Annotated in this window: 94 protein-coding genes, 1 tRNA gene, 4 pseudogenes and 1 riboswitch (1 of these 100 running past the window's edge); of the genes and pseudogenes, 51 read left to right on the forward strand and 48 right to left on the reverse strand. The window is 73.5% G+C overall.

Annotated features, from left to right (window positions below):
- The first annotated feature begins 10 nt into the window (after positions 1-10).
- Positions 11-1,222: a hypothetical protein gene (locus tag WA762_RS01255; protein WP_335932006.1), complete on the forward strand. Its 1,212-nt coding sequence runs from the start codon at positions 11-13 to the stop codon at positions 1,220-1,222.
- 408 nt (positions 1,223-1,630) lie between these two features.
- On the opposite strand, the gene WA762_RS01260 is transcribed toward WA762_RS01255, so the two are convergent.
- From WA762_RS01260 to WA762_RS01275, 4 genes are all read right to left on the reverse strand, one after another.
- Positions 1,631-3,535 carry an eCIS core domain-containing protein gene (locus WA762_RS01260; RefSeq protein ID WP_335932008.1) on the reverse strand — a complete coding sequence of 635 codons (1,905 nt, stop codon included), beginning with the start codon at positions 3,533-3,535 and terminating at the stop codon, positions 1,631-1,633.
- A gap of 223 nt (positions 3,536-3,758) precedes the next feature.
- Positions 3,759-4,712 (reverse strand): 3-oxoacyl-ACP reductase, encoded by a 954-nt coding sequence (locus WA762_RS01265; protein ID WP_335932010.1) that lies wholly within the window; start codon positions 4,710-4,712, stop codon positions 3,759-3,761.
- Positions 4,713-4,870: 158 nt separating this feature from the next.
- The gene (locus WA762_RS01270) at positions 4,871-5,947 is read right to left on the reverse strand and encodes a Zn-dependent alcohol dehydrogenase (protein ID WP_335932012.1); all 1,077 of its coding nucleotides are present in this window, start codon (positions 5,945-5,947) and stop codon (positions 4,871-4,873) included.
- A 151-nt stretch (positions 5,948-6,098) separates the two neighbouring features.
- Positions 6,099-6,965 (reverse strand): MaoC/PaaZ C-terminal domain-containing protein, encoded by an 867-nt coding sequence (locus tag WA762_RS01275; protein ID WP_335932014.1) that lies wholly within the window; start codon positions 6,963-6,965, stop codon positions 6,099-6,101.
- A gap of 230 nt (positions 6,966-7,195) precedes the next feature.
- Between WA762_RS01275 and WA762_RS01280 the strand changes: the two are divergent.
- A pseudogene (locus WA762_RS01280) lies at positions 7,196-7,758 on the forward strand (sensor histidine kinase); the annotation flags it as partial.
- A 69-nt stretch (positions 7,759-7,827) separates the two neighbouring features.
- The gene (locus WA762_RS01285; RefSeq protein ID WP_335932016.1) at positions 7,828-8,466 is read left to right on the forward strand and encodes a response regulator transcription factor; all 639 of its coding nucleotides are present in this window, start codon (positions 7,828-7,830) and stop codon (positions 8,464-8,466) included.
- Positions 8,467-8,637: 171 nt separating this feature from the next.
- On the opposite strand, the gene WA762_RS01290 is transcribed toward WA762_RS01285, so the two are convergent.
- The 4 genes from WA762_RS01290 to WA762_RS01305 form a co-directional block, all read right to left on the reverse strand.
- Positions 8,638-10,068, reverse strand: a complete 1,431-nt coding sequence (locus tag WA762_RS01290; protein ID WP_335932018.1) for an MFS transporter — start codon at positions 10,066-10,068, stop codon at positions 8,638-8,640.
- A gap of 215 nt (positions 10,069-10,283) precedes the next feature.
- Entirely contained in the window at positions 10,284-11,579 is a 1,296-nt protein-coding gene (locus WA762_RS01295) for a lipid-transfer protein (protein ID WP_335932020.1), read from the reverse strand.
- A 38-nt stretch (positions 11,580-11,617) separates the two neighbouring features.
- On the reverse strand, positions 11,618-13,804 hold the full coding sequence (locus WA762_RS01300) for an acyl-CoA dehydrogenase (protein WP_335932023.1): 2,187 nt from the start codon (positions 13,802-13,804) through the stop codon (positions 11,618-11,620).
- 246 nt (positions 13,805-14,050) lie between these two features.
- On the reverse strand, positions 14,051-14,896 hold the full coding sequence (locus tag WA762_RS01305; protein ID WP_335932025.1) for a methyltransferase domain-containing protein: 846 nt from the start codon (positions 14,894-14,896) through the stop codon (positions 14,051-14,053).
- Between the two features lie 652 nt (positions 14,897-15,548).
- Between WA762_RS01305 and WA762_RS01310 the strand changes: the two genes are divergently transcribed.
- Positions 15,549-17,384 (forward strand): MFS transporter, encoded by a 1,836-nt coding sequence (locus WA762_RS01310; RefSeq protein ID WP_335932026.1) that lies wholly within the window; start codon positions 15,549-15,551, stop codon positions 17,382-17,384.
- A gap of 128 nt (positions 17,385-17,512) precedes the next feature.
- Here WA762_RS01310 and pepE read toward each other — a convergent pair whose 3' ends face one another.
- Both pepE and WA762_RS01320 read right to left on the reverse strand, forming a co-directional pair.
- Complete coding sequence (gene pepE / locus WA762_RS01315; RefSeq protein WP_335932028.1) at positions 17,513-18,241, reverse strand: dipeptidase PepE; 729 nt, start codon at positions 18,239-18,241, stop codon at positions 17,513-17,515.
- Between the two features lie 114 nt (positions 18,242-18,355).
- Complete coding sequence (locus WA762_RS01320; protein WP_335932029.1) at positions 18,356-19,183, reverse strand: IclR family transcriptional regulator; 828 nt, start codon at positions 19,181-19,183, stop codon at positions 18,356-18,358.
- A gap of 176 nt (positions 19,184-19,359) precedes the next feature.
- Between WA762_RS01320 and WA762_RS01325 the strand changes: the two genes are divergently transcribed.
- The 4 genes and pseudogenes from WA762_RS01325 to WA762_RS01340 form a co-directional block, all read left to right on the forward strand.
- Complete coding sequence (locus WA762_RS01325) at positions 19,360-20,313, forward strand: DUF1177 domain-containing protein (protein ID WP_335932031.1); 954 nt, start codon at positions 19,360-19,362, stop codon at positions 20,311-20,313.
- On the forward strand, positions 20,313-21,737 hold the full coding sequence (locus WA762_RS01330; protein WP_335932033.1) for a cytosine permease: 1,425 nt from the start codon (positions 20,313-20,315) through the stop codon (positions 21,735-21,737). The genes WA762_RS01325 and WA762_RS01330 overlap by 1 nt, the downstream gene beginning before the upstream one ends.
- On the forward strand, positions 21,734-23,089 hold the full coding sequence (locus WA762_RS01335) for a M20/M25/M40 family metallo-hydrolase (protein ID WP_443080486.1): 1,356 nt from the start codon (positions 21,734-21,736) through the stop codon (positions 23,087-23,089). Before WA762_RS01330 ends, WA762_RS01335 begins: the two co-directional genes overlap by 4 nt.
- 130 nt (positions 23,090-23,219) lie before the next feature.
- Positions 23,220-23,414, forward strand: a pseudogene (locus WA762_RS01340) (PIN domain-containing protein); the annotation flags it as partial.
- Between the two features lie 85 nt (positions 23,415-23,499).
- Here the strand turns inward: WA762_RS01340 and WA762_RS01345 are convergent.
- On the reverse strand, positions 23,500-24,615 hold the full coding sequence (locus tag WA762_RS01345; protein ID WP_335932035.1) for a DUF4037 domain-containing protein: 1,116 nt from the start codon (positions 24,613-24,615) through the stop codon (positions 23,500-23,502).
- Between the two features lie 366 nt (positions 24,616-24,981).
- Here WA762_RS01345 and WA762_RS01350 point away from each other — a divergent pair, with 366 nt between their 5' ends.
- The 4 genes from WA762_RS01350 (at position 24,982) to WA762_RS01365 (ending at position 28,858) form a co-directional block, all read left to right on the forward strand.
- Positions 24,982-25,569 (forward strand): class I SAM-dependent methyltransferase, encoded by a 588-nt coding sequence (locus WA762_RS01350; protein ID WP_335932285.1) that lies wholly within the window; start codon positions 24,982-24,984, stop codon positions 25,567-25,569.
- Between the two features lie 186 nt (positions 25,570-25,755).
- Positions 25,756-26,688 (forward strand): N-acetylmuramoyl-L-alanine amidase, encoded by a 933-nt coding sequence (locus WA762_RS01355; protein WP_335932037.1) that lies wholly within the window; start codon positions 25,756-25,758, stop codon positions 26,686-26,688.
- 183 nt (positions 26,689-26,871) lie between these two features.
- Entirely contained in the window at positions 26,872-27,735 is an 864-nt protein-coding gene (locus WA762_RS01360) for a hypothetical protein (protein WP_335932039.1), read from the forward strand.
- A gap of 115 nt (positions 27,736-27,850) precedes the next feature.
- Entirely contained in the window at positions 27,851-28,858 is a 1,008-nt protein-coding gene (locus WA762_RS01365; protein WP_335932041.1) for an LLM class F420-dependent oxidoreductase, read from the forward strand.
- On the opposite strand, the gene WA762_RS01370 is transcribed toward WA762_RS01365, so the two are convergent.
- From WA762_RS01370 to WA762_RS01400, 7 genes are all read right to left on the reverse strand, one after another.
- A complete protein-coding gene (locus WA762_RS01370; protein WP_443080487.1) occupies positions 28,851-29,552 on the reverse strand; it encodes a VOC family protein in 702 nt (233 codons plus the stop codon). The two genes, WA762_RS01365 and WA762_RS01370, sit on opposite strands and share 8 nt — an antisense overlap.
- A gap of 4 nt (positions 29,553-29,556) precedes the next feature.
- Entirely contained in the window at positions 29,557-30,645 is a 1,089-nt protein-coding gene (locus tag WA762_RS01375) for a PHP domain-containing protein (protein WP_335932043.1), read from the reverse strand.
- Positions 30,646-30,854: 209 nt separating this feature from the next.
- A complete protein-coding gene (locus tag WA762_RS01380; RefSeq protein WP_335932045.1) occupies positions 30,855-31,631 on the reverse strand; it encodes a maleylpyruvate isomerase family mycothiol-dependent enzyme in 777 nt (258 codons plus the stop codon).
- Between the two features lie 100 nt (positions 31,632-31,731).
- Positions 31,732-32,277 carry a hypothetical protein gene (locus WA762_RS01385; protein ID WP_335932047.1) on the reverse strand — a complete coding sequence of 182 codons (546 nt, stop codon included), beginning with the start codon at positions 32,275-32,277 and terminating at the stop codon, positions 31,732-31,734.
- Between the two features lie 325 nt (positions 32,278-32,602).
- Positions 32,603-33,688: a prenyltransferase gene (locus WA762_RS01390; RefSeq protein WP_335932049.1), complete on the reverse strand. Its 1,086-nt coding sequence runs from the start codon at positions 33,686-33,688 to the stop codon at positions 32,603-32,605.
- Entirely contained in the window at positions 33,685-34,527 is an 843-nt protein-coding gene (locus WA762_RS01395; RefSeq protein ID WP_335932051.1) for a class I SAM-dependent methyltransferase, read from the reverse strand. Before WA762_RS01395 ends, WA762_RS01390 begins: the two co-directional genes overlap by 4 nt.
- Before the next feature lie 313 nt (positions 34,528-34,840).
- A complete protein-coding gene (locus WA762_RS01400; protein ID WP_335932053.1) occupies positions 34,841-36,175 on the reverse strand; it encodes a glycosyltransferase family 4 protein in 1,335 nt (444 codons plus the stop codon).
- A gap of 240 nt (positions 36,176-36,415) precedes the next feature.
- Between WA762_RS01400 and WA762_RS01405 the strand changes: the two genes are divergently transcribed.
- From WA762_RS01405 to WA762_RS01435, 7 genes are all read left to right on the forward strand, one after another.
- Complete coding sequence (locus tag WA762_RS01405; protein ID WP_335932055.1) at positions 36,416-37,033, forward strand: TetR family transcriptional regulator; 618 nt, start codon at positions 36,416-36,418, stop codon at positions 37,031-37,033.
- Positions 37,034-37,192: 159 nt separating this feature from the next.
- Entirely contained in the window at positions 37,193-38,440 is a 1,248-nt protein-coding gene (locus tag WA762_RS01410; protein WP_335932057.1) for a substrate-binding domain-containing protein, read from the forward strand.
- Between the two features lie 3 nt (positions 38,441-38,443).
- Positions 38,444-39,247, forward strand: coding sequence for an ABC transporter ATP-binding protein (locus WA762_RS01415; RefSeq protein WP_335932059.1), 804 nt, complete (start codon positions 38,444-38,446; stop codon positions 39,245-39,247).
- Positions 39,244-40,032, forward strand: a complete 789-nt coding sequence (locus WA762_RS01420) for an ABC transporter ATP-binding protein (RefSeq protein ID WP_335932061.1) — start codon at positions 39,244-39,246, stop codon at positions 40,030-40,032. The genes WA762_RS01415 and WA762_RS01420 overlap by 4 nt, the downstream gene beginning before the upstream one ends.
- Positions 40,032-40,919 carry a branched-chain amino acid ABC transporter permease gene (locus WA762_RS01425; protein ID WP_335932063.1) on the forward strand — a complete coding sequence of 296 codons (888 nt, stop codon included), beginning with the start codon at positions 40,032-40,034 and terminating at the stop codon, positions 40,917-40,919. The genes WA762_RS01420 and WA762_RS01425 overlap by 1 nt, the downstream gene beginning before the upstream one ends.
- A complete protein-coding gene (locus tag WA762_RS01430; protein ID WP_335932065.1) occupies positions 40,916-42,073 on the forward strand; it encodes a branched-chain amino acid ABC transporter permease in 1,158 nt (385 codons plus the stop codon). Before WA762_RS01425 ends, WA762_RS01430 begins: the two co-directional genes overlap by 4 nt.
- Positions 42,070-42,957, forward strand: a complete 888-nt coding sequence (locus tag WA762_RS01435; protein WP_335932067.1) for an alpha/beta hydrolase — start codon at positions 42,070-42,072, stop codon at positions 42,955-42,957. The genes WA762_RS01430 and WA762_RS01435 overlap by 4 nt, the downstream gene beginning before the upstream one ends.
- Before the next feature lie 79 nt (positions 42,958-43,036).
- Here the strand turns inward: WA762_RS01435 and WA762_RS01440 are convergent, their stop codons facing one another.
- Positions 43,037-45,091: a helix-turn-helix domain-containing protein gene (locus WA762_RS01440; protein WP_335932069.1), complete on the reverse strand. Its 2,055-nt coding sequence runs from the start codon at positions 45,089-45,091 to the stop codon at positions 43,037-43,039.
- Between the two features lie 28 nt (positions 45,092-45,119).
- Positions 45,120-45,974: a 3-hydroxybutyrate dehydrogenase gene (locus tag WA762_RS01445; RefSeq protein WP_335932072.1), complete on the reverse strand. Its 855-nt coding sequence runs from the start codon at positions 45,972-45,974 to the stop codon at positions 45,120-45,122.
- Positions 45,975-46,393: 419 nt separating this feature from the next.
- On the opposite strand from WA762_RS01445, the gene WA762_RS01450 reads away from it, so the two are divergent.
- Positions 46,394-47,887, forward strand: coding sequence for an extracellular catalytic domain type 1 short-chain-length polyhydroxyalkanoate depolymerase (locus WA762_RS01450; protein ID WP_335932073.1), 1,494 nt, complete (start codon positions 46,394-46,396; stop codon positions 47,885-47,887).
- A 108-nt stretch (positions 47,888-47,995) separates the two neighbouring features.
- Here WA762_RS01450 and WA762_RS01455 read toward each other — a convergent pair whose 3' ends face one another.
- The 4 genes from WA762_RS01455 to WA762_RS01470 form a co-directional block, all read right to left on the reverse strand.
- Positions 47,996-48,631, reverse strand: coding sequence for a hypothetical protein (locus tag WA762_RS01455; protein ID WP_335932075.1), 636 nt, complete (start codon positions 48,629-48,631; stop codon positions 47,996-47,998).
- 365 nt (positions 48,632-48,996) lie between these two features.
- Positions 48,997-49,230, reverse strand: a complete 234-nt coding sequence (locus WA762_RS01460) for a ferredoxin (protein WP_335932077.1) — start codon at positions 49,228-49,230, stop codon at positions 48,997-48,999.
- A complete protein-coding gene (locus tag WA762_RS01465; RefSeq protein WP_335932079.1) occupies positions 49,230-50,711 on the reverse strand; it encodes an aldehyde dehydrogenase in 1,482 nt (493 codons plus the stop codon). Before WA762_RS01465 ends, WA762_RS01460 begins: the two co-directional genes overlap by 1 nt.
- Positions 50,712-50,920: 209 nt before the next feature.
- A complete protein-coding gene (locus tag WA762_RS01470) occupies positions 50,921-51,607 on the reverse strand; it encodes a hypothetical protein (RefSeq protein WP_335932080.1) in 687 nt (228 codons plus the stop codon).
- Positions 51,608-51,865: 258 nt separating this feature from the next.
- On the opposite strand from WA762_RS01470, the gene WA762_RS01475 reads away from it, so the two are divergent.
- From WA762_RS01475 to WA762_RS01505, 7 genes are all read left to right on the forward strand, one after another.
- The gene (locus tag WA762_RS01475; RefSeq protein ID WP_335932082.1) at positions 51,866-52,906 is read left to right on the forward strand and encodes an MBL fold metallo-hydrolase; all 1,041 of its coding nucleotides are present in this window, start codon (positions 51,866-51,868) and stop codon (positions 52,904-52,906) included.
- A gap of 280 nt (positions 52,907-53,186) precedes the next feature.
- Positions 53,187-53,259: riboswitch (cobalamin riboswitch) on the forward strand.
- Between the two features lie 130 nt (positions 53,260-53,389).
- Complete coding sequence (locus tag WA762_RS01480) at positions 53,390-54,673, forward strand: prenyltransferase/squalene oxidase repeat-containing protein (protein ID WP_335932084.1); 1,284 nt, start codon at positions 53,390-53,392, stop codon at positions 54,671-54,673.
- Positions 54,670-55,347 (forward strand): SCO2322 family protein, encoded by a 678-nt coding sequence (locus WA762_RS01485; protein ID WP_335932087.1) that lies wholly within the window; start codon positions 54,670-54,672, stop codon positions 55,345-55,347. The genes WA762_RS01480 and WA762_RS01485 overlap by 4 nt, the downstream gene beginning before the upstream one ends.
- 164 nt (positions 55,348-55,511) lie before the next feature.
- Positions 55,512-56,813: an energy-coupling factor transporter transmembrane component T family protein gene (locus tag WA762_RS01490; protein ID WP_335932287.1), complete on the forward strand. Its 1,302-nt coding sequence runs from the start codon at positions 55,512-55,514 to the stop codon at positions 56,811-56,813.
- Positions 56,810-58,528, forward strand: a complete 1,719-nt coding sequence (locus WA762_RS01495; RefSeq protein WP_335932089.1) for an ABC transporter ATP-binding protein — start codon at positions 56,810-56,812, stop codon at positions 58,526-58,528. The genes WA762_RS01490 and WA762_RS01495 overlap by 4 nt, the downstream gene beginning before the upstream one ends.
- Positions 58,525-59,526, forward strand: a complete 1,002-nt coding sequence (locus WA762_RS01500) for an ECF transporter S component (RefSeq protein ID WP_335932091.1) — start codon at positions 58,525-58,527, stop codon at positions 59,524-59,526. Before WA762_RS01495 ends, WA762_RS01500 begins: the two co-directional genes overlap by 4 nt.
- Before the next feature lie 202 nt (positions 59,527-59,728).
- Entirely contained in the window at positions 59,729-60,391 is a 663-nt protein-coding gene (locus WA762_RS01505) for a hypothetical protein (RefSeq protein WP_335932093.1), read from the forward strand.
- 111 nt (positions 60,392-60,502) lie between these two features.
- Here WA762_RS01505 and WA762_RS01510 read toward each other — a convergent pair whose 3' ends face one another.
- Together WA762_RS01510 and WA762_RS01515 are read right to left on the reverse strand one after the other, a co-directional pair.
- On the reverse strand, positions 60,503-61,810 hold the full coding sequence (locus tag WA762_RS01510; protein WP_335932094.1) for an alpha/beta hydrolase family protein: 1,308 nt from the start codon (positions 61,808-61,810) through the stop codon (positions 60,503-60,505).
- 135 nt (positions 61,811-61,945) lie between these two features.
- On the reverse strand, positions 61,946-63,115 hold the full coding sequence (locus WA762_RS01515; RefSeq protein WP_335932096.1) for a steroid 3-ketoacyl-CoA thiolase: 1,170 nt from the start codon (positions 63,113-63,115) through the stop codon (positions 61,946-61,948).
- Positions 63,116-63,397: 282 nt separating this feature from the next.
- Between WA762_RS01515 and WA762_RS01520 the strand changes: the two genes are divergently transcribed.
- Positions 63,398-64,672, forward strand: a complete 1,275-nt coding sequence (locus tag WA762_RS01520; RefSeq protein WP_335932098.1) for a cytochrome P450 — start codon at positions 63,398-63,400, stop codon at positions 64,670-64,672.
- 146 nt (positions 64,673-64,818) lie between these two features.
- Positions 64,819-65,142: pseudogene (locus WA762_RS01525) on the forward strand (AEC family transporter); the annotation flags it as partial.
- Between the two features lie 276 nt (positions 65,143-65,418).
- On the opposite strand, the gene WA762_RS01530 reads toward WA762_RS01525, so the two are convergent.
- Complete coding sequence (locus tag WA762_RS01530; RefSeq protein WP_335932100.1) at positions 65,419-67,458, reverse strand: bifunctional glycosyltransferase 87/phosphatase PAP2 family protein; 2,040 nt, start codon at positions 67,456-67,458, stop codon at positions 65,419-65,421.
- Between the two features lie 362 nt (positions 67,459-67,820).
- Between WA762_RS01530 and WA762_RS01535 the strand changes: the two genes are divergently transcribed.
- Together WA762_RS01535 and WA762_RS01540 are read left to right on the forward strand one after the other, a co-directional pair.
- Positions 67,821-68,939, forward strand: a complete 1,119-nt coding sequence (locus tag WA762_RS01535) for a DUF2330 domain-containing protein (RefSeq protein WP_335932102.1) — start codon at positions 67,821-67,823, stop codon at positions 68,937-68,939.
- Positions 68,940-68,944: 5 nt separating this feature from the next.
- Positions 68,945-69,421, forward strand: coding sequence for a GNAT family N-acetyltransferase (locus WA762_RS01540; RefSeq protein ID WP_335932104.1), 477 nt, complete (start codon positions 68,945-68,947; stop codon positions 69,419-69,421).
- A gap of 34 nt (positions 69,422-69,455) precedes the next feature.
- On the opposite strand, the gene WA762_RS01545 is transcribed toward WA762_RS01540, so the two are convergent.
- Both WA762_RS01545 and WA762_RS01550 read right to left on the reverse strand, forming a co-directional pair.
- Complete coding sequence (locus WA762_RS01545) at positions 69,456-71,672, reverse strand: MFS transporter (RefSeq protein WP_335932106.1); 2,217 nt, start codon at positions 71,670-71,672, stop codon at positions 69,456-69,458.
- 259 nt (positions 71,673-71,931) lie between these two features.
- Positions 71,932-72,096, reverse strand: a complete 165-nt coding sequence (locus tag WA762_RS01550; RefSeq protein WP_335932108.1) for a hypothetical protein — start codon at positions 72,094-72,096, stop codon at positions 71,932-71,934.
- A 311-nt stretch (positions 72,097-72,407) separates the two neighbouring features.
- Here WA762_RS01550 and WA762_RS01555 point away from each other — a divergent pair, with 311 nt between their 5' ends.
- Positions 72,408-73,076 carry an HAD-IA family hydrolase gene (locus tag WA762_RS01555; protein ID WP_335932110.1) on the forward strand — a complete coding sequence of 223 codons (669 nt, stop codon included), beginning with the start codon at positions 72,408-72,410 and terminating at the stop codon, positions 73,074-73,076.
- Positions 73,077-73,142: 66 nt separating this feature from the next.
- Here the strand turns inward: WA762_RS01555 and WA762_RS01560 are convergent, their stop codons facing one another.
- Positions 73,143-73,877: an ABC transporter permease gene (locus WA762_RS01560; protein WP_335932112.1), complete on the reverse strand. Its 735-nt coding sequence runs from the start codon at positions 73,875-73,877 to the stop codon at positions 73,143-73,145.
- 282 nt (positions 73,878-74,159) lie between these two features.
- Between WA762_RS01560 and WA762_RS01565 the strand changes: the two genes are divergently transcribed.
- From WA762_RS01565 to WA762_RS01575, 3 genes are all read left to right on the forward strand, one after another.
- The gene (locus WA762_RS01565; protein WP_335932114.1) at positions 74,160-74,804 is read left to right on the forward strand and encodes an HNH endonuclease family protein; all 645 of its coding nucleotides are present in this window, start codon (positions 74,160-74,162) and stop codon (positions 74,802-74,804) included.
- Between the two features lie 819 nt (positions 74,805-75,623).
- Positions 75,624-76,067, forward strand: a complete 444-nt coding sequence (locus WA762_RS01570; RefSeq protein WP_335932116.1) for a DoxX family protein — start codon at positions 75,624-75,626, stop codon at positions 76,065-76,067.
- Positions 76,068-76,379: 312 nt separating this feature from the next.
- Entirely contained in the window at positions 76,380-77,060 is a 681-nt protein-coding gene (locus tag WA762_RS01575; RefSeq protein ID WP_335932118.1) for a DedA family protein, read from the forward strand.
- Here the strand turns inward: WA762_RS01575 and WA762_RS01580 are convergent.
- Positions 77,047-77,271, reverse strand: coding sequence for a DUF2277 domain-containing protein (locus WA762_RS01580; protein ID WP_335932120.1), 225 nt, complete (start codon positions 77,269-77,271; stop codon positions 77,047-77,049). The two genes, WA762_RS01575 and WA762_RS01580, sit on opposite strands and share 14 nt — an antisense overlap.
- A 209-nt stretch (positions 77,272-77,480) precedes the next feature.
- On the reverse strand, positions 77,481-77,915 hold the full coding sequence (locus WA762_RS01585) for a DUF7144 family membrane protein (RefSeq protein ID WP_335932122.1): 435 nt from the start codon (positions 77,913-77,915) through the stop codon (positions 77,481-77,483).
- A gap of 224 nt (positions 77,916-78,139) precedes the next feature.
- On the opposite strand from WA762_RS01585, the gene WA762_RS01590 reads away from it, so the two are divergent.
- On the forward strand, positions 78,140-79,765 hold the full coding sequence (locus tag WA762_RS01590; protein ID WP_335932289.1) for a sensor histidine kinase: 1,626 nt from the start codon (positions 78,140-78,142) through the stop codon (positions 79,763-79,765).
- Between the two features lie 140 nt (positions 79,766-79,905).
- The gene (locus WA762_RS01595; protein ID WP_335932291.1) at positions 79,906-80,601 is read left to right on the forward strand and encodes a response regulator transcription factor; all 696 of its coding nucleotides are present in this window, start codon (positions 79,906-79,908) and stop codon (positions 80,599-80,601) included.
- On the opposite strand, the pseudogene WA762_RS01600 reads toward WA762_RS01595, so the two are convergent.
- Positions 80,578-81,333: pseudogene (locus tag WA762_RS01600) on the reverse strand (phosphatase PAP2 family protein); the annotation flags it as partial. The gene WA762_RS01595 and the pseudogene WA762_RS01600 overlap by 24 nt on opposite strands.
- Positions 81,334-81,681: 348 nt before the next feature.
- Here WA762_RS01600 and WA762_RS01605 point away from each other — a divergent pair.
- From WA762_RS01605 to WA762_RS01615, 3 genes are all read left to right on the forward strand, one after another.
- Positions 81,682-82,896, forward strand: a complete 1,215-nt coding sequence (locus WA762_RS01605; protein WP_335932124.1) for a serine hydrolase domain-containing protein — start codon at positions 81,682-81,684, stop codon at positions 82,894-82,896.
- Between the two features lie 281 nt (positions 82,897-83,177).
- Positions 83,178-83,912, forward strand: coding sequence for a TetR/AcrR family transcriptional regulator C-terminal domain-containing protein (locus WA762_RS01610; protein WP_335932126.1), 735 nt, complete (start codon positions 83,178-83,180; stop codon positions 83,910-83,912).
- 259 nt (positions 83,913-84,171) lie between these two features.
- On the forward strand, positions 84,172-85,113 hold the full coding sequence (locus tag WA762_RS01615) for a peptidoglycan recognition family protein (protein WP_335932128.1): 942 nt from the start codon (positions 84,172-84,174) through the stop codon (positions 85,111-85,113).
- 1,401 nt (positions 85,114-86,514) lie between these two features.
- On the opposite strand, the gene WA762_RS01620 is transcribed toward WA762_RS01615, so the two are convergent.
- A tRNA-Val gene (locus WA762_RS01620) sits at positions 86,515-86,589 on the reverse strand.
- Between the two features lie 246 nt (positions 86,590-86,835).
- On the opposite strand from WA762_RS01620, the gene WA762_RS01625 reads away from it, so the two are divergent.
- Together WA762_RS01625 and WA762_RS01630 are read left to right on the forward strand one after the other, a co-directional pair.
- On the forward strand, positions 86,836-87,600 hold the full coding sequence (locus WA762_RS01625) for a DUF4097 family beta strand repeat-containing protein (protein WP_335932130.1): 765 nt from the start codon (positions 86,836-86,838) through the stop codon (positions 87,598-87,600).
- 397 nt (positions 87,601-87,997) lie between these two features.
- Positions 87,998-89,293, forward strand: coding sequence for a hypothetical protein (locus WA762_RS01630; RefSeq protein WP_335932293.1), 1,296 nt, complete (start codon positions 87,998-88,000; stop codon positions 89,291-89,293).
- A gap of 183 nt (positions 89,294-89,476) precedes the next feature.
- Here WA762_RS01630 and WA762_RS01635 read toward each other — a convergent pair whose 3' ends face one another.
- The gene (locus WA762_RS01635) at positions 89,477-89,815 is read right to left on the reverse strand and encodes a hypothetical protein (protein ID WP_335932132.1); all 339 of its coding nucleotides are present in this window, start codon (positions 89,813-89,815) and stop codon (positions 89,477-89,479) included.
- 158 nt (positions 89,816-89,973) lie between these two features.
- Between WA762_RS01635 and WA762_RS01640 the strand changes: the two genes are divergently transcribed.
- Both WA762_RS01640 and WA762_RS01645 read left to right on the forward strand, forming a co-directional pair.
- Positions 89,974-90,561, forward strand: a complete 588-nt coding sequence (locus WA762_RS01640; RefSeq protein ID WP_335932134.1) for a DUF4383 domain-containing protein — start codon at positions 89,974-89,976, stop codon at positions 90,559-90,561.
- Positions 90,562-90,821: 260 nt separating this feature from the next.
- Positions 90,822-91,052 carry an FmdB family zinc ribbon protein gene (locus WA762_RS01645; RefSeq protein ID WP_335932136.1) on the forward strand — a complete coding sequence of 77 codons (231 nt, stop codon included), beginning with the start codon at positions 90,822-90,824 and terminating at the stop codon, positions 91,050-91,052.
- Between the two features lie 259 nt (positions 91,053-91,311).
- Here WA762_RS01645 and WA762_RS01650 read toward each other — a convergent pair whose 3' ends face one another.
- From WA762_RS01650 to WA762_RS01660, 3 genes are read right to left on the reverse strand one after another with little or no spacing between them, the layout of a single operon-like run.
- Positions 91,312-92,313 carry an HAD family hydrolase gene (locus WA762_RS01650; RefSeq protein ID WP_335932138.1) on the reverse strand — a complete coding sequence of 334 codons (1,002 nt, stop codon included), beginning with the start codon at positions 92,311-92,313 and terminating at the stop codon, positions 91,312-91,314.
- The gene (locus tag WA762_RS01655; protein ID WP_335932295.1) at positions 92,310-95,087 is read right to left on the reverse strand and encodes a phosphoribosyltransferase domain-containing protein; all 2,778 of its coding nucleotides are present in this window, start codon (positions 95,085-95,087) and stop codon (positions 92,310-92,312) included. The genes WA762_RS01650 and WA762_RS01655 overlap by 4 nt, the downstream gene beginning before the upstream one ends.
- 38 nt (positions 95,088-95,125) lie before the next feature.
- A complete protein-coding gene (locus tag WA762_RS01660) occupies positions 95,126-96,289 on the reverse strand; it encodes an HpcH/HpaI aldolase/citrate lyase family protein (RefSeq protein ID WP_335932140.1) in 1,164 nt (387 codons plus the stop codon).
- Positions 96,290-96,552: 263 nt separating this feature from the next.
- On the opposite strand from WA762_RS01660, the gene WA762_RS01665 reads away from it, so the two are divergent.
- Positions 96,553-97,488 (forward strand): TerD family protein, encoded by a 936-nt coding sequence (locus tag WA762_RS01665; protein ID WP_335932142.1) that lies wholly within the window; start codon positions 96,553-96,555, stop codon positions 97,486-97,488.
- Between the two features lie 287 nt (positions 97,489-97,775).
- Here WA762_RS01665 and WA762_RS01670 read toward each other — a convergent pair whose 3' ends face one another.
- The 6 genes from WA762_RS01670 to WA762_RS01695 all read right to left on the reverse strand — a co-directional run bounded on the left by WA762_RS01670 (position 97,776) and on the right by WA762_RS01695 (position 102,713).
- Positions 97,776-98,510: a TerD family protein gene (locus WA762_RS01670; RefSeq protein WP_335932144.1), complete on the reverse strand. Its 735-nt coding sequence runs from the start codon at positions 98,508-98,510 to the stop codon at positions 97,776-97,778.
- A gap of 211 nt (positions 98,511-98,721) precedes the next feature.
- Positions 98,722-99,867, reverse strand: coding sequence for a DUF475 domain-containing protein (locus WA762_RS01675; protein ID WP_335932146.1), 1,146 nt, complete (start codon positions 99,865-99,867; stop codon positions 98,722-98,724).
- Between the two features lie 70 nt (positions 99,868-99,937).
- Positions 99,938-100,513, reverse strand: coding sequence for a TerD family protein (locus WA762_RS01680; RefSeq protein WP_335932148.1), 576 nt, complete (start codon positions 100,511-100,513; stop codon positions 99,938-99,940).
- A 334-nt stretch (positions 100,514-100,847) separates the two neighbouring features.
- Positions 100,848-101,423 (reverse strand): TerD family protein, encoded by a 576-nt coding sequence (locus WA762_RS01685; protein ID WP_335932297.1) that lies wholly within the window; start codon positions 101,421-101,423, stop codon positions 100,848-100,850.
- Positions 101,424-101,592: 169 nt separating this feature from the next.
- On the reverse strand, positions 101,593-102,051 hold the full coding sequence (locus WA762_RS01690; RefSeq protein ID WP_335932150.1) for a peroxiredoxin: 459 nt from the start codon (positions 102,049-102,051) through the stop codon (positions 101,593-101,595).
- Positions 102,052-102,275: 224 nt separating this feature from the next.
- The gene (locus tag WA762_RS01695) at positions 102,276-102,713 is read right to left on the reverse strand and encodes a DUF3052 domain-containing protein (RefSeq protein WP_335932152.1); all 438 of its coding nucleotides are present in this window, start codon (positions 102,711-102,713) and stop codon (positions 102,276-102,278) included.
- Between the two features lie 485 nt (positions 102,714-103,198).
- Between WA762_RS01695 and aceE the strand changes: the two genes are divergently transcribed.
- Positions 103,199-105,940, forward strand: coding sequence for a pyruvate dehydrogenase (acetyl-transferring), homodimeric type (aceE, locus tag WA762_RS01700; RefSeq protein WP_335932154.1), 2,742 nt, complete (start codon positions 103,199-103,201; stop codon positions 105,938-105,940).
- A gap of 69 nt (positions 105,941-106,009) precedes the next feature.
- Here aceE and WA762_RS01705 read toward each other — a convergent pair whose 3' ends face one another.
- Together WA762_RS01705 and WA762_RS01710 are read right to left on the reverse strand one after the other, a co-directional pair.
- Positions 106,010-106,456 carry a peptidase inhibitor family I36 protein gene (locus WA762_RS01705; protein ID WP_335932156.1) on the reverse strand — a complete coding sequence of 149 codons (447 nt, stop codon included), beginning with the start codon at positions 106,454-106,456 and terminating at the stop codon, positions 106,010-106,012.
- Positions 106,457-106,673: 217 nt separating this feature from the next.
- Positions 106,674-108,284, reverse strand: coding sequence for an MFS transporter (locus WA762_RS01710; RefSeq protein WP_335932158.1), 1,611 nt, complete (start codon positions 108,282-108,284; stop codon positions 106,674-106,676).
- A gap of 325 nt (positions 108,285-108,609) precedes the next feature.
- Here WA762_RS01710 and WA762_RS01715 point away from each other — a divergent pair, with 325 nt between their 5' ends.
- From WA762_RS01715 to WA762_RS01735, 5 genes are all read left to right on the forward strand, one after another.
- Entirely contained in the window at positions 108,610-109,263 is a 654-nt protein-coding gene (locus WA762_RS01715) for a TetR family transcriptional regulator (RefSeq protein ID WP_335932299.1), read from the forward strand.
- 303 nt (positions 109,264-109,566) lie between these two features.
- Positions 109,567-110,778 carry an alpha/beta hydrolase gene (locus WA762_RS01720; RefSeq protein WP_335932160.1) on the forward strand — a complete coding sequence of 404 codons (1,212 nt, stop codon included), beginning with the start codon at positions 109,567-109,569 and terminating at the stop codon, positions 110,776-110,778.
- Positions 110,779-110,891: 113 nt separating this feature from the next.
- Positions 110,892-111,869: a DUF4429 domain-containing protein gene (locus WA762_RS01725; protein ID WP_335932162.1), complete on the forward strand. Its 978-nt coding sequence runs from the start codon at positions 110,892-110,894 to the stop codon at positions 111,867-111,869.
- A 322-nt stretch (positions 111,870-112,191) separates the two neighbouring features.
- Positions 112,192-113,577, forward strand: coding sequence for a sensor histidine kinase (locus WA762_RS01730; protein WP_335932164.1), 1,386 nt, complete (start codon positions 112,192-112,194; stop codon positions 113,575-113,577).
- 36 nt (positions 113,578-113,613) lie between these two features.
- Complete coding sequence (locus WA762_RS01735; RefSeq protein ID WP_335932167.1) at positions 113,614-114,297, forward strand: response regulator transcription factor; 684 nt, start codon at positions 113,614-113,616, stop codon at positions 114,295-114,297.
- A gap of 82 nt (positions 114,298-114,379) precedes the next feature.
- On the opposite strand, the gene WA762_RS01740 is transcribed toward WA762_RS01735, so the two are convergent.
- A complete protein-coding gene (locus WA762_RS01740) occupies positions 114,380-115,201 on the reverse strand; it encodes an APH(3'') family aminoglycoside O-phosphotransferase (RefSeq protein WP_335932169.1) in 822 nt (273 codons plus the stop codon).
- A 57-nt stretch (positions 115,202-115,258) separates the two neighbouring features.
- Positions 115,259-115,343, reverse strand: partial view of an isochorismate family cysteine hydrolase YcaC gene (ycaC, locus tag WA762_RS01745; RefSeq protein WP_335932170.1) — the 3' end only. The gene runs 554 nt beyond the window's last position; the window shows 85 of its 639 coding nt (coding positions 555-639); its start codon lies beyond the right edge, outside the window; the stop codon is at positions 115,259-115,261.

A 115,343-nucleotide genomic window follows, 5' to 3' on the forward strand; every position in this document is an offset into this window, starting at 1 on the left:
TGATCACTCGATGACTGTCTGTGCCGTCGAGAGCGGAGTCGCGGGGCTGGCCAGGGGTTTCCGGGACGCGGGACCGGGGGGCGGTGAGCCGCACCCGCAGGCGGCGCGGCCCGCGTTCACGATCGCGGCGGGCGGCTCGTACGCGGCCCGGCTCGCCCCGCGCGAGGTGCCCGGCGCCGGGCGGGCGTGGTTCGTGGAGCGCTGGACGCTCGACGGGCACGAGCCGTACGCGGTGCCGCTCCCGCTCGACCAGCCGGAGGAACCGGACTCGGACGTAATGCCGTTGGCCGACGGGCGGGTGCTGGTCCGGCGCCGGGTGGCGGACCGGCACGCGTTCTCGCTGCTCTACCCGACCGGCCCCGGCACCGGCGAACTGCCGCTCGGCGCCATCGGATGCGAGGATCTGACGCTGCTGCCGCCGTGCCCCGACGGCACCCGCGCGTACGCCCTGGCGGCGGGCGCGCGGTCCACCGCCGTCTGGCTGGTGGCGGGCGGCGTCCTCGGTCCCGAGCGGGTGGCGGAAGTGCCGGGCCGTTGCACCGGCGGGGTCTGGCTGGACGGCGAGGGGCGCATGCTGGCGCTGGACCGGGAGTTGCCGGGCGGCGGCCCGGTGAAGGCGGTGGCCGTGGATCTGGCGCGGGGCGGCGAGGTGACGCCGCTGCTGCAGATCGCCCGGGACAGCGACGACCGGCTGCTGCTGGCCGATCCGGACAGCGGGCTGCTGCTGATCCGCTCGGACGCGCCGGGGCACGACCGGCTGGGCTGGGGGGTGCTGGGCAGTTGCCTGCCGGTGCGCTTCCCGGAGTGTCTGCGGCCGGCGGGGGTGACGATGACGCCGTTCGCCGTGCAGCCGGGGCAGTCGCTGACGCCGGAGGACTGCGCGGTGGCGCTGCGGGTCGACGGAGCGGCGGGCAGCTGGCTCGGGCTGTGGCGTCCGTCGGGGCGCCGGCTGTTCCAACTCGCCGCGCCCGGGGGATGGCAGGCCGGCCGCGGGGTGTGGACCCGGGACGGCGTGCTCCGGCTGCCGTACGCCGACGCGGACGTCGTGTGCGGGGTGGCGCTGGTGGAGGCCCCGCCGGACGCCGGCCCCGACGCGGAACGGTCGTCGGAGGCGGGCGCGGGGAGCGGCGCGGAACCGTCCGCGACCGCCGCGCGTCTTCCGGTGTGCACGCCGATTCCGCTGGGGCAGGCACCCCTCGTGGGACGCGTGATGCCTGGTTAAGATTTCGGGCCTGGGCCACGCAGCCGTATCGACGGTCGCCGGAGGCGGCCGTGTCGTGTTGCGGTGGCGTGATCGGCCCTGGTGCCACTCACATGCAAGCGATCACGACGGGGTGACTTCCCACATGTCTGAAGCCCGAACCGACACGACCCAGACGCGCCCGCAGGGAGCGGACGCGGAGCGGGCCGAAGCCGGCGGCTCCGGAAAGCACCGAGGGGATGTGTCGACGGACGACACGGCTGTACAGCCGCACGGCCGTCACCGCCGCCCCTCGGAGGGGGACAGCCGGGCGGCCTGACCGCTGGGGACATCGACATCGACGAGGGACGGGTGGGCCCCGGACGCCAAGCGGCTTCCGGGGCCCACCCGTTCGCGTCCGGCGGACGACGGCCGGCGAAACGGATCCGGTCAGTAGAATTCATTTCGGTCGACCTGGCGGTTGATGAACATCTGGGCCAGCTTGTCGACCGTGTTCCCGGTGAGTGGGTCAAATGAGCCGAGCTCGCCTTCCGAGGTGCCGATCACCGGGTGCCCGACCCCCTTCACATGCAGATGGATCCGCCGTGCGAACGGCCTGTTCTCCAGACCCGGGTAAGGTGTCGCGGTGAATCTGACCCAGAAGGTCTGCGGCGATTCCTGGGCCAGCGCGAGCACTTGATTCTCAAATGGAATCATCGCGGAATTCGTGGCGTATATGCCCGCCACGAGGTTGCCGCCCGCCGTGCTGCCGCCCAGCTGGGCGCCCCGGATGTGAAGCCACTCCCATCTCTGTTCCATCGTGAAGTTCGTGCCGTGGATCCGGTTGGCCAGTGCCGCGGCCCCGATCGCGTTGACGTTCCCCATCGCGGAATCCTGACCGCTTCCGCGATCCCGGGCCGATATCTGCGTACCGGGTATCCACCCGGAGTCCCACACGGGGGCCGGGAGCGAATTGAATATCGACAGCAGACGTGCGGCTTCGGACGAGTTGTCGTCGATCGCGTCGAACTGCTGATCCGAGTAGCCGGTGCCGGCGATCCGGATCCGATGGTCCAAGCCCCGGACCTGCTGCGCCGTCGAAGCGTAGAAGAGGCTGCCCTCCGGGAGGTCGTACCTGTAATGATTCGGAGTCTCGTTCTCCATCACCGCTGCGAATTTCTGATATTTTTGCGGGTTGCTGAACTGTATGAACGTGATATTCGAGTACTTGCTCCGCTGCTGCTCGGGAATCCCGAGAGCCTCGAACGACTTCTCCCGGGTCAGCCCCATCGAGAAGAGAACTCCGTTCGGGTCCGGCAGACGGGACCCACCGCCCATGTTGTATGTGGTCGCGCCGTTTCGGTAGGCGGTGCGGGCGACGCCCGCCGCCCCGCGCCCCAATGCATCGGTGATGGGGAACAGCCTGCCGCCGTCACGGGAGGAGTCGTAGGCGTAGACATCGCCCAGCAGGTTCACGAACTCTACGGGGTTCTTGCTCGTGGAGCCGTCGACGGCGGCTTGGAAACCGGCAAGGACGCCGTAGCGGACGAACAGGGGGTATTCCCTGCCGCTTACGGACTGGTGACACAAGTAGGCGTACTCGGAGACCGGATCGGACTCGTCCTTGTAGACACGCCGGGCGAGATCACCCAGGTACACCGCCCGCTGGATCGCAGGGCTCCGGTTCACGGGCCCCGGGCCGGCGGGCGCGGGTGCGCCGCCGTCCGGAACATCCCGTTGCACGGGCGCCGTTGTGCTGAGGGCCCGTTTCGCGTTGGCTTCGGCTTCGCGTTCGAACCGGTCGGAGGGGTCGCTGACCTTGAGTCCGTCGCCGTTGTCGACGCCGGCGACAGGCCCGGAGCGTTGTTGGATGACGTGGGTGAGTTCGTGGGCGAGGGTGTGGTCGTCGGCGCCGCCGTCGCCGATGACGACGTGATGGCCGCTGGTGTAGGCGCGGGCGCCGACCTCGGCGGCGGAGGCCCTCGCGGCACTGTCGTCGTGGATGCGGACGTCGGAGAAGTCCGCGCCCAGGCGTGCCTCCATGTCGGTGCGGGTGACGGCGTCGAGGGGCCGTCCGGACGTACGGAGGACGTCGTGGACGGCGGAGCGCTGCACCGCGGGCGCGGCCTGGCCGGTCTGCCGGTGGCCGGGGCCGTGCCGGTCCTGATCCTGGTCCTGGTCCTGGGCCCAGGGATGGCCGGTCCGGCGGAGCATCTGGACCATTGCCGCGTTGCCGATGGTGCCCTGCAGCGCGGAGAGGTCCGCGGGCGGCGCCGGGCTCGCGGCCCGGGGCTGGTGGGCGGGCGCCCTGCTCTTCCGTGTCTCGGCGGACCTGGCCCGTTCTTCGGCGTGCATGCGACCTCTTCCCCGGCGCGGACGACTCCCCTCTGCATACCCGAGGCGCGGGCGGCCGGGCCATGTACACGAGGGCAGAACGGAGGCAACGCGCCCGGGCCGCGGTGACGCGCGGTCGTGGCTCGCCGGGCCATCGGGCCGGGTCCGGCGCGGCGGACGACCGGCTCGGAGTGCCGCGGTCCCCGTGCCGCCCGCGCCCCGGGGCCCGGCCCCCTTCCGGGTCTCAGCCCCGTTTCAGGCCGAGCACCTCGGCCGCCGCGAAGGTCTCGTTCCGCGGGCGGTCCGCGTAGTACGGGGAGAGCGACCGGTCCAGCTCGTCGAAGGAGAACGTCTCCTTCGACGCGTCGAACTTCGCTCCCACCCTGGGGCGTTCGACGATCGCGACCATGCCGCCGTGCACGACGAGCAGCTGCCCGTTGACCCGGGCGGCGGCCGGTGAGGCCAGATAGCCGACCAGTGGCGCGACGTGTTCCGGGGCGAGTGGGTCGAGCGTGCCGTCCGACGGCTCCTGGAAGCCGGCGAAGACGTCCTCGGTCATCCGGGTGCGGGCGCGCGGGCAGATGACGTTGGCGGTGACCCCGTACTTGGCCAGGGCGAGGGCGGTGGACGTGGTGAGGCCGACGATGCCGCCCTTGGCCGCCGCGTAGTTCGGCTGTCCCGCCGAGCCGGCCAGGAACGCCTCCGACGAGGTGTTGACGATCCGGCCGTACACCGGGCCGCCGGACTTCTTGGAACGGGCCCGCCAGTGCGCCGCCGCGAAGTGCGTGGTGTTGAAGTGGCCCTTGAGGTGGACCCTGATGACGGAGTCCCATTCGTCCTCGGTCATCGAAAAGATCATCCGGTCGCGCAGGATGCCCGCGTTGTTGACCAGGATGTCGAGCTTTCCGTAGCTGTCCACGGCCAGGTCCACCAGGGCGCGGGCCTGGTCGTGGTCGGAGACGTCGCCGAGGTGCGCGACCGCGCGGCCGCCGGCCGCGCGGATCTCCTCGACGACCTGCTGCGCCGGGGTCGCGGACGCCTCGCCGGAGCCGTCGCGGCCGGGCTGCCCGTAGTCGTTGACGACGACGGACGCGCCGAGCCGGGCCAGTTCCAGCGCCTCGGCGCGCCCGAGGCCGCGGCCCGCGCCCGTGACGATCGCGCTCAGGCCGTCCAGCGGGAGTGACAGGGGAAGTGACATCGCGTTCTCGGAGCCTCTCGGGAGGAAGCGGGGTGGGGTCGGGGGCGGCGCCGGGGCCGGACCGGGACCGGGGCGGGGCGGAGGGCCGGGCCCCGGGGCCGGACCGGGCCCCGCCCGGTTGCGGGACCGGGCCGCCCGGTGTGCCGTCGGCGCGGGGGTCAGAGCTCGACGCAGGTGCGCAGCGACTCGCCGGTCCGCATCTGCTGGAGGGCGTCGTTGACGTCCTCCAGCCGCACCCGGTGAGTGATCATCGATTCGAGGTCGATGCGGCCGGCCCGCCAGAGCGCGATGGCGCGTTCGTAGGAGCGCAGCACGTCGCCCCCGCCGTACATGGAGGGCAGGATGCGCTTCTCGTCGAAGAACAGCTCGAACATGTTGACCTGGAAGTGGTCGTCCATCGCGCCCGCGCCGACGACGCAGAGGGTGCCGCCGCGCCGGGTGTTCTCGTACGCCGTGCGGGCGGTGGCCGACTTGCCGACGACCTCGAAGACGTAGTCGAAGCCCTCGCCCGCGGTGATCCGCTGCTTGGCGTCGCCGAGTTCGTCGGGGGACACGGCCTCGGTCGCGCCGAACCGCAGCGCCGCCTCGCGCCGGGACGCGACCGGGTCGACGGCGACGATCTGGGCGGCGCCCCGCACCCGGGCGCCCTGGACGGCCGAGACGCCGACGCCGCCGCAGCCGATCACGGCGACCGACGAACCGGTCTCCACCTGGGCGGTGTTGATGGCCGCGCCCAGCCCGGTGGTCACCCCGCAGCCGATGAGCGCGGCGATCTCGTACGGCACGTCGTCGGGGATGGGCACCGCGCAGTTCGCGCCGACGACGACCTCCTCGGTGAAGGTGCCGGTGCCCGCGAAGCCGAAGACGTCGCCGCCGGGGCGCCTGAAGTTGGGGGTGCCGGCGTTCATGAAGCCGGCCAGGCAGAGCTGGGGCTGGCCGCGTTTGCAGGACGGGCACGTCCCGCACGCGGGCAGCCAGCAGACCAGCACCCGGTCCCCCGCCTTCAGCCCGGTGACGCCGTCGCCCACGTCGAGGACCTCGCCGGCCCCCTCGTGGCCCGGGATGAAGGGGGCGGGCTGGGGCAGCACCCCGCTCATCGCGGAGATGTCGGAGTGGCACAGCCCGGTGGCCCGGATGCGGAGCCGGACCTTTCCGGGGCCGAAGCCCACCGCCTCGACGTCGTCGAGGACCTCCAGTTCGTCCTGGCCTATCTCATGCAGTACGGCTGCGCGCATGGTGCGGCTCCCCTCATGGGCCGGTGTCGGTGGGCCCGGGCCGCGACCCGTGTCGCGGGTCCCGGTCATGGGGCCGGTGCCGGTGGGCCCCCGCCGGGGAGCCCGTGCCGTGCGGGCCCCGCCCGGGGCCCTCGGGCCTCGCGGAATCGGTTCAGGAGTGTTCGACGAAGGTGTCGCCGAGCACCGGCGCGTCGTCCCGCTCGACGGCGCTCACCTCGGCCCGGACGCGGCCGTCGCCGGTCCACATCCGGATGCGGAGGGTCTCGCCGGGGAAGACGATCCCGGCGAATCGGGTGCGGTAGGAGCGGACACGGGTCGCCTCGCCGCCGAGCACCGTGTCGGTGACGGCCTTGAGCGTCATGCCGTAGGTGCACAGCCCGTGCAGGATCGGCCGGTCGAAGCCGGCCCGCCGGGCGAACTCGGGATCGGCGTGGAGGGGGTTCCAGTCCCCGGAGAGGCGGTACAGCAGCGCCTGGTCCGGGCGGACCGGCCGTTCCACCACATGGTCGGGCTCGCCGGCGGTCGGGTCCGACCGCCCGGACGGGCCGCGTTCGCCGCCGAAGCCGCCCTCGCCCCGGACGAAGATCTGCGCGTCGTTGGTCCACAGCGGGCCCTCGTCGTCCTCGGCCTCGGTGCGCAGCACTAGGACGGCCGCCTTGCCCTTGTCGTACACCGCCGCGACCCTGGAGGTCTGCACGGCGGTCCCCTCCACAGGGATCGGCCGGTGCACCCGGACGCTCTGCCCGCCGTGCAGCACGGCGGCGAGGTCGATGTCGACGCCGGGCGAGGAGAGGCCGCCGACGACGCCCGTGCCCGCCACCGTGGCGAAGGAGGGCAGCACCTGGAGCCGGGACTCCAGGATGTAGCGCAGCTCGCCGGGGTCGACGGCGGCGTCGGCCCCGCCGGGACCGGAGCCCGCGCCGATGCCCAGGTGGTAGAGCTGGACGTCCTTGTGGCCCCAGCTGATCCGGGTGGAGCGAGGTTCGGCGGCGACAGCCTTTTCGGCATCAATGGGCATGAGGAAGCTGCTCCTTGATGGTGGGAGACCTCGGCGCGGCCGTCCGCACCGTCGACCGCACCGAGGTCGTGCGGGACCGGCCGCCACGCCCGTTCTAGAACGTGTTCCAGCCGATGACTCCCATGTATAACGCAGCCCCCGAGCCGTTGGGAAGACCATTGCTGACGCTGCGTCAGATTCATTGCTGACGCTGCGTCAGATTCAGCTGTCCGGCCGCTCCCCGGCCGGAGGCGACGGCCATCGGATACGGAACCTTCATCTCCGGCGCGGTGACCGCCGCGATCCTCACCCTCGCGGAGATGGTGAGGGAGCTGCGCGCCACCCGGCAGGGGCCGGCCCGGGCCGCCGTGGAGAAGGAGCGGCTGCGGTTCTCCCGCGACCTGCACGATCCGCTGGGCCACACGCTCTCCGTGATCGTGGTCGAGTCGGAGGCCGCGCGCCGGCCCGCGCCCCATGACATCGAGGCGTCGCCGGCCCGGATCGCCGACATCGAGTCCGTCGGCCGCCAGGCCCTCACGGAGGTCCGGGAGGCCGTCACCGGCTGTGCGAGGCGGGCTGGCGATCGAACTGGACCGGGCCCGTTCGGCGTTGACCACCGCCGGGATCGAACCGGTGCTCCGCCGCTCCGGACCGCCGTCGGCCCCGCAGGCGGAGGCGCTGCTGAGCCGGGTGGTACGCGAGGCCGTGACCGCGCGCCACCACCTGCTCGTTCGTGCTGGACGGGGTGCCCGGACGGGTGCGGCTGACGGCGACCGACGACGGTCCCGGCCCGGTCCCGCCGCGCGCCGGGCCGGACACCCGGGCCGGTGAACGGGGGCCCGGGTTCACCGCCGCGCGTTCCCCGGTCTGAGACGCTGTCGGTATGAGTGACCTGCCCGGTGGACGGCCCGCGAAGTGTGTACGAGTCCTGCTCGCCGAGGACCAGGGCATGATGCGCGGCGCGCTCGCCCTGCTGCTGGGGATGGAGCCGGACATCGAGGTGGTGGCGCAGGTGGCCGCCGGGGACGAGATCGTGGACGCGGCGCTGCGGTCCCGTCCCGACGTGGCGCTGCTGGACATCGAACTCCCGCGCCGCAGCGGCCTGGACGCGGCGGCCGATCTGCGGGAGGAGGCGCCGGACTGCCGGGTGCTGATCCTCACCACGTTCGGCAGGCCCGGCTGTCTGCGCCGGGCCATGGAGGCCGGGGCCGTCGGGTTCCTGGTCAAGGACGGCCCGGTCGAGGAGCTGGCCGGTGCGATCCGCCGGGTGCTGGCCGGGGAGACGGTCATCGACCCGGCGCTGGCCGCCGCCGCGCTCAGCGCCGGCCCGAGTCCGCTGACCGCCCGGGAGCGGGACGTGCTGAACGCCTCGGTGGACGGGGCGATGGTCGCGGACATCGCGGAGGCGCTGCGTCTGTCCGAGTCGACGGTGCGGAACTCTCTCTCGTCGGCCATCGGCAAGACGGGAACGCGCAACCGGATGGAGGCGGTCCGGGCAGCCCGGCAACAGGGCTGGCTGTGACGACGGGCCCGGCGGGCGCGCGGCCGGCCGCACCCGGCCCGGCGCGCCTCCCGGCGGACACGACGCCCATGCCCGCGCCCGGCGCGCCTCCCGGCCCGGACACGACGCCCACGCCCGTACCCGTGCACGCACCCGCGCCTGCCCGGCGCCGCCTCCGGGCCCGCGCCCCCTTCAGTGTTTGACGGGCCGGCGGCGCGGCAGCCACAGGGCCATCAGCAGCAGCCCGCCCAGCAGAACCGTTCCGGCGGTGCGGAACGCCAGCGCGTATCCGGCCGTCAGCTCCTCGGGCCCGGTGCCGCCCGCCGTGCGCGCGGCGGCGACGGTGGAGAGCGCGGCGAGGCCGAGCGCACCGCCCATGGTGCGGGAGGTGTTGACCAGTCCGGAGACGAGACCGGCCTCGCCGGGCGCCGCGCCCGCGACGGCGAGCGAGGCGAGCGGGGTGGACGCCAGGCCCGCGCCCGCCATCATCAGGATGCCGGGCAGGCAGACCGAGGTCAGATAGGCGCCGTCGGCCCGCATGGTGGACTGCCAGCAGAAGCCCGCGGCGGCCAGCGCCGTACCGGCCAGGGCCAGGTTCTTCGCACCGGTCCGGCCCATGATCCGGGGTGCGCACTTGGAGCCGAGGACGACGGCCAACGAGGTCGGCAGCAGGGCGAGTCCGGCCTGCATCGGCGTGTAGCCCAGCACTGTCTGTGCGTACACCGTCATGAAGTACCACATCGAGAACGTGGCGGAGCCGATGACGAGCATCGCCGCGTTCGCGGACGTCACGGCCCGCCCGCCGAGCACCCTGAGCGGCATCAGCGGTTCCGCCGCCCTGGCCTCGACCACGACGAAGGCGACGAGCACGGCCGCCCCGCCGCCCAGCGGCAGCAGGGTTCGCGCCGCCGCCCAGCCCGCCTGCTCGGTCTGCACGATGCCGTACGCGACGGAGGCGAGGCCCGCGGTCACCAGGACGGCGCCCAGCAGGTCGATCCGGCGTCGTCCGCCCGAGCGCCCCTCGGTGAGCGCGAGCGCGGCGCAGGTCAGGACGAGCACCCCGATCGGCACGTTGATCAGCAGGACCCACCGCCAGGAGAGCAGATCGGTGAGCACTCCGCCGACCAGTCCCCCGGCCGCGCCGCCGCCCGCGCCGACGGCCATCCAGGTGCCGATCGCCTTCGTCCTGGCCGGGCCCTCCGGGAACGCGGTGGTGAGCAGGGTGAGGGTGGCCGGGGCCAGCACCGCGGCGCCGAGCCCCTGCGCGGCGCGGGCGGCCAGCAGCTGCCAGCCCTCCTGGGCCAGTCCGCCCGCCAGGGAGGCGGCGGTGAACAGGCCCAGGCCGACGAGGAACATCCGCTTGCGGCCGTATATGTCGGCGGCGCGCCCGCCGAGCAGCATGAATCCGGCGAACGCGATGGAGTAGGCGTTGAGCACCCACTGCAGTCCGGCGGCGCTCATGCCGAGGTCGGTGCGCATGGACGGCAGGGCGACGTTGACGACGGACACGTCCAGCACGACGAGGAACTGGCCGACGCAGGCGGCGAGCACCGCCGCCCAGGTGCGTGCGTCGGACCGTATTCGAGGGGGCGTGGGTGTCGTGACGTCAACCATGCCCGTCATCCTCGCAGCCGCCGAGCACCCCGTACATCGGTATACGGGGAGGTCCGGGGGCGGACGGGGCGCGCGCCGGACGCGCGTCCGGACGGCGGAACGCGCCGTCGCCCCGCCCGCGGACCCCCGCCGGCCGCCGCCCGCGCGCCCCGCCGCCCTACCGCCCTACCGCCCTACCGCCCTACCGCCCTACCGCCTACCGCCTACCGCCTACCGCCTACCGCCTACCGCCGCAGCAGCGTCACCACGGCCGCCCCGCCGAGCCCGATGTTGTGGGCGAGGCCGGTCCGGGCGCCCGCCACCTGGCGCGCCCCCGCCTCCCCTCGGAGCTGCCAGGTGAGTTCGGCGGCCTGGGCGAGGCCGGTGGCGCCGAGCGGGTGCCCCTTGGAGATCAGCCCGCCGGACGGGTTGACCACCCACCGGCCGCCGTAGGTGGTGGCCCCGGACTCGACGAGCTTCCCGGACTCGCCCTCGCCGCACAGCCCGAGCGCCTCGTAGGTGAGGAGTTCGTTGATGGAGAAGCAGTCGTGCAGCTCGATCACGTCGAGGTCGGCGGCGGAGAGCCCCGACGCCTCGTACACCTGCCGCGCGGCGGCCCGGGACATCGGCTGTCCCACGGCGTCGACGCAGGTGCCGGAGGAGAAGGACTCCTCGGTGTCGGTGGTCATGGCCTGGGCGACGATCTCGACCGCCCGGTCCCCCAGGCCGTGGCTCTCGACGAAACGCTCCGAGACGACGACGGCGGCGGCCGACCCGTCCGAGGTCGGTGAGCACTGGAGCTTGGTGAGCGGGCGGTGGATGGTCTTCGCGGCGAGGATCTCCTCGACCGTGCACGGGTCCCGGAACTGGGCGTACGGGTTGTTCACCGAGTGCCGGTGGTTCTTGGCGCCGACCGCGGCCAGCTGCGCCTCGGTCGTCCCGTACCGGGCCATGTGCTCGCGGGCCGCGTTGCCGAAGATCTGGGCGGTGGGCGGGCTCATCTCGAAGCCGTGGGCGGCGGCCATCACTCCGTAGTGCCGGGCGACCGGCGAGGTCCTGAAGTCCGCGGCGCCGCCGTCCGCCCCGCCCCCGCCGAGCGCGCCCCGGGACATCTTCTCGAAGCCGAGCGCGAGGACGCAGTCGCTGCCGCCGCCCTCGACGAACTGCCGGGCCATCATGAGCGCGGTGGCGCCGGTGGCGCAGTTGTTGTTGACGTTGTAGACGGGGACCCCGGTCAGGCCCAGCTCGTACACGGCCCGCTGCCCGGCGGTGGACGGCTGGAAGCAGTAGCCCACGACCGCCTGCCGCACCCGCGTGTAGTCGATGCCGGCGTCCGCGAGCGCCGCCGTCCCGGCCTCCCTCGCCATGTCCCAGTACTGCCAGTCCCGGGTCTCGGGCTTCTCGAACCTGGTCATCCCGACACCGACGATGTACGCCTTGGAGACCTTGGCCGCCTCGGCAGCTTCGGCCGCCTCGGCCGCCGTGGAGTCCTCGGACGCCCGGGAAGCCCGGGACGCCTCGCGTGTTTCCTGCGCCTTCATGGACGAACCCCTTCCATCGACGAACCCCTTCCGTTCCTTCAGTCGCGCGGGAGGCCGAGGATGCGTTCCGCGACGACATTGAGCTGGACCTGGGTGGTGCCGCCCGCGATGGTCAGGCAGCGGGACATCAGGAAGCCGTGCACGGCCCGTTCGGCCGCGCCCTCGGCGGTCGCCCCGGCCGGGCCGAGGAGTTCGAGGGCCAGTTCGGCGACCTTCTGCTGGTGGGTGGTCTGGACGAGTTTGCGTACGGAGGCGCCCGCGCCGGGTTCCAGTCCGGACACCTGCCGCAGGGTGGTCCGCAGGGAGACGCAGGCGAGCGCGTGGGCCTCGGCGGCGAGGGCGCCGATCCGGGCGCGGTAGGTGCCGTCGAGTTCGCCGGAGCGGGCGATCAGCGCCTCCAGCCCGGTGTCGAAGGTCAGCTGGTCGGCCATGTGGACGCGTTCGTTGCCGAGGGTGTTGCGGGCGACCCGCCAGCCGTCGTCCGGCGCACCGACGACGGCGTCGGCGGGCAGCAGGACGTCGTCGAAGTACACCTCGTTGAAGAGGGAGTCGCCGGTGATCTCCTTCAGCGGGCGGACGTCGATGCCCTCGGTGTGCTTCATGTCGACGAGGAAGTAGCCGATCCCCCGGTGCTTGGGGGCGTCCGGGTCGGTCCGCGCCAGCAGGATCCCGTGGTCGGCCGAGCGGGCGCCGCTCGTCCACACCTTCTGGCCGTTGATCCGCCAGCCCTCGTCGGTCCGTTCCGCCTTCGTGCGGAGGGAGGCGAGGTCGGAGCCCGCGCCGGGCTCGGAGAACAGCTGGCACCACTGGAGTTCGCCGCGCAGGGTGGGCGGCAGATAGCGCTCCTGCTGCTCGGGCGTGCCATGGGCCAGGAGCGAGGGAATGACCCAGGTGGCGATGCCCAGGTCGCTGAGCCGCACGCCCTGCTCCCTCAACTCCTGCTGCACGACGAGTTGTTGCACGGGGCCGGCGCCCAGCCCGTACGGGGCGGGAAGGTGTGGGGCGGCGTAGCCGGTGGGGGCGAGGGCGCGGCGGGCGGCCTTCGGGTCGAGGCCGCGGGCGGCGGCGACGGCCTCGCGGGCCTCGGCGCGGTGGGCGGCGGCCCCGGCGGGGAGTTCGAGGACGAGTTCGCGGCGGGCCCCGCCCTCGGCCAGCCGCAGGGCCCGCAGCCGGTGGGCGTCCCCGGAGCCCAGCAGCTGGCGGGCGGCCACGGCCCGGCGCAGATACAGATGGGCGTCGTGCTCCCAGGTGAAGCCGATGCCGCCGAGGATCTGGACGCAGTCCTTGGCGCAGCCGTGGGCGGCGTCGAGGGCCTCCGAGGCGGCGAGGGCGGCGGCCAGGGAGCGTGCGTCCGGGGCCGTGCCCGGCTCGTCGAAGGCGCGGGCCGCGTCCCACACCAGGGCGCGGGCGCGCTCGACCCGGACGAGCATGTCGGCGCAGAGGTGCTTGACGGCCTGGAACCGCCCGATGGGCCGGCCGAACTGCTCGCGGACCTTGGCGTGTTCGGCGGCGGTGTCGAGCGCCCGGGACGCGATCCCGCAGGCTTCGGCGCTCAGGAGCACGGCGGCGAGGTCGCGGACGTGCGCGAGGTCGGCCCGCAGCACGCGCTCCGCCGGGACGAGTACGCCGTCGGCGCGGACCTCGGCCGTGGGCCGGGTCGGGTCGACGCCCCGGTGCGCGCGGACGGTCAGCCCCTCGTCGGAGGCGTCGACGGCGAACCAGAGGGTGCCGGCGGCCGATTCGGCGGGGAGCAGGAGGAGGTCGGCGTCGGCGCCGGACAGCACCGGCGGGGCCGCGCCGTCGAGCAGATGACCGTCCCCGTGCTCCACTGCGGTGAGGGTGCCGGGCCCGAGCGCGACGGCGCCGACGCGACGGCCGGACGCGAGGTCGCGCAGCACCGGCTCCCCGGCGTCCGACGCGTGCAGCACGGCGGCGGCGAGGGCGGTCGCCAGATGCGGCCCGGGGAGCACGCCCCGGCCCGCCTCCTCCAGGACCACGGCCAGATCGAGGAGCCCGCCGCCCCCGCCGCCGCGCCTCTCGGGCAGATGGACGGAGAGCAGGCCCTGTTCCACCAGCCCGTCCCAGTGCGCGGGGCGCTTCCCGGGGGCGCCGGGGGCGTCCGCGTCGAGGAAGGCGCGCACCTCCTCCGGCGGCACGGCGCGCGCCAGCCACCCCCGTACGGCCGCCGCCAACTCCCTGTGTTCTTCGGTGATTCCGATGCCCATGCGGATCCTCGCCGGTCGCAGCCACTGGAACGGGCGGCCAGAGTAGAACACGTTCCATTCTGACGGAAGGTCAGATGCCCTTGCGGATGGGCGGGCTGGGCCGAGGCGTGCCGTGCGACGGCGCTGGCGCACGGGAGGCCGCGGGGCGGGGGCGGGCGCACGGGAGGCCGCGCCGCGCACAACGGCGCGGCGGGGGCGTGCGGCGCCGGGGCGCGCGGCCGGGTCGTACCGCGCGCCCGCTCCCGGTCACCGCGGCCGGTAGGCGGTGACCAGTACGGAGACGGTGACCCGGCCGGGCAGGAGGCCGCCGTCCAGGTCCGCGCGGTTCAGGTGGCGCGCGCTCGGCGTCATGCCCACCAGGTCGAGGGCTTCGGCCCCGGTCAGCGGAAGGGCGTACTCGACACGTTCGGTGGCGGCGGCCTCGAAGCACGGGTCCAGCGCCCGGTGCAGGCGCCACTCCTTGGCCGGGTCGACCGCGACCATGCCGGGGAGCCGGGCGCGCAGTTCGGCCAGGTGCCGCCCGGTGGGACGCACCACGACCAGCCGGCCCGCCGGGCGCAGCACCCGGTGGAACTCGGACGGGGCGCGCGGAGCGAACACGTTCAGCAGGACGTCGACGGCCCCGTCGGCCAGCGGGAGAGGGCGGAAGACGTCCCACGCCGCCGCGGCGGCCCGGGGGTGGACACGGGCCGCCGCGCGCAGCGCGCGTACCGAGGTGTCCAGCCCCAGGCCGCGGGCGCCGGGCAGCCGGTCGAGCACGGCGGCCAGGTAGTGGCCCGTGCCGCATCCGACGTCGACGACGGTGCCCCGCTCGGGCGCGTCGTCGGCCGCCAGGCGGACCACGGCCCGGTGGACGGGTGCGAACCCACCGGCGGACAGGAACCGGTCGCGGGCCCGGACCATGGCCGCGTCGTCGCCGCTGGTGGCGCGGGCGCCCGTCAGCAGGGCGGCGTAGCCGTGACGGGCGATGTCGAAGGTGTGGCCCGCCGGACAGCGCAGCGCGCCGGGTCGCGGGCGGAGGCCGGCGCGGCACGTCGGGCAGCGCAGGAGATCGAGGAAGGGTTCGAGGGCGGGTCGAAGCGGGGCGGGCACGAGGCACTCCTGGCGACTTGGCGGAAGGAAGGGAACCGTGCCCGCCCCCGCGCGGAGAGCCGCCGCCCGCCGAAGGACGGGCCGGACGTCCGGCCGCCTGACCCTGCGGGCGCGAAGGGGCTCGCCGGAAACGTGGTTCAGAGGGCGGGCACGCCGAGGAGGGCGACGCCGTGCGGCGTCGCCCTCGTCACCCTTCCCTCAGAGGAAGCAGTAGTGCGGAACGCTCCTGAACGCCATGCCGGGAGTCTACGAGTTCCGGCGGAGCTCCCCGTGAACCACCGTGCGCCCTGCCCCGGTCCCCCTCCCCCGCCCCGGGTTCCGCTCCCTCGGCTCCCCCGCTCGCCGAAGCGCCCCGCGCCGCGCGCACGACGGCGCGGCGCGGGGCGTACGGCGCGGCCCGGGAAGTGAATATGACGCTCCGTCAGTGTGACGGACGGGCGGAGTATGGCCGAACAGCGCCTGTCGGCCGCTCAGTTCAGGACAAGTACGCTGCCGCGGACCGTTCGTTCGGCGTTCACCGGAATACCTCGCGCGCCTGGCAGGTTGCAGCATGCACGTATGCGGCGGCCGGCGTCGCCCCGCCGCCGCGCCCGCACGCCTTTCTCCTCGCTCCTTCGCACCCCTTCGATCACGCCGCCCGGAGGCCGCACGCATGCCAGAGACGACGAACGGACAGCACTCGGAGGAACTCCCCGATCCGCGTACGCGCGGCGCGGGCGGCGGTGTCGTCCCCGTCCTCGCCTTCGCGGGCATCACCGTCGCGGTGATGCAGACCCTGCTCGTTCCCGTCATCAAGGACCTGCCCGCCCTGCTGCGCACGGATCCGTCCGACGCCACCTGGGTCATGACCGCGACCCTGCTCGCGGGGGCGGTGTCCACCCCGATCATGGGGCGGCTCGGCGACCTCCACGGCAAGCGGAAGATGCTGCTCGCCAGCCTCGCCGTGATGGTGGTCGGCTCCCTGATATGCGGCTTCACCGACGACCTCGTGGTCATGATCGCGGGCCGCGCGCTCCAGGGCTTCGCGATGGGCGCCGTCCCGCTCGGCATCGGCATCATGCGCGACGAACTCCCCCGTGAGCGGCTCGGATCCGCGATGGCTCTGATGAGTTCCTCGATCGGGGTGGGCGGCGGGCTCGCGCTGCCGTCCTCCGCGCTGGTCGCCCAGCACTACGACTGGCACACTCTGTTCTTCGGCGCGGCCGGCCTCGGGGTGCTGTCGATGGCGCTCACCGCCCTCGTCGTACCGGAGACCGCGCTGCGCGCTCCCGGGCGGTTCGACCTGGTCGGCGCGCTCGGTCTCTCGCTCGGCCTGGTCTGCCTGCTGCTGCCGGTCACCAAGGGCAGCGACTGGGGCTGGACCTCGGGCGCCACGCTCGGTCTGGTCGCCGCGGGTCTGGTGGTCCTGGTGCTGTGGGGTCTGTTCGAACTGCGCAGCCCGGCGCCCCTGGTCGATCTGCGGACCACGGCCCGGCGCGAGGTGCTGCTCACCAACCTCTCCTCGATCATGGTCGGGGTCGCCTTCTACGCCGTCTCGCTGGTCCTGCCGCAGCTGCTCCAGCTGCCGACGTCCACCGGATACGGCCTGGGGCAGTCGATGGTGGCCGCCGGGCTGTGCGTGGCGCCGCTGGGCCTGACGATGATGCTCGTGGCCCCGCTGTACGCCCGGCTGTCCGCGCGGCGCGGCCCCAAGGTGTCGCTGATGGCCGGGATGCTGGTGATCGCGGTCGGTTACGGGGCGGGACTGGGGCTGATGGGCTCCGCCTGGCAGACCGTGATCATCGCGGTGGTGATCGGGGCCGGCATCGGGCTCGCGTACTCCTCGCTGCCCGCGCTGATCATCGGCGCCGTCGACCCGTCCGAGACGGGCGCGGCCAACGGCCTGAACACCCTGATGCGTTCGATCGGCACCTCGGTGTCCAGCGCGGTGATCGGCATGGTGCTGGCGAACACCTCGGTACGGGCCGGCGGGGCGACGGTGCCCTCGATGGAGGGGTTCCGGATCTCGTTCCTGATCGCGACGGGCGCGGTGGCGGGCGGGCTGGCGCTGGCCGCGTTCCTGCCGTCGCGGCGCGACGCCGCACGGCCGGTGCTGCTGGCGAGCAGCGCCGACGACGAGGCGACGGCCCCGGCGCGGACGCCCGTGCCGTCCCGTGCGGTCGCGGGTTCGGGCGGCTTCCGGGGGCGGGTGCTGGACGCGGACGGCGCCCCGGTGGCCCGCGCCAACGTCACGCTGATCGACCATCGGGGACTCCAGGCCGGTCTCGCCGTGTCGGACGAGGACGGCCGCTACGCGCTGTCCGCCCCGTCCGGCGGCGGCTATGTCCTGGCCGGCTCGGCCGCCGGGTACGCGCCGCACGCCCGGTCCGCGGTCTACCCGGGCGACGGGCGCCCGGTCGACGCCGATCTGGTGCTGGAGACCAGGGCCCCGCAGGAGAACCACATGGGACATGGAAGCCATGCGGGGGTCGCGGGCCCCGGCGCCTGACCGGCCCGGGCGGGCCACCGGGGCGGCGCGTGTTCCGCGGGGGCCGAGCGCCTTCCGCCCGGCCGGGGCCGCCCGCCCGCAGGGGAGGGGCGGCCCGCCCGCCGCCGCCGGCCGCCCGACCGCGGCCGTCAGCGCACCGGCGCGTCGAACCGCGGGGTCACCGTGAGCAGATGGGAGACGTCCGACCCGGCGGGAAGCTCCTGCGGCTCCGCGCCGCGGACGAACAGCCGGGCGGGCCGGGCGCCGTCCACCCGCGCCTGCCGCCCGTCGACCCGCAGCCAGGAGCCCTCGCGCAGGCCGAGCACCGGCACGTCGTTCTCCTCCAGGAACTCGGTGAGCCGCTCCTCCCGGGTCTCGCCCTTGTGGGTGCTCGCCGGGTCCGGGTCGAGGTAGTGCGGATTGATCTGGAACGGGACCAGGCCCAGCGTCTCGAAGGACGGCGGCTGCACGATCGGCATGTCGTTGGTGGTGCGCAGGGTGGGCGCCGCCATGTTCGTACCGGCGCTGGCGCCCATGTACGGAAGCCCGTCGCGCACCGCCTCGGCCACCGCGTCCCGCAGCCCGGTCCGGTACAGCGCGCTCAGCAGCCGGAAGGAGTTGCCGCCGCCGATGAACACGGCGTCGGACGCGGCGAGTTCGGCGACCGGGTCGGCGTTCTCGTGGACGCCGCGCACGGCGACGCCGGACGGCGCGAGGGCCTCGCGGACGCGCGCGGTGTACGCGGTGTAGTCGGCCAGGGCGTACGGCACGAAGGCCAGCCGGGCGCCGGCCGGCAGGAACGCGGTGACGACGTCGAGGGCGTGTTCCAGGTAACCACGGCCGTACTGGGTGGAGTTGGAGAGCAGCAGCAGATTCACAGGGGGTTCCTCCCGGTTCTCTTCGAACCTCGTCGGGCCTCTGCCGAGGCCATCGGGTGGTGCGGTCGTCCTTTCGGGACGCTTCTTCCGGGCCCGCCGGGTGGCGCGGACCCGTCAGGCGCTACGCGGCCGCCGGGTGCGGGCCCTGGGGCGCTGCGGGGGCTGGGTGAGCCGCTTCTCCAGCAGCTGGGCCGCGTGGCGCAGGGCGTCGAGCCGGTCCTCGGGCGCTCCCCGGAAGAGCTCCTCGGCGCCGCCGAGGCTGAGGCTCCCGTACGGTTCGCGGCCGAGGAAGACCGGCACGGCCACGGTCGCGATGCCGGTGTCGTACTCCCCGACCGTCCAGGCGTACCCCTGCGACCGGATCCTGATGAACTCCTCCTCCAGCCGGTCCGGATCGGTGACCGTCCGGTCGGTGAAGCGGGCCATGGGGCGGCCCCGGAAGAGCCGGTGGCGCTGTTCGTCGGGCAGGTACGCGTAGTACGACTTGCTGGTCGCGCCGGCGTGCGCCGGGTAGAGCTCGCCGACCAGCGGGTAGTAGCGCAGCGGTCCGGCCACCCCCTCCTCCGCGGCCACGCACCGCATGTGGAAGCTGTCCGGCAGGCAGAACAGCACGGTGTCGCCGGTCACCCGGCACAGCTCCTCCAGGACCGGTCCGGCCAGCAGCTCCAGCGATCCGGAGCGTTCCCAGAGCCGGCCCAGGCGCAGCACGGCGGGGCCGATGCGGTAGCGGCGGGTGGTCGGGTCGGAGACCAGGAAGCCGCGCCCGGCGAGGGTGGCGAGGAGCCGCTGGGCCACCGAGGTGTCCCAGCCGAACTCCTCGGCGACCTCGGTGACGCCCCAGTCGGGCCGGGTCCGCTCGAAGGCGAGCAGCACCAGGAGCGCCCGGTCGACGGTCTGCAGCGCCCCGGCGGGGGTGCGTCGGTCGAGAGCGAAGTCCGCCATCGTCATCTCACCATTCAGACGTGAATTGCAAATAACGGGAAACTGTTGCGCTCAACGCTATCCGATCCCGAATGTTGCCTGAGCACCCTGCCCCGCCCTCCTTCCCCCTTCGGGCGCCGGCGGAGGTGCCCGGATCGCGCCGTCCCGGGTGTCCGGATGAGTGAGAAAGGCCCCCCATGCTGAAGTACGTGCTGGACATCGTCGACCTCCTGGACGATCCCCAGGTCGACGGCAAGGCGGTCGCCGGGTACCTCGACTCCGTGAGCGGGGCCGAGGGCGCGTCCGCCCAGGTCACCACGGTCACCGGCGAGCGCGGCTCGACGGACTTCGTACTGGTCCGCATCCCCGGCGCGCGAGGGCGCGCGTCCGGCGGCGACGCCCGCACGCTGGGCGTGGTGGGCCGGCTCGGCGGCATCGGCGCCCGGCCCGAGGTGACAGGCATGGTCTCCGACGCCGACGGGGCGATCGCCGCGCTGGCCACCGCCGCCAAGCTGCTGGACATGCGCCGCCGCGGCGACGTGCTGCCCGGCGACGTGGTCGTCGCCACCCACATCTGCCCCGCCGCGCCGACCGAGCCGCACGACCCGGTGCCGTTCATGGGCTCGCCCGTGGACATCGCGACCATGAACCGCCACGAGGTGACCGACGAGATGGAGGCCGTGCTCTCCATCGACACCACCAAGGGCAACCGCATCATCAACCACAAGGGCCTCGCCCTGTCGCCCACCGTCAAGGAGGGCTGGGTGCTGCGGGTCAGCGAATCGCTGGGCGAACTGCTGGCCGTGGTGACCGGTGAGCCGTTGGTCACGTATCCCGTGACCACGCAGGACATCACCCCGTACGGTAACGGTGCACACCACATCAATTCGATTCTTCAGCCCGCCACCGCCACGGCCGCCCCGGTCGTCGGCCTGGCCGTCACCTCGGCGGCCGCGGTGCCGGGCTGCGCCACGGGAGCGAGCCACGAGACGGACATCGCGTCCGCCGCCCGCTACGCCGTGGAGGTCGCCAAGTCCTACGGCGGCGGCCACCTGGACTTCCACGACGCGGTGGAGTTCGACAACCTCGTCAGCCGCTACGGGTCCCTGGCTCACCTCCAGACCCTCGGCCGTACCCCCCAGGAGTCCTGATGGCAGCCACCCCGAAGGCCGGTGCCGCGCCCAGCGCGGCGAGACGCGGCGACGCCCCCGGGACGGGCGGCGCGCACGAGGCGAAGAGCATCGGCAGCGACGACTACTCGCTCACCCGCGTTCCGCGCGACAAGCGGTTCGGCTTCTGGTCGATGCTGCTCCAGTGGCTGGCCCAGTCCGGCTCCATCTCGCAGTTCACCCTCGGCGCCACCATCGGCGTCGGGATGACCTTCAAGGACGCCTTCCTCGCCTTCACGCTGGGCGCGGTGATCCTGGAGGTCGTGATCTTCGCGATCGGCCTGGCCGGGATGCGCGAGGGCCTGGCGACCCCGATGCTGACCCGCTGGGTCGGCTTCGGCCGCAACGGCTCCGCGCTGGTCAGCTTCGTGATCGCGGTCAGCCTGGTCGGCTGGTTCGGCGTGCAGAACACGATCTTCGGCAACAGCGTCTCGGCGCTGATCGGCGGACCGGCCTGGATGTGGTGCCTGCTGGCGGGCGCCGCGATCACCGCCCTGGTGATCTTCGGCTTCCGGTACATGGCCGTCTTCGCCAAGATCGTGACCCCGCTCTTCTTCGCGATGGTCGCCTGGTCGGTCGTCTCGACGCTGAAGGACCACTCCATCGGCGACCTGATCGACTCCCCGGCCCCCGGCGCGACGATCCCGCTGGCCGTCGCCGCCACCGCCATCGCGGGCGGCTACATGACCGGCGCGATCGTGGCCCCGGAGATGACCCGGTACAACCGCAAGGGCTCGCACGTCTTCCTGCAGAGCGCCGCGTCGATGATCCTCTCCGAGTACATCGTCGGCATGACCGGCGTGCTCCTCGGCCACCTGGTGAAGAGCAACGAGGTGTCGCACATCGTGCTCTCCACCTCCGGAGCCTTCGGCGTGATCGTCGTCCTGATGTCCACCGCGAAGATCAACGACTGGAACCTGTACGGCTCGTCGCTCGGCGTCGTCAACTTCTTCCAGGTCGTCTTCGGCAAGCGGCTGCACCGCGGCGTCATCACGATCGTCCTCGGTGTCGCGGGCACGGCCCTGTCCGCCGTCGGGATCATGACCCACTTCACCGACTTCCTCTCCGTCCTCGGTGTGGCGATCCCGCCGATCGGCGGCATCATCGTCGCCGAGTACTGGGTGGTGAAGCGGATGCGCAAGCCGCTGGACGACACCCGGGACGCCGAGACCCTGCCGAAGTCCTCCCCGACCTGGGTGCCGATGTCCCTCGCCATCTGGATCGCGGCGTTCTGCGTCGGCAAGTTCTACGAGGGCGGCATCCCGGCCCTGAACTCGCTCGCCACCGCCTTCGTCCTGTACAGCGTCCTCGGCCTGCTGGGCTGGGTGAGGCCGTACGGCACCTCCGCCCTGGACGACGACGAGGCGACCGCCGCCCGTGACACCGCCCCGGTGAGCGCGGCATGACCACCAGCGACCGAGGGAGCGACATGACCACCCCCGACCCCGGCACTCCTCTCGTCCCGGCCTCCGAGCTGTCCCAGGACGAGGTCATCACCCTCTGCGCCGAGCTGATCAGGTTCGACACCTCCAACCCCACCAGCGACGAGCGCGCCTGCGCCGACTGGGTGGCGGGCCGCCTCGCCGAGGCGGGCATCGAGTCCGAACTGGTCGAGTCGGCCCCGGGCCGCGCCAACGTGATCGCCAGGATCTCGGGCAGCGACCCGGAACGCGGCGCCCTGCTGGTCCACGGCCACCTGGACGTGGTGCCGGCCGACGCCTCCGAGTGGCAGGTCCCGCCGTTCTCCGGCGAGATCCGCGACGGCTACCTGTGGGGGCGCGGCGCGATCGACATGAAGGACACGGTGGCCGTCATGCTGGCCACCGCCCGCCACTTCGCCCGCACCGGCGCCCGGCCCTCCCGCGACCTGGTCCTCGCCTTCCTCGCCGACGAGGAGGCGGGCGGCAAGTTCGGCGCCCACTGGCTGGTCGAGCACCGCCCGGACCTGTTCGCCGGGGTCACCGAGGCGATCGGCGAGGGCGGCGGCTTCTCCTTCGCGATCGACGACACCCGCCGCCTCTACCCGATCGAGAACGCCCAGCGCGGCATGGCCTGGATGGAGCTCACCGCCACCGGCCGGGCCGGCCACGGCTCGTCCCCCAACGACGAGAACGCGGTCACCGACCTCGCGGAGTCGCTGGCCCGCATCGGCCGGGAGACCTTCCCGATCCGCCTGATCGAGCCGGTCCGCGCCCTCCTCGAAGAGGCCGCCCGCCTCTACGGGGTCGAGTTCGACGAGAACGACATCGAGGGCAGCCTCGAACGCCTGGGCCCGGTCTCCGACTTCATGCAGGTGGTGCTCCGCAACTCCGCGAACCCCACCATGTTCGACGCGGGTTACCAGACCAACGTCATCCCCGGAAAGGCGACCGCCCGGGTGGACGGCCGCTTCCTGCCCGGCCACGAGCAGGAGCTGATCGACACCGTCGACCGGCTGATCCTGCCGTCGGTCACCCGCGAGTGGGTCAACCACGACATCGCGATGGAGACGACGTTCGACGGCCCGCTGGTCGACGCCATGTGCGCGGCGGTGCGCGCCGAGGACCCGGACGGCCACCCCGTCCCGTACTGCAACCCGGGCGGCACCGACGCCAAGGCGTTCACCCGCCTCGGCATCCGCTGCTTCGGCTTCAAGGGCCTCAAGCTCCCGCACGACCTGGACTACGGCCGCCTCTTCCACGGCGTGGACGAACGCGTGCCCCTGGAGGGCCTGCGCTTCGGCGTCCGCGTCATGACCCGACTCTGGCAGAGCTGCTGACCACCGCGTCCCGGCCCCGCCGGACGGCCCGACCCGGGCTCACCCCTCGTACGCCCCCGCCGGACCCCCGTCCGGCGGGGGCGTACGCACACGCGGTGGCACCCGGTGGCACGGCGTAGCACGCGGCGCTGTCAGCGGCAGGATCTGCGCCGCCGTCATCGGCTCCGGCCGCAAACCCCGGCGGCGGGTGGCCGACTTGATGATCGCGTCCATCGCCGTCGCCGAGCAGCTTCCGCTCGTCACCACGAATCCGGATGACTTCAAGGGGCTGGACGGCCTCCCCACGGTCGTCCCCGTCACAGGGCCACGGGGGCTCCACGACCGATGGCTCCCGGCGCCTCTCGGTCTCGGCCCGTATCACTTCCGCCTTCGGCCCCGGTCCTCGTTCTCGGGCTCGCCCCTGTACGGGTTCACGGTCCCGGGACGTCGAGTGCGGCCCGGGTGACGGCGCGGGCCGGGCCCGGCCGGCCGAGTACCTCGGTGCTGTCGACGAACTGGTCGACGGCCCCGGACACCGGCAGGGCGCGCACGGCCGGGTCCGTGATGCGGAGGCGCAGCGCAGCGGTGAAGCGTTCGGCGTGCAGCACCCGGAACGGGCGGCTGTGGTACGGCCGCGTGGCCGGGTCGACCGGGTCGGTGAGGGCGAGACCGTTGTGCAGGGCGGCGACCGCCTCGTAGGCATGGCAGAGGTGCGCTTCGCGGGTGCGCCAGTCGGTGGCGGCGAGGGCGGCGGTGAGGTGCGGGGTGAGGGCGCCCGCTTCGGGCGTATGGGCGAAGGCGGAGCCGAGCCATTTGCCGTACGGCGGGTAGCGGCGGTCCATCAGCAGGCACAGCCGCATCAGATCGCGCACCAGCCGCGCGGCGACGACGGCGGAGCCGAGTTCGTCGCCCACTTCGCCGCAGCGGCCGACGAAGGCTTCCTCCTGGGAGATCCGCTGCCACTGGCAGGCCAGCAGGTGGAGCCAGAGGTCGTGGGGGTACCAGTCGAGAGCGGCCCGGGCCGGGGCGAGCCGCCCGAGCCCGTCGTGGAAGACGGCGCCGGCGGTGACCTCGGCGAGGCGCTGGGTGGGGACGGCCAGCCAGTCCTCCGGGGTGACGCCCTCGCCCGGGTCGAAGCCGAGTCGCGCGGTGAACCAGGTCGCCGGGTCGGTGATCTCGACCCGGTGGCGGACGGGCCCGTCGGTCGCCCGCATGACCCCGATGCCCGCCTCGATGCCCGCCTCGCCGGTGGCGGCGAAGTGCGTCGGGTAGCCGCAGACGGTCTTCGGCAGGCGCTCGGAGAGCAGGACGCCGATCCGTGCGCCGTGGCGGGCGACGTCCCGGGGGCTCAGAAAGATCTGGACGCGGGGCCCCCAGTCGTGGTCCGCCGAGCGGGCCGTGTCGAATCCGAGGACCTCCGAACCGCTGCCGATCCGGGCGGCCGAGTACACCAGCCCGGGAACCGCCTCCTCGAGTACGGGCCGTACCGCTTCGTCGTGGAAGCGGCGGCAGAGCTCCAGGCCGGGAAGGAAAGCGGGTGTCGTCATGTCGGGCAGAGTGCCGGACCCGCGCGTGCGAGTCGAGGGGAATTCCGCGCCGCCGGCAGGCGAACACTCCCATGCGCGCGGGAAGGCCGGCCCGCCCCCGCCGGGTCGTTCGCCCGCAGACATGGCACACGGGGAGCCGTCGGCGCCGTCCGGGCGGCGAGTCCGCCGCCGGCCCGCCGCCGGCCCGCCCCCGCCCGCGTCGCCGCCCGGGGCGTACGGCACGATGGGGCGCCGTCGAAAGCGCACCCGCAGAACCGTCCCCATCTGGAGGAACCCGTGACCGCCGAGTCCGCCGCCGAGCCGTCGCCGCAGGTCACCGAGCCGTCGCCGGAGGTTCTCGCCGCCTTCCGGGCCGCCAAGGGCTTCATGCCCGTGGACGAGGGGCTGGCGCTGTACCGGGCCGCCGTGGCGGGGGCCGCGCTGGGACTGCCGGTCCTCGAAGTCGGGACGTACTGCGGTCGCTCCACCCTCCTGCTCGCCGACGCCGCGCGGGCGGCCGGGGTGACGGCGCTGACCGTCGATCACCACCGGGGCAGCGAGGAGCAGCAGCCGGGCTGGGAGTACCACGACCCGGACGTCGTGGACCCGGAGGTGGGGCGGATGGACACGCTGCCGACGTTCCGCCGGACCCTGCACACGGCGGGGCTGGAGGACCACGTCGTGGCCATGGTCGGACGGTCCCCGCAGGTCGCCGCGGTCTGGGGCCGGGAGCTGGGCCTCGTCTTCATCGACGGCGGGCACACCGACGAGCACGCGAACGGCGACTACGAGGGCTGGGCGCCGCATGTCGCCGCGGGCGGGCTGCTGGTGATCCACGACGTGTTCCCCGACCCGGCGGACGGCGGGCAGGCCCCGTACCGGATCCATCAGCGGGCACTGGCCTCCGGCGCGTTCACCGAGGTGTCGGTCACCGGCTCGCTGCGGGTGCTGCGGCGCACCGGGCCGGGGATCTGAACCGGGGCCGGCCGGTGTGAACCGGCTCGGGCCGGCCGGTACCGCCGGGCGCGGCACCGGCCGGGACCGCCCGACGGGACCGTCGGCCGGGGCCGCCGCGCGGTGGGGTGGCACGGCACGGACGTCGGCGGGCGCGGCACGGACCGGCGGGGCCGTCGGCGCGGGGCGCCCCGATAGCATCGCGTGGTGCCGTACGACGAGAGCGTTCCCCCCACACCGCGCCGCCGGCCCCTGCTCGCCGCCGTCGCGCTCGCAGCCGTGTGCCTGACCGCCGCCGGTTGCGGCGCGGAGGGCGGCGGCGGTGTCCCCGGGCAGCGGGCCGAGCCCGGGCCGGGCGGCGACGGAGCCTCCGCCGCGCCGACCGCCCCGGCCACGGAGGACGCCAGGAGGCCGGAGAAGACCCCGGCCGGGACGTCCGACGCGCCCGCGGACCGACCGGCCTCCGGGCCGCTGTCCGGGAAGACGGTGGTCATCGACCCCGGGCACAATCCCGACAACCGTCTGCACGCCGGCGAGATCAACCGTCAGGTGGACATCGGCACCGGGCGCAAGGAGTGCGACACCACCGGGACGTCCACCGACGACGGTTACCCGGAGGCCCGGTTCACCCTGGACGTGTCGCATCGGGTGCGCGACCTCCTGCGGGCGCGGGGCGCGAAGGTGGTGCTGACGCACGACGGCGACCGCCCGTACGGGCCGTGCGTCGACGAGCGGGCCCGGATCGGCAACGACGCGAAGGCCGACGCGGTGGTGTCGGTGCACGCGGACGGGTCCGCGGTCGGGAACCGCGGCTTCCATGTGATCCTGCCCGGGCCGGTGCGCGCCGGGAGGGCGGACACCTCGAAGATCGTCGAGCCGTCCCGCGAACTCGGCGCCCGCATCGCGGGACTCTTTCTCCGCGACACCGGAAGCGCGCCCTCCAATTACATCGGCGGCCATACCGGACTGGACGTCCGCAAGGACCTGGGCGGACTGAATCTGTCGACCGTGCCCAAAGTGTTCATCGAATGCGGCAATATGCGTGACCCGAAGGACGCCGCCCTTCTCACCAGCGCGAGTTGGCGCCAGAAGGCGGCGCAGGGCATCGCCGACGGCATCAGCGGCTATCTGGAGGGGTAACAAGAGGACGTCCCGCGACGGAACCGGGGGATGTCCGTTCCGGTTCCGAGCCGGGCCGCAACCCGGCCGGGCAGACGATAGATTCATCCGTACGATGGGGAGCCGCGCAGAGCTTCGCGCCGTGACCGCCCGCCGGTGGCGACGGCGACCACCCCGACGAGACGATCGACGAAGGACCTTCACGTGAATATGCGCTCCCTCACTAGAGGCGACGGAGTGGTGATCGGAGCAGCGGTGGTGCTGTTCATCGCCTCTTTCCTCCACCTCAGCGGATTTCAGTGCCCGGCGGGCCTGAACTGCTCCAGTTACTCGGCGCCCAATGCCTGGGACTCGCTCTCGCTGCTGATGAGCGTCTTCCTCGGCGGCATCATCGCGGCGGCGCTCGTGGTGGTGGGCCGCACGATGCCGAGCCGCAAGGTCCTCGGCTTCGAACTCGGGCAGTTCGGCGCCGCGTTCAGCGTCTTCGTCCTGTGGACGGCGTTCTGGACGATGATCGACGCCACCAACGCGGGCGCCGGTCTGATCCTCGGTCTGCTGGGCGCTGTCCTGCTCGCCTTCGGCACGGTCGGCACCCCGCTGATCCCCGCGCTGCGCGCGCCGCTGATGGGCGCCCCGAGCCCGGCCCCGCAGCCCGTGCAGTCGCCGTACGGCGGCCAGCCGCAGGCCGGCCAGGGCTACGGCTACCCGGGCGGCCAGCAGCAGCCGTACGGCGCGCAGCCGGGTCAGCAGCAGCCGTACGGGGCGCAGCAGCCGCAGGGCGGCCAGGCGCAGACCGGTCAGGCGGCCGGCCCGCAGCCCGGTCCGTCGCAGGCCGGTCCGTCGCAGGCCGGTCAGCCGGGCCCGGCGGCGGACTTCGCGCCGTTCTGGTTCGCGGTGCCGGTGACGCGTCCGCTGTACGGCGAGGACGGTTCGCCGTCGCCGATCGCCGAACTCGCGCCCGGCACCTGGTACCTCGCGGTCGAGCAGCGCGGTTCGGCGCTCGTCGCCCAGACCCAGGACGGCCGGCGCGGCGTGCTCCAGGACACCACCGGCATCCAGCGCGGCTGAGCCGCCCGGCGTCGAACAGCGGCCCCTCACCCTTCCGGGTGGGGGGCCGCTGCCGTACCCTCCCTCCTGCGTCAGACATCTGACGTAGCGTCAGAAGAATGAGGGAGGCGGCGGCATGCGGCTCGGACTCGCGCTCGGCTACTGGGGCCGCGGCCCGGACCCCGCCCAACTGGAGCTCGTCCGGGAGGCCGAGCGGCTGGGCTACGCGTCGGTGTGGACGGCGGAGGCGTGGGGTTCCGACGCGTTCACCCCGCTGGCCTGGATCGCCGCGCACACCTCCCGGATCCGGCTGGGCACCGGCATCGCGCAGATGGCGGCGCGCACCCCGACCGCGACCGCCATGCAGGCGCTCACCCTCGACCACCTCTCCGGCGGCCGGATGATGCTGGGGCTGGGTCTTTCCGGCCCGCAGGTGGTGGAGGGCTGGTACGGACGGCCGTTCCCCAGCAGCCCGTTGACCGCGACCCGGGAGTACGTCGACGTCGTCCGGCAGGTCCTGCGCCGCGAGGCGCCCGTCGAGCTGGACGGGCGGTTCCACTCCCACCCGTACGCCGGGCCGGGCGCGACCGGGCTGGGCAAGCCGCTGAAGTCCATCACCCATCCGCTCCGGTCCGAACTGCCCGTGCTGCTGGGGGCGGAGGGGCCGAAGAACATCGCGCAGACCACACGGATCGCGGACGGCTGGCTGCCGTTGTACTGGTCGCCGCTGCGCACCGAGGTGTACGAGGCCTCGCTCACCGGCCTGCCCGAGGGATTCATGATCGCGCCGATGGCCCGGGCGCGGGTCTGCGACGACGTGGCCGAGGGGCTGTTGCCGGTGAAGGCGATGCTCGGCTTCTACATCGGCGGGATGGGGCACGCCGCCCGCAACTTCCACGCCGATCTGATGGCGCGGATGGGGTTCGAGGAGGAGGCGCGGCGGATCCAGCGCCTGTTCCTCGAAGGGCGCAAGGAGGAGGCGGTGATGGCCGTGCCGGATGCGTTCGCCGACGAGATCTCGCTGGTGGGGCCGCGTCGGCGCATCGCGGAACGGCTGGAGTCGTGGCGCCGGGGCCCGGTGACCGATCTGCTGGTGACGGCCCCGGACCCGCACACGCTGCGGGTGCTCGCGGAGCTCAGCTGAGGGACGCCGGGCGGTCGGGGTCGGCGGGCCAGGGACCGGCGGCGGCCGCGGCCGGGACCCGGGCCGGGGAGCGCGCGGGGCCCGGCCGGTCCGGGTCGGTCGGCCAGGACTCGGCGGCGTCGGTCGTCGCGGCCGGGGGCCGGGCGGCGGCCGGTGCGGGCCGGGCGCGGTGCCGGGTGGCGGCCCGCTCCCACGGCTGCGGGTCGGGGTAGGTCAGGAGTTCCAGGGTGCTGCCCCAGGGGGTGCGCAGGTACGCGAACCGGTTGCGCTCCCCCGCCTCGGGGCCGGGCAGCGGCCGGGGTCCGGCGAGCAGGGTCGCGCCGGCGGCCACGCAGTCCCGTACCGCCGCGTCCAGGTCGTCGGCGTAGAGCGCCACATGCTGCCAGCCGAAGTCGCAGGGCAGCACCGGGGGTTCGCGGCGCGGGCCCTGGAACTCGAACAGCTCGATGCCCGGCCCCTCGACGGCCGGGCCCTCGCCGGGGAGGGCCAGCATCCGGATCGCCAGCTGCTGGGTGCCCGCAGGGACGCCGAGCCGCCGCTCGACGTCCGGGCCGCCCCGCGGCCCGTCGTGGCGGCGCAGGGTGTCGTAGAGCACCACGGCGCCGAACGCCCTGGTGAGGAAGAGGGTGGCGGTCTCCAGGTCGGGGACCGTGACCCCGATGTGGTCGATGCCTCGCACGCTCGTGGCCGTCATGGCTTCACCGTTCCTGTCCCGGCGCCGCGCGGACCGCGCCGCCCGTCCCGTGGCTCCCGGCCCCGATCCGTTCCGGGAGGGCGCCGTCGCGCGACCAGGCCAGCAGTTCCCCGGCCGGCCAGGTGGTGACGACGCGCTCCGCCGGGACGCCGCACTCCTCGGCGCGGGCGCAGCCGTTGATCTGCCAGTCCAGCTGCCCGGGGGCGTGCGCGTCGGTGTCGACGGCGAACAGGACGCCCGCGTCGACCGCGCGGCGCAGCAGCCGCCGGGGCGGGTCGAGCCGTTCGGGCCTGCTGTTGATCTCGACGGCCGTTCCCGCCTCCGCGCAGGCGGCGAAGACCCGGTCCGCGTCGAACCGCGACTCGGGGCGGCCGCGGCCGGTGAGGAGCCGCCCGGTGCAGTGGCCGAGGACGTTCGCCCTCGGGTGGCGGACGGCGGCGACCAGGCGCCCGGTCATCGGCGCGGCGTCCATCCGCAGCTGGGAGTGGACGGAGACCACCACCACGTCCAGCTTCTCCAGCAGGTCCTCGTCCTGGTCGAGGGAGCCGTCGGGGAGGATGTCGCACTCGATGCCGGTGAGCAGGCGGAACGGCGCCCACCGGGCGTTGAGCTCGGCGATCTCGTCCAGTTGCCGGCGCAGCCGCTGCAGGGAGAGCCCGTTGGCCACGGTCAGCCGGGGCGAGTGGTCGGTGAGGACGGCCCATTCACGGCCCAGTTCCGCGGCCGCGCGGCCCATCTCCTCGATCGGGCTGCCGCCGTCCGACCAGTCCGAGTGCAGATGGCAGTCGCCGCGCTGGAGCGCGAGCAGGGCCGCCCCGGCGTCGGGGCGGGGCGCGGCGGCGGCCTTCTTCTCCAGCCGTGCCAGATAGCCGGGCTCCTTCCCGGCCACCGCCTCCCGGATCACTTCGGCGGTCCTGGGTCCGATGCCCCGGACCGACTCCAGCGAGCCGTCCTCGGCGCGCCGTGCGACCTCGCCGTCCGCCATGCCCTCCACCACGCCCGCGGCGGTGCGGAACGCCTGCACGCGGTAGGTGTCGGCGCTGTCGCGTTCGAGCAGGAAGGCGATCCGTTTCAGGGCGCGCGCGGGCTCCATCGGCACCTCCCCAGGGGCCGCCGGGGCACGGCGGCGCGGGCGACGCCCGGCGCCACCGGCTTGTCCCTTCCAGCTTGGCCCAGCACGGCTCCGCCCGCACAGCGACGGGCGGAGCCGGAGCCGTGCCCCGTGCGCATCCCCGCGCACGCCCCGCGCCCGGGCGCCGGGGCTTGCGGGCGGGGGCGGGGCGTGTGGCGGGGCGCCGGGGCTCAGCCGAAGGTGGTGCCTGCCAGCCAGGCGTCCAGCACCTCGGCGTCCCCCAGCACCTCGACCCGGCCGCCGTCGGCGGGGAGCCGCCGGTTGAAGACCAGCATCAGGTCGGTGAGCGGGCCGCGCAGTGCCACGGACGCCTTCGCGTGGGCGTGCCGCCAGGCGAAGCCGTCCTCGCCGTGCTCGATCAGCCACTCGGCGTCCGGGACGTCCGTGGCGTGCAGGTGGAGGGAGCGCCCGGGCCCGATCAGCTCCGGGGCCTCCGCGCCGCGCACGGCGCGCACGAAGGCGACGATCTCCAGCCACTCGTCGATGGTGTCGGCGGCGAGCTCCGGGGCCACCTCGTACCCGGCCCGCACCGCGAGGGCGGCGTCCGCCTGGTGGACGATGGTCTCGTGCGCCATGCGGCGCGCCCAGAAGCCGCTGCTCGGCTCCCACGCCCAGGACCACATCTCCTGGCCCGGTCCCGCCTCCCGCAGCGCCTCGGCGGTCTTCGCCGCGCCCTCCGCCAGCCAGGCGTCGAGCACGGCGGGGTCGTCGCCGTCCGGCCGGGAGTCCGGTACGTCTTCGAGCGGGACCGCCTCGGTGGCCCGGGTACGGAGGATCTCGCCGACCCAGCGGTGGGCCCCGCCGACGTGCCCGGCGAGGTCGCGAAGGGTCCAGTCGGGGCAGGTCGGCACCGTCGCCCCGAGGTCCGCGCCGCGCAGCACGGTCCTCAACGCATCGGTACGGCCGATGATTTCGTCGCAGTAGAGGTCATGCGGAAGTGATCCCATGCCAGGAGCCTACGGGGCCGCCCCGCCCTTCACGGCGGGACGGCCCCGGGAAGGGCGGCGGAGCGGCGCCCCGGGTTGGCGGGGCTCCCGGCCCACCGCGTCATCCGCCGAGCTGGGAGGTGCTGGGCACCTTGTCCTTGACGTCGACTCCGGCGCTGTGGCCCGCGCCCTTGATGTTGTTGATCACGTTCTCGAAGGCGCCGACGTCGCTCTCGCTCGCCTGGCCCCTGCGGAGCTTCTCGCCGAGCCCCTTGAGCGAGTCGATGCCCGACGTCAGCGGCGCGACGGCCTTGGACAGCAGCGGGTCGCCCTTGGCGTTGGCCGTGGCGGCCTTCAGCCGGTTGTACGCGAATCCGCCCGCCAGCCCGGCCTTGACCAGGGCCGAGGTGCGCCCGTCCGCGCCCTTCTTGAACTTGCCCGCGCGGTAGGGCTTCACGATCCACTGGTACGTCGCACCGGCCGCCAGCCCCGCGTTGGCCACGAACCGCGTCTTGGCGAGCTTCTGTCTCCGGGCCTGCGTCGTGGGCGATTCGCCCGGTGACTCGGTGCCGTTCGTGCTCGTGGAGCCGCCACCGCCGCAGCCGGTGATCCCCGCCAGCACGGCGCAGGACAGCAACAGCGACAGGAGCAGGCGGTGCGCCGGCACGCGACCGGTCGTGGCGCAACTGAACACGGCAGACCTCCCTGGCCCGGCCCTTGGCGACGGTCGCCATGGTGAGCGCGCCTCGGCGCGCTCGTTCCCAGGCTGACCCGGTCGGGGGTGGTGCGCCACCCGGGCTGTCCGGTCCCCGGAAACGCCCGGCGTTCCGGGCCCTCGGGCGGTGCCGCGACGACGGGAAGGGGGGCGGCCCGGTCGGTCCGCCGGGCCGCACTCCGTCGAGGTTGTGACCGCCGCGGACGACGTCGTCGCGTGCCTCGGTGAGAGTTCACCGACGCCGGCGGACCGCGCGTCGCGCGCGTCGGGACGGGCCTCAGGCCGAAGGCGCCCGGCAGCAGCCGGACTCCAGGCCGTGCGGCAGCCGTTCGCCGCCGAACACGGCGGTGGTGGCCTCGTCGCCGCCGAGCGCGGCGACCGCGAGCAGCAGGGAACCGGCGGTCCAGGTGGTGAGTTCCCGCGGCCAGAACGCCCGGTTGCCCTCGAAGACGTACCCCGTCCAGTACAGGCCGCCCTCGGCGCGCAGGTGTCCGATGGACTGGAGGATCTCCAGCGCACGGTCCGACTCCCCCATCACCCAGAGCGCCAGGGCGAGTTCGCAGCTCTCGCCGCCGGTCACCCACGGGTTGGGCAGCACGCAGCGCACCCCGAGACCGGGGACGACGAAGCGGTCCCAGCCCTCCGCGATCCGCTCCCCGGCCGCCGCCCCGGTGACCGCGCCGCCGAGGACCGGGTAGTACCAGTCCATCGAGTAGCGGCTCTTGTCGAGGAAGCGCTCCGGGTGCGCGCGGATCGCGTGGCCCAGCGCCCCGGCCGCCAGCTCCCAGTCGGGCTGCGGTTCCTCGCGCCGCTCGGCGAGGGCCAGGGCGCAGCGCAGCGCCTGGTGGATGGAGGAGCAGCCGGTCAGCAGCGCGTCGTGGACGGGGGTTCCGTCGGCCTCGCGCTTCCAGCCGATCTGGCCGCCGGGCTGCTGGAGGCGCAGCACGAACTCGACGGCGGCGTAGACGGTGGGCCACATCCGGTCCACGAAGGCGTCGTCGCCGGTGGCCAGGTAGTGGTGCCAGACGCCGACGGCCGCGTACGCGCAGAAGTTGGTCTCCAGACCGCGGTCGGTGGGCCGCTCCGGGTCGCCGTCGTGGTAGGCGGCGTACCAGGAGCCGTCGCCGTTCTGGTGCCGGGCCAGCCAGTCGTACGCGCGTGCCGCGGCGGCGTGCTCGCCCGCGGCGTCGAGGGCCATGGCGGCCTCCACGTGGTCCCACGGGTCGAGGTGGTGGCCCCGGAACCAGGGCAGCGCGCCGTCCTCGCGCTGCACGGCGAGGAGGGCGGAGACGGTCTCGGCCGCCTGCTCGGCGGTGAGGACCCCGGGCAGGACGAGGTGCTCGGTCTGCTCGGGAGTCGTCACGCCTCGGCCCTGGGCAGATCCTCGGCGACGAACCCGGCGGAACCGGCGGAGTCGGCGGAGTCGGCGGAACCGAAGGCGCCGACCGCGGCGTCGGAACCGGCGCCGGCGACGTCCCCGGCCGGGGGCAGGTGCGGCTTGGTCGCGTACGCCACGAAGCTCTTGCCGACCACCGGGTTGAGCAGTTGCTCGGTGACCCGGGTGAGGGCCGGCTTCTTCATGATGTCCCAGACCAGCAGCTTGTGGTACGCGCGGACCGGGAGCGCCTTGTCGTTGTCGACGCCGAACGCGCACTTGAGCCACCAGTACGGCGCGTGCAGGGCGTGGGCGTGGTGGGTGCCGTACGGCTTGAGGCCGGCGCCGCGCATCCTGGCGAGCAGTTCGTCGGCCTTGTAGATGCGGATGTGACCGCCCTCGACCTCGTGATAGGCGTCGGAGAGCGCCCAGCAGACCTTCTCGGGGCCGTAGCGCGGGACGGTGACGGCGATCCGGCCGCCGGGCTTGAGGACCCGCACCATCTCGGCGAGCACCCCCTTGTCATCGGGGATGTGCTCCATGACCTCGGAGATGATCACGACGTCGAAGGACTCGTCGGGGAACGGCAGGTTGAGGGCGTCGCCCTCCATGGCGGTGGCGGTGGCGCCCTCGGGAGCCTCCCCGGCCTCCTTCATCGCGGCGAACCACTTCGCGACCTCGCGGATCTCCTCGCCGTTGCGGTCGAGGGCCACGACCCGGGCGCCGCGCCGGTAGCACTCGAAGGCGTGGCGTCCGGCGCCGCAGCCCAGATCGAGCACTCGGTCGCCTGCGGCGAGCGGGAAGCGGGTGAAGTCCACGGTCAGCACGGGTGCCTGCTTTCGCGGTCGGTGGGGATCGGCGTGGATCAGTGGGCGGGGCCAGGCCCTGTCTTCAAAGTGCCGTCGTTCGGCCGGAGGCCGGGTCGTGCGGCGTCTGGTGCGTGCGATCGCAAGGCGGAGGATCGTCCTCTTACTGGACGTACGAGGACGACTCCGACAACGCCGCGAGCAATGGGGTCTCCCCTGCTCGAGCGAAGCCGAGAGCTCGGGGAAGTGCCAGGCGTCACACGGCAGACGGCAGTTTGAAGACAGGGCCTACGAGGCAGGGGGCGCGGGGCGGGGACGGCCGCGGGCGGCCGGGTCACCGGCGGCCGCCGGGACGGGCGGTCCCGGAACGGGCCGCGGCGATCGCCTCGCGGTAGCGGGCGGCGGTGCCGAGGGCGGCCTGCTTCCAGGTGAACCGGGACAGCACCCGGGCACGGCCCGCGGCGCCGAGCCGGGCCCGCAGCTCCGGGTCGTCGAGAAGCCGGGCGAGCGCGTCGGCCAGCGCCCCGGCGTCGGCGGGCGGCACGGCCAGGCAGGTCTCGCCGTCGGGTCCGGCGACCTCGGGGATCGCGCCGCCGGTGGTGGCGACGAGCGGCGTGCCGGTCGCCATGGCCTCGGCGGCGGGCAGCGAGAAGCCCTCGTACAGCGAGGGGACGCAGGCCACCTGGGCGCCGCGCACGAGGTCGACGAGCTCGGCGTCGCTGACGCCCTTGACGAACTCGACGGCGTCCTGGAGCCCGTGCCGTTCGATGGCCTGCGCGACCGGTCCGTCCTCGGCCCGCTTGCCGACAACCACGAGATGCGCCGCCGCGTTGCCGGTGCGGAGCTTGGCGAGCGCCTCGACGAGGTGGACGAGCCCCTTGAGCGGGACGTCGGCGCTGGAGGTGGTGACGATCCGGCCGGGGACCTCCGGGACGGACGGGTCGGGCGACCAGAGGTCGGTGTCCGCGCCGATGTGCACCACGTGGATGCGGTCCTCGCGCACCCCGAGGTGGTCGGTTATCTCCTGCTTGGAGGAGCCGGAGACGGTGAGCACCGAGGGCAGCCGGCGCGCGACCCGCCCCTGCATCCGGGTGAAGCCGTACCAGCGGCGGACCGAGGCGCGGCGGCGGCGGTTCTCGGCGGCGTCCAGCTCCAACTGCCGGTCGACGGTGATGGGGTGATGGATCGTCGTGACGAGCGGAGCGCCGAGGTCCGCCAACAGCCCGTAGCCGAGGGTCTGGTTGTCGTGGATGACGTCGAACTCGCCGCGCCGGGCGGCGAGATGACGCCGGGCGCGCAGGCTGAAGGTGAGCGGCTCCGGGAAGCCGCCGGTCCACATGGTGGCGACCTCGGCGGCGTCGATCCAGTCCCGGTACTCGTCGCGCTTCGGGGTGCGGAACGGGTCGGGCTGGCGGTAGAGGTCCAGGCTGGGCAGTTCGGTGAGCGGCACGCCCTCGTCGAGCACGGGGTACGGCTGGGCGCCGATCACCTCGACGCTGTGGCCGAGGCGGGCGAGTTCGCGGCTGAGGTGGCGCACGTAGACGCCCTGGCCGCCGCAGAAGGGGTTGCCCTTGTAGGTGAGGAGTGCGATGCGCAGCGGGCGGTCGTCGGCGGCGCCCGACGTGTCGCCGCTCGCGCGGGGGCCGGTCTCTATGGCCTCGGCGGTCACACTCGGCCCCCTTCTCAACTGCGTTTCGCCGGAGCGTAACCGCTCGCGCTAATCTAGAACAAGTTTCAGACTGGATCGTTCAATGAGCTACGAATCTACCGGCAGGTAGCGTCGGTGCAACGGCCGGACCGGGTGATTCGCGCCACGACCGACGCCCTGGCATGCTGTGCGCCGCCGGGAGGCCGAGCGGCCTTCTTCCGGTCCTTCCGGTCGCGGACGAAAGCCATGGATGGGGGACACATGACCGCGGAAGCCAGACCGGCGTCGCCGCCCCTGACCGAGCGCCAGGAGGCCCGCCGCCGCCGCATTCTGCACGCCAGCGCCCGGCTCGCGGTCCGGGGCGGTTTCGAGGCGGTGCAGATGCGCGAGGTCGCGGAGGCCGCGGAGGTCGCCCTCGGCACGCTGTACCGCTACTTCCCGTCCAAGATCCATCTGCTGGTCGCCACCATGCAGGACCAGCTCCAGCAGATGCACACGACCCTGCACAAGCGGCCGCCGTCCGGGGACCGTCCGGCGCAGCGGGTCGCGGACACCCTGATGCGGGCGTTCCGGGCGCTCCAGCGCGAACCGCACCTGGCGGACGCGATGGTGCGGGCGCTGACCTTCGCGGACCGCAGCGTCAGCCCGGAGGTGGACACGGTCTCGCGGATCACCACGGCGATCGTCCTGGACGCGATGGGGCTGGAGGACCCGACGCCGGAGCAGCTCTCGGCGGTCCGGGTCATCGAGCACACCTGGCACTCGGCGCTGATCACCTGGCTGTCGGGGCGGGCGTCGATCGCCCAGGTGAAGATCGACATCGAGACGGTGTGCCGGCTGATCGACCTGACCGCGCCGGAGCCCGGGCCCGCGGCCTGACGGCGCCCGGCGACGCCCGGGCGCGGGCGCGGCCCGGCGCCCATGTGCGGCCGCCACATGTCCCCCGCGTCAGGAGGGGCGTCCGGCACCATGTCGACGGCGGCGCGGTGTTCATACGGTTCGGCGACATCCCATGAACTCGCCTAGGAGCCGGTCATCATGCGTCGCACATCCACGGGCACCGTCCGCCGCCGTCCCAGATCCCTGTCCGCCGTCACCGCGCTGGCCTCGGCCGCCCTGCTGCTGGCCGGGTGCACCGCCGCCGGGAAGGCGGGCGAGGACGGTTCCGCGTCCGGCGACGCGAAGGACCGGAGCGTGAAGGTCGGCCTGGTGTACTCCCGCACCGGGCTGCTCGCCGACTACGGGAAGCAGTACCGCGACGGGTTCATGGCGGGCCTGGACTACGCGACCAAGGGCACCGGGAAGGTCGCCGGGCACCGGATCGAGGTCACCGAGCAGGACGACGCGGGCGACCCCGGCAAGGCGGTCTCCGCGGCCAAGAACCTGATCGGCAAGGGCTACAAGGTGCTGGCCGGCACCACCGACTCCGGGGTGGCCCTCCAGATGGCGCCGCTCGCCGCCCAGAACAAGGTGCTCTACATCAGCGGGCCGGCCGCCACCGACGCGGTGACCGGGATCAACGCGTACACCTTCCGTTCGGGCCGGCAGTCCTACCAGGACATCCTGACCGCCGGGGCGATGCTCGGCGGGGCCGGGGGCAAGAAGGTCACGGTGCTGGCCCAGGACTCCACCTTCGGGCAGGCCAACGTCGCGGCGGTGAAGGCGGTCCTGGGCGGCCGGGGCGCGAAGGTGGGGTCCGTGCTGGCCCCGCCCAGCGCCACCGACCTGACCCCGTTCGCCCGGCAGGTCAAGGCGGGCGCGCCCGACCTGGTCTTCGTCGCCTGGGCGGGCGCCACCGCGCCGGCGCTGTGGACCGCGCTGGACCAGCAGGGCGTGCCGGCGGCGAGCAAGGTCGTGACGGGCCTGGCCGGGACCGCCTCGTACCCGGTGTTCGGGGACGCCGGCGCCAAGGTGTCGTTCCTGGCGCACTACTTCCCCGGGGCGGGCGGCGGCAACGCCGTGGAGAAGGCCATGCTCGACGCGGTCGGCAAGGCGGGCGGGACCCCGGACCTGTTCACCCCCGACGGGTTCACCGCCGCGCAGATGGTGGTGCGGGCCGTCGAGAAGGGCGGGGCCGACGACACCGCCGCCATGGTGAAGGGCCTGGAGGACTGGACCTTCGACGGGGTGAAGGGCCGGGTGCGCGTCCGGGCCGGGGACCACGCCCTGCTCCAGCCGATGTTCGTCGCGAAGCTCGACGGCAAGGGCGCCGGGGCGAAGCCGCGGCTGGTGACCACCGAGCCGATGGACACCGTCGCGCCGCCCGCGAAGCCCTCGGCGGGCTGACCGATGCCCGTACCGCACACCACCGCGCCCCGCCCGGGCGATGCCCCGGGCGGCGCCCCGGCCCCCGCCCCGGTGCTCCGGCTCTCCGGTCTCGGCCGGCGCGTCGGCGGGGCGACGATCGTCGAGGACGTCTCGCTGGACGTCCGCGAGGGCGAGTTCCTGGCCTTCATCGGCCCCAACGGGGCGGGCAAGACCTCCCTGTTCAACCTGATCAGCGGGGTGGCCCCGGCCACCGCGGGCACCATCGAGCTGGACGGCGCGGACATGACGGGCCGTCCCGCGCACGAGCGGGCCAGGCGCGGCATCGGCCGCACCTTCCAGACGTCGAGCCTCTGGCCCGGGATGTCCGTCGCCGACCACGTCCGGCTGGCCGCGCAGGCGGCCCGCGGCGGCTCGTACCGGCTGTGGCGGCGCGCCTCCCCGTACGCCGCGGAGGTGACCGGCGTGCTGGAGCGCACCGGTCTCGGCCACCGGGCGGAAACGCCGGCGTCCGAACTGTCGCACGGCGAGAAGCGGAAGCTGGAGCTGGCGGTGCTGCTGGTCGGCGAGCCGCGGCTGATGCTGCTGGACGAGCCGATGGCCGGGGTGAGCGCGGAGGAGGTCCCCGCGCTCACCGAACTCATCCGCACCCTGCACCGGGACGAGGGCCGCACCGTCCTGATGGTCGAGCACCACATGGACGTCCTGCTGGGTCTGGCCGACCGGCTCGCCGTGATGCACCACGGCCGGCTGCTGGCGCTGGACAGCCCCGCGGCGGTCACCGCCGACCCGACCGTGCAGCGGGCCTACCTCGGGGAGGGGCTGTGACGACCGGACCGCTGCTCGCCGTACGGGACCTGCGGGTCCTGATCGGCGGCCGGCACATCCTGCACGGCGTGGACCTGGACGTCGCCCGGCACGGGGTGACCGCGCTCCTGGGCCGCAACGGGGCCGGGAAGACCACCACCGTGCGCGGTGTCCTCGGTCTCGTCCCGCGCACCGGCAGTGTGCGGCTGGACGGGGCGGAGACCGTGGCGATGCCCACCCACGCCGTGGTGCGGCTGGGCGTCGGCTACGCCCCGGAGGACCGGGGGATCTTCGCCGGGCTGACCGTGGCGGAGAACCTGAGGCTGGCCGAGCGGCGCGGCGCGGGCGAGCCCGCGTACCCGCTCGTCCATGAGCTCTTCCCCGAACTGAAGGAACGGGAGCGGCAGTTGGCGGGGACGCTGTCCGGCGGTCAGCAGCAGATGGTGGCGATCGGGCGCACGCTGCTGAACGGCAACCGGCTGATCATCGCCGACGAACCCACCAAGGGCCTGGCGCCCAGGGTGGTGACGGAGGTGGCCCAGGTGCTGGAGCGGGCCGCCGAGGCGGTGCCGGTGCTCCTGGTGGAGCAGAACCTCGCCGTGGTGCGGCGCCTGGCCGGGCACTGCGCGGTGCTCGCCGACGGCCGGACGGCCCATCAGGGCCCGGCCGCCGAGCTGCTCGCCGACGCGGAGGCGGCACGGCGCCTGCTGGGCGTGGGACACGGCCCGGCGGCGACTGCCGCCCCCGCCGGGGCGGATGCGCCTGCCATGCCCGTGAACTCACCTGACGCGGAGGCGGATTCCTGATGTCCACCGTCGTTCTGCTCACCATGACCGGGCTCGGTCTGGGGGCGCTCTACTTCCTCGTCGCGTCGGGCCTCTCGCTGATCTTCGGCCTGATGGACGTGCTCAACTTCGCGCACGGGGCGCTGCTCTCCGTCGGCGCGTACGGCACCTGGTGGGCGGCGTCCGGGAACCTGCCCGGCGCCGGGCCCGGCGGGGCGGGCTTCGTCCTGGCGGTGCTGTTCGGCACGGCGGTGGGCACCGCGGCCGCCGTGCTGCTGGAACTCGCGGTCGTCCGCCCGCTGTACACCCGGCCCCGCGAGCAGGTGCTCGCGACGGTCGGCGTGGGGCTCGCCGTCCCCGCGCTGCTGTCGGGGATCTGGGGCTCGGACGCCCGGACCTTCCCGGGGCCGAAGGCGCTGTCGGGCACCTTCGGGCTGCTCGGCGCCCAGGTGCCGGTCAACCGGCTGGTGCTGGTCGCGGCGGCGGTCGTGGTGCTGGTGGCGCTGCGGCTGTTCCTCGGCCGCACCCGGCACGGCCTGGTGGTACGGGCCGGGGTCGAGGACCGGGCGATGGTGACCGCGCTCGGCATCGACGTGCGCCGGGCGTTCACCCTCGTCTTCGCGATCGGCGGCAGCGCCGCCGCGCTCGGCGGGGCGCTCGGCGGCCTGTACTTCGGCTCGGTCGACCCCCACCAGGGGACCTCGCTGCTGATCTTCGCGTTCGTCGTGGTGGTCGCCGGCGGCATGGGCTCGGTGACCGGCGCCGCGGTGGCGTCCGTGGTCATCGGCCTGGTCCAGCAGTTCGCCAACTACTACACCGCAGCGGGCCTCGGCGACCTGGCCGTCGTCGTCCTGCTCGCCGCGCTGCTGCTCGTCCGGCCGCGCGGACTGACCGGGAGGCTCGCATGAGCGCCGTCACCGAGACACCCGACCGCGCCGCCGGCCGGCCGCACGGCCGCCCCGCGGGACCCACCGCCGGGTCCGCGGTCCGGCTGCTGCGCCGCTGGTGGCCCGCCGCCGCACTGCTCGCGCTGCTCGTCGCACCGTTCAGCGCGCTGCCGCTGCCGGGCCTGCTGGACGGCCCGGTCGGCAGCCCGGGAAGCCTCCAGCTCCTGGCCACCTGCCTGTTGTTCGGGGCCCTGGCGACCGGCTACGACCTGTTGCTGGGCCGCACCGGGCTGCTCTCCTTCGGGCACGCGCTGTACTTCGCCGCGGGCAGCTACGCCACCAACCTGTTCCTGCTGGAGGCGGGTCTGCCGTTCGCGGTGTCCGCGGCGCTGGGCCTCTGCGCCGGGACCGTGCTCGCGCTGGTCCTGGGCTCGGTGAGCCTGCGGGTCACCGGCATCGGCTTCTCGATGGTGACGCTGGCGTTCGCCCAGGCCGGCTCGATCCTGGTCTCCCGCGACCCCGGCGGTCTCACCGGCGGCGAGGAGGGGCGGGCCGCCCCGGCGGAACTGCTGCCGTCCTGGCTGGTCGGCATCGACCACACCGCGAACCTGTACTGGGTGGCGCTGGGCTATCTCGTCCTCACCCTGGCCGTCGTCCACTGGGCGGTCCGCTCCCCCACCGGGCGGGTCTGGGAGGGCATCAGGGAGAACGAGCGCCGGGTGGAGGTGCTGGGGCTGAGGCCGTACGGGTTCAAGCTGACGGCGTTCGTCCTGGCCGGGGCCCTGGCCGCGCTGGGCGGCCTGGTGCACCTGCTGCTCACCGGCGGCTCGACCCCGCGGACGACCACCTCCGACTTCACCCTCTCCCTGCTGGTGATGGTGGTGCTCGGCGGTTCCGGCACCCGCTGGGGCCCGCTGGCCGGGGGCGTTCTGTACACCTGGGCCGATCACCGGCTCGGCGATCTGGCCGGGTCGGGCGCGGTCGCGGACCTGCCCGCGGTGCTGCGGGTGCCGCTGTCGCAGCCGCTGTTCCTGCTCGGTGTGCTGTTCGTCGCCGTGGTACACCTGCTGCCGGGCGGCCTGGCCCGGCTGCCCGCCCGGTTGGCCGCCGCGCGCCGGCGCGGAGCCGGCGCCCCGTCCCCGACACACTCCCGGAAGGAGAACGCGCAACCGTGACGCCGTACGAGGAGATACGGGTTCCCGTGGCCGGGGGCGAGGCGGCGGTGCTCCGCTGGCCGGCCCGCGAGCCGGACGCCCCGGTCGTGGTCGCCCTGCACGGCATCACGTCCAACGCCCTCACCTGGGCCCCGGTGGCCGGACTGCTGGACGGCCGGGTCACTTTGATCGCCCCGGACCTGCGCGGCCGGGCCGGGAGCGCCGCGCTGCCGGGCCCGTACGGCATCGCCGCGCACGCCGACGACGTCGCGGCCCTCACCGAGGCGCTGGGCCTGGACCGGGTGGTGCTGGCGGGGCATTCGATGGGCGCGTTCGTGACGGCGCTGGCCGCCGTGCGGCACCCGGACCGGTTCGGGCCGCTGCTGCTGGTCGACGGCGGGATCGGCTTCCCCGCGCCCACGCATCTGTCCCCGGACGAGCTGATGACCGCGGTGATCGGCCCGGCCATGGACCGGCTGTCGATGACGTTCCCGGACCGGGCCGCGTACCGCGCGTTCTGGCAGGCGCACCCGGCGTTCGCGGAGGACTGGTCGGACGAGGTCGACGCGTACATCCAGCGCGATCTGACCGGCGAGGAACCGGAGCTGCGCTCCACCTGCCGGATCGAGGCGATCCGCACCGACGGCATCGGCCTGTTCGACGAGGAGGTGCTGACGGCGGTCCGGCGGCTGCCCGCCCCGGCGACGCTGCTGTGGGCGCGGCGCGGCCTGATGAACGAGGACCAGGGTCTGTACGACGAGAGCCGGCTGGCCGCGGCGGATCTCGCCGGCACGGGGGTGACGCCGGTCCAGGCGCCCGACGTCAACCACTACACGGTGCTGACCGGCGAGAAGGGCGCCCGGGAGGTCGTACGGCATCTGCTGGAGCTGTGCGCCGCCCGCTGACGCGGGGCGCGGGCGGGTCCGGCCGGGGCTGCGCACGCCACCGGCCGGACCCGCCCGCGCCGCGTTCCCCGGGGAGGGGTCACCGCTCCCCGGCGCCCGCCAGCTCGTGGAGTCTGAGGGCGAGTTGGAGTTCCAGCGCCCGCGCGGGCTCGTTCCAGTCGTGGCCCAGCAGCGCCTGCACCCGGTCCAGCCGCTGCACCACCGTGTTGACGTGGACGTGGAGTTCGTCCTTGGCGCGGACGAGACTGCCCCCGGATCCGAAGTAGGCCCGGAGGGTCCGCACCAGATGGGTGCCGCGCCGCGCGTCGTACTCCAGCAGCGGGCCCAGGGTCGCCGTCACGAAGCCGTCGACGTTCTGCCCGTTGCCCAGCACCACGCCCAGGAAACCGAGTTCCTCGACGCACGCGCCCTGTCCCGTACGCCCCAGGACCCGCAGGGCGCGCTGGCAGCGCGCGGCCTCGCCGTACGCGGAGACCAGTTCCCGGACGCCGCGGGCGGGCCCGGCGGCGGCCACCGTGACGGGGGCCTGGACCAGCTGCCCGAGCTGGGCCGAGGCCGCCCGCGCCGCGTCACCGGCGTCCGCCCCGGGCCCGTCGGCGCCGATCAGCAGGACCACCTGCCCGTGGTGTTCGGCGCTCACCCCGTGGCTGTCGCCGCCGAAGAGGTAGCGCACCGCGGCCGGCGCCAGCCGCCCCCGCGCCCCGCCGTCGGCGAGCAGCAGCAGATGCGGGCGGTCGAGGTCGACGCCGAGCCGCCGGCCGCGTTCGACGAGCCCGGCCGGGTCGCGGTCCCCGTCGGTCAGCAGGTCGGTGATCAGCTCGCCCCGCACCCGGTTCTCGGTCTCGGCCACCGTGCGCCGCAGCAGCAGGAGCAGCCCGGTGACGACCGAGGCGCGTTCGAACAGCCGTCGGTCCGAGTCGTCGAGCGGGGCGCGCCGGTGCAGCACCAGGCCGGCCATGAGTTCCCGTCCGGCGAGGACCGCGCAGATCCACCGGCCGTCGCGGTGCACGGCACGGGCCCCCGTGCGGGACTCCTCCGCGGTCTCGGCCAGCCACCCGGCGTCCATGCTGTCGGCGGCGAAGTCCGCGCCGTCGGGGCGGACGGCCGCGAGGGGGCGGCCGCCCGGGTCGTGGATGGTGAGCGGCGAGCCCAGCAGGGCCGCGACGGCGGCGGCGACGTCCTTGACGTCCCTGCCCCGCAGCACCAGGTCCGTCAGCCGGTCGTGGGACTCCTCGGCCCGCCGCATGGCCGCCGAGTGGGCGCGTACGGCGGCGTTGGCCTCGGCCAGCTCCGCGTTCGCGGCGGCCAGTCCGTCGAGGGCGGAGCGGGTGTCGGCGAGCGCGCGGGCGGTGTCGATGGCGATCGCGGCGTGCGCGGCCAGCGAGCAGAGCAGGGCGACCTCGTCGGGGCTGAACACCCGGGGCGCGCGGTCGGCGGCGAACAGCACGCCGATGACCTTGCCCGTGCCGCCGCGGCTGGAGCCCAGGAGCAGCGGGACGCCCAGGATGGCGACGAGCCCCTCGTCCAGCACCCCGGCGTTGATGTTGCGGGTGTGCCGGAAGCGGTCGTCGGTGCGGTAGTCGGGGGTGGCGTACGGGCTGGCCGTCTGCGCGACCAGCCCGCCGAGCCCCTCGCCCAGTTCCAGCCGCAGCCGCTGGAAGAGCACCGAGACCGAACCGTCCGTCACCCGCATATAGGTGTCCCCGGCCTCCTCGTCGGGGAGCGTGAGATACGCGGTGTCCGTGCCCAGCAGCATCCTCGCCCGGCGGACGATCGCCTTCAGCACGTCGTCCAGTTCGCGGGAGGCGGCCAGGTCGCCCGCGGTGTCGAAGAGCGCGGTGAGCTGGAGTTCCCGGCGCCGGTGCTGGCGCAGGGCGCCCCTGATCCGCAGGGCGGTGGCGGTGGCCCGTTCCACCTCCGCCAGATCACCGGCCGGCACCCCGGCGGCCCGCGCCCGCGAGGAGACGGCGCCCAGCGCCTCGGCGGGCGCGTCGTCGGCCAGCAGGTCGAGGAGGCGCCGCAGATGGGGCGCGGCGGAGGAAGGAGCTGCGGCGGGGCCGGCGACACCGCGATCGACGAGGGTGGCGGGGTCGGTGGGGCCAGCGGGGTCGGCGGATGGGGACGGATCAGACATGGCGGCCGGAATTCATCGGGGGCGGGGGTCAGCCGGCGGTCCAGCCGCCGTCCATGGAGAGCGATGTGCCGGTGATGTGCCCGGTGCGCGGTCCGCAGAGCCACAGCACGGCCTCGGCGACCTCGTCGGGTTCGATCAGCCGCTTGATCGCGCTGCGCCGCAGCATGACCCGGCCCACCACGTCCTCCTCCGAGATGCCGTGGGTGCGCGCCTGGTCCGCGATCTGGTCCTCGACCAGCGGGGTGCGCACGTAGCCGGGGTTGACGCAGTTGCTCGTCACCCCGTGCTCCGCCGCTTCGAGCGCCACCACCTTGCTGAGCCCCTCCAGTGCGTGCTTGGCCGTCACATAGGCCGACTTGTAGGGGCTGGCCCGCAGGCCGTGCACGGACGAGATGTTGACCACGCGCCCCCAGCCGCGTTCGTACATGCCCGGCAGGGTCCGGCGCAAGATGCGGAACGGCGCCTCCACCATGACGCGCTGGATCAGCGCGAACCGGTCCGGCGGGAACGCGTGCACCGGGGCGACGTGCTGGAGCCCGGCGTTGTTGACCACGATGTCCGCGTCGGCGGGCAGCGCGTCCACCTCCTCCGGGGCGGAGAGGTCGGTCACCCACACCGTCCCGCCGATCGCCCCGGCCACCTCCGCGGCGGCGTCGGCCGCCCGGTCCACCACATGGACGTGGGCGCCCGCGGCGGCCAGGGCCTGCGCGCAGGCCCGCCCGATCCCGCTCGCGGCGCCGGTCACCAGGGCGGTGCGCCCGGCGAGCGGCCGGTCCGCCGACGAGGGCGTGTCCGCGTCGGCGGACGGCGGGGCGGCGGGCGGGACGGCATGCGCGGCGACGGGCCGGGCGGGCCCGCGGTCCGGGCTCTGAGGAGTCTCCATGGCCGTCACCGTAGGGAGACCGGAGCCCGTGTCACACGGGGCCGACGCACACACCGCCGGGCGGCGGCATGGTGGTCGCGCACATGAGGCGGGATCGGCGCGGGCCGGTCCGGGCGGACCCGGGTCCGGCGCGGGCCGGGGGCGACCGGAGCCGGGCGCGGGCCGGACGGGGTCATTCTCCCTTCGGCCCTCCGGGGTCTGCGCATCGAAGTGCACTCGACGTCGACGCGCGCAAGAGCGCCCACGCACACAGCGGGGTCCCGGGAGTGTCCGCCGGTCCCATGGGCGGCGCGGACACCGGCTCATAGCGTCCGCCCCGCACCCGGCTCGCCGAACGACCGCCCAGCACACGCACAACGCCCGCCGAACACCCACCCGACGGCCGGGTGACCCCGGCCCGCCGAGCACAGGAGGCATCCGTGCGCCCATCGACCCTGCGACGCCTGCTCCGACGCGTCGCCTCCACCGCCGCGCTCGCCCTCGTCGCCGCCGCCCTGAGCACCATGGCCGCGCCGGGCACCGCGGCCGCCGCCCCCACGACGACCACGGCCGCCGGCGGCCTGCAACAGGTCACCGGTTTCGGCGCCAACCCCGGCAACCTCCAGATGTTCGCGTACGTCCCGGACGGCCTGCCCGCGAACGCGCCCCTGGTGGTGGCCCTGCACGGCTGCGCGCAGACCGCCGACGCGTACTACGCCGGCTCCGGCTGGCCGAAGTACGCCGACCTGTGGGGCTTCGCCGTGGTCTTCCCGCAGACCACGGCGGCCAACAACATGCTGTCCTGCTTCAACTGGTTCGATCCGGCCGACAGCGGCCGGGACAGGGGCGAGGCCGCGTCGATCGCGCAGATGGTGGAGTACGCGAAGCAGCGGTACGGCTCCGACGCGGACCGGGTGTACGTGACCGGCCTGTCCGCGGGCGGCGGCATGGCGGCCGACCTGCTGGCGGCGTACCCGGACGTGTTCGCGGGCGGCTCGGTGGCCTCGGGCCTCCCCGCCCAGTGCGCGACGAGCCAGGCGGGCGCGTCCTCCTGTCAGACGGGCACGGTGAAGCTGACGCCCGCGCAGTGGGGCGACAAGGTCCGCGCCGCCCACCCGGGCTACTCGGGCCCCTGGCCCCGGGTGGCGATCTGGCAGGGCTCGGCGGACTACACGGTCAGCCCGGCCAACGCCACGGCCCTGCGCGACCAGTGGACCGACGTCTGGGGCATCGGCCAGACCCCGTCCTCGACGGACGCCCTCCCCGGCAACACCACGCGCAGCACGTACGACGACGCCTCCGGGCGGCCTGCCGTCCAGACGTACTCGGTCTCCGGCATGGGCCACGGCCTGGCGGTGAACCCCGGCACGGGCGCCGAGCAGTGCGGCTCGACCGGCGCCTACTTCCTGAACGCCATCTGCTCCACGTACCACACGGGCGTCTTCTGGGGCCTCGACCAGGGCGCGCCCGGGAACGGCGGCGACCACCTCCCCGCCCCCTCCGGCCTGCGGGTCTCCGGCGTCACCGCGGACGGCGTGTCGCTCGCCTGGGACGCGGTCGAGGGTGCGGCCTCGTACACCGTCCACCGCGACGGCGCGAAGGCCGCCTCCACCGCCGCTACGGCGTACACGGACACGAGCCTCACCGCCGGCACCGCCTACCGCTACACGGTGACCGCGGTCGACGCCTCGGGCAACCCCGGCACGGCCTCCGCGCAGATCACGGCGACCACGACCGGTTCCGCCCCCGGCCGGTGCTTCACGGCGAGCAACTACGCGCACGTGGCGGCCGGAAGGGCGCACACCGCGCTCGGCCTCGTCTACGCCAACGGCTCGAACCAGTACATGGGCCTGTACAACATCTTCATCACGCACACCCTGCGGGAGTCGCCGAAGGGCCACTTCGCGCTCGCGGACACGGGCTGCACGCCCTGACCGGCCGCGTTCTCCTCCGGGAGACGGCCATGGGCATCCCGTACGACGGCCGCCCATTCAGCCGAACGGCGCCGCTCCGTGCGGTGCGGCGCCGTTCGCATGGCCGCCTCACCCCAGCCAATACGACACCGCCGCCCGTCCGGCTTCGCGGGCGATGTCCGCGATGACTCCGACGTCGTTCTGCGTCGCGCGCTGTCGAGGAGGCTCGGGTATCGGAGCGCCCAGCCAGCACACGTCCGCGCCGGGGGTGGCCAGCACGACCCTGAATCGCAGGTCACCGCAGACCCACACAGCTCCCATCCCGTCGACCATGCCGTGCCACACCTCGCCGGGGAGGTAGGCGACATAGCTGCGGGCCACCGAACCGTCGGGCGCCAGCAGAAGAACACGGGTGAATCTCGGACCGTTGATCGCGCGCCTGCCCGCCGAATCGAGCAGCGCGATCGCAGGCCGCGCGACGTCGGCCTCCCCCTCGGTGGCTTCCTCCAACCGGCACGGCCACACCTGCCAAGGGTGTTCCTCCAGCGCCTCGGCCTGTTCCCGGACCCACACCTCGACGTTGGACTTCTCCGAACCCGAGTCCACCAGCACGGCCACCAGGAGAACCGCCGCCACGAGAAGCGGGCCGGCGACGGCCGCCAGGACGAAATCAGGAAGCGTGCCCCAGCCCAGGTACAACACCGCACCCCCAGCAGCGACCGCGGCGAGCAGCACGGACTTGAACCACAGCGTTCCCCGCCGCAACTCGACGGATCGGTTCCGGAGAACGTGCGCGTAGTCGCGCCCTCCCGGTGTCGCGATGGCCGCCCGAGGCGATACCTCATATCCGAACTGCCGTGCCTGCCGCGGCTCCTGCATGAATCCCCCGGTCCCTGACCGTCGCCCTGCCTCGGCCCAGTTCCTGCGCCCACCATCCTGCCGCTCGGCCTCCCCGGACGCCAGGTGCTCTGTAGGCATTCTGTCCCGGGAGGTTGTCGGCAGGCCAGGGCCGCGCGTCGTCACACCGCCGGCCCGGTACGGGCCACCGACGTGAGAGACGAATTCGGCGCGCCCGAGCCGAAAACGAAGGGGAACGGCCCTCCGCTCCCCTCGGGGCACGGAAGCGCCCCCTACTCCTCCGGCGGGAACACCACTTCCCCCGAGTCGGCGAGCGTGATCAGGATGGCCTCGACCGGGCATCCCTCGGCCGCCGCGAGGACCCGTTCGTCGGCGTCGGTCTCCGGGGCGGCGGGCCGGGACTGCCGAGCGGTGTCCAGCGCGAACCCGTCCGGGGCGTGGTTCACGCACATCCCGGAGCCGATGCAGAGCCCCCGGTCGACCTCCACGGCCCAGCGGTCCCCCATCACGCGCCTCCCTCTGCGCCTGCGTCGGCCTGGTAGCCGGCCGGCAGGTGGATCATCTTGTGCTCGAAGTACTCGCCGTACCCCTCGGGCCCGAACTCCCGCCCCAGGCCGGAGTTCTTGTACCCGCCGAACGGGCCGAGCATGTCGAGGCTGAAGGTGTTGACGCTGTACGTACCCGTCCTGACCTGGCGGGCGACGTCGATGCCGTGTGCGGTGTCGGCGGTCCACACGCTTCCGCTGAGGCCGTAGTCGGAGTCGTTGGCGATGCGCACCGCCTCGTCCTCGTCGCCGTACGGGATCAGGCAGATGACCGGGCCGAAGATCTCCTCGCGGGCGATGCGCATGGAGTTGTCGACGTCCCCGAAGAGCGTCGGCTCGACGTACCAGCCCCGTTCCTGCGAGGCCGGGCGGCCGCCGCCGGTCAGGATCTTGGCGCCCTCGTCCTGGCCGATCCGGATGTAGTCGAGCGAACGCCGCCGCTGGCGTTCGGCGACCAGGGGGCCGAGCTCGGTGGCGGGGTCGAGCGGGTCGCCGATCTTCAGCGCGGCCGCCGCGGCGGCGAACGCCTCCGCCGTCTCGTCGTAGCGGGAACGCGGGGCGAGGATGCGGGTCTGGGCCACGCACGCCTGCCCGTTGATCATCCAGGCGAACGGCACGATCCCGGCGACGGCCGTGTCCAGGTCGGCGTCCGGGAGGATCACGGCGGCGGACTTGCCGCCGAGCTCCAGTGTGACCCGGGTGAGGTTGCGCGAGGCGACCTCCATCACCCGGCGTCCGGCGGCCACCGAACCGGTGAACGACACCTTGTCGACGCCGGGGTGTCCGACCAGGTACTCGCTGACCTCGCGATCGGCGGGGAGGATTGACAACACCCCTTCCGGAAGCCCGGCCTCGGCGGCGATCTCGGCCAACAGGTAGGCGTCCAGCGGGGATTCGGGCGACACCTTCAAAATGGCGGAGCAGCCGGCCAGCAGCGCGGGCGCGAGCTTGGCGGCGGCGGTGAACTGCGGGACGTTCCACGGCACCACGGCCGCGACCACGCCGACCGGTTCCCGGCGCACCAGCAGCGGCCCCAGCGCCCCGTCCCGCCGTTCCTCGTACGGGAAGTCCCGGGCGACGGCGATCGCCGCGTCCCACACCATCATCGCGGAGAGCGCCTGCACCATCACGCTGGACGTGTACGGGGTGCCGTTCTCCGAGCTGATGACCCGGGCGAACTCCTCGTACCGGACGGCGAACGCGTCCTTGATCCGCGTCACCACCGCGATCCGCTCGTCGAGACCGGCCCGGGACCAGGGCCCCTCGTCGAACGCCCGCCGCGCGACGGCGACGGCCCGGTCCACGTCCGCCTCGCAGGCGTGCGGCACCCGGCCGATGACCTGCTCGGTGTGGGGCGATACGACCTCGATGACCTCCCGGCCCAGCGGATCGACCAACTCCCCGCCGATGAACAGTTTTCCGTGTTCGACAAGCTCGGTCATGGCTGCTGCCTCCCGCGAACCGGCGCTATTGACGAGCGATTCTGATGGTCCGTCAAAACTGATACCAGTTCCAGTTCCAGGAGTCCACGGGACTCACACGCCGCACTCCCGGGCCGCGCGTCGGCAGACCCCGGCGTCCGTCCGGCTCGATCGAGTGGTCCGCCCATGACGCGGGCCCGGACTCGCCCCGCCACGGGGCGGGTCCGGGCTCATCCTGCCGGTCCGTGTCGGAGTCCCAGCGTCGCGGTCACCCGCTCGACGAGGGCGTCTTCGGTCAGGGCGGCGTCGACCCGGATGGCCCGCAGTCCGAGACGCCCGGTCTCCTCCTCCAGCCGTTCCGTGAACATGCCGTCCCGTTCCGCGAGGTTACGAGCGGCCCGCGCCGGATCGCCGGTACGCCACACGAAGCCCTTCCCGGGCCCCTCCCGGTTCCGGAGGGCGGCCCGGCGGAATTCGGGAGTGGGAAGGAGCCAGACGGCCTGCTCGGGAACGGTGAGCAGAGGCTTCACCAGACGCGGCAGCAGCCGGAAGCCCTCCACGAGGACGCACGGCTCCCGCGGCATGCGGAGGAGGTCCTCGACGATCAGGCCGAAGCCCTCGCCCCGGAACCAGTGGAACGTCTCCAGCATGGTCTCGGGCGACCGGTTCACCCATCGGTCGTCCATGTCCATGGCCATGAACTCGTGGAGGAGAGGCGCCTCCCGGGGCGTGGTCCGTCCCGCGTGATCCCGCATCACGTCGTCGGTCGCGTAGAGACGCCAACCGCGGCGATCGGCGATGCGACGGCTGATCGTCGACTTGCCGGCACAGCTCCCGCCGCCGATCCAGTACACATGCCGCAGCCGGGCGCGAAGCTCGGCGGCGTCGGTCGCTTCTTCATTCCGTACGGGAGGCATTCCGCTCCTGCTCACTGTGGCGACGAGGGCGAACCTCACGTATATCGTCGCGGCCGGCCGCAACGGGCCCCACCGCCGGAGCGGCCTCCCGGAAGATCATGACGTTCCGTCAACTGCCGCCGGGAGATGGTCGACCGGGGCTACTACTGCAACAAGTTCTCGTTACAGTGGGCAGCGCGCATCCCGCCCGCGCGGCGGTACGTCCGGCGAGGCGGCCGGGCAGCGGGGCGAGGGAGGGCCCATGACGAGGGAGAGCCCATGACACAGGTGACCGACCACGGCGGCGGTGTGCACAGCATCGAGGTGCCCATCCCGGACAACCCGCTCGGCCACACCTTGGTGCATGTCGTCGACACCGATCGCGGGCCGGTCCTGATCGACACCGGCTGGGACGATCCGGAGGCGTGGGACACGCTCACCGCCGGGCTGACCGCCGTCGGCGTGGACGTGTCCGGCGTCCACGGCATCGTCGTCACCCACCACCACCCCGATCACCACGGTCTCTCCGGGCAGGTGCGCGAGGCGTCCGGGGCCTGGATCGCCATGCACGCGGCGGACGCCGAGATCGTGCGCCGCACCCGCGAGTCGGAACCCGGCACCTGGCTGACGTATCTGGTGGGCAAGCTCACCGCGGTCGGGGCGCCCGAGGCGCATCTCACGCCGTTGCGGGCCGCGGCGGCGGAACGGGGACGCATGAGCACGCTGCCCGGGGCGCGGGCCGCGCTCCCGGACCGGGAGATCGTGCCCGGGGAGCTGCTGGACCTGGCGGGGCGACGGCTGCGGGCGGTCTGGACGCCGGGACACACCCCCGGTCACGTCTGCCTCCACCTGGAGGAACGGCATCCGGCCGAGCTGCCCGGCCGGGGACGGCTGTTCTCCGGGGACCACCTGCTGCCGGGGATCAGCCCGCACATCGGGCTGTACGAGGACCCGGACGACGCCACCGTCACCGACCCCCTCGGGGACTACCTGGACTCGCTGGAGCGCATCGGGCGGCTCGGGGTGGCGGAGGTGCTGCCCGCCCATCAGTACGCGTTCCCGGACGCGGCCGGACGGGTACGGGAGCTCCTCCTCCACCACGAGGAGCGGCTGACCGGGCTGCTCGGGCTGCTGACCACGCCGCTGACCCCGTGGGAACTGGCCGAGCGGATGGAGTGGAACCGGCCCTGGGAGCAGATCCCGCACGGCTCGCGCAACATCGCCGTCTCGGAGGCCGAGGCGCATCTGCGGCGGCTGGTGAAGCTGGGCCGCGCGGAGGCGGTGGCGGGGAGCGACCCCGTGACGTACATCGCGGTGTGAGGGGCGGGCCTCGCGGGGCGCGCGTCGCGGCACGGACCCCCCGGGGCGGGCCTCGCGGTGCCGGGGCGGGCCTCACGGTGCGCGGGGCGCGCGTCGCGGCACGGACCCCGGCGGCGGGCCTCGCCGCGCGAGGGGCGCGCGTCGCGGGACGGGCGCGGGCGGCGCGCCCGGCTCCGCCCGGCAACGGCGTCGGGCCCGGAACGCCCGCCCGGGAGCGCCCGCCCCCGGCCCCTTCCGGGCCGCCCGGTAGAGTGGGCGGGTCGTCATCATGCCCGTACAGGGGGAAGCCGGTGCGAATCCGGCACTGACCACGCAGCCGTGAGCCGTCCCGGGGACGGTGAGTCGGAATGCCCTGTACGCGGTCGTGACCGGCTCGCACCACCGGGGCCCCCGGTGGTCGGCACCGTCGAGGTATACGGAGCCGGAGCCTGGTGCGTGAGCGTGCCTGTGCCCGGTTCCCGCGCAGGAGAGGCACCGCCCGCCATGACCGTACGCCGCAGCGCGGCAATGCTCGCCGCCACCACGGCCGCCGTGCTCTGCGCGGCCGCGCCGGGCGCGGTCGCGGCGCCGTCCCCGTCGCCCACGCCCTCCGTGGCGCCGCCCGCCGGGCTGTACGGCACCGCGGACCCCACCTACGACGGCGTCTGGCGGCAGTCGCTGGCCTTCCTCGCCCAGCGGGTCGAGGGGGTGACGCCCGCCCCGAAGGCGGTGGACTGGCTGATCGACCAGCAGTGCGCCGACGGCGCGTACGCCGCGTACCGGCCCGACGTCTCCACGCCGTGCGACGAGAAGACGGTGCTGGACACCAACGCCACCGCGATCGCCGTGCAGGCCCTGGTCGAGATCGACGGGCACCGGGAGACCGTGGACGACGCGGTCCGCTGGCTGAAGTCCGTGCAGAACGAGGACGGCGGCTGGGGCTACGCGGCGGGCGCGCCCAGCGACGCCAACTCCACCTCGCTGGTGATCGGCGCCCTCGCCCGGCAGGGGCAGCGGCTCGCGGACGTCGTCACCCCCGGCGGCAAGTCCCCCTACGACCCGCTGCTCGCGCTCGCGATACCGTGCGGCGAGAAGGACGGCGGCGCCTTCGCCTACCAGCCCGACAAGGCGGGGAAGCTCGCGGCCAACGCGGACGCCACCGCCGCCGCCGTGCTCGGCGCCATGGGCAAGGCCCTGGCCACCGGCAACAACAAGGCGGCCAAGAAGACCAGCTGCCCCGCCGCGGCGCCGGGGAGCGCCCTCACCCCCGAGCAGGCCGCGCAGAACGGCGCCCACTTCCTCGCCGGCGCCCTCGCCGCCGACGGTCACCTGGACCTGCCCCCGATGCCCGGCGCGGAGGACTCCGCCCCGCAGCCCGACTTCGGCAACACCGCGGACGCGGTCGTCGCGCTGTCCGCCTCCGGCCATCAGGACGAGGCGGCCGGCGCCGTGGCCTGGCTGAAGAAGAACGCCGGCCCCTGGGCCGAGCAGGGCGGCCCCGCCGCGTACGCGCAGCTGGTCCTGGCCGCGCACGCGACCGGCGCCGACGCCCGGGACTTCGGCGGCGTGAACCTGGTCGACAAGCTGAACGCGACCGGTCCGAAGCCCGCCGCCGTCACCACCCCGGACCCGTCCGGCGACACCGGGTACGAGGCCACCGAGAAGGACCGGGTGCACAGCGGCGACGACGTGATCGGCGGGGTGTGGTGGTTCGTCGGGATCGGTCTCGTGGTCGGCGCGGGCGTCGGCTTCCTGATCAGCGGCCGCCGGAAGAACCAGCAGCTGTGAGGCGCGGCGGAAGGGCCGCGGCGCTGCTGGTGGTCCTGGGCGCGGTCCTGGCCGTGCTGGGCGCGGGACCGGCCCAGGCGGCCGGCTACCGCTACTGGTCGTTCTGGGAGGGCTCCGGCGGCGGCTGGGCGTACGCCACGCAGGGCCCGGCGGTGGTCCGGCCGGACGACGGCTCGGTGCAGGGCTTCCGGTTCGCGGTGAGCGAGGACTCCCAGGACGCGGCCCGGCCGCGTCGGGCCCCCGACTTCGCGGAGATCTGCGCGGACACCCCGGCCGAGCAGGGGCGCAAGCGGATCGCGCTCGTCATCGACCCGGGCACGGCGGCGGACGCCCCGGCCGGGCAGACCCCGCCGGCGTCCCGGACGGCGTGCGCCCGGGTCGCCCCCGACGCCAGCGCCGCCGAGGCCCTCGCCTCGGTGGCCAAGCCGCTGCGGTACAACAGCAGCGCGCTGCTCTGCGCCGTCTCCGGCTACCCGGCCACGGGCTGCGGCGAGCAGGTGTCGGGCGGCGAGCGGCCCGCGGCCTCCGGTTCCGCCGATCCCTCGGCCCCGGCGTCGGCCGCGGCCTCCGGCGGTTCCGCCGGCGGCGTCCCGTCCGCCGGGATGTTCATCGGGGCCGGCGCCGTCCTGGTCCTCGGCGTCGCCGCGGCCGTGCGGGCCCGCCGCCGAGGATGACCGCGTCGCCCGAGAGCCGGCGGGCGGGCGGCCGCGCCGTCGACGGCCGGACGCCCGGCGGCCCCTCCCACGGCGGCCCGGCGGACGGCGGCCCCTCCCACGGCCGCCCGGCCCCCGATGGTCCCTCGACCGCCGGCGCCGTCGTACGGCCGCGCCGACGCACGTTGCGCGCCCCCGAGGCGAGCCGGAGCAACGCCCTGCCCGCCGGCGCGTGGTGGCTGTGGGCGCTGGGTCTCGCCACCGCCGCGTCCCGCACCACCAACCCGCTGCTGCTGGGACTGCTGGTGGGGGTGGCGGGCTATGTGGTCGCGGCGCGGCGCACGGACGCGCCGTGGGCCCGTTCGTACGGGGCATTCATCAGGATCGGGCTGTTCGTCATCGGGGTGCGGCTGGTCTTCTCCGTCTTCCTCGGCTCGCCGGTGCCCGGCGCCCATGCGCTGTTCACGCTTCCCGAACTGCCGCTGCCCGACTGGGCGCAGGGCGTCCGGATCGGCGGCCGGGTCACCGCCGAGCAGCTGGTCTTCGCGCTGTACGACGGGGCGAAGCTGGCCGCCCTGCTGATCTGTCTGGGCGCGGCCAACTCGCTGGCGAACCCGGCCCGGTTGCTGAAGTCGCTGCCGGGCGCGCTGTACGAGGCGGGGGTCGCGGTGGTCGTCGCGATGACGTTCGCGCCGAACATGGTCGCCGACGTGGCGCGGCTGCGCACCGCGCGGCGGCTGCGCGGCCGCCCGACCGGCGGCGTCAAGGCGGTCCTGCAGATCGGACTGCCGGTGCTGGAGGGCGCGTTGGAGCGGTCGGTGGCGGTGGCGGCGTCGATGGACGCGCGCGGCTACGGGCGGACCGCCCAGGTCCCGCCCGCCGTCCGGCACACCACGAACGCGCTCACACTGGGCGGGCTGCTGGGGGTGTGCGCGGGCACGTACGGGCTGCTGGCCGCCGAGGGCGCGGTGTACGGGATGCCGCTGCTGGTCGCCGGGCTCGTCGCCGCGGCGGCCGGGCTGCGCCTGGGCGGCGCCCGCTCGGTCCGTACCCGCTACCGGCCCGACCGGTGGGACGCGCGGGCCTGGCTGGTGGCGGGTTCGGGGGTCGTCGTGGCGGCGGCGATGATCTGGGCGGGCGGCGTCGACGCGGACGCGCTGCACCCCGGGGTCGTCCCGCTGACCGCGCCGGTGCTTCCGCTGTGGCCCGCCGCGGCGGTGCTGGTGGGGCTGGTTCCCGCGCTGGTGGCGCCCGTGCCGCCGACGGCCGGCACGCCGGCTCCGAGGGCCGGGGCCGGCTCCGGAGCCGTACCGCCGGGGAGCGCGTCGCGCGGCGTCCGCCGCGTGCGGGCCCCGGAGCGGGGCGGACGGCCGTCCCCGCCCGGGACGCGCACCGGCGCGTGCGACGGCGCCGACGGCGTGCGGGCCGCGGGCGGCGCGGCGGACGGCGGCGGGAAGACACGGCCGAGTCCCGAGGAGGGCCAGTGATCCGGTTCGAGCAGGTCTCGGTGCGGTACGAGGGCGCGGAGCGCCCCACCCTGTCCGGGGTCGACCTGACCGTTCCCGAGGGCGAGCTGGTGCTGCTGGTCGGCCCGTCGGGGGTCGGCAAGTCGACCCTGCTCGGGGCCGTCTCCGGACTGGTCCCGCACTTCACCGGCGGCACGCTGGGCGGCCGGGTCACGGTCGCCGGGCGCGACACCCGCACCCACAAGCCGCGCGAACTCGCCGACGTGGTCGGCACGGTGGGCCAGGACCCGCTCTCCCACTTCGTCACCGACACCGTCGAGGACGAACTCGCTTACGGGATGGAGTCGTTGGGGCTGGCCCCGGACGTGATGCGGCGTCGGGTCGAGGAGACCCTCGATCTGCTGGGTCTGGCCGGGCTGCGGGACCGGCCGATCGCCACCCTCTCCGGCGGGCAGCAGCAGCGGGTGGCGATCGGCTCGGTGCTCACCCCGCACCCGAAGGTCCTGGTCCTCGACGAGCCGACGTCCGCGCTGGATCCGGCGGCGGCCGAGGAGGTCCTCGCGGTGCTGCAACGGCTGGTGCACGACCTGGGCACGACGGTCCTGATGGCGGAGCACCGGCTGGAGCGGGTGGTGCAGTACGCGGACCAGGTCGTTCTGCTGCCGTCGCCGGGCGCGGCGCCCGTCATGGGCCCGCCCGCGGAGGTGATGGCCGTCTCCCCGGTCCGTCCGCCGGTCGTGGCGCTGGGCCGGCTGACGGGGTGGGAGCCGCTGCCGCTGTCGGTCCGCGACGCCCGGCGCCGGGCCGCCGGCCTGCGCGAACGGCTCGCCGGGAAGCGTCCGCCCCGGACGCCCGGCCCGGTGCGGACGCCGGTGGCTCCGCCGCCCGCCGCGACGGCCCCGGCGCGGCGCGGCGCCCTGGCCCGGCTGCTGGGGCGCGGCGCTCCCCCGGCCGCCCCCGCGGCCGGGCCCGTCGCCGGCGCCCCGGCCCGGGTCGAGGGACTCGGGGTGCGGCGCGGGCGGGTCGAGGCGCTGCGCCGGGTCACGCTCGATGTCGCGCCCGGCGAGACCGTCGCCCTGATGGGCCGCAACGGGGCGGGCAAGTCGACCCTGCTCGGCGCGCTCGTCGGCATGGTGGAGCCCATCGCGGGCGCCGTCCTCACCGGCGGCCTGACCCCGCACCGCACGCAGCCGCGCGAGATGGTGCGCCGGGTCGGTCTCGTACCGCAGGAGCCGCGCGATCTGCTGTACGCGGACACGGTCGCCGCCGAGTGCGCGGCCGCCGACGCCGACGCGGGCGCGGCCGCCGGGAGCTGCCGGGCCCTGGTCTCCGAACTGCTGCCCGGGGTGCCGGACGACACCCACCCCCGGGATCTCTCCGAGGGGCAGCGGCTCGCGCTCGCCCTGGCGGTGGTGCTCACCGCGCGGCCGCCGCTGCTGCTCCTGGACGAGCCGACCCGCGGTCTGGACTACGCGGCGAAGGCCCGGCTGGTCGGGGTGCTGCGCGGGCTCGCCGCCGACGGGCACGCGATCGTCCTGGCCACGCACGACGTGGAACTCGCCGCCGAGCTGGCGCACCGGGTGGTGATCCTCGCGGACGGGGAGGTCGTCGCGGACGGGGAGACCCGGCAGGTGGTGGTGTCCTCCCCCGCGTTCGCCCCGCAGACCTCGAAGATCCTCGCGCCGCAGGAGTGGCTGACCGTGACGCAGGTCCGCGACGCGCTGGAGGACCGATGACCGGCGGACGCGGGAGGGCTCCGGGCCGGGCCGCGCCGGACGGCCGCCGGGCGGCCGCGGGCCGGACGGCGCGTCCGGTGCGTCTGGGGCCGCGGGCGATCGCCGCGCTCGTGCTGGTCAGCGCGATCGGCGTGGTCGCGTTCGGCTGGCCGCTGCTGGCGGACGCGGACTCCGGCCTGGCGCACTCCCAGGACGCGCCGTGGCTGTTCGCCGCGCTGCTGCCGCTGCTGGTCGGCGTGGTCGTCGCGATGATCGCGGACTCCGGTCTGGACGCGAAGGCGGTGGCCATGCTGGGGGTGCTGGCCGCGGTCGGCGCCGCGCTGCGCCCGCTGGGCGCGGGCACGGCCGGGCTGGAGCCGATGTTCTTCCTGATGGTGCTGAGCGGGCGGGTGCTGGGTCCCGGCTTCGGTTTCGTGCTCGGCTCGGTGACGATGTTCGCGTCCGCGCTGCTGACCGGTGGGGTGGGGCCGTGGATGCCGTTCCAGATGCTCTCGATGGGCTGGTTCACCATGGGCGCGGGTCTGCTGCCGGGCCCGGACCGGCTGCGCGGGCGGGCCGAACTGGCGATGCTCGCCGGGTACGGGTTCCTGGCCGCGTTCGCGTACGGCACGGTGATGAATCTGTACGGCTGGACGATCGTGCCCGGGCTGGGCTCGGGCGTCTCGTTCCACCCGGGCGACCCGCTGCCGGAGAACCTGGTCCGTTTCCTCGCCTACTGCGCGGCGACCTCGCTCGGCTGGGACCTGGGCCGGGCCGTCCTCACCGTGGTCCTGACCCTGTCCCTCGGCGGGACGCTGCTGAAGGCGCTGCGCCGGGCCACCCGCCGCGCCGCCTTCGACGCCCGCGCCGCCTTCGACGCCCCGGCGGACGCCGGAGCGGCCCCGCGTGCCGGCGGGGACGCGGGCACGGGCGGGGAACGGGATGCCCGCGCGGCCGGGTACGCTTCCGGGACCCCGGGCGACGGGGTCCGGGGCACGGCCGACGCGCCCGGCCCCTGACGAGGGCGCGGGGACGGCGTCAACAAAAGGTGCCATTTCGTCTTACTTGGACGACTTAATTACCCGTTGGTCCATATAGGCGCATTTTGCTCTGACCTCCGTTCCCACCAGCGGCCGGAGCGTTGTCACCTACGTGGAACCTCGTGATTTCTGGGATCGGAACTCGGTCCTGGCGGAAGCTTTCTGCGTCAGTGACGAACGCATGCGCCGTGCGCAGGCGCTGTTGGACGAGGCGCAGGCCGAACGGAGCAGGACGCTGGCCGCGTTCGCCGTCACGGTCGGCGACGACGGGTCGATCGCCGACCTGATGGGGCTGAACGAGCGCGAAGTGCGGTTGGCGCGGCGCACGGTGGGCCGCAGTGACGCGCGGTCACTGGCCCAGGAGCTGCTGACCCGGAAGACGCCGAAGACCGAGGAGTCCTCCGACGAGCCCGCGGCCCCCGGCCCGGAGATCCCCCTGCCGCACCCGCGCGAGGAGATGGCCGCGCCGGCGGCGGACGCCGGGGCGGAGCCGCCGCCCGTGCCGCCGGTCCCGGCCATGCCGCCGACCCCTCCCCCGGCGCCGCAGCCGCAGGCCGGGACGGGCGACCACACGGCCGCCTGGTCGCCCAGCATGGACTCCGTGCTGTTGTGGAGCTGGGAGTCCGGGCTCGACGTGCAGACGGTCGCCGCCGAACTCGGGCTGGACGTACGGTCGTTGCTGATGCGTTTACAGGAACTGGCCAACGACGGGATGCTCACGCTCGCCCATCCGGTCACCGAGGTGACCCGGTCGGGCCGCCACCGCCGCCAGAACTTCGACGACCAGGCTTACGCGGCGCTGTTCAGCCCCACCGCCACCTTCCCCACCCCCATGCCGTACTGAGCGCTGAGGGCTGTCGGGTCGGGCGTACGCCGACGGGGGCGGGCGGGGCCGCCGGAACCGCCGGGAGCCGGCCGGAGGGACACCGGCCGGCCCCGCCCGGGGCGGCCCGGGTCAGCGGCGCGCGGCGACGGAGTCGAACCAGCGCACGATCTGCGGACCCGACTTCATATACGTGGTGTTGTGGTCGACGGCCCCCTGGTCGACGACCTCGGCCCGGGTGCCGCGCGCGGCCAGATCGGCGGCGCACTCGCGGGTGTTGGCGATCGGCACGTCGGTGTCGCCGGACGCGGAGTAGAGGCGCACCGGGACGCGCGGCTTCCAGGCGCAGGAGCCGTCCTGGGCGCGTACGGCGTCCAGCAGGGCTCCGGTGGGGTGCTGGACCTCCCGGTAGTAGTCGTCGGTGAGCAGTTCCCGCAGCGTCCCGGGCAGGGCCGGGATGATCTGCTCCTCGGTGTGGTGGGTGTCGAAGAGGTCGTCGGCGACCGCCGCGTACGGCTCCCGGAACACCTCGGAGGGGTCCTTGTAGAGCGGGTGCAGCCGGTTCTGCGCGGTGAGGAAGTACGTCATGTAGAAGACGCCGCTGATGTCGTTGACCCGGCCGTCGAACAGGGCGGGCATCTCGGCGCGCTCGATGGCGTACGGCCCCGAGACGGGGGCGAGGGCGCGCAGCCTGAAGTGCCGGTCGGCGCCCTCGCCCAGGGACTTGGCCAGGGCCATGGCGACCTGGCCGCCCTGGGAGAAGCCGCTGGCGTACACGTCGCCGGTGAGCGGCCGGCCCAGGCGCTGCGCGGCGGTCCGGGAGGCCCTCAGCATGTCGAGGGAGGCGGTGACGGCGGACCCGGTGTCCATGTACGGGTGGCGGCCCGGCCCCTTGCCCAGGCCGAGGTAGTCGGGGGCGGCGACGGCGCGGCCCGAGGAGGCGTGGAGGTACGGGGCGAACCGCCCGAAGTCCTCGCCGACGGAGGGCGCGTAGTCCCGGTGGGCCATCGTGCCGTGGGTGTCGGACACCAGGTCGAGGCGGTGCGCACCGCCCTTGGGGAGGGCGAGGAGGCCGGTGGCGGTGGTGGGCGCGCCCTGCGGGGTGACGGTGCGGTACGTGAGCCGGTAGGCGGTCAGCCCGTGGCGGACGGTGGCGGTGTCCATGCCGCCGGAGGCGAGGAAGCGGGCCACGTCGGCGCGGCCCAGGTCGGCCACCGGGGTGATGTCCAGCAGGTCCCCCCGGTCGCCGGGGCCGGCGGTCCGGTGCGCGTGCGGGCCGACGGCACCGGCGGTCACGGCGGCCGTGGCGGTCTGCTGGGCGGCGGCGGGAACGGCGCCGAGCGCGGCGAGGACCACGACGGTGGCGGCCGCGACGCCGCGCCGGAGGGTGCGGCGACGAGTGCCCCGAGTCGCCTGCCGGGAAAGGATGTTGTTCTCCATGCCGGTGACGTTATGCGCCCGGCGACGTCACCGGCATCGGCCTGGACACCCGATCGGGGTAGACCTGACGACACCCCCGTGCCGGGGGGTTCTCCCCCTCGGCGGCGCGGCGGCGGTCGCGCCGCCGTGCCCTCGTCAGAGCCGCTGGATGATCGTGCCCGTCGCCAGGGCGCCGCCCGCGCACATCGTGATCAGGGCGAACTCCTTGTCCCGGCGTTCCAGTTCGTGCAGGGCGGTGGTGATCAGCCGGGCCCCGGTGGCGCCGACCGGGTGACCGAGCGCGATGGCGCCGCCGTTGACGTTGACCTTGTCCAGGTCCTGCTCGAAGACCCGGGCCCAGCTCAGCACCACGGACGCGAACGCCTCGTTGATCTCGACGACGTCGATGTCCTTGAGCGACATCCCGGCCTTGCCCAGCACCGCGCGCGTCGCGTCGACCGGCCCGTCGAGGTGGTAGTGCGGGTCGGCTCCGGCGAGCGTCTGCGCGACGATCCGGGCGCGCGGCCTGAGCTTGAGGGCGCGCGCCATGCGCTTGGACGCCCACATGATCGCGCAGGCCCCGTCGGAGATCTGCGAGGAGTTGCCCGCGGTGTGGATCGCGGTGGGCATGACCGGCTTGAGCCCGGCGAGCGCCTCCGCGCTGGTGTCGCGTAACCCCTCGTCGCGGTCGACCAGGCGCCACATGCCCTGCCCGGCGGCCTGCTCCTCCTCGGTGGTCGGCACCTGGACCGCGTACGTCTCCCGCTTGAAGCGCTCCTCGGCCCACGCGACGGCCGCCCGCTCCTGCGAGAGCAGCCCGAACCGGTCGACGTCCGCCCTGGTCAGACCGCGCCTGCGGGCGATGCGCTCGGCGGCCTCGAACTGGTTGGGCAGGTCGACGTTCCACTCGTCGGGCCAGGGCTTGCCCGGCCCGTGCTTGGAGCCGCTGCCCAGCGGCACCCGCGACATGGCCTCGACACCGCAGCTGATCCCGATGTCGATCACCCCGGCCGCGACCATGTTGGCGACCATGTGGGACGCCTGCTGCGAGGAACCGCACTGGCAGTCCACGGTGGTGGCGGCGGTCTCGTACGGGAGGCCCACGGCGAGCCAGGCGTTGCGCGCCGGGTTCATGGACTGTTCGCCCGCGTGGGTGACCGTGCCGCCGACGATCTGCTCGACGCAGTCGGCGTGGATGCCGGTGCGGCCGAGGAGTTCTCGGTAGGTCTCGCCCAGCAGATAGGCGGGGTGCAGATTGGCGAGCGCGCCTCCGCGCTTGCCGATGGGGGTGCGTACGGCTTCGACGATGACGGGTTCCGCGGCCATGAGCTCGTCCTCTCCTCGCGCCTCCGCCCGGGCGTCCCGGCGCCGGTGGAGGCGAACTAGTACGCGTTCTAGTTCTTTGGGCAGTCTTATGAGACCCGGCACCGGTGCGCAAGGGTGCTGCACGCACCTTGCGCCCGCTTCATGCCTGCCCCACCCACTCTTCACGCAACAGAACCGCACACCCCCCTTGCCAGTTGTAGAACCCGTTACTACCTTGCGGACAACTTCTGATGGGCCGTCAGGCAATGCCCGGACGGACCTCGGACCGACCTGGAGATGCCGATGTCCTGCCCCCATCTGCCCGAAGGCTTCGACTTCACCGATCCCGACCTGCTCCAATCCCGCGTCCCGCACCCGGAGTTCGCCGAGATGCGGCAGACCGCGCCGGTCTGGTGGTGCGCCCAGCCGTCCGGCGTCTCCGGCTTCGGCGACGAGGGCTACTGGGTCGTCACCCGGCACGCGGACGTCAAGTACGTCTCGACCCACCCGGAACTGTTCTCGTCCCACATCAACACGGCGATCATCCGCTTCAACGAGTCGATCAGCCGCGACCAGATCGACGTCCAGAAGCTGATCATGCTGAACATGGACCCGCCCGAGCACACCCGGGTCCGGCAGATCGTCCAGCGGGGCTTCACCCCCCGGGCGGTGCGCTCGCTGGAGCAGGCCCTGCGCGCCCGGGCCCGTTCGATCGTCGAGTCCGCGCTCGCCGGGGCCCGGACCGGCGACGGCTCCGACGGCTCGTTCGACTTCGTCACCCGGGTCGCCGTCGAACTGCCGCTCCAGGCCATCGCGGAACTCATCGGCGTGCCGCAGGAGGACCGGTCGAAGATCTTCGACTGGTCCAACAAGATGGCCGCGTACGACGATCCGGAGTACGCGATCACCGAGGAGGTCGGCGCCGAGGCGGCCATGGAGCTCATCTCCTACGCGATGAACCTCGCGGCCGCCCGCAAGGAGTGCCCGGCCGGGGACATCGTGAGCCGGCTGGTCGCCGCGGAGGGCGAGGGGAACCTCTCCTCCGACGAGTTCGGCTTCTTCGTGATCCTGCTGGCCGTCGCCGGGAACGAGACCACCCGCAACGCCATCAGCCACGGGATGCACGCCTTCCTCACCCACCCCGACCAGTGGGAGCTCTACAAGCGCGAGCGGCCGGAGACCACCGCCGAGGAGATCGTCCGCTGGGCCACCCCGGTGGTCTCCTTCCAGCGGACCGCCACCCAGGACGTCGAACTCGGCGGGCAGCGGATCAGGAAGGGGGACCGGGTCGGGCTGTTCTACTCCTCGGCCAACAACGACCCCGAGGTCTTCGAGAACCCGGAGGCCTTCGACATCGCCCGCGACCCCAACCCGCATCTCGGTTTCGGCGGCGGCGGACCGCACTTCTGCCTCGGCAAGTCCCTCGCGGTGATGGAGATCAACCTGATCTTCAACGCGATCGCGGACGTGATGCCGGACCTGCGCCCGGCCGGTGAGCCGCGACGGCTGCGCTCGGCCTGGCTCAACGGGATCAAGCAGCTCCAGGTCAGCACGGGCGGCGGCGCCCCGGAGGCATGACCGCCCGCACGGGATGAATTGACGTTCCGTCAACTCTGCCTGGCGGGGCGGGCGGCCAGCCGCGCCCGCCCCGCCCTCGGCGCCCCGCCGGACGCCGCGCCGCGGTCCGGCGGGCCCTGACCACGCCGGTCCGCACCCCGGTCATCATGGCCGCGTTCCTGGGGGTCGTCTTCTCCGCGCTCGGACTGCGGCTGCCGGACGCCCTCGCCCGCTCCTGCGATCTGCACGGCGGCGCCGCCGTGCCGACGGCCCTGGCCGCGCTCGGCCTGTCCCTGAACGCCCGCCCGGCCGACGGGGCTCCCACGCCGGCGGAGCGCCCGGGGCGAAAGGCGCGCGCGGGCCGTGCGGAGGTCGCCGCGGCGGTCGCCCTCAAGACGCCGGTCCAGCCGCTGACCGCCCTCGCCGTCGGCGGCCCGCTGCTGCACCTGCCGGAGCGTCAGCTGCCGGCCGTCCTGCTCCGCTCCGCCCTGCCGACCGCTCAGAACGTCTTCGTCCACGCCCAGCAGTACGGGCTGGACACCCGGATCGCGCGACTGCGTGGTGGCCTCGACGGTGGTGTCGACGGCCACGCTGTCACTCGCCGCCTGGGCCCTGGGAGCGGCCTCCTGATCCGTTCGAGTGGCGGACCGGGCCCGACGGGCGGATGCTGGTCGAGCGGCGATCCAGGCCGAAGGGGCACCGGGACGACGCGCTCGTCCCGGCGCCCCTTCGGCGCCGTCGGGTACGGGGGACGGGAGGCGCGGCCCCTACCCCCGTGGGCCGCCCACCGCGTCACCGACCGGTCTCGGCGCACCGCCCCCGGTTCCCGGACCCTCCGCCAGGTCGTCCAGCGGTTTCGCCGCGGCCGGCACGGTCGGCAGCCGCAGCTTCCGGGGCCCGGCCAGGGCGTACGTCAGGCCGAAGCCGAGCGCGACGACGGTCGCGCCGCCCACCGCGTCCAGCACCCAGTGGTTGGCCGTGGCGATGATCGCGGAGACGGTGAACAGCGGGTGCAGCAGCCCCAGCGCCTTCATCCACGTCTTCGGGGCCAGCATGACGACGACCACACCGCACCAGAGCGACCATCCGAAGTGCAGCGAGGGCATCGCCGCGTACTGATTGGTCACCGAGGTGAGCGTTCCGTAGTCCGGCTTCGCGAAGTCCTGGACGCCGTGGACGGTGTCGATGAAGCCGAGGCCCGGCATCAGCCGGGGCGGGGCCAGCGGATAGAGCCAGAAGCCGACCAGCGCGAGGATCGTGGTGAAGCCGATGGAGCTGCGCACCCAGCGGTAGTCCGCCGGACGGCGTGCGTAGAGCACGCCGAGGATCGCCAGCGGCACGATGAAGTGGAACGTCGTGTAGTAGTAGTCGAAGAATCCGCGCAGCCAGCCGATCCCGGCGACCGTGTGGTTGGCCCAGTGCTCGATGTCGATGTGCAGCCACTGTTCGAGCGAGTGGATCTGCCGGCCGTGCCGTTCGGCCGTGCCGCGGCCCGCCGTCGCGGCCAGCCTGACCTGCGAGTAGGCGGAGTACACGACCCTGATCAGCAGCAGTTCCAGCAGCAGGTTGGGGCGGCTGAGGACCCGGCGCCAGAACGGCAGCAGCGGGACGCGGCTCCAGCGGGCCGGGACCGGGGCCGCGTAGTCCGTGGGGACCGGGTCCCGCCAGTACGGCGAGGTGCGCGGCAGGAACGGCACGACGCAGGCCGCGCCGAGGGCCGCGAGCAGCAGCGCGTTGTCGCGCACGGGGAAGACCACCGCCATGTTCGGCAGCAGCATCGTGCCGGGCAGCGTGCTCACGAGCACCACCACCGCGGGCCACACCAGGCGGTCGGAGGCCCGCTTGCCGACCCGGCCGACGACCGCGAGCAGCACCCACAGCAGCTGGTGCTGCCAGGCGGTCGGGGAGACCGCGACGGCGACGCAGCCGGTCACGGCGACGGCGAGCAGCAGCTGCCCGTCCCGGGCGTACCGCACGGCGCGGCGCAGCCCGAACCAGCAGACGGCGGCCGACAGCGCCAGGAACAGCGCGACCTCGACCGGGCCGGCCAGCCCCAGGCGCAGCAGCGCGCCGTGCAGCGACTGGTTGGCCAGGCTGTCCGCGTTCTCGCCGAGCCCGGCGCCCGCCACGTGGTGCACCCAGTACGTCCAGGAGTCGCGCGGCATCGCGGCCCAGGCCAGCGCCGTGCCGGCGGCGAACGTGACGCCGCCGGTCACCGCCGCCCGTCGGCGGCCGGTGAACAGCAGCAGGACCGCGAAGAGCAGAACGGTCGGCTGGAGCGCGGCGGCCAGCCCGATCAGGAGGCCCGAGGCGCGTTCCCCGCGGACCACGAAACAGGCCAGCAGCACCAGGAGCACCGGGAGCACGCTCGTCTGCCCCAGGTGGAACGCGTTGCGCACCGGCAGCGACAGCATCAGCAGGCTGATCGCGACCGGGGCGGCCAGCAAGGAGGTGCGGCGCGCGACCGGGCCCGGCAGCGCCCGCGCGGCCACCGCGCCCAGGGCGACGACGAGCAGCAGCGAGCCGAAGGCCCAGGCGACGCCCAGGCTCTGTTCCGCCATCCGGGTGAGCGGTTTCAGCACCAGCCCGGCGAACGGGGTGCCGGTGAAGCGGTCGTTGTCGTACAGCGACCCCGTCACATGCAGGACGCCGTTCTCACCGGTCCAGGTGTCGAGATCGATGAACCGTTCACCTGGCGGACGGCCCAGCACCGCCGCCGTCTGCCGTACGGCCAATGCGGCCACAATCAGCCAGAGCAGGGCCCGGACAGCCCCGGTCCTCGCCCCCGTGGCCGTCTCTGAGCGCACACTGTGTTCCGCATCCGCCACGCTGCGCCGACCCTCCCGCCGTTTTCGTGCCCGTTTTTCGACCTGGGCGTGCCGTGAAACCTTCGCATTGCGCCATGGGGAAGACCCAATCAACCCCCTCTTCGCCTGGCTGTAATCCTGCCCGCTCCCGAAAGAATGACCGAATGCTTACTCGGGCCGGATGCCGCAGCCAGGGCCCGGACCAGGTCGACACAGGGCCGGAGCACGGCTGGAACCCGACCTGAACCAGCGGGGATCTGGCCGGAACCGGACCGCCGGCCGCCACGTCCTTACCCCGTGTTCGTCGGTCACGGGGAGTCGGTCACGGGGGAGGAAGACGGAGCGTGTGGGACTCGGGGGGCGTGTGTGATGTGCGGCACACCTGGTTGGTGCGGGCCGTGGTGCTGGCGCTGCTGCTGGTGTCGTTGCAGCTGGGGTCGCTGATCCGCCCGGCGTACGCCTGCGGCTGCGGGGCGATGGTTCCGAGGGGGTCGGCCGAGGTGGCCGTCGACCGGGAGACGTCGGTGGTGGCCTGGGACGGGCGCACCGAGGAGATCGTGATGCGGCTCACGGTCCGCGGCGACGCCCCGGAGGCGGCCTGGATCATGCCGGTGCCGCACCGGGCGAGCGTGCGGCTCGGTGATCCGTCGCTCTTCTCCGGGCTGGCGGCCCTCACCGCGCCGGCGCCGGCCACCCGGCACCACTTCTGGCCGCGCTCCGGCGACTGGCCGTTCGCCGGGGCGTGGGGCGACGCGGACGGCGCGGGCCGCCCCGTGGCCGCCGCTCCGCCGGTGCGGGTCGTGGGCCGCGAGCGGCTCGGCCCGTTCGACGTGGCGCGGCTGGCCGCGACCGACCCGCGGGCCCTCGGGGACTGGCTCGACGACAACGGCTTCGAGCTGCCCGACCGGCTGGCGGCGGCGCTGGGGCCGTATGTCGAGAGGAAGTGGGAGTACGTCGCGGTCCGGCTCGCCCCGCGGGACGGGAACGACCCGCTCCGGGGCGAGCTGGAACCGCTGCGGCTGCGCTTCGCCGCCGACCGGCCGGTCTATCCGATGCGGCTGTCGAGGCTGGCCTCGACCCCGCAGCGGCTGGACCTGTACGTCCTGGCGGCGCACCGGATGGAGCCGCGCGACGCGATCGGCGGCGACGCGCCCCGGGTGACGTACGCGGGCCGGATCGATCCCGGCCGGCTGGGGGCGGCCCTGGACGGGGCCGGGGCGCTGCCCGGGGTGACGGCCGGAACGCCCGTGTTCCTCACCGCCGTCGAGCAGTCGTTCCCCCGTCCGGAGCGGATCGACGGCGATCACGAGCTGCGCGCGGCCGCCGCCGACACCCCGTACCGGACGCTGGTGTACCGGGACGCGCTGCTGACCGCGGGCGGCGTCCCCGTCTGGCTGCTGTCGGTCCTCGGGGCCGTGGCGCTGCTGTCGGCGCCGGTGGGAATCGCGGTGGTGCGGGCGCGGCGGGCGAGACCACAATGACCGGCATGGCCTGGACCGTGACCCCCGAGCCCGTCGGCTCGCCCGACGCCTCGCTGCTGCGCCGCGACTACTACGCCGAGGTCGCCGGCCGCTACTGGGGGCGGCCCGCGACCGCCCGGGAGATCGAGGACGGCCTCACCGGCGACGGCGCCGACCGGCTCACGCCGCCGACCGGGCAGTTCGTCGTCGGCCGGTTCGGTGGGCGGGCCGCCGGCTGCGTCGGGCTGCTGCTGGTGGACGCGGACGTCGCGGAGCTGACCCGGGTGTTCGTGCGCCCGGGGCATCGCGGCACGGGCGGCGGCGGGCTGCTGCTGGCCGCCGCCGAGAGCGCGGCCCGGGGCTTCGGCGTGCGCACGGTCAGGCTGGACACCCGCCACGATCTGGTCGAGGCGCGCGGGCTGTACGCCAAGCACGGGTACCGGGAGGTTCCGGCGTTCAATCAGGACCGGTACGCCGAGCACTGGTTCGCCAAGGAGCTCTGACGTCCGCCGGGGACGGGCCGCGCGCCGCGCAGCCTCAGGACGTGTCCGCCGGCCGTCCGAGGGGGCCGCTCGCGTGATCGCGCCGCGGTCCGGGGCCGGGCGGCCGGTCCCTGTGGGATCCGCCGGTCTCCGCGCTCAGCTCCTCCACCAGTCTGACCAGATCGGTGGGCCGCTCCGGTCCCCACCAGTCCCCCAGCCACTCCGCCATCAGCCGCTCGCGGGCCTCCCCGAGCCTCACGACCACCTCCGAACCGGTGTCGGTGAGCACCAGCTGTACGCCTTCGCGCCGGACCAGGCCCCGCTCCTCCAGCTGCCGCACCGCCTCGCCGATCACCCCCAGCGGCACCGGGGTGGTGTCCGCGAGCACGGCGGGCTCGACCGCGCCGTGCCGTCGCACGCGCAACAGCAGCCAGCTCGCCGCGGGCAGCAGGTCGTACCCGGCCCGCCTGGTTATCCGCTCGTACGTCTCGCGGCGCCCCTGGCGGGTGGCGAGCACCGAGAGCGCCCGCGCGCACTCGTCGTACGAGGAGCGCTCGACCGGATTGGGCCCCAGCGTCTCACTGGGTTCCGGGGCGGTCACCGAGCCGCGCAAGGGGTCCTCCTTGAGGAACCAGGCGAAGACGAGGGCGATCAGCACGACCGGGGCCGCGTACAGGAACACATCGGTGATCGACGTCGAGTACGCGTGCAGCACCTGCGTCCGCAGCGCCGACGGCAGCCCGTCGATGGCGCGCGGGTCCGCGGCCAGCCGCTCCGCGCCGGCCCCGGGCGGCAGGGGGCGGCCGGCGAGCGCGGCGCCCAGCTTGTCGGTGAGCCGGTTCGTGAAGATGGTGCCGAAGACGGCGACCCCGAACGAGGCGCCGATGGAGCGGAAGAACGTGGCCCCGGAAGTGGCGACGCCGAGGTCCCGGTACGTGACCGCGTTCTGCACCACCAGCACCAGCACCTGCATCACCAGGCCGAGACCGGCCCCGAAGACGAAGAAGCAGGCGCTCATCTCCCAGGTGCCGCTGGTCTCGGTCAGCCGATGCAGAAGCAGCAGGCCGATCGCGGTGACCCCGGTGCCCGCGATGGGGAACGCCTTCCAGCGGCCGGTACGGCTGACGGCCTGCCCGGAGAGCGTGGAGGTGAGCAGCAGGCCCAGCACCAGGGGCAGCATGTGCACCCCGGACATGGTCGGCGTGATGTGGTGCACCACCTGGAGGAAGGTCGGCAGATAGGTCGTCGCGCCGAACATCGCGAAGCCCACGACGAAGCTGATGACGGCGACGAGGGTGAAGGTCCTGATCCGGAACAGGGCCGGCGGGATGACGGGCTCGGCGGCGCGGCGCTCCACCTGGACGAAGACCGCCGTCATCAGCACGCTCAGCGCGGTGAGCGCGAGGATCTGCGCCGAGCCCCAGGCCCAGGTGGTGCCGCCGAGCGAGGCGACGAGGACCAGGCAGGTGGCGACGGAGGCGATGAGGAACGTGCCGAGGTAGTCGATGGCGTGCTTGGTGCGGTGGGCCGGGATGCGCAGCACGGCGGCGATCACGAGGAGCGCGACGACGCCGATCGGCAGGTTGACGTAGAAGACCCAGCGCCAGGTGAGATGTTGGGTGAAGAAGCCGCCCAGCAGCGGCCCGAGAACGCTCGTCGTGCCGAAGACCGCGCCGAACAGCCCCTGGTACTTGCCCCGCTCGCGCGGTGGCACGAGATCGCCGACGATCGCCATCGAGAGCACCATGAGACCGCCGCCGCCGAGGCCCTGAAGCGCCCGGAAGCCGATGAGCTGGAGCATGTCCTGGGCGATCCCGCAGAGCGCGGAGCCGATGAGGAAGATGACGATGGCGGCCTGGAAGAGCTTCTTGCGGCCGTACTGGTCACCGAGTTTGCCCCAGAGCGGGGTCGCGGCGGTCGACGCCAGCAGATAGGCCGTCACGACCCAGGAGAGATGTTCCAGACCGCCGAGGTCGCTGACGATGGTCGGCAGCGCGGTCGACACGATGGTCTGGTCGAGCGCCGCCAGCAGCATGCCGAGGAGCAGCGCCCCGATGGCCACCAGGACCGACCGGGCGGAACGGCTCCCTCCGAAGTCCGGGGCCGAGGCCGGGGCCGGCTCCCGGGCCTGCCCCCGGCCCGGTTCCGGCTTCTCGTCCCGGGCCGGAGTCGAGTCCGCGCCCTGGGCCGGGACAGGGCCCTGAACCGGGCCCTGGGTCGGGTCCTGGGTCGGGGTCGGTTCCGGGTCCGGGGGGCTCGGATGCTGCGCCATGGAAACGTCTCCTCGGGTCCACTACATCCCCATCCTGGACGTTTCATCCCGTTATGGCCTGGCGAGATCCGCCCCCGACATGACCCACCGGGATCCCGCGACCACGAGGCGAGGAGGACCGGCCCGTGTGTGCCGGGACGTCGGCGGACCCCGATTGACGTTCTCGAATCCCGCTTTGTATCGTGATGGAACAAAGTGGCCTTCGCCCGCCACCCCCTGACCGGTGGGCGAGGCCGCTTGTTCCCCCAGCGGCTCACGGTCAGATGCGGCGGGCGCGCTCGGCGTCGGCGGACAGCTCGCGCGTCAGGCCCTCGTCGGCGATGCCGAGCTCGGCGAACACCTCCCCGATTCCCCGATCCCGGCAGCGCGGCGAGCGAGGGCGGGCGGGCCGGACCCCGCGACGCCGCAGGTATTCGTCAGACACCCCCTAACGCCGCCGTACCGCTGGACATGCCGGAACACGGCCCCCATGTCTCGCGTCCGCAGGGCCTGGCGCATCGCGGCCTGTTCCCGGGCCCACGCAGGTAATTCGATCGCCGCGACAACGCCCATGAAGCCCCCTCACAGCACAACGGAGGATCAGGGCCCCCGGGCCGGTTTCCGCCGGGCCCCTTCATCCGTGCCGCATCTCCGGATCGGCCAGGGCACGGATCGACCGGACCAGCTGGATTGGCCAGAGCGGCACCGCCTTTGTATCGTGATGGAACAAATCAGCCACGCGTAGAGGATGGCCTCATGCCCAGGTCGGAGACCATAGGTGTTTTCAAGGCATTGCTCCTGGACATGGACGGCACCCTCGTGAACTCCGACGCCGTCGTGGAGCGCTGCTGGCGACGCTGGGCGGCGCGTGAGGGGCTCGACCCCGAGGCCGTCCTCAAAGTGGTCCACGGGCGGCAGGGCTACGCCACCATGGCGGTGCTGCTCCCGGACCGCCCGATGGAGCGGAACCACGCGGACAACCGGGCGATGCTCGCCGAGGAGACCGCGGACACCGACGGCGTCGTCCCGGTCGCCGGGGCGCCCGCCTTCATGGAAGCGATCGCCGCGCTTCCGCACGCCCTGGTCACCTCGGCCGACGAAGCACTGGCCCGGACCAGGATGACGGCCGCCGGTCTGCGCATGCCCACGACCCGGGTCACCGCCGAGCACGTCGGAGCCAGCAAGCCGGACCCCGAGGGCTTCCTCAAGGGCGCGGCCGAGCTGGGCTTCGCCCCGGCGGACTGCGTCGTCTTCGAGGACTCCGAGGCGGGCATCGCGGCCGGCCGGGCGGCGGGCATGCGCGTCGTGGGCGTCGGCCCGCGAGCGGCGGCGCTCTCCCCCGACGCGCATGTCGAGGACCTGACGCGGCTGCGGGTGGAGGCGGCGGCCGACGGTTCGATCGGGCTGCGCATCACCGCGCGATAGCCCCGGCGGCGGGTCGCGCCCGTCGGCCGGCCCGCCGGTCGCGCGCCCCCGGCCGCTCCACCGCCCTCAGTCCCGGTGCAGACGCCCCCGCGCGACCAGTTCGAGCACGGTCGCGACCGCCACCGCCTGCACCGCCATCAGCGCCACCAGCACGAACAACTGCACCGCCCCCGCCTGAACGGGTGAGGCGCCGCCCAGCAGCATGCCCACGAACGCGCCCGGCAACGTGACGAGCCCCACGGTCCTCGTCTGGTCCAGCCCCGGCAGCAACGCGTCCGCCGCCGCGGGGCGGGCGATCTCCAGCCGCGCGTCGCGGTCGAGCAGCCCCAGCGCCAGGCCCGCCTCCACCTCCCCGCGCCGCAGCGCCAGTTCGTCCAGCGCCCGCCGCCCGCCGAGCACGGTCGCGGTCAACGCGCCTCCGATGAGGATGCCGGTCACCGGAATGAGCGCGACGCCCCGCACCGGGACGAGACCGGTGACCAACAGCAGGGCCACCACCGGCACGACCCCCGCCCCGATCGGCAGCGCCGCCCACCACCAGGTGCGATTGCGGGTGATCCGACGTCCCGCGGTCCGGACCGCCACCGCGTACATCACGGCCATGAACATGAGCAGCGGCGGCAGCGCACGCATCACCCAGCCGATGAGCAGGGAGACCACGGCGAGTTGAACGGCCGCGCGCAGCCCGGCCAGCAGCATGTCGCGCGACCGGCCGAGCGAGGCCAGGGACACGACCAGGGACGCTCCCACCAGCAGCAGGCCGAGCACGGCGCCGAGTGTCATGTCCACCGGGAGCAGCACGCCGCAACCCTACGTCCACGCCCACCGCTCCGGCAGCCCCCACCAGACGATCGAACTCCCCGACCTTCCCGCCGACTTGGCACGCCATCAGCGAGAACGCGCCCGCGTGGACGCAGGCGTACGCCCCCGTGCTCCAGCCCCGTTCGTCAGAACTCTTGATGTGACGTGCCCATGTCGTCACTCTGTTACCTGGCGCCCACCCCACGGAAACCTGGCGCCGCCACCATGACCGGGCACCACGGGTCGCCCGTCCAAGGTCCCCCCCACGTCAAGGGAGTTCGCATGTCAGGCGTCTACGCGCGTCGCATCGCCGTCGCCGCAGCATCCACAGCCCTCGCCGCCACGACCGGGCTGCTCAACGCCCCGGCCGCCCAGGCGGCCATGCCCACCCCGGTCTCGGCATCGACCGCGCGCACCTATCTGAGCCAGCTGACCGTCGCGGCCGAGGGCTCGTCGAGCGGCTACAGCCGGTCCAAGTTCCCGCACTGGATCACACAGTCCGGCGCCTGCAACACCCGCGAGGTCGTCCTTGAGCGCGACGGCACGAACGTGCAGCAGGACTCCAGTTGCGCGGCGGTCAGCGGCACTTGGTACTCGGAGTACGACGGGGCCACCTGGACCGCCGCCTCCGACCTGGACATCGACCACGTGGTGCCGCTCGCCGAGGCGTGGCGGTCGGGTGCCAGCAGCTGGACCACCGCCCAACGACAGGCGTACGCCAATGACTTGACCCGGCCTCAGCTCATCGCGGTGACCGACAACGTCAACCAGGCCAAGGGCGACAAGGACCCGGCCGACTGGCTGCCCCCGCGCACCGCGTACCGCTGCACCTACGCGCGCGCCTGGGTGCATGTGAAGCACTACTACGACCTGACCGTCGACGCCGCCGAGAAGAGCGCCCTGCAGGGCATCCTGAACAACTGCTGAGACGGCCCGCCGCGGAACGCGACGCCGCGACACCGGGAGACGCGATACGGCGACGCCGTGACGCCGCGACACCGGGAGACGCGATGCCGTGACGCCGCGATGCCGTGACGCCGGGGAACGCGATACGGCGACGCCATGACGCCTGCGGTTCCGCCGGACACGGCGCAGGGCCGCCACCGCCATCGTCCCGCCACACCCGCCCCGCCCCACACCCGCCCCACACCGCCCCGCCCGACGAAATCCCGCTCGGGCGGGGCTTTCATGCGCCCGGCAAGCCTCCGCGCCACGCCGGAGACACGGCACATTTTCGGCCGACTCCGCCCGCCGACGGCAACCTTCGAGCACATCCGTCCCGTCACTCACGCCCCACCGACCCCACACCCGCCGACCCGCCGCCCGACGCCGGCACCATCGCCGGTCCGCGGGTCCGCCGGGCGCGCGAGCGGCCCCGGAAACGCGGCGCACGCCCACCCTCACCGCCCGGCTCCGCACGCGACCTGCCCATCACCCGTGCATGCGCCGCACGAACGCGGCGAGAAACCCCGCATACCGACCAGCCGGCATCCGGCGGACCGCCACCGGGGCAGTCGGCCTCCGGCATATCCCACAGTGGCCGGAAAACTGCGTTGCCATTGGTTCAGGCCAAGTCTGTGACCAGGGGCGCGCAGATGAAGGCGCCATCCAAGCGAAGCGCGGCCGAACACCGTGCCGCAACTTTCAGCCAGTCGACATAATGTTGAACTTGCAAGTATTGGTGAGGTCTCCCTAATCTGGACCAGCCGATCGGTTCACGCCCCCACCCGACCGAAGGAGCCCCCCATGCACACACGCTTGAATCAGGCCCAGCCCTACGTTCTCGGCCTGTTCCGCATCATCGTCGGCCTCCTCTTCACCTGCCATGGAGCAGCCGCCCTCTTCGGCCTCTTCGGCGACAGCTCCATAGCCGCCGGCACCTGGCCCAAGTGGTACGCGGCGGTCATCGAACTGGTCGGCGGGGCGCTGGTGGCGCTCGGCCTGGGCACCAGGTTCGCCGCGCTGATCTCCTCCGGCTCCATGGCGTACGCGTACTTCACCGTCCACCAGCCCAACGGGCTCTTCCCGATGCAGAACGGCGGGGAGGCCGCGGCCACCTTCTGCTGGATCTTCCTGCTGCTGGTCTTCAGCGGGCCGGGAGCGTTCTCCCTGGACCGGCTGATCGGCCGCGACGGAACGGAGCCGGGCGAGGACCGCGCACGCGACCGGGCTCCGGCCGTAACCGCCTGACGCCCGGCCCGGGCCGACACCCGCCCCGGGCCGCACGGAACCACCCCTCCCCGCCCCGGTCCCCCCACTCCCCGGCCGACCGTCCGGCACCACCGCACCGGCCAGCCGCGCGCCACGCGGGTACGCGCGTGCACGCCCGCTCGCGTACACCCGGAATACGCTCCTCATTCTCCGGGTGTACGTGAGCTTCCCAACATCATCCTTATTTACGGATCATCGGATGAGTATCGGGCGTACGCTGTACAGCTGGCCGTGCCGCTCCTGCCGCTCCCCTGCGACGTCGCGGCGTTGTTCCGGATCGGGGAGTAGTAGTTGCTTGAGAGTGTGGCCGCGCTGACCGGCAGCTCCTGGATATACGCGGTGGTCGCCGTCTCCGTGCTCCTCGACGTCTTCCTTCCCGTGCTGCCCAGCGGGGTCCTGGTCATCACCGCCGCCACCGCGGCCGCCGCCGGTTCGACGACCGTCGCGGGCGCGGCCTCCGCGGCACGCGCCGCCGAGCAGGCCCAGGTCCCGTCACTCCTCGCCCTGATCCTCTGCGCGACCGGCGCCTCGGTCCTCGGCGACCTCGTCGCCTACCGGCTGGCCTGGCGCGGCGGCGAGCGCCTGGACCGGGCCATCGCCCGCTCTCGACGTCTCACCACGGCGCAGGAACGCCTGGGCGCGGCCCTGGCCCGGGGCGGCGGCATCCTCGTGATCATCGCGCGCTTCGCCCCGGCCGGCCGGTCGGTGGTCTCCCTGGGCGCGGGCGCCGCGCACCGCAAGGTGAAGGAGTTCCTGCCCTGGTCCGCCCTGGCGGGAGCGGCCTGGGCCGGTTACAGCGTGGGGCTCGGTTACTTCGGCGGGCAGTGGCTCGGCGCGACCTGGGTGGGCACGGCCGTCTCCGTCCTCGCCCTGTTCGTGGCGGGGGCCCTGGCCGCGTACGTCGTACGGCGGCCCGCCGAGGACGCCGGCGCGACCGCCCAGGCGCCCGCGCCGGTGTCTACCGTGTCCTGACGGAGCCCCGTATCTCCAGACCGTCCAGCAGCCTGGCGGTCGCCTCGGCGATCTCGTCGACGGCCCGGTCGAACGCCTCCCGGTTGTGCGCGGCCGGGGCGCGGAAGCCCGACACCTTCCGTACGAACTGCAGGGCGGCGGCCCGGATCTCCTCCTCGGTGGCCTCCTCGGGGAGCGCGGGCGGTCGTAGCGTCTTGATGCTTCGGCACATGCGTCCAGTGTGACCCGAGCCACTGACAACGGCCGGGGCGGAGAACGACCGGGGACGGACAACGGCCGGGGACACGCCCGCCGGACCGCACCGGCCCCGCCGTACCGACCGGTCCCGTACCGACCGGCCCCGCCGTACCACCCGGCCCCCGTGCCGTACGGCATCCGCCTGGCACGGCCCAGCCCCGCCCGTCCGTCGTCGTCCGGATCTCAGATGAGGACCCTCGACCGGTCCGTGCACAGGGCCCAGATCACGAAGGTGTCGACGGCGATGGAGATGATCGCCCAGATCGGCTGGTACGGCAGCCAGACGAAGTTGATCACCAGGCTGACGGCGGCGAGCGCCACACCCGTCGTGCGGGCCCACGCCGCGCCCTTGAGGATGCCCCAGCCGACGATCCCGAGCACGATGCCGAGGATCAGGTGGATCCAGCCCCACGCGGTCACGTCGAACCTGAACGTGTAATTCCTGATCCGCGCGTAGACCGCGTCGGAGGCGATACCGGAGATGCCCTTGATCACCCCGAAGAAGCCGTCGACGAGGAGCAGGACACCGGCGAACATGGTTCCGCCGGCCGCCCAGGGGTCGGCTCTGCCCGGACCGGGCGGGTGGGCCGGGCCTGGTGTGGACGCTGAGTGTGCCATCGGGCCTCCCTGCCGGAGCGGGACCGCGGAACCGCGGGGTCAGAACCGACCCTGCGCGGCCTGCTCCGCCGCGACCACCCGGGCGCGCCCGCGCGAGTGACCGACGCGGCGACCGGGCGGGACGGATCAACGGCGGACCACCGGCGGATCACCCCGCAAGCGTTACTTTCGACAGTGCCGGAACGCCCTCCCACCTGCGTACCGTCGTACGGGTGAAGAGAGCGATGACCGGTGACGCGACCCGGCGGGGCGTCGTCCGCAGGGCCCTGGCGGCCGTTTCCCCCGGCGGTCTGCTGACCCTCGCCGCGGCCGTCTGCGCCGCGCTGAGCGCCCTCAGCGTGGTGTGGGCGCTCCCAGCGGCCGTGGCGGCCTTCTTCGCGGGCCGGGAACCGGGCAGGACCGGGCCCGCGCTCCTGGGGCTGGTCGCTCTCGTCGCGGGCGGGGTCGTCGCGGTGGCCCTGGTGCCGTCCTGGCTGCTGATGGCGGGGCGGTTCGCCGCCGTGGTGTCGGTGGCGGCGATGCTGCCCTGGTTCGCCGGGCGGTTCTGGCGCCAGTACCAGGAGCTCGTCCGGGCGGGCTGGGAACGGGCCGAGCGGCTGGAGCGCGAACAGCGGCTCGTCGCCGAGCAGGCGAGGTCCCGGGAGCGCGCCCGGATCGCCCAGGACATGCACGACGTCCTCGGACACGACCTCAGCCTCATCGCGCTGTCGGCTGGGGCCCTCAAGCTCTCGCCCGGCCTGGACGAGTCCCAGCGGGCCGCGGCGGGCGAGATCCGGGCGCGGGCGGCGGCGTCGGTGGAACGGCTCGGCGAGGTGATCGGCATCCTGCGGGAGGAGGCGGACGACGAGCCGCCCCGGGCCTCCGGCACCGGCATCCCCCGCCTGGTCGCGGACGCCTCGGCCGCCGGTCTCGTCGTCGATCTGCGGATCGACCACGACGACGCGCCCCGTACCGAAGGCGACGCGGGCGCGCGCACCGACACCCCCGCTCCCCCGGCCACGCACATCGCCGACTCCGTCCCCACGGGCGCCGCCGTCGACGCCTTCCCTCCCCCCGGCACGAACCCCCGCACCGGTGCCGCCGCCACGGGCGCCGCCACCGGATCCTTCCCTCACGACGCCCCGCCGGCCGTCGCGCGGGCGGCCCACCGGGTCGTCCAGGAGGCCCTGACCAACGCCGCCAAGCACGCCCCGATGGCCCGGGTGAGCGTGCGGGTGACGTACACCGCGGAGGAGACCGCGGTCCACGTACGGAACGGGCCCCCGCCCACGCGGCACGGCCCCGAGCCCGTGCCCGGCACCGGGCGAGGCCTGATCGGGCTGGACGAACGGGTACGCCTGGCGGGCGGCACCTTCGAGTACGGCCCCCACGAGGGCGGCTTCGCGGTCACCGCGCGGATACCGCACAGGCCCTCCGCCCCTCGCCCGTCCACGACGCCCCGGACGCCGGCCCCGGCGCTGCCCCCGGAGCACCGGCGCGCCCGCAGCAGGGTCCGGCGGGCGCTGGTGACCGCGATCGTGCTGCCGCTGGTGGTGTGGGCGGTGCTCTGTGCCGCCCTCATGGGCTGGGACATCCGCTCGGCCCGGCTGTCGGTACTGGACCCGGGTGACTATGCCCGGCTGCGGGTGGGACAGGATCAGGACGCGGTGCGCCGGCTGCTGCCCGAGCGCGAGACCACCCAGCGGCAGGCGGCCGGGGAACCGAGGGGGAACGGCATCACATGCGCGTACTACGCGATGACGGCGGACCGCTTCGACGACCGTTCCGGGGACGCGTACCGGCTCTGCTTCCGCGACGGGAGACTGATGTCCAAGGAGGCCCTGACACCGGGACCGGACCGCCTGCCATGACCGTGCCGACCGGCCTGACCGGGCCGACCGAACCGCATGACGACAGGCCGCATGCCGACGAACCGCGTACCGGCCAACCGCGTACCGACCGTAGGAACAAGCCGAGCAGGGACGAGCAGGGAAAGGACGGTGGCCTGCCGATGATCCGGGTGCTGATCGCCGACGACGAGCCGATGATCCGCAAGGGCGTGCGCTCGGTGCTCTCCGTAGATCCGGAGATCGACGTCGTCGCCGAGGCGGGCGACGGGCGCGAGGCCGTGGAACTGGTCCGCCGTCACCGGCCCGCCGTCGCCGTGCTCGACATCCGGATGCCGGGGACGAACGGCATCGAGGCGGCGGCCGAGATCCGGCGCACCGCGCCCGGGACCGGGGTGGTGATGCTCACGACCTTCGGCGAGGACGACTACATCCTCCAGGCCCTGGGCGGCGGCGCCACCGGCTTCCTGATCAAGTCCGGCGAACCGGAGGAACTCATCGCCGGGATCCGCGCGGTGGCCGAGGGCGCCGCCTATCTCTCACCGAAGGTCGCGGCGCGGGTCGTCGCCCATCTCTCCGAGACGGGGGCGGGCGCCCGGGCCGGGCGTCGCAGCGCCGCCCGGGAACGGGTCCATGCCCTGACCGCCCGGGAACGCGACGTGCTGGCCCTGCTCGGCGGCGGCCTCTCCAACGGGCAGATCGCCCGGCGTCTGCATGTGGTGGAAGGGACGGTCAAGGCGCATGTGAGTTCCATCCTCGCCCGGCTGGGGGTGGACAACCGCGCCGCCGCGGCGGTCGTCGCCCACGAGGCCGGCGTCATCGCGCCCGCGCAGCCGCCGGAACCTCTCCCCGAGCGCTGACGCCGCCGTTCGCGCGAGCGGCAGGAACGCCAGCAGCACCGCCGCGACCGCCGTGGCCGCGAGGAGCGCGCCGGCCAGCACGTCGTGCGGGTAGTGCACCCCCACCATGACCCGCAGCAGCGCCGCGGCCCCGGCCAACGGCAGGGTGACGGCCGCGAGCCGGGGCCGCAGCACGGCCAGACCGGTCGCGAGGCCGACGGCGAGGGTGGCGTGGTTGCTCGGGAACGACCAGTCGCCGGGCGGCGGGCACTCGGCGACCGCCTTCGCCGCGCCGTGCAGGGCCCGGCACGGCCGTGCCTCGTCGACGACCTCCTTCACGGCCTCGCTCACCACGTAGGCGAGTACGGTGCCGACGCCGGTGAGCACCGTGCCGGCGGACAGCCGGGTGTCCCCGCGCCGCACCGCACCCCACCACACCCACATCAGCAGCACCCCGAGCACCACCAGGGTGCCCTCGGTGGCCAGTTCCAGCAGCGGCCCCACCCATGACGGGCCGTCCGCCACCGTTTCGGTCACCGACCGGTACACGGACGCCGAGGTCCCGCCCGTCACCTCCACCGCGCCGGCCCTGCCCCATCCGCCGGGCGCGAGCCACGCCACGCCGAGCGCCCCCGCGCCCAGGACGGCGCAGGCGAGCCACGGCCGCGCCCCGCTCCGCGCCCTGCCCCGGGAGCCGCTGCCACGAGAGCCACCGCCCCGGGGGCCGCTGCTGGGAGACGCACTTCCACTCATTGCTTGCTTCATGCCGGCGAAGGTACGAGCGGGAGGCGCGGCCCGGCCTCGGCCGAACGGAAGGCCCCGGCCCTGACTTTCGTCAGGGGGTGCCACCGAAAACAGGCGCCGCCGGACGGAGATACCACCGGACACGAACACCACCGAAAACGAGCGCCGCCGGAAACGGGTATCACCGGACACGGACGCGGACACAGTCACGGACGCGGCCGGGGACCGGGCGTGCAGGGGGGCGCGCACGCGCGCGGGCGCGCCGGAGTGCACTCTTCCTTGCTCCGGCGCACCACCGGTGTCACCCTCGATGTCACCATTGGTTCAAAAGTGTCTGCGGATCACGAGGTGCGCGCGATGGCGAGCGGAATGCGGTGGGCGACGACGGGAGTTGCGGCTGCGGGCCTGGGGCTGGCCGGGGCGGGGCTGGCGTGGGCGTGGCGGCATCAGGACGAGCTGGCGATGCGGCGGCCGGTCAACGAATGGACCTTCACGCACATGTCGCTGGTCCTGCCCACGGAGACGGTCGCGCGCTCGGGCCCGGTGCACGAACTGCCATACCGTCCAATGCCGTTCACCGGCTTCCGCTATGAGTTCCGCGGCGTCGGACGCACCTTGGAGGATCTGCACACGCGGACCCGAACCACCGGTTTCGCGGTGCTGCACCGGGGCGCGCTCGTGCATGAGGCATATCCGGGCCGGTTCGCCGCCCCGGACCGGCGCTTCCAGGTGTTCTCACTGTCGAAGTCGGTGACGTCGATGCTGATCGGCATCGCCCTGGAGGAGGGCGCGATCGGTTCGCTCGACGACAAGGTGGTCACCTACTGCCCGGAGCTGGCGGGCTCGGCGTTCGACGGACCGACCGTCGAGAACCTGCTCCACATGACCAGCGGCGCCGGCGGGATCGAGGACTACGAGGACCCCGACGCCCCGGTCAACCGGCTGATGCGCGCGGTGACGGGACGCGGCACCGTGCTGGAGGCGGTCCGCTCGGTGGAGCCGACCGTGACGCCGGGGACCTGGTTCAACTACTCCACGCTCGACACCCAGGTCCTGGGCTGGCTGCTGGAGGCGGCGACGGGCAGGTCGCTGGCGCGGTACGCGACCGAGCGGCTGTGGAGCAGGATCGGCCCGGAGCACGACGCCTTCTACGCGCTCTCGCGCAGCAGGCCGCGCACGGCGGTGGGCGGCGGAACGTTCAACGCGACCGTACGGGATCTGGCCCGGGTGGGCCTGCTGATGGCGCGCGGCGGCCGGCTCGGCGACGTCCAGGTGGTGCCGGAGGCGTGGGTCCGGCGCAGCCGCGGCGCGGGGCTGCCCCATCTGGAAGTGGGCGCGCTGGGCGGCGACTTCGACCACTACGGGTACGCGAACCAGTGGTGGACGCTGGGCGGCCCGCACCGGGCGTTCACGGGCCTGGGCATCCATGGCCAGTACCTGTGGGTGGACCCGGTGGCGGACGTGGTGGTGGTCAAGACCAGTGCCTGGCCCGTCGCCGACGACCCGGAACGGGACGCCGAGACCGTCGCGGCGCTGTCCGCGCTGGTCGCCCACCTGGAGGCCGCGGGCTGATCCACGAGCGGGGCCGCGGCCGCGCCCGGACGGCCCCCACCGGTCGGGCCCGCGGCGCCCCGCGCCCGGACGTGTCCCCCACCCGTCAGGCCCGCGGCGCCCCGCACCTGGACGGCCCCACCCGTCGTGCCCGCGGCGCTCCCGTCCGCCCCCGCCCGCGCACGCACGTCCAATCGCGTCACCGCCCGCGCCGGCGCCCCTCCCGCCGCCCGCCGCCCGCGCCCCCGTGCCGGCCCACGCGGCAACCGCCGTTCCGACGACACGGCCCTTAGGATGACGGCATGACAGACCCCGGGACCGCGGCCGCCCCGGAGCCCAGGTCCCGGCGCGGCAGGCCGCCCAAGGCGGCTCTGGACCAGGACCGGATCCTGGACGCCGCGGCCTCGCTGATCGAACGCGACGGCCCGGACGCGCTGACCCTGCGCCGCCTGGGCGCGGACCTCGGTTCCAACCACACGGCGGTGCTGCGCCACTTCTCCGGCAAGGACGACATCCTCCTGGGGCTGACCGAGCGGCTGATCGCCGAGGCGATCGACGGCTTCGAGGCGAGCGAGGACTGGCGCGACACCCTGGCCGGCCTCGCCCGGCGGATGCGCCGGGTGTGCCTGGCGCATCCGCGCATCGCCGTCCTGGCGGTCTCCCGGGTCTCGCGCCGCGGGGCCGAGTTCCGGGGTGCGGACACGGTCATCGGCGCACTCCGGCAGGCCGGCTTCGGCGAGCGGGACGCGGCCCGCTACTACCGCGCCCTCACCGACGCCTCCCTGGCCATGGGCGCGTTCGAGGCGGCCTTCGCCGCCCTCGGCCCGGAGGCCCGGGAGGGCGACCGCATGGCCTGGCGGCGCGAATACCTCACGGCCTCCCCCGCCCGCTACCCGCATCTGGCCGCCGCCGCCCCGTACTTGGCCGAGGCCGACGAGGACGACCGTTTCGAGACCGCCCTGGGCCTCATGCTGGACGCGGTCGAACTGCGCGCCCGGCGCACGCGCGCGCCCGGCCGCGCCCCGGCGCGCGACTGACCGCCAACCGGAACCGCGCGGACGAGTCCGGCCGCCCCGGCGGGGGTAGAAACCGTACGAGCCGGTCGCCGCGCCGGGAACGGGTCGCACCCGCCCGGACGTCGGCGAACGGCACGGAGTACAGCGTGACGACGACCGGTTCCACCGGGCACGGCCCGCGATCCCGGAGGGAGAAGCGGAGTCGGCGGAACGGCACGGCCGACGCGTACCCGAACCGGTTCCGGAACGTCGCGCACACCGCAGGGCGAGAGGAGAGTCCGTGGCGAAGCCACTGAGCGCCGCACAGGTCATGTCCGCGCTGCGCGCCGAGGGCGTCCGCGTCGTCGAGGTCGGCAACTGGCGGACGCACAACCGCAATTCGAAGGGTCCCTGGGGCCCGCTCAACGGGTCGATCGTGCACCACACGGTCACCAAGGGCACTGCGTCCACCGTGGCCATGGTCCGTGACGGGTACGCGTCCCTGCCGGGCCCGCTCTGCCACGGGATGATCGCGAAGGACGGCCGGGTGCACATGGTCGGCTGGGGCCGCGCCAACCACGCCGGCGGCGGCGACCCCCGCGTACTGGACCAGGTGATCGCCGAGTCCTACGGCACCCGTCCGACCCCGCCCACCAAGGGCAACGCCGACGGGATCGACGGCAACGCCCGCTTCTACGGCTGGGAGTGCGAGAACCTCGGCGACGGCAAGGACCCGTGGCCCAAGGCCCAGTACGACGCCATCGTCCGCGTCCAGGCCGCCCTGTGCCGCGCCCACGGCTGGTCCGCGAAGTCCGTGATCGGCCACCTGGAGTGGAGCTCCGACAAGGTCGACCCCCGCGGCTTCACCATGCCCGCACTCCGCGCCGACGTGGCCGAGCGCCTGAAGCACCCAGCGAGTTGGAACCCGGATGAGGAGGACCCCATGGCAGGGATCACCAAGAAGGACATCTTCGACGCCGTCTGGAAGACCGACGCGATCGCCGGCCCGACGGACGCGGCGGACCACCAGACGAACCCGACCTGGCAGGCCCAGTCGATCCTCAAGGACCTCCAGACCCGCATCCGTTCCATGGACAAACGCCTCGCCGCCCAGACCGCCGCGATCACGGCACTCGCCGGCCAGCTCGGCCAGGGCGCCGACAACGCCACCATCGTCACCGCGGTCGAGAACGCCATCGAACGCGCCGTGACCGACGTGAACATCAACACCAGGGAACCCTGACCCCCGCCCCACCCGCCCCGTCCCGAACACCGCCCGCCCGGAGTGCCCCATTCCGCGCTCCAGGCTCGGCGCTGCTACGGACCGAGGCCCCGCCAAATGACCGGAAGATGGGGGCTCATCCGCGCCAAGGAGCTGCACAGTCCCCCATCGGTGCGCGTACCGTATCCGATACGACGGCGGGCATAAGAGGGCAAGCTGTCGGCGAGCGGCGACGCCGCCGAGCCCTCGCCCGCCGTCACTCGCATTCTCTTCCGCCGCCGGGCGCGCGCAGCACCGAGGGTATGTGCACCCTGTCACTTCAGGCGAAGCCGTACCCGCCTTCATCTACCACCAAGCGCTGCACCCAGTCCCAAGACTGCTGCACGCACGCATCCAGAACTTCTTCAGGTGAGGGTAGGACCCACTGGATCCAGTGGCCTGCGACACGGCCCCATCCTTATAGAGCTCCACGTAGGTGTAGGACGTCATGACGCCGATCGACCAGGTTCCGCTGTAGTAGCCGCCACTGGTCGCGTTCCAGGTCTTGCACACCTGTGCGGTTCCACCGCTCTTGTCAGTGAGTTTGGTACAGCTACCGTCGGCTTGAGCTGCCGGCGCGTTGAGCAATAGCGCGCTGAGGCTCAGAACGGTCGCCGCTCCGAGCGCACCGAAGGCTCTCTTTATGGGCACGTCAAACTCCATTCACTGTGAGGTTGCACGAGCAGTTGAGTGGCCTAACGGTGCTCCACCATGGTCGACCGGCCTTGGAGAAACCCTGAGAGTTCTGACCGACCCGCAGCCTGGCCCGTCCGGGTCCCCCGACGCGGACGGGCCTTGAACCGTAGGAGGTACGTCGTGCCTAGCCGTCCTCCGTCCCGGTGCGCGGCCAGCCGCAAACTCCGCACGGCCGGAGGCCGGTGCGACTGCCGCTCCGCCCCGCAGCGCCCAGGCCGCCACGACCCGCGCCGAATGGTCCTGGGTCTACGCAGTCCCGAAGTGGCCCCTCCTACGGGACCGAGTCCTCTCCGAGGAAGCGCTGTGCCGCGCCCCGTGCGGCCGTCCGCCGTCCGTTGTCGACCACATCCGTCCCCATCGCGGGGGGCAAGGTGCTCGCATTCGACCGCGCCGACCTCCAGGCCATGTGCAAGCCCTGCCACGACGGGAAGACCGCGAAGGAGACAGGGTTCGCCGACGCCGGAGCAAAGCGGCTCAGCCCCACGGACCTCACGCCCGTGTGCGGCCCACCCTGCTCGGGGAAGGCTGTCATTGCGCCTGCCTACCTGGGCCATCTTCATGATCGGTCAGGGGATTTCGGGAGACGAGGACCCAATCCCAACCCACGCCCCCCGCGAGGGCCCCGTCAACACTTCGGGCCCTGCCGCGATAAAACACCGCTTGAGCAGGGCCCGAAGGTCTTCGTACTGGTGGGCGCGGACGGTTTCGAACCGCCGACATCTGCTTTGTAAGAGCAGCGCTCTACCCCTGAGCTACGCACCCGTGGATGAAGCAACAGCGTACATGCCCCACCGCCCCTGGTCACAAACGGTTCCGGTCCGGCGATGGGCGACGCCGGGGCGGCGGGGGCACGGGGCGGGAGGGTGGTGGGGCACGGGGGTTATCCCCACCCCGCGTACGGCGGGCGGCCGCATTCCGGGGGCGCGCGGGGGGCGCATACGGTGAGGTCACGTCGCCGGGGACCGCATCACCGGGACCACTGATCATGAACATGGGGGAACGCTCATCATGGCACTCCGTACCCGTGCGCTCGCCGCGTCCGGCGGGGCCGCGCTCCTGGGGCTCGTCGTCACCGGCTGCGGGAGCGCGGATCCGGGCGACGCGCCCACCGAGCACAAGTCGTTCGCGCTCAGCGGGAAGACACTGACCATCGACACCGGCAACACGACGCTGGAGCTGGTGCCCGCCGATGTGGAGAAGGTCGAGGTGACGCGTCGCGTCGACGGCTGGGTGGTCGGCGGGAGCGGGCCGGAGCCGCGGTGGGCGATGCGCGACGACACCCTGACCCTCCGGGTGAAGTGCAGGGCCCTGATCAGCGACTGCGCCTCGCAGCACAAGGTGAAGGTGCCGCGCGGGGTCGCGGTGGTCGTGAAGGGCGGCAACGGAAGGGTCTCCGCGTCCGGCTTCGACGCCTCCCTCACCGTGCGCAACACCAACGGCGAGGTGGCCGTCCGGGACTCCAGCGGACCGCTCCGGCTCGAGAACCGCAACGGCGCCGTCGTCGCGGAGAAGATCTCGGCGAAGTCCGTGACGGCCCGGACCGACAACGGCGGCATCCGGCTCGCCTTCACCGCCGTACCGGATCTCGTGGACACCCGGAGCGGCAACGGGAGCACCACGATCGGCCTGCCGGGCGGCTCGGCGACGTACGCGGTGGACGCCGACGCCCGCAACGGGGGGACCTCGGTGGACGTGCCGCACGGCGGCGACAGCACGCACGTGGTGAAGGCCCGCAGCACCAACGGTCGAATCTCGGTGCGAACCGCGAACTGATCGGCCCGTGTGTTCGTCCTTACTGGTGGGAGAATGTACCGGGCAGGGCGGATCGGCACGGGAGAGGGATGTGACGGCGACACACGCGCGGGCAGAAGCGGGTGGGAATTCCGCCGTCGACGGCCGTTCCCCGACCGTCACCGACAGGGAGTGTTCGGCAGCCGGTACGGGGTCCCCCGCGCCGGCTGCCGAACACTCCCATGCGGGCTCAGCGGCTTTCGACCCTGCGGCTTCCGGCCCTACGGCCTCCGAGCGCGCGGGTTCCGAGCCCGCGCGTTCCGAACCCGTGGCTTCCAGCTCAGCGGCTTCCGGCTCTGCCGCTACCGGCTCCGCGGCTTCCGCCGTGACACGTGTCGCGGCCGGGAGGTCCGGGGCGCTCGGGGGCGTCCTCGCGCTGATGCTGCTTCCGGTGCCGCTGCTCGCGGCGGCCCTGCCCGCCGCCTTCGCGGGCGGGGGTACGCGGCGTTGGTTCGGCGGGCGCGGGGAGAGCCGCCGCGCCGACGCGCAGGCGGCGAAGGACGCCGCCGCTGCCGCCTTCTACGAGCTGGACACGGCCCAGCGCGATCTGCGGATCTCCATCGAGACGATCACCGCCGTGGACAGCTCGCCCGGTGCGCGCAAGGCCGTGGACGACTTCGACGCGCTCGGCCGGCGGATCGACGAGGTCAGCCACCGGTACATCACCGCGGTCGACACGCACGATCTGGACCGGGACGACCTGGAACCGGCCGTCGCGGCCCAGGCCAGGACGGAGCTGACCGCGGCCAAGGATGAGCTGGTACGCGTCAAGGGCGAACTGGACCGGTTCGCGCGGAGCCTCGGGCCGCTCCTGGAGAAGGCGGAGACGCAGCTCGCCCGGCTCGCGCCCGCCGTGGAGCGGGCGCGACAGGCGCTCCTCGGTGCGAGCAACGCTCTCGATTCGGTGCGGGCGTCCGGACTGCGAGCGGATGACCTCGCCGCCCGCCTGGCGGCCCTCGCCCCCGAGCTGACCAAGCTCAACGAGGGCGCCGGGCGTCATGGCCTTCCGGAGACCCTGCAACGCGCCGACCGGGTGCTGCGTGACGCCGAGGCGTTGCGCGTCGAGGCGGAGCGGCTGCCGGAACGGGCCGCGGAGATCGACCACCGGCTGGTGTCGTTGCGGACCCGCGCCCAGGCGCTGACGACCCGGGCGGGCGCGGTGGAGCCGGTGCTGAGCGAGCTGCGGCGGCGTTTCACGGCCGCCTGCTGGCAGGACCTGCAGCCGGTTCCGGAGCAGGCGGCGACCCAGGTACGGCAGGCCGAGGAGAAGCTGGGGGAGGCCGCCCGGGCGCGGGACGAGCAGCGCTGGGCCGACGCCACGTCCCGGCTCAGCACGGCGCGCGCCCTACTGAACGCCACGGACGAGGCGGTGTCCATGGCCGGCGACCGGCTGAACCGGTTGAACGAGGTGGCCAAGGACCCGCAGCAGGAGGTCGAGCGGACCCGTTTCACGGTCCGGGACGCCCAGCGCCTGGCCATGGCCGGGCGCAGCACCCCGGATCCGCGCCACGCCCGCCCGCTGGACGACGCGGTGGCCCGGCTGGAGCGCGCCGTCGCGGGGCTGGAGGGGCACCATCCGGACTACTGGCACTTCCTGACCGAGACCGAGGCGGTCCGGCGCACGGCCGCGCGGGTGGTCGCGGAGATCCGCGAGGAACGCGGCGCGGGCGCCTGACCCGACGGGCCGCGCAGAGGGCGTGGAGGCCGGGCCGGACGAACGCCGCGGGCCGGGTGTCGCGGGCCGGACGAACGCCGCGGGCTGCGTCGGGCTGCGGGCTGCGGGCTGCGGGCTGCGTCGGGCTGCGGGCTGCGGGCTGCGTCGGGCTGCGGGCTGCGGGCTGCGGGCTGCGGAAACGCTTCACGCGCGCCGGCGCCGACGCCGAGTGCGGCGTCGGCGGAACACCGCCGGTTTGAATCGGCCCAACGCACCGGCGGTTCGAAGACAAAGCCCAGTGCGCAGCGCCCAGAGGCCGACGGCGGTACGACGGGACAGCCCTCGGCGATTCGCCGCCGTGAACACGTAGAGCCCTGCGACGAACACGCCTACGCCGATGACGACGACGGCGATCAGCGCACAGCTGAGCCCCTCTACGATTCCGGCGATCCCGGCCCAGCCCGTCCGGGCGGCGTGTTCGGCCCGATGCACGGCGTCGTCGTAGTCGCTGTGGTCGTACCAGTCGTGACCAGCCGTGATCACTCACCCCTCCCGGCGGTCCGAAGACCAGCCAGGCCGTCCCGTGCGGAATCCGGCGGGTCTCGCCCCGCATCGGCCGGGCCCTACCGCTTGATGACTGCTTGATGTGCGGCCGTACCGGCCCGGGCGGATCCTGGGAGTAGGCGCGGAAGGAGGCAATCATGGCCGGCCACGCACTGCCCGCCACCGCCGGACGCCGTAACCCTCGACGCCGCCGCAGGGGTGCCCGGCTCAACACGCATCTGCCGGTCGATCATCGGCTCAGCAGCGTCTACCGCGTGGGAGCGGGGCTGATGGGACTGGTGCTGCTCGCCTTCGGGATCCTCGGGCTGATCGACAAGATCGGTTTCTTCAGCACCGGCGGCGCCACCGTCGCGGGTCTCAACACCAACGGCGCCCTCAGCGTCCTGTCCATCTGCGTCGGACTGCTGCTGTTCATCGGGATGGTGATCGGCGGCAACTTCGCCTCGACGCTCAACATGATCCTGGGCGTCGCGTTCATCCTGAGCGGGTTCGTGAACCTCGCGCTGCTCGACACGGACTACAACTTCCTCGCCTTCCACCTGCAGAACGTGCTGTTCAGCTTCGTGGTGGGCCTGATGCTGATGATCTTCGGGATGTACGGGAGGGTCAGCGGGGGCCTTCCGCACGACAACCCGTACTGGCTGGCCCGCCATCCCGAGGAGGTCGACCGCGAACTGCGGCTGCGGCGCAGAACGGCGACGATGCCGGTCATCCGGCATCACTGATCCGCCACCGCCGATCCGACGTGAGTGATCCGCCGTCACTGATCCGCCGTCACCGGTCCGCCGGCCGCCGGCCCGCCCTGGGGCACCGACCACCGATGCAAGTCCCTCGGCACCTCGTCCGCGTGCCCGGGACGCGCGGTTGACCTCGCGGCCTCCCGACCTCCCGGCCTTCCAGTCTCCCGACCTCCCAGCAGCCTGGCCTCGCTTCTGTCTGGCCTCGCTGCTGTCTGCCGTCGGCCGCCTGCGGCTAGCCTGGGCGCATGCCTCGTTACGAGTACCGCTGCCGCTCCTGCGGAGACACGTTCGAACTCAGCCGTCCGATGGCCCAGTCCTCGGATCCGGCCTCCTGCCCCGCCGGACACTCAGACACCGTGAAGCTGCTCTCCACGGTCGCCGTGGGAGGGGCGTCCGCGAAGTCGGCGCCCGCAGCGCCGTCCGGGGGTGCCGGGGGCGGAGGCGGCGGCTGCTGCGGCGGAGGCTGCTGCGGCTGAGCACGCGGCCCGGCGGCGACCGCCGTCACCCGCCGGGCCCTCATCCGTGGTCTTGGTGTCGTTTCCCTCGGCCATCGGTGGCTCCAGTTCGGTCGGGCCGCGTCTCGTCCCCCGCGTTTCCAGGCCCCGCGTTCCCAGGCCCCGCGCTCCCTGGGACACGCGGGGACGCGGGGACTGCATCCGCTGATCACCGAGGTCGCGCGGACCGTGCGCGCGTCGGGGAACGGGCCCGGGCGCGCGTGCGGGGCTCGGGGAGGCTCTACGGGTGATGCCGGCCGGGGGTGTCCGGGCGGGAGGCTCGCAGGAGCTGGCGCAGGATCTCCTCGCCCGCCGCCACCCCGTCCTCGGCCGTCGCCCGGACGTGCGGGGCGCTCCAGCCGGATTCGGCGAGTTCACCGTGGGCCGGGCGCCAGGCGTGGTCGGCGGCGAGGAGCAGATCAGCGTCGAGGAGGCTGTCGCCGGCCGCGAGGGTGAGCGTGGCCCCCGTGCGCCGGGCGACCTCGCGCATGGCGGCGCTCTTGGTGAGCGGGGCCGGCACGGCGTAGACCTTGCGGCCCTGGAGGGAGACCGTCCAGCCTCGGGCGCCCGCCCACTCCCCCAGTTCCTCGACCCAGCCGTCGGGCAGCGCCGAGCGTTCGACCACGAGATAGGCGAAGAGGTCCTCCGCGACGCGCTCCTTGAGCAGCCAGGCGGGGTCGGCCGAGGCCAGGAGCCGGGCGCGGACCTCGGCGAGCGAGGCGGACTCGGTGGCGAGCCGACGGGAGACGCGGGTCCGCCAGTCGGGGTCGGACTCGCCGTCGACGAGCAGGTGGCCGCCGTTGGCGCAGATCGCGAACCGCGGGGCGGGGCCGGGGAGGCGGATTCGCCCGTACTGCTCGCGGGTGCGGGTGGTGGTGGGGACGAAGACCGTGGTGCGGGCCAGTTCGTCGAGGAGGCTCGCGGCCGTCTCGGTCAGGTGGGAGAGCGGCTTGTGCTGGTACACCTCCACGCAGAGCAGGCGCGGGGCCTCGGCGTCCGGCATGCGGAGCCCGAGCGCGGCGGAGGAGTAGATCAGGGTGCGGTCGAGGTCGCTGGCGACCAGCGTGACAGAGGCGCCCGTCGCGACCGGCGCGTCCTCGGCGTCCCGTAGGGCCTGGGTGCCCGGCGCGGCCGGGGAGACCGGAGAGACGGCAGAGGCCGGAGGGGTGGCAGGGAACGGAGGAGCAGCAGAGGCCGGAGGGACGGCAGAGGCCGCAGGAACGGCGGGGATCGGGGAGGTCACTTGGACTCCACCGCCCTGCCGTCCGCGCCCGTCGCGCCCCGGGTGTACTTCGGGTGGATCAACCCGACGCAGCTGTACGGGAGTTCGTCGACCTCCTCGACCGGCACCCCGCGCTGCTCGGCGAGCAGCCGGATGTGGTCGAGGTCCGCGCCCGCGCCGCGCTTGGCGAGGATCTTCCACGGGACCCGGCGCAGCAGGACCCGGGTGGTCTCGCCGACGCCCGGCTTGACCAGGTTCACGTCGTGGATGCCGTGCTCCTCGCTGATGCGCTCCACCGCGGCCCAGCCCTCCCAGGTGGGGGTGCGGTCGGCCGCGAGCAGCGCCGCGACCTCCTTGTCCACCTCGGCGGCGACCTCGTCGAAGCGGGCGGCGACGGTGTCGAGGAAGTGGCCGGACACATCGCTGCCCGCGAGTTCCCGGTAGAACTTCGCGCCGTGGAAGTCGTCGGGGCCGACGAGGTCGGAGCGGAGGACCGTACGCGAAACCAGCCCGGACACCGTGGAGTTGAGGCAGGCCGACGGGATCAGGAAGTCCTCGCGGGTGCCGTAGGTACGGACGCAGCCGCCCGGGTCGGCCAGGACCGCGATCTCCGGGTCGAAGCCGTCGAATTCGGCGAGCGCGGCGGAGAGTTCACGGGTGATCGCCCCCTTGCCGGTCCAGCCGTCGACGAAGACCACGTCGGCCGGGTCGTGGTGGGCGGCCAGCCAGCGCAGGGCGTTGGTGTCGATGCCGCGCCCGCGCACGATGGAGAGGGCATAGTGCGGCAGGTCGAGCCCGTGCCGGTGGCGGGCCCAGCGGCGCATGAGTACGCCGACGGGGGTGCCGGCCCGTACGAGCGAGACCAGGACGGGGCGCGGGGTGCGCTCGGCGAGGACCGTCTCGGTGACCGTGCCGACGGCGCGGGCGACGCGGGCGGCCGACTGCTCCAGCGCCGCCTCGAAGAGGCTCTGGTACTCGGAGGACGGCTGGTACTCGACGGGCAGCGACTCGGCGTAGTGCGCGCCGCCGCTCTGGATCGCCTCCTCGCGCTCCTCGACCGGCGCCTCCAGTTCGACGTGCGAGAAGTCCTGGAGCAGCCAGCCGACCTCGTCCGGCGCGTAGGAGGAGAAGGCGGGGCCGCGGAGGGGCTCGGGGAGCATGGGTGCTTTCTGCCGTTCGGAGACATACGGGGGGACGTAGGAGGGGACGACCGCGAGCAGCACCTGCCCGGTGTGTGCCGCGAGCTGCGCCAACAGGCCGTCCGGGGCGTGGAGTTCCGGGGTGTCGGCAGTAGAGTCGACGGTCACCACGACGGCGTCGAACCCCGCGCCCGCGACGTTGTACGCGTACCGGTCGCCGGGGCCGTCGGCCGGGCCGTCGTGGGCCGGGAAGACCAGCCGGCTGCGTATCGCGTAGCCCGGGTCGTCCACGGCGAGGACGGGGGAACGCGTGGTCGTCGAGTAGCGCACCTCGGTGTCCGCGTCCATGCGTTCCTCCAGCGCGGTGCCCAGGCGGAGGGGGGCGTACATCAGCTCCTCGAAGCCGAGGACGAGCACCCGCCGGGCGTCGCCCAGCGCGGCGGCGACCCGGTCCGCCATGGCGGGGAGGGCCCGTTCCAGGGCGGCCCGGTGGGCCGGGGTGAAGCCGTGGCGCCCGCCGTCGGGCACACCGGCGGGCCAGGCGAGGTCCACCCGGGTCACCGGCCCCCGCCCGGGCGCGCCGCCCGAGCCCGGCGCGTAGGCCCGCCCGGGCGCGCCGCCCGTACCCGCCAGCGTGCCGGCGCGGCCCGGAACGTCGCCCGACCCCGGCGCGTAGGCCCGCCCGGGCGCGCCGCCCGTACCCGCCAGCATGCCGGCACGGCCCGGAACCTCGCCCGAGCCCGGCAGCACATCGGCCCAGCCCGGCGTGCCGTCCGAGTCCGGCACGTAGGCGCGGCCCGGAACGTCGCCCGTCCCCGGCGCGGCGGCACGCGCACCGTCGGACCGTGCGCCCCCGGTCCGCCCGGCGGTCGCCCGCTCCTGCGCCTCGACCAAGGCCCGGCCCTTCTCCAGGACGCCGTCCGGAAGGCTCACCGTGCCCGAGCACCGCGCCAGCAGATCGACGCGCGCGCCGATCTCCTCGGCGAACGCGCGCAGCCGGAGCCGGTCGGCCGCCGAGCGCATGTCCGCCAGGGCCACGATGACGTACCGGCCGCGCGGATACCGTTCGTGCAGCACCCGGATGGTGTTGAGCACGGTGTTGCCGGTGGAGAACTCGTCGTCCACCAGCACCAGCGGCGCGTCGCCGCCGGAAGCCGCCGCACGGCCGACGCGCCCGCCCGCCAGCAGTTCGGGGTCCTCCGGGAGGAGGAGGTGCGAGGTGGCGTGCGAGTGCGACTCCTCGAAGCCGCCCGCGCGCTCCACCCCGCCCACCGGCCGCCGCGTCGAGTGCAGGTACGGCGCCGTGCCCAGCCCGTCCGCGACCGCGTGGCCCAGACCGGTGGCCGTCTCCGCGTACCCGACCACGACCGCCCGGCGCGCGTCCGCCTCGCCGAGGAGTTCGTGGACCCGCCGGCCCAGCTCGAATCCGGCGCCGTACACCACGGAGGGCCTCTGCGGCACATGCTTGCCGAGCACGTTCGAGACCAGCAGATGGGCCCGCTTGGGGTTGCGGCGCAGGGCGAGACCCAGCAGGTCCCGCAGCTCACGGTCGCCGTCGGGCCGCCCGTCGCCGGCGAGCCGGACGCCCAGCCGCTCCGCCACCCAGCTGCCGGACCACACCACGTCCGCCGTCCGCTCCTCGCGCGGGAAGCTCATGGACTTGCCCGGGACGCTCATGGACTCGCCCGGGGCGCTCATGCCTCGACCCCCGCCGCCAGCAGCTCCACGAAGCCGACATCCTCCCGCGCGACGCCGAAGACCTCGGCCCGTTGCAGGGTCCGCTCGGCCCAGGCGCGGTGCGGCTTCACCTCGTTCATCTTGTTGGTGTACGCGGAGCGCATGACGCCGCCGCCGTCGCGTTCGGGCTGCAGGATGTCCTGGGCGTCGCTGAACTCCTCGTGGCTGACCACGGACAGTGCGTGCACCGGCGCGACATGCGAGGGGTGGATGCAGGTCTTGCCGAGCAGGCCGTTGGCCCGGTCGAGCTCGATCTCGCGCAGCAGGCCGTCCAGGTCGTGCTCGATCAGCGTGGTGCGCAGCTCCTCGGCCCGGCCCTCCAGGAAGGGGCTGCGGCGCAGCTGCGGCTTGAACATGCGCTCCTGGAGCCGGAAGTACTCCCACACCGGCCCGGTGATCGTGAAGCCCGTGCCGTCCGCCCGGCCCAGCACATTGACGACGTCCGCGATGACGGAGCCGACGATCTGCACGTCGTACGCCGTCATGTCGGGCGGCCTGCGGAGTCCGTACGCCGAGCAGAAGTCGGTGACGCCGAGTCGCAGCGCGAGCACCCGCTCGCGGTACTTGTCGACGGTGCGGGCTATGCCCTGGAGCGCCTCGCCGCGCGTCTCCAGATACAGCAGCTCGGGCGATTCGAGGACGGGCATCGCGAACAGGCGGCGTCCGCAGGCCCGTTCGGCCCGGTCCAGGGCCTCCAGGAAGGGCACGCCACGCTCTTCGGTGAACTTCGGAAGTACAAATCCGGACAACAACCGGATGGCTCCGCCGAGCCGGCGCGTCAGGTCCACGACCTGGTCCGGCTCCCGGACCCGGATGAAGAGCAGGGGCAGCTCGGCGCCGCGCGCGTCGAGGTCCGCGAACTGCCTGACGAGGTTCTCCTCGGCGCCGACGACCTCGGAGTCGTCGATGGAGTCCTCCAGGCAGAGCACCATCGACACCACACCGCGCCCGGCCTGCTTGACGACGTCGTCGGCGAGTCTGGGCCGGGTGGCGGGGCTGTACAGGGTCGCCCCGAGAGCAGCCGAAAGCACGCGGGCGGGCGCGTCCGCCTCGAAGACGCGAGGCTCCTGGTAGAACAGCCGCTCTCGCAGCGCGGGCGCGATATGCCCGAAATGACGCATTTAATTCCCCCGTACCGCATAACTGTCCGAACAACACATGGCCGGTAATAGTACGTACGGACGAGTGTCAGAGGTTCCCCGTGAGCATGAACTCCAGGTGTCCCGTCCATTTCCCGACCACTTTCCAAGGGCCGCCGGTCCGCCCTCCGGAGCTCCTCCCGGGCACCCGGATTCGGCGAACTGCCTGCTTTCGCCCCGGCCGTGGGGCGCGGCGCGCGACCCCGCGTTGTCCGCGCGGGCGGCCAGCAGGCAGGATGACGGGCATGACGCACGCGATGGTGAAAGGCTCGAACGTCCCCTTGGACGCCATGGCCGTACGGGCCGTGCTGCGCTGGACACCGGGAGCGGGGGTTCCGGATGTGGACGCCTCGGCGCTGCTGCTGGGGGCCGACGGTCGCGTGCGCTCGGACGAGGACTTCGTCTTCTACAACCAGCCCCGCCACCCCTCCGGCCTGGTACGGCGGCTGCCGAAGCGCAGCGTCCCGGAGGGGCTCACGGACAGTGTCGAGGCCGATCTGACCGGCCTCGACCCCTCGGTCGACCAGGTGATCATCGCCGCGTCCTCGGACGGGGCCAGCTTCGCCCAGGTGCACGACCTGCGGATCCTGCTGTACGACACGGCGGGGACCGGCGAGGAGCCGCTGGCCGTCTTCGACGTGCGCCCGGAGACCGGCGAGGAGACGGCGATCATCTGCGGCGAGCTCTACCGGCGCGGGGACGGCTGGAAGTTCCGCGCCGTGGGTCAGGGCTACCCGACCGGTCTGGTCGGCCTGGCGACCGCCTTCGGCATCTCGGTCGACGAGTCGGAGCCCGCCCCCGACCCCTCGGCCTCGGCCGTCACCGCGCCGACGCCGCTGCCCCTCCCGCCCGCCGCACCGACGTCCTCGCCGATACCGGCGTCCCCGCCCGTGGGGCCGCCCGGACCGGCCCCCGCCTTTCCGCCGCCCGTGCCCGCCTTCCCGCCCGCCCCGGCGCCCGGCCCGGACGCGCAGGTCACGGTCCGGCACCCGCAGCCCGGATACGGCTACCCGCAGCAGACGCCTGCCCCGCATCCCGTCCCCCGGCCCGCCTACGGCTATCCGCAGTCGTCCGACCCCCAGGTCGCCTACGGCTATCCCCAGCCCGCCCCGGCCGCGGCGCCCGCCCCCGACCCGAATTTCGCGCTGCCTCCGCAGGGGCCGCAGTTCATCCGGCAGTGAGACGGCTCCGGCGCGGCCCGCACGCGACGGTCAGCGCCCGGCAGTCCCGCACCCCTCTCGGCCCGTGACCGGCGATCCCGCGCCCTCGACCCGTAACCGACGCTACCGCGCCCCCGGCCCGTAACCGATGCTCCCGTAACCAGCGGCTCCGGTTCCGGCATGAGGCCGGCGGTCCAGCCCGCCCCGACGCCGGCACCGCGGGGGAGACGCGGGTGACGCCCCCGACGCCTGCATCGGCACCGCACCAGCCCCGGTGCCGAGGGCCCTGGCCACCGGCAGTGCAGTGCTCAGCTGCGGGTCTTGTACCCGCGCCCCCACTGCATGCCCCAGCCGTACATGCGGTCCAGCTCCGACTGGAAGCCGTACACGAACTTCACCTCGCGCCGCACCACGAACTCGTCCTTGCTGTTGTCCACCGTGAAGACCGCGCAGGAGCGGGCCTCCGGGGCGTGCTCGTCGAGCTCTATCTCGATCTGCGGGCCGTTGCCGGGATAGAGCGTGATCTTGGCGTGCGTGCGGTCGAAGGCCGGCGTCTGGTCGTAGATGTAGACGAAGAACAGCAGCCGCTTGAACTGCTCGTGCTGGTCGAGGTTGACGTAGACGGTCTCGCCCGACGGCGCCCCGAAGCGGTCGTCCCCGCTGAGCCGGATGTACGGGGGCGTGTTCAGGTCGCCCAGGAGGTTGCCCAGCGGCTGGACCACGCCCTTGGTGCCGTCCTTCATCTCGTACATGCAGCCCAGGTCCAGGTCGACGTTGACCATGCCCTGGGTGTGCGCCTGCACGACGTCGGGCTGGAACAACTTCAGGGGCCTCAGCAGCCGGCCGCCCTGCCGTGACCTGCCCTCGATGTCGGACGTGCGCATCCGCCAGGAGAGGTTCACCCGCAGGTTGCCGGACAGCGGGCCCTGCTTGGTCAGCGCCACCGTGGCATGCCGCTTGGAGAGCACGATCGAGCTGGTCAGCGCGTTGGCCGAATCGAACGGTGTCTGCCGCCCCGGTCGCAGGTTTTCCAGGAACCCCATGCCCAACCCCCACATGTATCGGTCTTCGGTCGAAAGTGCCCGGTCCGGCGGCGGGTCGTCCCGTGGCTCGTACCGGCCGCCCGCACATCACTGCGGGGCGGCCGCCGGGCCGGTCCGGGGTGTTTCCCGGAACCTCGCCGAACGGACCGCCCCGCAGAGAGCGTTCCTCATTCCCCGCCGGGTCACACACCCGACCGGGTTTCCCGCCGGGTCACACCCCGGACGAGACCTCCGCCCTGGAACCTTCCGCGTCGTCGCCGCCCTCGGCGGCCAGCGCCTTGTTGCGGCGGACCGAGGACCAGAAGGACCAGGCGATCAGCACGACGCCGACCAGGCCCGTGATGATCTCGTTGATCTCGTGCTGGATGGTGACCAGGAGGATGACGGCCAGCGCGCCGATGGCGTAGTGGGCGCCGTGCTCCAGGTAGACGTAGTCGTCGAGGGTGCCCTGGCGGACCAGGTAGACCGTGAGCGACCGGACGTACATGGCGCCGATGCCGAGACCCAGGGCCATCAGCACGATCTCGTTGGTGATGGCGAAGGCGCCGATGACGCCGTCGAACGAGAAGGACGCGTCGAGCACCTCCAGGTAGAGGAACATGAAGAACGCGGCCTTGCCGGAGAGCGCTATCGCGGAGATCTTCTTCCCGGTCTTCCGGGCCTCCTCCTCGGCCTCCTGCTCCCGCTCCTCCTCTTCCTCCAGCCGGTTCTCGAAGAAGCCGGAGAGGCCGCCGACGATGAGGTAGGTGATCAGGCCCGCGATTCCGGCGAGCAGCACGGTCTCCGTCTTGTCGGCGTGACCGCCGCCGTGCTGGTGCGCGTTGGCGGCGAAGGTCATGGACGCGATCAGCAGCACGATCAGCGCGATGCAGACCGACAGCATGTCGACCTTGCCCAGCTTGGCCAGGGGGCGCTCGATCCAGCGCAGCCACTGGATGTCACGCTCCTCGAAGATGAAGTCGAGGAAGATCATCAGCAGGAACATGCCACCGAACGCGGCGATCGCCGGGTGGGCGTCCGTGACCAGTTCCTGGTAGCGCTCGGGCTGGCTGAACGAGAGATCGACCGCCTCGATCGGCCCCATCTTGGCGGTGATGGCCACGATCACGACGGGGAAGACCAGTCGCATGCCGAAGACCGCGATGAGCACGCCGACCGTGAGGAAGATCTTCTGCCAGAAGGCGTTCATCTTCTTCAGGATCCCGGCGTTGACCACCGCGTTGTCGAAGGACAGCGAGATCTCCAGGATGGAGAGGATCGCCACCACTCCGAAGGCTTCCCACCCCCCGTAGATCACCGCTGCGGCCAGGCCGAGCGCGGTAATCGCGAACGACCAGCCGAAGGTTTTCAGAAGCACTGGCTACCCCATCGTGTATGTAACGGGTCTCCCCCGGCTTGTACGGGGCTCCCCCGCGCCGTGCGCGGCTTTACGAAACGTTGACCCCAAAGTCTAGAGCGATTCCACGCAGTCCGGACGCGTACCCCTGTCCCACGGCACGGAACTTCCATTCGCCGTTGTAGCGGTACAGCTCGCCGAAGATCATCGCGGTCTCCGTCGACGCGTCCTCGGTGAGGTCGTAGCGCGCGAGCTCCTGGCCGTCGGCCTGGTTGACCACGCGGATGTACGCATTGCCGACCTGGCCGAACGTCTGGCCCCGGTTGTCCGCCTCATGGATGGAGACCGGGAAAACGATCTTGTCGCAGTGCAGCGGGACCTGGGTGAGGTTCACGATGACCGTCTCGTCGTCGCCGTCGCCCTCGCCCGTGAGGTTGTCGCCGGTGTGCTCGACCGAGCCGTCGGGACTCTTGAGGTTGTTGTAGAAAACGAACCATTCGTCGCCCAGCACCCGCCCCGACTGGCACAGCAGGGCGCTGGCGTCGAGGTCGAAGTCGGCGCCCGTGGTGGAGCGCGCGTCCCAGCCGAGCCCGACCAGCACCTGGGTGAGGTTGGGTGCGGCCTTGGAGAGGGAGACATTGCCTCCCTTGGCGAGTGTGACGCCCATGGTGTGGTCCTCCCCGATTCGATGAAACCGTCTGTTGAACCGACCCGGGCCCGTCCGGCCGCCGCCGCGATGCGTGCGGCGGCGGCCGGACGGGCCCGTGGTGCCCGCGCGGACCGGCCCCTTTCGGCGGGCCGGCCCGGTCGCGCCCGTACGGCCGTCGGGCCCGGGCGCCGAGGCCCCCGGATCTCCGAGTCTCGGCCGCTCGGGCCCGTACGGCCAGACCCGGGACGGCCGGGTCTCGTCCGGCCGCCGGTCGGGGCCCGCGCCGACGGGCCCCGGACGCCGGCGCCCCGGGCATGGCGGCCCGGGTGCCGGCGTCCCGTGCGTCGACGTCTCAGACGTTGACGCCGAAGTCCTGGGCGATGCCGCGCAGGCCCGAGGCGTAGCCCTGGCCGATGGCGCGGAACTTCCACTCCGCCCCGTGGCGGTAGAGCTCGCCGAAGACCATGGCGGTCTCGGTGGACGCGTCCTCGCTGAGGTCGTAGCGCGCCAGCTCGCTGTTGTCGGCCTGGTTGACCACGCGGATGTACGCGTTGCGCACCTGGCCGAAGCTCTGCTGGCGGGTCTCCGCCTCGTAGATCGAGACCGGGAAGACGATCTTGTCGACGTCGGCCGGAACTCCGGCCAGGTTGACCTTGATGACCTCGTCGTCGCCCTCGCCCTCACCGGTGAGGTTGTCACCGGTGTGCTCCACGGAGCCGTCGGGGCTCTTGAGGTTGTTGAAGAAGACGAAGTTGCTGTCGTTGCCGACCTTGCCCTGGGCGTTCGTCAGCAGGGCGCTGGCGTCGAGGTCGAAGTCACCACCGGTGGTGGTGCGGGCATCCCAGCCGAGACCGACGAAGACGGCGGTCAGGTTGGGCGCGGCCTTGGTCAGCGAGACGTTGCCGCCCTTGCTGAGGCTGACTCCCACGAGTCCTCCCATTGGTTTCCTTGGAGACCGGCGGGCGCCGGCGCCTCCACATTGCGTTGGCATCCGATCAACGACTGGATCCTAGTGACCGGTTCCCGGCCGCAGCAGGCTTTTGGCCTGGCTGCCCGCGCGTTCGCCGGTCGCGGAACCGCCGGAGCGACCGGCCGGATCAGAGGGTGTCGAGCGCCTTGACGTAGTCGTCGAGGTCGCGCGCGTCGGGCAGGCCGTTCACCACGGTCCAGCGCACCACGCCCGCCTTGTCGATGATGAAGGTGCCGCGCACGGCGCAGCCCTTCTCCTCGTCGAAGACGCCGTACGCCCGCGAGGTCTCGCCGTGCGGCCAGAAGTCGGAGACCAGCGGGTATTCGAGGCCCTCCTGCTCGGCGAAGACCCGGAGGGTGTGGATGGAGTCGTTGGAGACGGCGAGCAGCTGCGTGTCGTCGTTCACGAACTTCGGCAGCTCGTCGCGGAGCGCGCAGAGCTCACCCGTGCACACGCCGGTGAAGGCGAACGGGTAGAACAGCAGCACGACGTTCTTCTCGCCGCGGAAGTCGGAGAGCTTCACGGTCCGGCCGTGGTTGTCCTTCAGCTCGAAATCCGGGGCCTGGGTGCCGACCTCGATCGCCATGAGACGAGTCCCTTCGCTGTGTTCACCGGGCTGGGCTGTCCGGGTGGTCCCCACCCTACGCAGGGCCGGTGACAGCGCGTACGGCACCCGTTCGGATCGCGGGCCCCGGCCGCCGCGGGCACGGAAGACCGCCGCGGACGGACGAAGACGGCTGCGGGCAGACGAAGGCCCCCGCCGGCGGTGCCGGCAGGGACCTTCCTGGCGCGTGCGCTCCCGGGCGCCGCTCAGCGCTTGCTGCGGGCCGCCTTCGGCGTGACCAGCCGGCTGCCCGTCCAGTCCTTGCCCGCGCTGATGCTCTTGGTCTGGGAGAGACCGGCGGTCTGCGCGGCCTCGTTGATGTCGCTCGGTTCGATGTAGCCGTCGCGGCCGGTCTTCGGCGTCATCAGCCAGACCGTGCCGCCGTCCTCGATCAGACCAATGGCATCCACCAGCGCGTCCGTAAGGTCGCCGTCCTCATCGCGGAACCACAGCAGCACGGCGTCGGCGACGTCGTCGTAGTCCTCGTCGACGAGTTCCTGGCCGGTCGCGGCCTCGATGCCCTCACGGAGCTCCTGCTCGACGTCGTCGTCGTAGCCGATCTCCTGGACCACCTGTCCGGGTTCGAACCCCAGGCGTGCCGCCGGGTTGGTCCGCTCCTCCGCGTGGTCCGCGGTCGCGCTCACGGGTTGCCTCCTGATCATGTTTCGGAAAATGCTTCGCCACGCGCGTGCGCGAGGCGTTGGCCGTAGTCCACACGGGAGTGGCGGATCGCGCAAGTACCCGACGTGCGAGACCGCCTAAACGAGGACGTTCCCTGCCACGTCCGCGCGGTGCCGGCGGTCCGCGTCACCGGGCCCGACGCCACCATCCACACCCTTTATGTCCTTCCACAGCTTATGCCGTTTCGGTCCGCCATTCGGATTCGAACATGCTTTGGGAACGCTTAAGCGGCTTGGGCGTATGGTTTCCGTTTGCGCCGGGCCGTCCGCGCACCGCGGGCGCGATGTCTCGCCACACCGGGGTTACCCCCCGGTAGAGATGACGTTTGCGCCCCTGCGGTACACGATGGTGGTGGCGTACAGGCACATATCCCGGGGGGCGCGTTTCCCGGGGGCACGTTCTCCCGTGACCGGCCCCGTAGAGCAGCACCGAACAGCGAAGGAACAGCGTGGCTTCCGGATCCGATCGCAACCCGATCATCATTGGCGGCCTGCCGAGCCAGGTCCCGGACTTCGATCCCGAAGAGACCCGGGAGTGGCTGGACTCGCTCGACGCGGCCGTCGACGAGCGAGGCCGTGAGCGGGCCCGTTACCTGATGCTCCGGCTCATCGAGCGCGCGCGGGAGAAGCGTGTCGCCGTGCCCGAGATGCGCAGCACGGACTACGTGAACACCATCGCCACGAAGGACGAGCCGTTCTTCCCCGGCGACGAGGAGATCGAGCGCAGGATCCTGAACGCGACCCGCTGGAACGCGGCCGTGATGGTCTCGCGCGCCCAGCGCCCGGGGATCGGCGTGGGCGGCCACATCGCCACCTTCGCGTCCTCGGCCTCGCTGTACGACGTCGGCTTCAACCACTTCTTCCGGGGCAAGGACGACGGCCGGGGCGGCGACCAGATCTTCTTCCAGGGCCACGCCTCCCCGGGCATCTACGCGCGCGCCTTCCTGCTGGACCGGCTGAGCGAGGCGCAGCTCGACGGCTTCCGCCAGGAGAAGTCGAAGGCGCCGAACGGGCTGTCCAGCTACCCGCACCCGCGGCTGATGCCGGACTTCTGGGAGTTCCCGACCGTCTCCATGGGCCTCGGCCCGCTGGCCGCGATCTACCAGGCGCGGATGAACCGCTACATGGAGGCGCGCGGCATCGCCGACACCTCCCGGTCGCACGTGTGGGCCTACCTCGGCGACGGCGAGATGGACGAGCCGGAGTCGCTGGGCCAGCTCTCCCTCGCCGCCCGCGAGGGCCTGGACAACCTGACCTTCGTGGTCAACTGCAACCTCCAGCGGCTCGACGGCCCGGTGCGCGGCAACGGCAAGATCATCCAGGAGCTGGAGTCGCAGTTCCGCGGCGCCGGATGGAACGTCATCAAGCTGGTCTGGGACCGCTCCTGGGACCCGCTGCTCGCGCAGGACCGCACCGGCATCCTGGTCAACAAGCTGAACACCACGCCGGACGGCCAGTTCCAGACGTACGCCACCGAGTCCGGCGCGTACATCCGCGAGCACTTCTTCGGGGGCGACCCGCGGCTGCGCGAGATGGTCAAGGACATGACCGACGACCAGATCCTGCACCTGGGCCGCGGCGGTCACGACCACCGCAAGGTCTACGCGGCCTACGCGGCGGCCAAGGCCCACAAGGGCCAGCCGACGGTGATCCTGGCGCAGACGGTCAAGGGCTGGACGCTGGGGCCGAACTTCGAGGGCCGCAACGCCACCCACCAGATGAAGAAGCTCACGGTCGAGGACCTCAAGCGGTTCCGCGACCGGCTGCACCTCCCGATCAGCGACAAGCAGCTGGACGAGGGCTACCCGCCCTACTACCACCCGGGCCGCGACTCGGAGGAGATCCAGTACATGCACGACCGCCGCAGCAGTCTGGGCGGTTACGTCCCGACGCGCGTGGTGCGTGCGAAGCCGCTGGTCCTGCCCGAGGACAAGACGTACGCGACCGCGAAGAAGGGCTCGGGTCAGCAGTCGATCGCCTCGACCATGGCCTTCGTCCGCATCCTGAAGGACCTCATGCGGGACAAGGAGATCGGCAAGCGTTTCGTGCTGATCGCGCCCGACGAGTACCGCACCTTCGGCATGGACGCGTTCTTCCCGAGCGCGAAGATCTACAACCCGCTGGGTCAGCAGTACGAGTCGGTGGACCGCGATCTGCTGCTCGCGTACAAGGAGTCGCCGCAGGGCCAGATGCTGCACGACGGCATCTCGGAGGCCGGCTGCACGGCGTCGCTGATCGCCGCCGGCTCGGCGTACGCCACGCACGGCGAGCCGCTGATCCCGGTGTACGTCTTCTACTCGATGTTCGGCTTCCAGCGCACCGGCGACCAGTTCTGGCAGATGGCCGACCAGCTGGCGCGCGGTTTCGTGCTGGGCGCGACCGCCGGTCGCACGACGCTGACCGGCGAGGGGCTCCAGCACGCGGACGGCCACTCCCAGCTGCTGGCCTCGACCAACCCGGCGTGCGTGGCGTACGACCCGGCGTTCGGCTACGAGATCGCGCACATCGTCAAGGACGGTCTGCGCCGGATGTACGGCGGGACCCCCGAGGAGAACGAAGACGTCTTCTACTACCTCACCGTCTACAACGAGCCGATCCAGCACCCGGCCGAGCCGGAGAACGTGGACGTCGAGGGCATCCTCAAGGGCGTCTACCGCTTCAAGGACGCCGAGCGCGGCGAGATCCCGGCCCAGATCCTGGCGTCCGGCGTGGCCGTGCCGTGGGCGGTGGAGGCCCAGCGCATCCTCGCCGAGGAGTGGAACGTCCGGGCGGACGTCTGGTCGGCGACCTCCTGGAACGAGCTGCGCCGCGAGGCGGTGGAGGTGGAGCGGCACAACCTGCTGCACCCGGAGGAGGAGCAGCGCGTCCCGTACGTGACGCGGAAGCTCTCCGGTTCCGAGGGGCCGTTCGTGGCGGTGTCGGACTGGATGCGTTCGGTGCCGGACCAGATCGCGCGGTGGGTGCCCGGCGCCTACCAGTCGCTGGGCGCGGACGGCTTCGGCTTCGCGGACACGCGCGGCGCGGCCCGCCGGTTCTTCCACATCGACGCGCAGTCGATCGTGCTGGCGGTGCTGACGGAGCTGGCGAAGCAGGGCCGGATCGACCGGTCGCTGCTGAAGCAGGCGATCGACCGGTACGACCTGCTGGACGTGGCCGCGGCCGAGCCGGGCGCGGCCGGCGGCGACGCGTAGGCGCGAGGGAAGCCGGCCGAGGGGCGGCGGGGGCCGGACGGGCCCGTGCCGCCCCTCGGCGCGTCCGGGTCAGTTCTCCCAGACCTTGAACGCCCGCACCTGGTACGGCGACCGGGGCGTCCAGGTGCCGCCGCCGGGATAGGTCTCGAACTCGCCGGTCTCGGCGCATTCCGCCGACTGGTACGTGGTGACCGGGCGGCCCGTGCGGTTGGCGAGCGACTGGACCCGGCCGCCCGCCCGCAGCGGGACGCAGCTCTCGATGTCGATGCCGGCCAGCTCGTGGACCTGTCGGGCGCCGGTGAAGTCCGGCTTCTCCCAGAGGCAGAGCTGACCGCTGTCGCAGGCCCCGAGCCGGCCGGACGCGGGCCGGGCGGCGGCCCCCGAGCCCGGCGAGTGCGCGGCGGCGGCCCCCGGGACCAGGGCGGCCGCGGCGAGCGCGGCGGCGAGAACGCCCGTACGCGCGGAGCGCCTGGAAGGCGCGGAGCGTGCGGAGCGTGCGGAGCGTGCGGAACGCATGGAGCGCGTGGAACGCATGGTGATCGACCCCCGTGGTCGTGTGGATGGTTCCTACGCACCCTGACCTGCGGGGCGGCACCCGGGAAAGGGGCCGCGGGCCGCACCACCCTGATAGGCGACAGCCCCGCCGGAGCGGTCCGGCGGGGCTGTTGTACGCGATGTGTTGACGTATCGGGGGCGGTGCCGCCCCCGGCGCGCCGGGCGTGGCGACGGGCGGTCAGATGTGGCCCACGCCCGCGCCCGCCTCGGCGTTCTGGCCGCGCTTGGCGAGCGTGGCGACCGCGGCGGCGAGCACCGCGACGACGCCGGCCACCATGAACGCCGTGCTCATGCCCGACACGAACGTGTCATGGGCGACACCGGTGACCTTCTGCGCGATCTCCGGCGGCATGTTGCCGCTCACCGGCGGAATGCCGACCTCGACCGCCGAGGACGCCTGGTCCAGCTGCTGCGGGCTGAGCGGCGGAAGCTGCGCGGCCTTCCAGTTGTCGCCCAGCTTCGAGTCGACCTGGGAGGCCATGATCGCGCCCAGCACCGCCGTGCCGAGGCTGCCGCCGACCTGCATGGCGGACTGCTGCAGACCGCCGGCCACACCGGACAGCTCCATCGGGGCGTTGCCCACGATGACCTCGGTGGCGCCCACCATCACCGGGGCGAGGCCGAGACCGAGCAGGCCGAACCAGATCGACATGGTCAGCGTGCCGGTGCCGACCCCCAGCTGGGACATGCCGAACATGGCGACCGCCGTGCACACCATGCCGCCGACCAGCGGGACCCGCGGACCGAACTTGGTGATCATGGCGCCCGCGACCGGCGAGGCGACGATCATCATGCCGGTCAGCGGCAGCAGGTGCAGTCCGCTGTCGACGGGGCTCAGACCGTGGACGTTCTGGAGGTAGAAGGTGACGAAGAACAGCCCGCCCATGAAGGCGAAGGCCATCAGCACCATCAGGACCGTGCCCGCGGTCAGCGGCAGCGAGCGGAACATCGTCAGCGGGATCAGGGGCTCCCGGACGTTCTTCTGGGAGAGCCCGAAGACCACGAACAGGACCACGGCGGCGACCAGGAAGCCGATCGTCTTGTAGTCGCCCCAGCCCCACTCGGAGCCCTTGATGAGCGCCCAGATCAGGCAGAACATCGCCTCCGACAGCAGCACGATGCCGCCGACGTCGAACGAGCGCGGGGCGTTCTGGGCTCGGTGGTCGCGGAGGATCACCAGGCCCAGCAGCAGCGCTATCACGCCGACCGGCACGTTGATGAAGAAGACGGACTGCCAGCTGACGTGCTCTACGAGCACGCCGCCGAGGATCGGGCCGCCGGCGGTCGAGGCGCCGATCACCATGCCCCAGATGCCGATCGCCATGTTCAGCTTCTCGGCCGGGAACGTGGCGCGCAGCAGGCCGAGCGCGGCGGGCATCAGCAGGGCGCCGAAGAGGCCCTGGAGCACCCGGAACGCGATCACCAGGGCGACGCTGTGGGAGAGGCCGATGGCCCCCGATGCCGCGGCGAAGCCCACGACACCGATCAGGAAGGTCTGGCGGTGACCGAACCGGTCACCGAGCTTGCCGGCCGTGATCAGCGAGACCGCCAGGGCGAGCATGTAGCCGTTGGTGATCCACTGGACGTCGGCGAGCGAGGCGTTCAGGTCGTGCTGGATGGCGGGGTTGGCGATCGCGACGATCGTGCCGTCGAGCGCGACCATCATCACGCCGATGGCCACGGAGAAGAGCGTCAGCCAGGGGTGGCCGCGCAGCCCCCTGGCAGGTGCGGGCCCGGCGGTGTCCTGCGGCTCCCGCGACGCCTTCTCGACGGTGGTCTGACTAGTCATGGCGGGGACACTAGTGTCAGCCTCTGACAGTTGACAAACCATTTCACTAGTCGGTAACTGTCACGTAGCTCACAGGTACGCTGAGCCGGCCAAAAGCAGGAGAAAGAGGACCACTTCAGTGACCGAGGGGCAGCGGGCGGCGCGCCCGGGCGGGCCGCGCGAGCGCCCGGCGCACGGACCGGTGGCGGACGGGCCGCGCGAGCACCCGGACGAGCGGACGGAGAGCCCGGCGCGGCGGGCGGAGAACCCGGCCGGCACGGGGCCGGACGGGACCGGAGCCGGACCGGACGGGCCCGCGGCCGCGCGGGGCGGACGCCCGGCCGGGCTGCGCGAGCGGAAGAAGCGCCGCACCCGGGACGCCCTGCTGCACGCCGCCCTCGACCTCTTCACCGCACAGGGGTACGAGCAGACGACCGTGGACGAGATCGTCGAGGCCGTCGAGGTCTCCCAGCGCACCTTCTTCCGCTACTTCGCCAGCAAGGAGGACGTGGTCTTCGGCGTCCAGGAGATGGTGGAGTCGCGCTTCCTCGCGGAGCTGCGCCGCCGTCCCGCCGCCGAGGCGCCGTTCGAGGCCATACGCCGTGCCGTCGTCTGCGCCTGGAACGGCATCGGCGACACGATCGAGGCGATCGTCACGGTCGACCTCCACATGCGCACGTACCGGATGATCGAGTCGACGCCGTCACTGCTCGCCGCCCACCTGCGGCGCAGCATCGACCTGGAGAACCAGGTCGCGCGGCTGATCGCCGAGCGCGAGGGCCTCGACGTGGACGATGACCCCCGGCCGCGGGTCGCCGTCGCGGCGTTCTGCGGGGTGATGCGGGTGACGGGGCAGGTCTGGTGCCGGGGGCGCGACACCAGCGTGGAGTCGCTGCGCGCGCTGACCGAGACGTACCTGGACCAGCTCGGCCCGGCCCTGGCCGGCAACTGGCGGTCGGTCGCGCCGGGGAGGGCCGTCCCCCGCCCCCGCTCCGGCTGACGCCACGTCTCCCCTCCGCCCGTGTGCCGTACGCCGCGCGTCCGGCGCGCCGTGCGTCCGGCCGGGCCGGGTGTGCCGCATGTCTCGGCGCGCCGCATGACCGAATTCACAGGGGATGCGCGACGGCCCCGCCCCGACGGCCGCGTACGGCGCCCCGGACACGTCCGGAGGGCTCCCCGCGCGCCTGAGCGTGTGCGCCGCACCAACACAGCGTGAGACGCGCGGTCTTGAATTCCCGGCGGGCGGGTGATGTGCGTCACCCGCCGCACGGGCGCCGGGGCGCGTCTCCTAATGTGGGCCGGAGTGACTTCCTTCGACTCCTCCCCCACCCTCGCCGCGTGGCGCGCGCTGCTCGCCGTCGCGGTGGTGTTCGTGATGCTGGCGACCACGGGCTGGACCACCGTGCGTCACCAGCGCTCCGACGAGCCGCGCGAGGTCGCGCTCGCCGCCTGGGCACGGGGCCGCCTGGCGGGTCACCCGCTGCCCGACGCCGACGCCCCGCCATACCGCGTGGCCCGGTTCTTCGCCACGCTCACGGCCGCGCAGCGCACCGCTCTCGCCGACAAGTACCCCCTGGTCGTGGGCAATCTGAACGGCGTGCCGGTCGCCCTGCGCTATCAGGCCAACCGGCTGGCCCTGAAGCAGGCGCGCGCGGCCGAGCGGAAGCGCACCCACGACGACAGGCTCTCCCCCGACGGCCGCGCCGAGGCGCTGCGCCGGATGGAGCGCTTCCAGTCGATGCTCGCGGACGGCCGGCACTTCCTCGCCTTCGACCCGTCCGGGAAGGGCCGCGCCGCCGAGGTGTTCGGCGATCTCGACCGGGCCCGGCGGATCTCGGTGGTCGTGCCCGGCGTCGACACCAATCTGCTGACCCTGGAGCGGCCCGCGCCCAAGGCGAACACCGCCCCGGTCGGCATGGCGACGTCGCTGTACGCGGCGGAGCGCGCCGCCCGCCCCGGCACCCGTACCGCCGTCATCGCCTGGGCGGACTACACCGCGCCCGCCGGCATCGGCGTGGACGCGGCCCTGGGCAACCTCGCCGAGCGGGGCGCGGTACGCCTGAAGGCCCTGGTGGACGCGCTGCCCGGCGGCGCCCCCGTCTCGCTGTTCTGCCACAGCTACGGCTCGGTGCTGTGCGGGGTCGCGGCGCACGAACTGCCCGCCAGGGTCGCCGACATCGCGGTCGCGGGCAGCCCCGGCATGCGGGTGGAGCGCGCCGACCAGCTGCGCACCGGGGCCAGGGTGTGGGCCACGCGGGACCGCGGCGACTGGATCGAGGACGTGCCGAACCTGGAGTTCGGCGGGCTGGGTCACGGGGCCGACCCGGTCGAACCGGGCTTCGGCGCACGCGTCGTCTCGGCGGGCGACGCGATCGGGCACAGCGGCTATTTCGAGCCGGGCACCCGGAGCCTGGCCAACTTCGCGGCCATCGGCGTGGGGGCGTACACCTCGGTGAGCTGCGCGGCCTCCGACCACACCTGCCGCGAGGGCGTCGTCCGGGGCCAGGAAGTCTGACGGTGTCTGGCCGGATCTGACGGAATTGAGGGGCGCATCGCACCGTATCCGGCTACATATCGGGGCTTGCACCAGGGGGGACGTGGGAGCAAGTGCCGCATACGATGAGGCACATGGGTGATGTGCTGGCCGGAATTCATGCCACCTGGGAGTTCGACGCCGACTCCGTGCTCATCCGCTTCGAACGGGGGATTCGTACACCGAGGCTCTTCCAGAGCCTGCGTGAGCGCCGCGTACCGCACGCGGCGCTGTCATCGGTGACGTTGACCCCCGGGAAGCGGGGCACGGTGGTCCTGCGGGCGATACCGAGACGGGGCGCGGACCCGTTGATGGAGGTCTCCGCCGGGCAGCTGAAGGAGGGCCACGACCCGTACCGGCTGGTACTCCCCGCCGAGCGCGAGACGCTCGCCGAGTACTACGCGGACGAGCTGCGCGCGCTGATCGGCCCGGACGCCTCCGAGCCCGCCGACCGGTTCCTGGTCGCGGCCCCCGAGGCGCCGATGCACTTCAAGGCGTACGACGGCCGTGCGGAGTTCGACGGCGAGCGGGTCTCCTTCCGCTGGTTCTGGACGGGTGCCTCCACGGCGAAGTGGAAGGCCGGCGACCAGACGTTCCCGGTGACGGAGCTGAGCGGCGTCGAGTGGCGCTCGCCGGACGCCTTCGACGGGTATCTGCGGCTGCTGCCGAGGGGTCCGGAGTGCGGGGCCCCGGTGCCCGGCCCGGCGTCCGGTCCCGCCCCGGGGGCCGCCGGACCGACGGCCGGGCCGGGGACGGCGGCGGGCGCCGCCCTCCCGGAGGTCTCGCGCCCCGCCCGGGCCGATCAGGACCCGGCCGCGGTGGTGTTCGGCCTCGGCTACGGCGCGTTGCACGAGTCGCTGCCGTTCGCCGCGGCGGTACTGGAGTCCGTACGCCGGAAGCAGCCCGCGCACGCGGCCCCGGCGGTCCCGGGCGCGGCCCTGACCGGGGCGGGGCGGCGTGATCCCGCGGACATCGCGGAGCGGATCCGTCATCTCGGGGAGCTGCACCAGGCGGGTCTGGTGACGGACGAGGAGTTCAGCGCGAAGAAGGCCCAGCTGCTCGCGGAGCTGTGAGCGCCGGCTCCCCGTGGTTCCGGCGCTCACCGTGGTTCCGGCGCTCACCCGGCGCTTCCCGTGCTCATCCCGCTCACCGCGCTTCCGGTGCTTCCCGCACTCGCCGTGCTCCGCAGGCCGGGGGCGTCGCCGGCTCGTCGGCCGTGCTGCCGGGCTCGTCCGTCGTGCTGCCCGGCTCGTCCGTCGTGCAGCCCGGCCCGTCGGCCGTGCCGCCCGCGTATCGTCCGCCGCCCGTCATACCCCCGTACGAGACGGGGCGGCGGCGAATCGAAACCCCGGTATGACGCGGTGGGGCGGCGCCGCTTTCTAGGCTGATCCGGCCATGACCACTCCCCCGCCGCGCGTACCGCCCCGGCCTCCGCACGCCCCTCCCGGCGTCCCGCACCCGCCGTCCCGGCCACCGGGCCCACCGACCGCCGTCGACGGTGCGCCGCCCGCCGTCGACGGGCTGGTGAGCGCGGCGCGCCGCCATGTGGTGCGGATCGTCCATGACCTCAGCCGGCCGACCCACCGCCCGGAGCCGCTCGCGGGCGCGCCCCGGAACCGGTGGCGATGGCTGCCGTACGCGGCCGTTCTCGCCCTCTTCGTGCTCTTCTTCTCGGTCACGATCAGGGTCCTGAGCGACGACTACGGGGTGGACGGCGGGCTCACGGGGGCCCTGGCCGTCGGGCAGGCGGGGCCGCTCCTGATGCTGGTGCACCGGCCGTTGCAGGCGTGGTGGATCATCCTGCCCGCCGACGTCCTGGGGGCGCTGATCCTGCTCCAGGAGCCGCCCGCCTCGTTCGACGTCTGGCCGTGGCCCCCGCCCACGCTGTTCGGCCACCTCTTCCTGCTGCTGGCGGTGGCCCTGCGCGAACCCCTGCGGACCGTGGCGTCGGTCTGGGCGGTGACGGCGACGGCGGGGCTGGTGCTGCACCTGGTCGCCCCGGAGCGCAGCAACGGCAGCGCGCTGCTGCTTCCGCTCTTCGGCGTGGTGTTCGCGGCGGTCGGCGCGGTGATCCGGGAACGGGGCGTCGCGCGACGGCGGCTGGTCGAGCAGGAGAGCATCAACGAGGCCGAGCGGGCGCGGCGGACGCTGCTGGAGGAGCGCGCCAGGATCGCCCGCGAGCTGCACGACGTGGTCGCCCACCACATGTCCGTCATCACGGTCCAGGCCGATTCCGCGCCCTACCGGATCGCCGGGCTGCCCGACGAGGCGCGCGAGGAGTTCGGCGCGATCGCCGCGAGTGCGCGGGAGTCGCTGGCGGAGATGCGGCGGCTGCTGTCGGTGCTGCGGAGCGACGGCACCGAGGGCGAGCGGGCGCCGCAGCCGGGGCTGGACCGGTTGCAGCAGCTGGTCGAGGCGACGGTACGGGCGGGGCTGCCGGCCGAGCTGTCGCTGGCCGCCGACCTGCCGGAGGTGCCGCAGGCGGTGGACCTGTCGGCGTACCGGATCGTGCAGGAGGCCCTGGCGAACGTGGTGCGGCACGCGCCCGGGGCGCGGACCCGGGTGTCGGTCACGTCCGACGGCGGGAACCTGACCGTTCTGGTGGTCAACAGCCGTGCGGAGCAGCCGGGTTCGCCGCTGGAGGCGACCGGCACCGGGCACGGGCTGGTCGGCATGCGGGAACGCGTACGGTTGACCGGCGGCACCCTGGACACCGGGCCGCTGCCCGACGGGGGTTACCGGGTGGCCGCCCGTCTGCCCCTGAAGCACCCGGTGGACTGACCTCCGCCATACCCTGACGCCGTTCTCGGAGGAATCTTGACCATCCGCGTGATCATCGTCGACGACCAGGCCATGGTGCGAGCGGGGTTCGCGGCGCTGCTCGCGGCGCAGAGCGACATCGAGGTGGCCGGTGAGGCGCCGGACGGGCGCCGGGCCGTCGACGTCAGCCGCGAGCTGTGTCCCGACGTGGTCCTGATGGACGTCCGGATGCCCGGGATGGACGGCCTGGCGGCGGCCCGCGAGCTGCTGAACCCGCCCGCGGGCGTGGAGCACGTGCCGAAGGTGCTGATGCTCACCACGTTCGACGTGGACGACTACGTGTACGAGGCGTTGCGCGCCGGGGCGTCCGGCTTCCTGCTGAAGGACGCGCCGCCGGCGGACCTGATCGCGGCGGTACGGGTGGTGGCGTCGGGCGAGGCGCTGCTGGCGCCGTCCGTGACCCGCCGCCTGATCGCGGACTTCGCCCGGCAGGGCCCGTCCGGGGCGACCCGGAGCGGGCAGGCGGTACGGCTGAAGGGGCTGACCCCGCGCGAGACGGAGGTGCTGGAACTGATCGCGCGGGGGCTGTCCAACCAGGAGATCGCGGCACGGCTGGTGCTGGCCGAGCAGACGGTCAAGACCCACATCGGGCGGGTGCTGGCCAAGCTGGACCTGCGGGACCGCGCGCAGGCGGTGATCTTCGCGTACGAGGCCGGGCTGGTCGTGCCGGGCGAGGGGTGACGGGACGGGGCGGCGGGTGAGGGACGGCGGCCCGGGGCCGGGGCCCCGGGAGGGACGCCGCCCGCGCGGCCCCGCCGAGCCGCTACCCCCAGGTGAGCGGGTCGAGATGGAGGTAGAAGCGCAGGCGGTCGTGGTCGAGGGCGATGCCGTACCGCTCGGCGAACGCCGCGTCCGCGGCCCGCGCCGCGTCCTCGTCGGCCCAGGTCTCCCGCGCGTTGGCCAGCAGCAGCGACAGGTCGGCGTAGCGGTCGGCCAGCCCGAGGCGGCCCAGGTCGACGAAGCCGGACACATCCAGGGTCCGGGGGTCGAGGACGATGTTGGGCAGGCACAGGTCGCCATGGCAGACGACCATGTCGGCGGCCTCCTGCTCGCGCCGCCGGGCGGTCTGCGGGACGAGCCGGGCCAGCAACTCCCCGGCGGGCGTGTGCTGTTGCTCGACGGGCAGGAACTCCGGGTGCACCGCACCCCGGCGCACCACGTCGCGGGCCCGGGCGATCATCCCGTCCAGGTCCCGGCGGAACGGGCAGCTCCCCACGGGCAGCGCGTGCAGCGCGCGGACCGCGTCGGCGACGCGGTCCCAGCAGGCCCGCAGCTCCCCGGCGGACAGCCGGTCGGCGGGCACGCCGGGCACGGCGCTGGTCACCAGGCAGGCGCCCGCGTCGCCGGATCGCCAGTCCAGCACCCGCGGCCCGGGGACGCCCCGGTCGCCCAGCCAGGCGATCCGGTCGCGCTCCGCTTCCAGGCCGGCCGCGTCCGCGGCGGCCACGCACTTGGCGTACCGGCCGCCGTCCGCGCTGCGGAAGACGCCGGCCCCCGACTCGCCCGCCGCGACGGGCAGCCAGTCGCCCTCGGGGCCGCCCGGCGTCCGCGCCAACAGGGTTCGGGGGCAGGGGACTTCGCTCATGCGGTCCACGGTAGGCGACCATCCCGGGCCGCCCGGGCCGAGGCCGGGGACGACCCCTCAGCCCTTGCTCTGCACTGCCGCGTAACTCGCCATGAGGTTACGGTAGTTCGGGATGTGCGCGGAGAGCAGACTGCCCAGTCCC

Source organism: Streptomyces tyrfis (assembly GCF_037034285.1).
Taxonomy (GTDB): domain Bacteria; phylum Actinomycetota; class Actinomycetes; order Streptomycetales; family Streptomycetaceae; genus Streptomyces.

Excerpts from the sequence above, each read along its gene's own strand:
- WA762_RS01480 (WP_335932084.1), top strand. The coding sequence starts at position 53,390 with ATGACCGTACGCCGCAGCGCGGCAATGCTCGCCGCCACCACGGCCGCC.
- WA762_RS01595 (WP_335932291.1), top strand. The coding sequence starts at position 79,906 with ATGATCCGGGTGCTGATCGCCGACGACGAGCCGATGATCCGCAAGGGC.
- WA762_RS01570 (WP_335932116.1), top strand. The coding sequence starts at position 75,624 with ATGCACACACGCTTGAATCAGGCCCAGCCCTACGTTCTCGGCCTGTTC.
- WA762_RS01590 (WP_335932289.1), top strand. The coding sequence starts at position 78,140 with ATGACCGGTGACGCGACCCGGCGGGGCGTCGTCCGCAGGGCCCTGGCG.
- WA762_RS01440 (WP_335932069.1), bottom strand. The coding sequence starts at position 45,091 with ATGTCTGATCCGTCCCCATCCGCCGACCCCGCTGGCCCCACCGACCCC.
- WA762_RS01540 (WP_335932104.1), top strand. The coding sequence starts at position 68,945 with ATGGCCTGGACCGTGACCCCCGAGCCCGTCGGCTCGCCCGACGCCTCG.
- WA762_RS01690 (WP_335932150.1), bottom strand. The coding sequence starts at position 102,051 with ATGGCGATCGAGGTCGGCACCCAGGCCCCGGATTTCGAGCTGAAGGAC.
- WA762_RS01545 (WP_335932106.1), bottom strand. The coding sequence starts at position 71,672 with ATGGCGCAGCATCCGAGCCCCCCGGACCCGGAACCGACCCCGACCCAG.
- WA762_RS01730 (WP_335932164.1), top strand. The coding sequence starts at position 112,192 with ATGACCACTCCCCCGCCGCGCGTACCGCCCCGGCCTCCGCACGCCCCT.
- WA762_RS01505 (WP_335932093.1), top strand. The coding sequence starts at position 59,729 with ATGCGCCGTGCGCAGGCGCTGTTGGACGAGGCGCAGGCCGAACGGAGC.
- WA762_RS01565 (WP_335932114.1), top strand. The coding sequence starts at position 74,160 with ATGTCAGGCGTCTACGCGCGTCGCATCGCCGTCGCCGCAGCATCCACA.
- WA762_RS01260 (WP_335932008.1), bottom strand. The coding sequence starts at position 3,535 with ATGCACGCCGAAGAACGGGCCAGGTCCGCCGAGACACGGAAGAGCAGG.
- WA762_RS01510 (WP_335932094.1), bottom strand. The coding sequence starts at position 61,810 with ATGGAGAACAACATCCTTTCCCGGCAGGCGACTCGGGGCACTCGTCGC.
- WA762_RS01665 (WP_335932142.1), top strand. The coding sequence starts at position 96,553 with ATGACGCACGCGATGGTGAAAGGCTCGAACGTCCCCTTGGACGCCATG.
- WA762_RS01670 (WP_335932144.1), bottom strand. The coding sequence starts at position 98,510 with ATGGGGTTCCTGGAAAACCTGCGACCGGGGCGGCAGACACCGTTCGAT.
- WA762_RS01555 (WP_335932110.1), top strand. The coding sequence starts at position 72,408 with ATGCCCAGGTCGGAGACCATAGGTGTTTTCAAGGCATTGCTCCTGGAC.
- WA762_RS01405 (WP_335932055.1), top strand. The coding sequence starts at position 36,416 with ATGACCGCGGAAGCCAGACCGGCGTCGCCGCCCCTGACCGAGCGCCAG.
- WA762_RS01325 (WP_335932031.1), top strand. The coding sequence starts at position 19,360 with ATGCTGAAGTACGTGCTGGACATCGTCGACCTCCTGGACGATCCCCAG.
- WA762_RS01640 (WP_335932134.1), top strand. The coding sequence starts at position 89,974 with ATGGCCGGCCACGCACTGCCCGCCACCGCCGGACGCCGTAACCCTCGA.
- WA762_RS01330 (WP_335932033.1), top strand. The coding sequence starts at position 20,313 with ATGGCAGCCACCCCGAAGGCCGGTGCCGCGCCCAGCGCGGCGAGACGC.
- WA762_RS01255 (WP_335932006.1), top strand. The coding sequence starts at position 11 with ATGACTGTCTGTGCCGTCGAGAGCGGAGTCGCGGGGCTGGCCAGGGGT.
- WA762_RS01265 (WP_335932010.1), bottom strand. The coding sequence starts at position 4,712 with ATGTCACTTCCCCTGTCACTCCCGCTGGACGGCCTGAGCGCGATCGTC.
- WA762_RS01320 (WP_335932029.1), bottom strand. The coding sequence starts at position 19,183 with ATGGCGGACTTCGCTCTCGACCGACGCACCCCCGCCGGGGCGCTGCAG.
- WA762_RS01630 (WP_335932293.1), top strand. The coding sequence starts at position 87,998 with ATGCTGCTTCCGGTGCCGCTGCTCGCGGCGGCCCTGCCCGCCGCCTTC.
- WA762_RS01710 (WP_335932158.1), bottom strand. The coding sequence starts at position 108,284 with ATGACTAGTCAGACCACCGTCGAGAAGGCGTCGCGGGAGCCGCAGGAC.
- WA762_RS01290 (WP_335932018.1), bottom strand. The coding sequence starts at position 10,068 with ATGACGGGCATGGTTGACGTCACGACACCCACGCCCCCTCGAATACGG.
- WA762_RS01655 (WP_335932295.1), bottom strand. The coding sequence starts at position 95,087 with ATGAGCTTCCCGCGCGAGGAGCGGACGGCGGACGTGGTGTGGTCCGGC.
- WA762_RS01460 (WP_335932077.1), bottom strand. The coding sequence starts at position 49,230 with ATGGGGGACCGCTGGGCCGTGGAGGTCGACCGGGGGCTCTGCATCGGC.
- WA762_RS01415 (WP_335932059.1), top strand. The coding sequence starts at position 38,444 with ATGCCCGTACCGCACACCACCGCGCCCCGCCCGGGCGATGCCCCGGGC.
- WA762_RS01285 (WP_335932016.1), top strand. The coding sequence starts at position 7,828 with ATGAGTGACCTGCCCGGTGGACGGCCCGCGAAGTGTGTACGAGTCCTG.
- WA762_RS01470 (WP_335932080.1), bottom strand. The coding sequence starts at position 51,607 with ATGCCTCCCGTACGGAATGAAGAAGCGACCGACGCCGCCGAGCTTCGC.
- WA762_RS01740 (WP_335932169.1), bottom strand. The coding sequence starts at position 115,201 with ATGAGCGAAGTCCCCTGCCCCCGAACCCTGTTGGCGCGGACGCCGGGC.
- WA762_RS01410 (WP_335932057.1), top strand. The coding sequence starts at position 37,193 with ATGCGTCGCACATCCACGGGCACCGTCCGCCGCCGTCCCAGATCCCTG.
- WA762_RS01705 (WP_335932156.1), bottom strand. The coding sequence starts at position 106,456 with ATGCGTTCCGCACGCTCCGCACGCTCCGCACGCTCCGCGCCTTCCAGG.
- WA762_RS01580 (WP_335932120.1), bottom strand. The coding sequence starts at position 77,271 with ATGTGCCGAAGCATCAAGACGCTACGACCGCCCGCGCTCCCCGAGGAG.
- WA762_RS01270 (WP_335932012.1), bottom strand. The coding sequence starts at position 5,947 with ATGCGCGCAGCCGTACTGCATGAGATAGGCCAGGACGAACTGGAGGTC.
- WA762_RS01300 (WP_335932023.1), bottom strand. The coding sequence starts at position 13,804 with ATGGGCATCGGAATCACCGAAGAACACAGGGAGTTGGCGGCGGCCGTA.
- WA762_RS01425 (WP_335932063.1), top strand. The coding sequence starts at position 40,032 with ATGTCCACCGTCGTTCTGCTCACCATGACCGGGCTCGGTCTGGGGGCG.
- WA762_RS01275 (WP_335932014.1), bottom strand. The coding sequence starts at position 6,965 with ATGCCCATTGATGCCGAAAAGGCTGTCGCCGCCGAACCTCGCTCCACC.
- WA762_RS01295 (WP_335932020.1), bottom strand. The coding sequence starts at position 11,579 with ATGAAGGCGCAGGAAACACGCGAGGCGTCCCGGGCTTCCCGGGCGTCC.
- WA762_RS01585 (WP_335932122.1), bottom strand. The coding sequence starts at position 77,915 with ATGGCACACTCAGCGTCCACACCAGGCCCGGCCCACCCGCCCGGTCCG.
- WA762_RS01430 (WP_335932065.1), top strand. The coding sequence starts at position 40,916 with ATGAGCGCCGTCACCGAGACACCCGACCGCGCCGCCGGCCGGCCGCAC.
- WA762_RS01500 (WP_335932091.1), top strand. The coding sequence starts at position 58,525 with ATGACCGGCGGACGCGGGAGGGCTCCGGGCCGGGCCGCGCCGGACGGC.
- WA762_RS01725 (WP_335932162.1), top strand. The coding sequence starts at position 110,892 with ATGGGTGATGTGCTGGCCGGAATTCATGCCACCTGGGAGTTCGACGCC.
- WA762_RS01605 (WP_335932124.1), top strand. The coding sequence starts at position 81,682 with ATGGCGAGCGGAATGCGGTGGGCGACGACGGGAGTTGCGGCTGCGGGC.
- WA762_RS01365 (WP_335932041.1), top strand. The coding sequence starts at position 27,851 with ATGCGGCTCGGACTCGCGCTCGGCTACTGGGGCCGCGGCCCGGACCCC.
- WA762_RS01610 (WP_335932126.1), top strand. The coding sequence starts at position 83,178 with ATGACAGACCCCGGGACCGCGGCCGCCCCGGAGCCCAGGTCCCGGCGC.
- WA762_RS01335 (WP_443080486.1), top strand. The coding sequence starts at position 21,734 with ATGACCACCAGCGACCGAGGGAGCGACATGACCACCCCCGACCCCGGC.
- WA762_RS01345 (WP_335932035.1), bottom strand. The coding sequence starts at position 24,615 with ATGACGACACCCGCTTTCCTTCCCGGCCTGGAGCTCTGCCGCCGCTTC.
- WA762_RS01660 (WP_335932140.1), bottom strand. The coding sequence starts at position 96,289 with ATGCGTCATTTCGGGCATATCGCGCCCGCGCTGCGAGAGCGGCTGTTC.
- WA762_RS01625 (WP_335932130.1), top strand. The coding sequence starts at position 86,836 with ATGGCACTCCGTACCCGTGCGCTCGCCGCGTCCGGCGGGGCCGCGCTC.
- WA762_RS01380 (WP_335932045.1), bottom strand. The coding sequence starts at position 31,631 with ATGGGATCACTTCCGCATGACCTCTACTGCGACGAAATCATCGGCCGT.
- WA762_RS01350 (WP_335932285.1), top strand. The coding sequence starts at position 24,982 with ATGCCCGTGGACGAGGGGCTGGCGCTGTACCGGGCCGCCGTGGCGGGG.
- WA762_RS01680 (WP_335932148.1), bottom strand. The coding sequence starts at position 100,513 with ATGGGCGTCACACTCGCCAAGGGAGGCAATGTCTCCCTCTCCAAGGCC.
- WA762_RS01475 (WP_335932082.1), top strand. The coding sequence starts at position 51,866 with ATGACACAGGTGACCGACCACGGCGGCGGTGTGCACAGCATCGAGGTG.
- WA762_RS01515 (WP_335932096.1), bottom strand. The coding sequence starts at position 63,115 with ATGGCCGCGGAACCCGTCATCGTCGAAGCCGTACGCACCCCCATCGGC.
- WA762_RS01310 (WP_335932026.1), top strand. The coding sequence starts at position 15,549 with ATGCCAGAGACGACGAACGGACAGCACTCGGAGGAACTCCCCGATCCG.
- WA762_RS01520 (WP_335932098.1), top strand. The coding sequence starts at position 63,398 with ATGTCCTGCCCCCATCTGCCCGAAGGCTTCGACTTCACCGATCCCGAC.
- WA762_RS01465 (WP_335932079.1), bottom strand. The coding sequence starts at position 50,711 with ATGACCGAGCTTGTCGAACACGGAAAACTGTTCATCGGCGGGGAGTTG.
- WA762_RS01375 (WP_335932043.1), bottom strand. The coding sequence starts at position 30,645 with ATGGAGCCCGCGCGCGCCCTGAAACGGATCGCCTTCCTGCTCGAACGC.
- WA762_RS01445 (WP_335932072.1), bottom strand. The coding sequence starts at position 45,974 with ATGGAGACTCCTCAGAGCCCGGACCGCGGGCCCGCCCGGCCCGTCGCC.
- WA762_RS01370 (WP_443080487.1), bottom strand. The coding sequence starts at position 29,552 with ATGACGGCCACGAGCGTGCGAGGCATCGACCACATCGGGGTCACGGTC.
- WA762_RS01645 (WP_335932136.1), top strand. The coding sequence starts at position 90,822 with ATGCCTCGTTACGAGTACCGCTGCCGCTCCTGCGGAGACACGTTCGAA.